Below are 115,343 nucleotides of genomic sequence, written 5' to 3' on the forward strand. Positions count from 1 at the left end.
CTAGTTCCACTGTTTATTTTTTATTGCGTTTTTTGTGAGAGCTGAGCTTGTAATTATATATAAGTTTGTCATGTGTTTTATCAATGTAGCTTTGCGGTAATATTTCTGCATGAATAAAAAAACGCCTATGTTCAAGGAGGGTATTTTTTACCCAAACCCCCGAAACAGGAGAACTAGCTTAATTCATTAGAATGTTATACATCATAGAAGTTAATGTATAATGATGGTGATATTGGTATTATTCTGCAAGAAGTTAGAGACAAATTAGTCGGAAAAGAATTTAAATCATTTGATGATTTTAGAGAGGAATTTTGGAAAACACTTGCTGATTCAAGTTATGCTGGAGAATTTAGTCCTATGGATATAAAACTTATGTAAAAAGGTAAGGCTCCTTACTCACCAAGAACGGAACATTATGGTAACCATAATAAATATATATTGCATCATAAACAGTCTATTGATAAAGGTGGAGATGTCTATAATCTAATGATTGTATCTCCTAAAATGCATCAAAATGTTTTAGATCCCGCATACTATTTCGGGAACAAAGGGTTATAAATTAAATGAAAGGATGAAAAATTTGATATGTAAATTGACGAAAACAGAACTGCTTGAGCTTGTAAAAAAAATTTATGATCTTGATTTACCTGAGGATGAACACAGTAACTATGTTCATCAATTTAATAACTCTGGTGTACCTCACCCTGCTCCAAGTGATTTGATTTTTTGGAATGATGAAGAATTGACTCCCGAAGAAGTAGTAGAAATAACATGGAATTACAAATAAAAACAAAAGTGGGATAAAACAGCTCCTTTATGAGCCTGTATTATAACCAGAAAATCTATTTAAGATAGCTTTGCATATCCCCGGGGTACAGTTCAAGACGCTATAATTGGCGTCTTTTTTATTCATTAAATTACGTTTGAATCCAGTGCTCGAATTTTTTGCCAAAATCCTAAGTCTAATACATATCATAAAAACATTCAGTACTTACTTTGTTTATGTCTAAACCAAATTTTCAATGATTGTTTTAAATAAATATGAAGTTTTTAAAAGAAACGTACGTTCTTATTTAGGTTGATATGATATACTAATAATGTAAATATATTCCGTATTTTCTGTATCTGAAATTTCAGACATACGAGAGAATGGCTATTATCATATATAAATGATATAACGATGAATTTATAAAAGAACTAGGGAGGCAGAGAAGATGGCAGTCAGTACATATCAGTTGTTTCAACATCTTAATATAACAGGGGAACAAGAAGAATTAGCGTTACGTTACTTGCAGACGAGAGATGAAGAAGTTTTAAAACATATAGAACAAACGACGATTCGTGACAATAAGCGTAGTGATTTTGCTTGGCAGTTTATGAGTGATTTTAGGAAAGCGTATAAGCAAGACGCAGGGTTTTTTCGGTTATTTTATTACTTGCTTGAAGATCAACTGTTGAACGTTCTTCTCGTGCGCTTTTCATATATGAGTTTTCCTGATATAAAAGTTTATTTTGAAAAAAGCGGTCTTTCATTTGATATTCTTGTAGAATTGGCGTGTAAGTATTTAACGAATCTTTCCCGTTCTGTAAATGAAGCAGATGTTTTTCTTAGAGAATTAATAAGGGAGAATCCAAAGTACATAGAAGAGCAGTTACAAGTTATAACAGGTCGACCAAAGATGGTTTTGCTTCTGCATATGCTAGATGCAGATTATGAGAGATTTCTTACGTACAGTTCTTTATTGGAGGAAGAACTGCAAGAGCATGCGGAGTTTATATTGAAGCTGGACGGGGCACAAGAAAAGATAGAATTGGCGAAAAGATACGTTCAAGGTGAATCTGTTAGTGAAGTTTCTGTTGGCTCATCTTTACCTGATGTGACCTGGCAGCTAGTATTTCGTGTTTATCAGCATTCAAATGTGGCAAGACGATATATTGACTTGTTAGCGAAACGTTCTGTTAAAAACTTTATGGATTATGCAACGAATCATGTGTGTCGTGTTCTTGATCAGTTTGGAAATCATGTAAGAACAAGGGATTTTGATAAACAAGCTTATGAAACTATTCGAAACTTGTGCGAACAATTCAGTGTTTCAGAGGAAAGATTTTTCGCATATCGTCTTACACGACGTCATTTAGGTGTCGTTAACTCCGACAAAGTATATGAATATCAATTATTGCTTCGGATGGTGGAAGAGCAGCCAGAATTTGTTCAGCGTACGCTGCAATATTTAAGTCAAATTCATTATCTTTTCGTGGCGATGCTTTTGGCGGAAAAAGGATACGAATTCAATCGAAACAGAGTACGTGAAGAATTTTTAGCGATTGCCCTTGAGTCGGAATCATCTGACATACGTGATACATATCGTGACTATTTAGTTGGGGAATTATCATTTGAAGATATGAAGCAAGTGCTCGAGAGTTCGAAGCAGCAAAATCATTACCGGGGAATGTCTGTTTTAGCAATTGCACTCCTTTGGGATATAGAGGAAGCAGTAAAGAGGGAAGCAGCGCTCAAACTTCAATTTGGAAATGACTATAATTATAAATTATATGAACTTCTGCACCGGTGTTCTCATAAGGAAGGTTCGTTGGAACAAATGTTGGAAGATCTTCTATCCTACGGTTTATCGAAGGAGAAACTTGTTTATTATTCAGTTAAACAAGCTGCTCGGCACAGTGAGGAGGAAAATAAGGCGAAAGAAGCACTCGTTCGTTTATTTGTAAAAGAACAGGCATATGTGACAGAGACATTTACTGAGTATTCTGCAGATGAACGAATTTTCATTTTGGATGAGTTGGCAAAGAATGATACAGTTAAAACGCGTTCTATTCTTATTCAAAGTCTTGGAGATTCCTCTAAAAAAGTACGTGCTGCCGCAGTCGAGTTTCTTACAAAAGATGTGGAAGCTGCAGAGGATGTAGCGAAGGAATTGAATAGTAGAAAGAAAGTCGTACGCGAAAATGTAATGCAAACACTTTTATATTTTAAGTCTGAAAAATATACACAACTTGTGCAAGAAGCTTTGCAAGAAAAGAAAAATGCTTCCTTGATGGAGAAGTTTGCTCCGCTGCTTGGCGATGAAGACCTAGAAGGAGTATCAGGAAGTATCGAAGCTTTTTGTACACGTATTTTAACACCACAAAAAAGAAACGCACTCGTGCAGTGGCTCGGATTTGAACCGCAAATTCGTCTTCGTGATTCCGATGTAATTGCAGATGCAACGCTTCCGCTTGCTTATTTTCAGCAGTATGTATCGGAGGCTGTAATTGAGAAAAAGGAAGCGGTGGAAGTGATAGGTGCAGCTTTAAATGAACAAGATTTGAAAGAAAATATACAAGCGATCTATCAGCTGTGGATTTCTCAAGGAGCGGAGGCGAAAAAGCGCGGTATTCTTTCGATGTATAGCATTCATAGTGATGATGAAATGGCGCTGCTGCTCAAAAAGCAGATTGATGAGTGGGCTGTTGGCATGCGCGGAGCTATCGCTGCAGCAGCTGTTCAGGCGTTGGCGTTGTCTTCGTCACATCTTGCACTTATGACGATTAATACTATAGCGTTCAAATATAAACATAAACAGGTGCGTAATGCTGCGAAAGAAGCGTTGAGTCTCGCTGCTAAAACACGTGGTATAACAGAAGAAGAACTAGAGGATCAGCTTGTTCCGGACCTTGGTTTTAATAAACGCGGTGAAAAAACAATTGATTACGGAAGTAGGATGTTTACTGCCTATTTAACGCCCAACCTGAAAATCGAGTTAAAAACAGAAGAAGGAAAACGAATAAAGTCGCTTCCGAAACCAAATGCAAAAGATCATGTGGAAAAAGCAGAAGAGGCTAAGGTGGAGTTATCATCTATAAAGAAACAGCTTCGAAGTATCATTAGTATGCAAACGCAACGTCTTGAAATGGCACTTTCTCTTAATCGTTATTGGTCGCAACATACATGGAAGTCTTTGTTTGTGGAAAATCCAATTATGCAGCAATTTGCTATCTCACTTATTTGGGGCGAGTATAAGGAAGGAAAGTTGCTTGCGACGTTTCGTTATATGGAAGACGGCACATTCAATACGGTTGACGAAGAAGAGCATGAACTTACGCCAGACACTGTTATCGGTCTGATCCATCCGCTAGAATTGTCCAAAGAGGAAAGAGAATTATGGAAGGAACAACTAGAAGATTATGAGGTTATCCAACCATTCCCGCAGATTGTTCGCGAAGTATTTCTGACGGCGGAAGATGAGAAAGTAACTGTGGAAAGGTTTGGGGGCATTCAAATCAATGGTCGGTCGCTGTTTGGTAAGTTAACGAAGTACGGTTGGAATCGCGGATCAGTTGAAGATGCTGGTGTGTATTATTCTTTCTATAAAGAAGACGCTCGCACAGGGTTAGGGGCGGAGCTTGCATTTGAAGGTGCACCTGTTGGATATGAAGAAGAGGACGATGTATGCTTATTTGAACTTCAATTTTATAAAGCAGGCACAGTGAGCCGCGGTTCATACTCCTATGACGAAGTTGATGATGCAAGACGCATTGTGCCAAATCAAGTACCTAAACGATTTTTTAGCGAAATTTTATATGATATAAAACGGACGACAGAATCGAATCTTGGCCATGATGAAAACTGGCGCAGTAAGCGATAAGAAAGGAAATGACATATGCAGTCTATTAAACCATTAATGGAAGAATTGTATGAAATAGAATTGAATACGTTAGAAGCGAATGATTCGTTTCCAAAACCACCTAATTGGCGATTGTCACCGCGTGCTGTTCGTACGTTTATTATCGGACAAGAAGAACCGCTTCTTTTGGAAGGAGAAGAAGTGGAAATTAGCCGTAAGTTTTATGGGAATGATGCGCTTGTGGAACGAGCGATTGTTACATTAGCAGGGAATCGTGGACTTATGTTAATTGGAGAGCCTGGGACTGCAAAGACGATGCTGAGTGAGCTACTTACTGCCGCAATATGCAGAAATAGCCGTAACACTGTGCAAGGAACCGCTGCTACGATGGAAGATACAATTAAGTATTCGTGGAACTATGCACTTCTTCTTGCGAAAGGACCTGTAAGGGAGGCGCTTGTGCCAGGGCCTCTCTTCGTTGGGATGGAAAAAGGGATATTAACTAGATTTGAAGAGTTAACGCGTTGCCCACAGGAAGTGCAAGATTCATTGATCAGTGTTCTGAGCGATAAGGTGCTCAATATTCCGGAATTTGGAGAACAAGGAATTCTTACAGCAAAGCCTGGCTTCAATATTATTGCGACGGCTAACACACGCGATCGGGGTGTGAATGAGATGAGTAGTGCATTGAAACGTCGTTTTAATTTTGAAACGGTACATCCAATTCAAGATGTAAAGCTTGAAGTAAAAATAATAGAGTCACAAGTAACGCGGTTATTAAGGGCATCAGGCATCGAACCAAAAGTGGATCAAACGGTTGTTCAGCTGTTAGCGACTGTTTTTCATGAACTTCGGGAAGGGGTAACTGCTGAAGGAAAACGAATTGATCAGCCATCTTCTGTTATGAGTACTGCAGAAGCGGTATCTGTATATTATCAAAGTGCAATGGATGCGTACTATTATGGAAGTGGAGAAGTGAAAATGGATGCGCTTGTTCGATATTTGTCAGGGACGATTGCGAAAGAAAACAAGGATGATTTAGAAAAGTTACGCAGTTATTTTACAAGCATCGTTAAGGCGCGAGGTCAAATAGGAGGAGAGGTATGGAAGTCGTTTTTCGAAGCTCGCAATCAGCTGAAGTAAATGCATTGTTTCAAAGAGCTTACAATTTAGATCGGAACGTCGTATACGTGCCAATTCGCCATCATAGTCCCGCGTGCTCTTTTCATATACAAAAGATTGTTAAATGCTATAAACCAGATGCAATTCTTATAGAAGGCCCGATAGACTGTAACCCACTTATTCCGCATATTGTGAGTGCAGATAGTAAAGCTCCGATTTGTATATATTGCAGTTATGATGATAAAACGAATGTGCTTGAAAGAGGAGAAAGTGGAAAGTACCGTGCGTACTATCCCTTTCTCGATTATTCGCCAGAACTTGTCGCGCTACGAAAAGGCGCTGCACAGAACATTCCTGTTTCATTTATTGATCTTCCTTATAAAGAATATTTGTTTTTAACGAAAAATAAGGAAGAGAATGGGAAACATGATGAGCAATATTTCTGGCATAGCCAATATGTCCGTATGCTTTCGGAAAAAACCGGGTGCCGAAATTTCCATGAGTTTTGGGAGAAATACTTTGAGTTGCAAGGCTTTCATATGACGAGCGAGGAGTTTGTCCGTCAGTTATTTCATTATTGTTATTATACACGCGCGGACTATACGCAGGGGATGTTGACAGAAGACGGTTGTGAAGCCAGGGAGATACATATGGCAAGAGAAATTGAAAAAGCGCGTAAAGTGTATGACAAGGTGCTCGTTATTACTGGAGGCTTTCATGTGAAAGGGCTTCTTGAATTGGAAGGGAAAAAGAAAAAATTGCCGAAAAGCCCGTTTCCTAAATTGTATGCTAAAAACTATCTTATGCCGTATTCCTTTTTGGAAAGTGATCAGATGCGTGGCTATGAGAGCGGAATGCCTGCACCTGCTTTTTACCAACATATTTGGGAGAACAGCGATGAATCGGTAGCTGAGCAATTTATGATACGAATTGCTAGACAGCTAAAGGTAGAAGGAATATCAATGGCAGATGAGATTGAGGCTGCACGAATGATACGTGAACTTGCACTGCTTCGTGGAAAGATGCAACCCGGATTGTATGAATTAATGGACGCAGTGCGCAGTACATTTGTGAAAGGTGAGATATTCTCGGCCAATAAGCCTTTAGCATTGCTTCAGAAGAGTTTGCAAGGGACAAAGCGTGGGGAATTGTCAAAAGAAGCAGATGTGCCGCCGCTCGTGCATGATTTTCGTGCTTCTATTCGGTCGTTTCGTCTACCGGCCCGTTCAACTGTACCGCAGGAGACGATTCTTGACATATACAAGAAAGAAAGGCACTTGCGCTTAAGTCAATTTTTTCATTGCCTCGCTTTTTTAGGAGTTCCATTTTGTGAGAAGCTACGCGGTCCTAACTTAGCTAGAAAACAGAATATTAATCTTATGCGTGAAACTTGGAAATATCGTTTTTCAGCACAAGTAGAAAGTGCTCTGATTGATATATCTGTGTATGGCGGAACGGTGAAAGAAGCGGCGCAGGAAATGCTAAGAGCAAAGATGCACAAGGCAGAGGGACGGGCTGGAGAGGTGTCCCTTTTATTGCTAGAAGCCTATTTAAGTGGTTTGTTTTCTGACTTTTCCATGTACACCCAATTTATAGATGAAGCTGTGCAAAAGGATGGAGATTTTGCTTCTATGGCAAATTGTGCTTATTATTTATCACAAATAGAAAAAGCAAATCAGCAGGCGGATTACGCTAGGAATAAAGCACTTTCGTTATTTTCTGTTTTAGATGGGGGCGAACCAGCAATTATTGCAGAAAAGCTTATCGATTTGTATACAATGAAGCCTACAGATCAGCAATTTATTGACGCATTGGAGCTTTATTTGCAAAAGGAAAAAAGAGAAAGCCAAGTAGAGGGAGCAGTATTTGGGCTGTTAACTTCTTTAGGAAAGCGGGAAATCGATGAGGTAATGCAAGTGGCAGAAGGGTATTTTTATGGAAGCGGTGATATGCAAAAGCAAGCTCCGATATTTTTGAAGGGTTTGTTTGCTGGCGCCAAAGATATCTTTTTATATAACGAATCGTTGCTTAGCGGAATGTCTCATGTTCTAGAAGAACTTGATGAAGAGATATTTCTACAAGTGTTGCCACATTTACGCCTCTTATTCAGTCAATTCACACCGCTTGAAGTGGATACGATTGCTAGACAGATTTCCAAGTTATATGGCGCTACAGAAGAAGCGATAAAAGAAGAACCAATTTCCGAAGAGATGCTGATGTATGTAATGCAGTTAGATCGGAAAGCGAAGGGGATTTTAATGAGACGGGGGCTAGAAGATGGAGAATAACATTTCTTTAAATCGCTGGCGTCTTGTTCTTGGGAAACATGCGGATGATCAAATTACATTTCAGGAAGAAGAACATGTATACAGAGAAATGGACGAGATGCTGGACTTTTTGTACGAGAGAGAACGCGGAGAAGAGCGCGGTGGATCCTTAGATCCCTCTCAGCTAACAGTGCCGACTTGGATTTCGAAAGTGCGGGAGTTATTTCCGAAAGAAACCATTGAAATTATGGAAAATCATGCGTTAGAGAAATATGAATTAACAGCTCTATTACAGGATAAGCAAACGCTTGAAAAAATGGAACCGAATATGAATTTATTAAAATGCATTTTACAATTTAAAGATTATGTAAAACCGGATGTATTGGACACAGCTAAACGTATTGTAGCGAAAGTCACTGAGGAGTTGCGTCGTAATTTAGAACAAGAAGTGACGCACGCATTAAGCGGTAGACCGGATCGAAATCGTTCTAGCCGCGTGCGCACGATGCGTAACTTTGATTTTAAGAAAACGATTCGAAAGAACTTAAAGTATTTTGACAAGGAAACAAACGCCATTCATATTGAAAAACCGTACTTTTACGCTGCCACTAAACATGTTAGCACATGGCGTGTAATCCTCGCAGTAGACGAGAGTGGAAGTATGATTGATTCTGTTATCCATAGCGCAGTTATGGCGGGTATTTTCGCAAGCTTACCGACGATTAAGACAGATTTGTTCATCTTTGATACAGCTGTTGTTGATTTAACGGATCGTATTGATGATCCGGTGGAAACGCTTATGAGTGTACAGCTTGGTGGAGGAACATATATTGCTCAGGCGCTGCGTTACGCAACGAATAAAATCGAGATACCTCATAAAACAATTGTCGTACTTGTAACGGATTTATATGAAGGCGGTAGTTACAATGAAATGTACCGAGAAGCGATGAAGATTGTAGAATCGGGAGCAAAGCTGATTGTACTTACTTCTCTTGATCCGACTGCACAGCCTTTTTATGATAAACAGGCAGCAAAAAAAATGACAGCGCTCGGTGCTCATGTAGCAGCATTAACACCAGGGAGGTTGGCGCAATGGATTGCAACAATCATTTCTTAAATGTTCTTTCCGCTATTGATGAAACATATTTAATCGCCATGTCCAACAAAGGAACATATAAGAGAGCAATGAAGGATTTGGCTGCTGCAACAAATATCAAAATAGATTTAGAAGAGGATGCAGCGCAAGTGCATCTTGATGATGAAACTACTGTAACGTTTACGGGAGATATACGCAGTTACTCCTGCACTTGTGAAGCGCGCTCGATTTGTAAGCATGTCATTATGGCTTTATTAGAAGCAAAGAAGATGTACGAAGGTGAAGAAAACATAAAAGTTGATTTCTCTGCCCTTTTGAATGTGAACGTTAGCAATATTGTCTCCGAAAAAATGTGGGCTGAAATGATGTTCCGCGAAACATTTCAGCAAAAGTTTGTTTTGGAAGAGGAGGGGGCTTTAATTGCCTCCTTTCCAGAAGAGGATATAACGGTTCGCTTTCTGACAGCTGAATCGATAGCTGATGCGATTTGTACATGTAAAGCAGAGGGAATATGCCGGCATAAGGCGGAAGCAATATATTGGTATCAAAAAGAGAGAGGAATTTCACATGAAACGAAACAGGTGCAATTTCTTATTATTGAGTCGGATAAGCTATCTATTTTCAAAGAGATGATTGAGCAAATTGTTCACTTTGGATTAACACGTCTTACAGAAAAAACAATTTATGAAATAGAACAACTTTCTGTAAAAGCGCGTTCTTTGAAACTGGCAAGGTTAGAAAATTTATTTCGTAAGCTAGGGACTGATATTAGGCTATACCGAATGAAACATGCATCTTTTCAAATGGCATCCTATCGGCAAACGCTGTCCGCGATTTATGAATACATTGTGTTGTTAGAAAATCACCGTCTGCAAGAGAGTCCGTATCGTTCGGAATATTATGAAGTTCCACCGCTAACTTTGCATGCCTTTGGCGCATTCGGCTGGAAAACGAAGTCCGGTTATGTTGGTGTGACATATTATTTCTATAATCGAGAACAGGAAAAGTGGATCACATACACACAGTCACGTCCCATGTTTTATGAAGGGAGCAACACAACTTCTGAAGACCTCCATGAAAAGCAAGTTCCATGGGGGATTGCAGGGAAGGGATACGAACTGTCTCGTTCATCTCTTGGGTTGAAACATGCAAAGCTCAACGCCGATTTCCAATTGTCATCTAGCTCACAGACAGTAGGGGAAGTAGACGGAAAAACAAATGTAAGAGAGTGGCAATCGCTCTTTATAACCTCATGGGAAGAACTACTAAAAAAAGTAAAAGCGAACAGGTTAGAGGCAAGTAAACAAGGAGTCTTTTGTATCGAATTTGCTGAGATGGAAGAATGGGAGTTTCAGAAGCAAGAGAGAAAATGGATTATACCTCTTATTGATAAAAAGGGGAAAGTATTACAAATGCAAATGATGAAACAACCAGACAATGAGCGGACGATTCGACTTGTAAAAATATATTTGGACTCATTACATGTAAAGAGAATGCTAGTTCATCCTTATCAGGAAGGAACAAAGCTCGTAGTTACACCTGTTATTTTATATACAGAAGTAGGAGAAATTATAAATATTACACTTAATGAAGGGGAAACATTTTATGATAGAGTTAGTGCGCATAATCGATGAATTGGAACAAGCTCTAGATGAGATGCTTGTCTCAGGAGCAGGGACGGTACCTTCTTCTTTTTTTCAAGATATAAAACGAAAATGCGAAAAGTATGGTCTTTCTTATGCAGCCGCGCAACTACTTGTCATAGAGGAAGAACGAAACACGGCACGCTTTCTTCATAAAGAAGAAAAAGGGAAATTGACGGAAGCGTTTTGCAAGTTGCAGGAATATATTCAAGTTGTAAAGGCTGAAATGCTACATTTATAAAGATGTGATTGAATAGGAATTTAATTTATCGCGTATTAACGGGCAATAAAATTCCTACCTCAAGATTTAGAGAAGCGCAAGGAAGATAGGAACTGTCCGTAAAAGCCCGAATGTTTCAACTAATAATGAGTGGGGAATAAAGAATCCCCCCACTCATTACAGTTTGGCTTTATTCATCATATTAGCAGTGGAGAACAAGTAATCGGAATACCCAAGCCTAGACACCCTGACTTTGAAGAAACTTTCTAAACACCTAATCAGTATTTATCGAAAGTCCTTTCGGATAAGAAACCTGTTGATTTGTTATTAAAACGATTATTAAGCCGTTGTAAACCAATATACGGAAAAATAACTTTCTTCCGTTTCCATAACAAAAAATTCATCATTCCACTCTGGTTCATAAGCATAAGCAATTCGGATTCCTTTAATAGGGAACTCGATAGGTTTAATAAGTGGGGCATATCTGTTTCTCAATTCTGTGAATTCTTCTTGGGATATTGTTTTCAGTTCTTCTTGTTCAGCTCTAAATTTTTGTTCGAATTCCCAAATAGGCATATCTTTAACGTGTTTTCCTTTATACCAAAACCAATGCGTATTTCTTCGTTCAATGAATTGGCATGTTGCTGCAAAATCTTCCAAGGTTTTAATCGTGTCGTAACTGTTTTTTCCTTTGCTATGTTCAAAAACATATATTGTCTCTTCACCACAGCTTGATAATTCATCATCTTCTATTACAAAATATTTCATATGTAACATCTCCTAGCTTCTTGTCTTGTAAATAATTAATCTTTTTCTATACCATATTGAACAAGAATAAAAACTAAAAAACTGTTTATGTAAGAATGGATACATTTTTGTTGGGGTTTTCTATATAAAATTATATATATGTTAGCTAGTTTAGCACATTATTAACGTAAGTGCGGATTATGATGAACTGGATAAAATTATTCACGATTTTAACTCATTGTAAAATATGGAATATCGTAAAAAACTTTTTGCAGACTTAAATCTAATTTTGCACATAGAAGATTGTGGTATGGTTCACGTACTTATTGAAAAATATGGTAAGAGAAAGATGCATGAAGAAAAACTGAAATGGCTAATTCCGAGTGTTTTTGATCATTTCGAACTTAATTAAAGCTATTATAGAATGATTTCAGTTTGGTAATGGATTTTATGTAGCAAGTATATTCATCACGGTGTTTTAAATAAATTACATGATTAATAGATTGAAAATAAACATACTAAAATTAGTCAAGTAGTGTTAAAAAAACATTAGAAGTACTGAATTTGATACTTACTTAAAAATAACACTTTTGGAACAGTTTCACCATTCATTTAGATATTAACGGAATTATATATAATAAAAATTTTGTTAAAATACGTTATTATTCCTTGTGTAAAAGTAATTCATATAAAAGGAAAAAATTGAAAGGTAGGATCAAAATGATTAGTGGCTTAAAAAAAGCGGCCGTATCTTCATTAAAAGACAAATGGGGATTGGCGGTATTGTCATCGTTTCTTTATCATATTATTTCTAGGGTTTGTATGCTAATTATAGGATTTCCACTGTTGTTTCTTGGTATCTTATTAAGTGAAATAATGAATTCTAGTTTTTCCATTTCAGGAGACGAAAAGTTAAATGCAGCAGGTGCTTTTTCTTATTTACTTGTTTTTGTTGTTCTATTTATTTGTTTAATAGGTGCACAAGGCATTATGAATTATGGGTATCTTAAAGTTACATTGCGTTTAGCGAAAAAAGAATCTACTACAATTGGTGAGTTATTTGAAGGATTTCGAAAAAGTAATGTGTTTAGATCTATAAAGGTGACTACTTTAATGACTGTATACACACTTTTATGGAGTGTATTATTAATTGTACCAGGTATTATAAAATTTATCTCTTATTCTATGGCCTACTATATTTTGTTAGATCATCCAGAATATACGGCGAGTGAAGCAATTAAAAAGAGTCAAGAACTGATGAAAGGACATAAATTAGATTTATTCCTGCTATCGTTAAGTTTTATCGGATGGTTTATTTTAGGGATTATCATCGGATTTTTCACATTTGGTATCCCGTTTCTTTGGATCTATCCATACTACATTACAACAGTATCGCATTTCTACTTGAAAATAGTGAATAGAGATACTGTTATGGAGGAAAAAAAGTTAACTGTTTGATTTTAATTTTGATTCGAAATATTGTATGTATCTTGATTTTATGACAAACACAAAGACTCCATTTTGAAAAAGGAATGATTAAAATGGAGTTCTTTCTTGAAAAGTGGTGTAAAGATTTTATAAAAAAGTTTGATTGTTTTGTTATCTGTTATTTCATTGACGCCCCCATAACTTTAAGTGCGCTTCTTCATAATCATAATAGTTGTAATCATTTTAATCATATATTCCCCATTCAAACAAAAAATAATGGCTATCAGATTGTCCGAATATGCAATCATAAACATATCCCTTTTGTACTTGTATTGTTTCAATATGATTCAATCTAATTAAGAGTTCTTTAATAACTTGTTCTGGTACATTCACATCAGCTAAATCCCTTTTAAATCTACTTATAAAATCATTTTTGTTTAATAACTCTAAGCTATTACATACTCTTGAATAGTATGCGTTAATCCAGAAATCTTTTAGTGCGGTTAGCCATTGTTTATCTGAAGGGTCTGGTTCATCAATAATATCCCAGTTCTCTCCATCGAACAATTCTTTTTTAAATAGTGCAGAAAATGCCTCTTGAATAGTATCAAATTGATTTTTTCTGGCAAATATTAAGTCTACTTGCTTCACATGTTTATCTTTGAATTCGTATACGTCGAATGACAAATTTGATAATCTTACTTTTGCGATCTGTCTGGCAAATAAATTGAGATCATCAAACAATTTTTGAATTTCTTTATTCATCATAATCCTCACCCCTTTTTTTAGAGTTCTGGTATCTTAATTGTTGATATTTAATTAATCCGTGTTGTTGGTCCACTAAGAAAAAATGAAGTGTAAGTAATTCCTTAATTGAAAGAGACAAAATATCGTAAATTTATTTTAAAAACACAAATACAACTTTTCAGTCTACAACTATTTTTTAACAGTCTAATACTTTATTCTATAGTCTAAAACATTTTTTAAATGAAATAAATATTAGATCCTTTTTTATTTGTAATACGGCAAGGACTACTTTATTGGAGCGTTTATGGGAGTAGAACATCGCTTAAACGCTAAATATTACAGAGTAAATAAGGGGGAATCTGGAGGGAAAACATTTTCTATAAACTTTATACACGTTATCATATTTTCAGCAAGTCAATGAAGAAAAATTCAGAAGAGTTAAAAGAATTATCTAAACTTTATTTAGAGTTGATGGAAAAATAAGTAGGTTATAGTGTGGACAAAAAGATTTCCCAGTACAATATAATGTAGGTAAAGTGATGATTTATGTAAAAGATGGGGTGGAAATCATACAAGGCGGTTTAGATAAAGGTGAAAAAATGGAGGTTGGTATAGGTAGTGAAAGGTAAGAGACAGCTTCTAAGTTAATAGATGCAGCAAACAAAGAAGCAAAAAATCTAAGTAACCTAACTGTAGGGAAGTGTGATATATCTACAGACTATCCCATAATTAGTGCAACAAAAAATGCAGTTAAAGAGGTAATAGTAAGGGAACTCAATTTAAGTAGATGTAGAATATAAAAGTTTTATACTGGATTTAAGTATAGAGTTATAAAGTAAATTATCTACAGAAAAATTTTATGAATTCTAAAGTTTAATGCATGATAAAAATCCAGTTCAAAGCTTTTTGATTTCACATATATTCTAAAAAATAACTATTACCAACCTACTAAAACAGAGGTAGCACCACATCGCTATCAAGCTAAGAAAAGCAAATAGCTCCTTTAAGTTGATGGGCATTTAGCAATACTCCAAACTGGATAGTATAATTATTTATAATAACAACTAAGAGAATCAAATAGATTTTAGTTGAGGAACAAGTCATAATAAAAGGCTGTTTAATATATTAAATAGTTTATGTTCTTTTGTTTTTCTAAATTTAATAGCTAAGAAGAATATAAGAATTAGAGGAGGGAGAAAATTGAGGTTTTTTACGATATTTGCATCAAGGAATGATACAAGTGATGTAGAAGGTTTCATTACTCAAGTTTTCCAAAATGGATTCAAGGTTGAACGAAATAAAAATGAATATACCATTCAATCGAAAAGACTATTTGGCAAAAATAAAATTATTATTCGGGTGGATTCTGAAGAATCAACTCCTGATTATTTTTCCAATAATATTCCTGGAATGATGCACATGTACGATCAAATTGAATTTCAAGAAGAACATCTTAAGAGGATGGTTTTGGCACAAATTTCTGTAATTAATACCATAATTGCTATAGAGACGAAGAAGGATTATAGTGATGAATACGTGGAGTTGTTTCTTAAATTACTTAATCAGGTAAACGGTATTGGTTTTATCCCTGATCGAACTCTCATCGGGAATGATGGAAAAGTAATTGTATTTCCGGATGGATCCTCTGGTCCTTCAGAATTTACTCCTCAAGCATGTACGAACAAAATAATGGGACAGAATAATACTTCTACCGATGGGGAGAAAAGAAAACAGAAAGCGATAAGCTACCTGCAAGATAAAGGGATTCCATATATCGAAGGATTGCCTCAATTGCCTCCTTTGACAAGTACTCAGTTAAGAAATCGAGAAGAGATTACGAAGAGAGCGGTAGCTTTGTTGATTGTCATACAATATGCTTGTGATGTTGCCCAAGAAGGAGATTTGAAAATTTCCAAAGAGTTTGTCATGGGGCTGCTGAACAAATTTGATGTGATTGAATCATTAACGAGGCAGGAAAGAAATTTCCTAAATTCAGAGAAACCTGATGTGAAAGAAGCGATACAGATTGCATGGCAGTATGAAGCCCAATGGGTTTTACTTTGGTCAATTGGTCTCGTGAATACACTGAAATTTCCGAAAGAAATCTGTGACTGTCATTATGCAATTAAACTTGTTTCTGATTGTAGTTCTTTTAATGAATTTTATCAACAAACAAGATTGCGAAGTGCAGAAGAGATTTTGGATGAGGCCGACCTCGTTTATCGGCTTCATTGGGCTTGTGTACATGATAGAATTAATGAGAGAGAAGCAACTGCAGGTATGCAGGAAAGTATTGTTATTGAAAGACGAAGGGGCTTGTTTTGGTTAATCAATTATAAAAATGAAGATTGGGATTGCATCTCCATGGATACATAATCTATATTCTTTGTTCTGTACAGCTTTTGTATTTTAGATAATAAAATTATTGCTTCATCAGTTCAATCTCTTACAGAAAAACGGACGGAAATTCCATAGGTATGAGAAAAAACAGTCTTTAATATCCTAGGCCTCATATACAACTTTTCTATGTTAAATAACTTGATTCGTACATTTTGAACGGATTTGTTATCGTTACTGCAGAAAAAGTATGAATTAAATATTACTTGATTTACATGTTTCAAGCGTATCTATATTGAGTTTGTAAATCTACACAATAAGTTTTCATTATATATAATAAGTGTAGTAGAAGTTCAGTTAGATAAAAATTCGGTAGTCGAATTTTTTTGCATAAAGCTGTATAATGCTTGTAACGAAAAGGAAATACAGGAAAGGATATGTAATGAGTTACTATGGATAAAGATAAACAACAATTAAGCGTTGAAGTTGCAAGATTATATTATCAATCAGATTATAGTCAGCAAGAAATTGCTAATAAATTAAATATTTCAAGACCGACTATCTCTAGATTATTAAAGTACGCGAAAGAAAAAGGATTTGTTCAAATTAGCATAGCCGATCCATTTGCTGATTTAGATAACGTTGGAAATTTACTGAAAGAAAAGTACAACTTGTTAGAGGCGCATGTCGTTTTTTCACCAGTGCCAGAATATGCAACGATTACAGAGTATATTAGTAAATATGCAGCTGAGTATATGGAAAAGACGGTTAAAAACGGTGATATCGTTGGTGTAAGCTGGGGAATGACGATGTATGAAATCGCTAGAAAAATCGTACCGCAACATGTAAAAGGTGTAGAAGTTGTTCAGTTAAAAGGTGGTATTAGTCATTCGAGTGTAAATACATATGCGAATGAAACGATTGCTTTATTTGCAGATGCTTTTCAAACGACACCAAGAAATCTACCCCTTCCAGTTATATTTGATAATGCAGTGACAAAAGAATTAGTAGAGCAGGATCGACATATTCATCACATTATCGAAATGGGGAAACAAGCGAATGTTGCAATTTTCACTGTAGGAACAGTGAGAGACGAAGCACTATTATTCCGATTAGGTTATTTCGATATGGATGAAACGAATTTGCTCAAAAAACAATCGGTCGGTGACATTTGTTCACGTTTCTTTGATGGAGACGGAAAGATTAGTAGCGAAGAGATTAATCAGCGTACAATTGGAATTGAGTTAGAAGAACTGAAATTAAAGAAACGTTCTATTTTAGTTGCTGGTGGTAATAGAAAAATAAAAGCAATTGATGGTGCGTTACGTGGCGGGTATGCAAATGTATTAATTATCGATCAGCATACAGCAAAAGAATTGTTACATTATCAAAAAGGTTAGAAATAAAAGGCTTTCTCAAGGTGTTAATTTTGAGAAAGCCTTTTATTTTGTTATGTATGAATTATGGGAGTGTTTTTTGAATACAAATTGCCTTTTTAAAAATAATTATGGATATTGAGATACATACTACCATTGTTAATATAAAAGTTTTGATTTTAAATATGAATTGTTTCTTAGTTAGAATGCGCTTTATTTACTATTGAAAAATTCCTTTCCGAAAAGAATGAACAAAATTTCAAAAGTGTATTTACATTTGTTCAACTAAGAGTTAGAATGAAGTTGTTAAAAGATATGAGGAGTGAAGATAATGAACATTGCAAAGTTAATTGACCATACAATTTTAAAAGCTAATACTACTAAAGAAGATGTTATGAAAGTAATCGAAGAAGCAAAGGAATATAAATTCGCTTCTGTTTGTATTAATCCTACATGGGTGAAGCTAGCTGCTGAAGAATTAGCTGGACATGATGTAGATGTTTGTACTGTAATCGGTTTCCCATTAGGAGCAAGCACTACTGAAACAAAAGCTTTCGAAACAAAAGATGCTATTGCAAAAGGTGCAACTGAAGTTGATATGGTAATCAACGTAGGCGCTTTAAAAGATGGCGATAACGAGTTCGTTGAAAAAGATATTTATGAAGTAGTACAAGCAGCAAAAGGAAAAGCTCTTGTAAAAGTAATCATTGAAACTTGCCTATTAACAGATGAAGAGAAAGTACGCGCTTGTGAATTATCAGTAAAAGCTGGTGCTGACTTCGTAAAAACTTCAACTGGATTCTCAACTGGCGGAGCAACTGCTGAAGACATCGCATTAATGCGCAAAACAGTTGGACCAAACGTTGGTGTAAAAGCATCTGGTGGCGTTCGTACACGTGAAGATGCAGACAAAATGGTAGCTGCTGGAGCTTCTCGCGTTGGAGCAAGTGCTAGTGTTGCAATCGTATTAAATGATGCAAAAGGTGCTACAGATAACTACTAAACATTAATGAAGTCAAAAGCAATAGATACACAAAGTAAAGTGTATCTATTGCTTTAACAATTGAAAAAAATGTAAGCGGATACGAATGGGAGGAGACGGCTTATGAAATATTTAATCGGTATTTTTGGCCTCGTATTGATTTTAGGTATCGCTTGGCTTGCTAGTAATGATAGAAAGAAAGTCAAATATCGCCCAATCATAACGATGGTTATATTACAATTCATTTTGGGGTTTTTATTATTAAATACAAGTGTAGGGAATATATTAATTAGCGGAATAGCAGATGGTTTTGGAGAGCTATTAAAATATGCCGCTGACGGTGTGAATTTCGTATTTGGTGGATTAGTAAATCAAAAAGAGTTTTCGTTCTTTTTAAGTGTATTAATGCCAATCGTATTTATATCAGCTTTAATAGGTATTTTGCAACACATTAAAGTATTACCTATTATTGTGAAATCTATCGGTCTAGCATTAAGTAAAGTAAATGGGATGGGGAAACTAGAATCATATAATGCTGTTGCTTCTGCGATTTTAGGACAATCTGAAGTGTTTATTTCAGTTAAGAAACAACTAGGGTTATTGCCAGAGAAAAGAATGTATACATTATGTGCATCTGCAATGTCTACCGTTTCAATGTCTATCGTTGGATCATATATGGTGTTATTAAAACCGCAATATGTTGTAACCGCTTTAGTGCTTAACTTATTCGGTGGTTTTATTATCGCTTCTATCATTAACCCTTATGAAGTTACTGAAGAAGAAGATATGTTAGAAGTACAAGAAGAAGAGAAAAAGACTTTCTTTGAAGTATTAGGGGAATACATTATAGATGGATTTAAAGTTGCGATTACAGTAGCAGCTATGTTAGTCGGTTTCGTTGCTCTTATCGCATTCATTAATGCAGTATTTAAAGGTGTAATCGGTATTTCATTCCAAGAAATTCTTGGTTATGTATTTGCACCATTTGCATTTATTATGGGTGTACCTTGGCATGAAGCAGTTAATGCCGGAAATATTATGGCAACAAAATTAGTATCAAATGAATTTGTCGCTATGACAGATTTAGCACAAGGAAACTTTAATTTCTCAGATAGAACGACAGCGATTATATCTGTATTCTTAGTTTCATTTGCAAACTTCTCTTCAATTGGAATTATTGCAGGGGCAGTTAAGAGCTTAAATGAAAAGCAAGGGAATGTAGTCGCAAGATTTGGCTTGAAATTACTTTTCGGTGCAACATTAGTAAGTTTCTTATCAGCAACAATCGTAGGCTTATTATTTTAACAGATTCATATCATATAAAAAGGAATGGTGATTGTAATGAGAATGGTAGATATTATTGCGAAAAAACGTGACGGCAAAGAATTAACGACTGAAGAAATCAAATTCTTTATTAATGGATATACAGACGGAAGTATTCCGGATTATCAAGTGAGTGCACTTGCAATGGCAATCTTCTTTAAAGATATGACAGATCGCGAACGTGCAGATTTAACGATGGCGATGGTTGAGTCTGGAGAAACGATCGATTTATCAGCAATTGAAGGAATTAAAGTAGACAAACATTCAACTGGCGGTGTTGGTGATACGACAACATTAGTATTAGGACCATTAGTAGCTGCTTTAGATGTACCAGTAGCAAAAATGTCTGGTCGTGGTTTAGGACATACAGGCGGAACAATTGATAAATTAGAAGCTGTAGAAGGATTCCACGTTGAAATTACGAAAGAGCAGTTCATTGATATTGTAAACCGTGACAAAGTAGCTGTTATTGGACAAACTGGAAACTTAACACCTGCAGATAAAAAGATTTATGCATTACGTGATGTAACAGGAACAGTAAACTCAATTCCTTTAATCGCGAGTTCAATTATGAGTAAAAAAATTGCAGCTGGTGCTGACGCAATCGTACTTGATGTAAAAACAGGTGCTGGCGCATTTATGAAAACAGAAGAAGATGCAAAAGAATTAGCACATGCAATGGTGCGTATCGGAAATAATGTAGGACGTCAAACGATGGCTGTTATTTCAGATATGTCACAACCTCTTGGATTTGCGATTGGTAACGCTCTAGAAGTGAAAGAAGCGATTGATACGTTAAAAGGTGAAGGTCCAGAAGATTTAACGGAATTAGTACTTGTATTAGGAAGTCAAATGGTCGTACTTGCGAAAAAAGCAAATACGTTAGAAGAAGCTCGTGAAATGCTAATTGAAGTTATGAAAAACGGAAAAGCAACTGAGAAGTTTAAAGAGTTCTTAAGCAATCAAGGCGGAGATAGTTCAATTGTAGACAATCCAGAAAAAATGCCACAGGCGAAGTATGTAATTGATGTACCTGCAAAAACTTCAGGTGTTATTTCTAACATTGTTGCAGATGAAATTGGTATCGCAGCTATGCTACTTGGTGCTGGCCGTGCGACAAAAGAAGATGAAATCGATTTAGCAGTAGGATTAATGTTACGTAAAAAAGTTGGCGATGCAGTAAAAGAAGGCGAGCCATTCGTAACGATCTATGCAAATCGTGAAAATGTAGAAGATGTAAAAGCAAAAATTTATGAAAATATTTCTATTGCTGAAACAGCAGTGGCTCCTAAATTAGTTCATACAGTTATTACTGATTAATCATAATTACACATACTTTAAGGAGGAAATAATATGGATAAGAAAAAATATATCGAAGAAGCAAATAAGATGTTAGCAAAAGCATATATTCCGTATTCGAAATTTCCTGTTGGCGCAGCATTAGTTACGAAAGAAGGTAAAATCTATACTGGTTGTAATATAGAAAATGCTTCTTACGGTTTATGTAACTGTGCAGAAAGAACAGCGATCTTTAAAGCAGTATCAGAAGGTGAGCGCGATTTTAGTTACTTAGTTATTACAGGCGAAACGGACGGACCGATATCACCATGTGGTGCTTGTAGACAAGTAATTGCTGAATTCTGTGAACCGAAAATGCCAGTTTTACTAACGAATGTAAAAGGTGATGAAAAAGAAGTGACTGTTGAGCAATTACTTCCAGGTGCTTTCTCAATAGAAGATTTAAAATAAGTTGAAAAGTCATTCCGCAAATATTAATTGTGGAATGGCTTTTTTATTTTCAAAAGTTGGATGTAATATTTTGTTCATATTCCGTTCATAAACTTTCCGTAAAATGATTGCAGCGAATATGGAAAGTTTACAGCAGGAGGAATAGAATGAAGAAATTATATAATGCAGCATTTATTTACTTAATTATAGGTTTATTATCAGGAGTATTTGCAAGAGAGTATTCGAAAGCACAAGGAATTAAAGGATCCACAATGTTGCAATTATTGCATACACACGTATTAGTGCTCGGCTTCGTCTTCTTTTTAATCGCGTTGGCTCTATTTAAAGTATTTCATGTCCATGAAACAAAGAGTTTTCATGCGTGGTTTGTTGTTTATAATGTAGGAGTAACTTTTACTGTCGCTACAATGCTATGGAGAGGACTTCTACAAGTAAATGGAACTGACTTTAATGGTTTAAGCCATATGGCTGGATTAGGTCATGTTATTATAAGTATCGGGCTCGTTTGGTTTATGATTTTGCTCAAAAAGTCTTTTAAATAGATAGGAGTGGGGGAGAGTATGATAGCACTTTTATCAAGTATTGTAGCAGTTTGTATGGCTGTTGGGGTCATGTTTCTTCGCTTTAAAGCAGCAAAAAAACCGGTAACGAAAAAGAAAATTATATTACCGCCAATTTTTATGAGTACTGGCGCAATGATGTACTTCTTACCAGAGTTTCGATTAACATCGTTAGAAATAGTAGAGGCAATTAGCCTAGGACTTATTTTCTCTCTACTTCTTATTAAAACAACTAAGTTTGAAATAAGAAGCGAACATGTATATATGAAACCGTCAAAAGCATTCATATTTATTTTAGTCGGGTTATTGGCTGTACGAGTAGCGTTAAAATCATATTTAAGTCAATCAATTGATTTAGCAGAGTTAAGCGGAATGTTTTTCTTACTCGCATTTGCGATGATTGTATCGTGGAGAATTGCGATGTATCGCTCGTTTACTAAATTAGAAAAGACAATAAAAAGAGCTGGAATTTCTAAATAGGAATTCCGGCTCTTTTTATGTTTTATACGATTGTTTATTTAGCTTTGATTTCATTTGCTTAATTTCAAACGTATTTGAGCATCTTGTAATGCGGCTGGTGTAACGTTAAGACCATGTTGATCAACAATTTTTGTGTTTAATAAAATGGAATCTAAGCTGCCACGAAATGTTTTTGTATAGTTTTGACGCAGCATTTGTTGTTCTTGTTTTTCATCAACTGTTAATCCAGATGCTTTTTCTTTTTTTGATAATTCGTTAATACGGAATAAAATGTTTTTCATTTTGTTCACCTCTAATTTTAAATTAAATTAGTTACTTACTAATTTATAGTTATTTTAACTTTTTTATATGAATATGTCAAGAAGGGTAAAAGAAAAGTAGACACCCGTATTACAGTAAGTGGGTGTCTACAAGGAAAATATAAAGCTTAGCTTAATTCATGAAAGTGACTAACAAGTTCTGATGTTTTAGAGAAGAACGGTGAATGATCAGCTTCTAAAGTAATAACCTTCGCGCAAGGAGTTTCTGTATTCATTCGGCGCTGAAAATCAATTGGAATCGCTCTATCTAGAGTTGTTTCAATATAAATGCGATCTATAGTTCCGAAGTTTTCTTCAGAAATTTTTAGCTCTTGTTGAAACGGTCCTAGTGGCTGAGGACGCATTTGTTTGAAAGAAGATTCTTTAATAGCTGCATTTTCTGTAGCATTTAAAAATGTTTGTTCAATCAACTCTGGTATAAGTTCTGCAGTCATGTCATTCTCATTAATTGAGAATTGTGGACCAGCTTCACCATCTAATTTACTACCAAGACTTTCTCCGTTTTGTGGTAAGAATGCACAAAGATATACTAATTTATCGATTTTATTTGGTATAAGTTCAGCTGTTTGAGTGATCACAATTCCACCCATACTATGTCCAACAAGGATAACTTTTTCGTTTTGTTGATTTATAGTAGCTGTTACTGCATTAACATAGGAATCTAACGTTATATTTTGGGAGGGAGTCATATCTTTCCCGCTTCCAGGCAAGTCTAGTGTAATAACAGTGTGACCTAAAGCCTCTAGTTGAGGTTTTACTAATTCCCATGCCCATTCACCTTGCCATGCCCCATGTACTAAAACGTAAGTACTCATTTAATCAACACTCCTCTAATGTTTATATGTTTATTTTTTCGTAATATTGATGATGTATAATTAGTTTATATGAAGTGAGTTGATAAATATAATGAAGCTTATTTATAGATGATATAAATATCTTTTATATAAGGAGAACAAAATGAACGTTTTTGATTTTAAAGTTTTTAAATACGTGGCTCGTTTGAACAGCATTAGTTTAGCTGCTAAGGAGTTACATATGACACAGCCAGCTATAACTCATATTATAAACAAATTAGAGAAACGATATGCTATCACATTATTTGATCGCTCTAGACAAGGAACTGTTTTAACTGAAAATGGAAAAGAATTTTTAGTTTGTGTAGATCGACTTCTAATCGAGTATGAAAATCTTGAAGAAACAGCTTTAAAATTGAAAAATAAAAGCCTGTATAAAATTGTATTAGCTACTTATCCTTCAGTTACTGTATATTGTTTGGCTGAGTGTATCGAATTAGGTAATTTTGATCACAGTCAGTATGTGCTTGCAGTTCGAGAGGGAAGCTATCAAGAAGTTTTAGATTGGTTGTCTTCTGGAAGTGCAGATTTTTCTATTTCTATAAAAGAAAATTTAATACAAGGATTTCATTATGAAGTTATTGGTGAAGATCCTTATGTTATGGTTTCTTCAAAGACTATTCCACCTAACCTTACTATTAAAGAGTTGAAAAATTATCCTTTTATTATGCCGCTTTCTGGTTGTAAAGAAGTACTTGAACCATATTTGATGAAAAATGAAATAACAGTTAATAAAGTGATGGAGTCAGAGTCAATTAGCTCGGCATTAGCACTTACTTTACAAGTTAACGGTATAACAATCGTTCCGTTATCAGGACTGCATAAACAAATCATTCATGACTTTATCGTGCAACCGATAGAAATTAAAATTCCACGACAACTTATTATGCAATGGTCACCTAAAAAAGAGAATGATCCGCTGTTCTTAGCATTTGTTAAGAATTTACTAAATCAACTACAACAAAAGAAAAAATGATACAAAAGGTAAGCTCATTTCACTGAAGCTTACCTTTTGTATATATTACCAATAAAGAGTAGTATCATAAAGTCCGATTAATATCAGAAGAACACCGGTTATAAGCTGAATAATTTTCCCTATTTTTCGGCTCTTTTTCAATAATGCTCCGTTTAATCCGAGGTAGAAGATGATGAACATAAGGACAACGATTGGTAGAGCAGTTCCTATTGAAAAGAATGTCGGAAACAAGTAACCATAATTATATGAGAAAGATAAAGGAATTAGCGTTCCGAAAAATAGAACGAACATAGTCGGACAAAAAGCTAAGGAAAAGAAGAATCCAAGTAAACATGAGCCAACCTCATTTTGTTTCCGTATAAATTTGATCGGGAAGAAATTTCGTCCTTTAATAATACCTGCCAACATTAGCCCCATTAAAATTAATAAAGGTCCAATTATCTTTCGTAACCACGGGAAGTACAAAGTTAATATTTGCTGAATCTCTTTTCCTAAGAACCATACGAATAGTCCAAGCGTTGTAAAAGCTATTATTTTTCCTAAAATGAATAACAATATATGTTTCCACGCATGTCCCTTTTGTAAAGATTGATTCCCATAAAGTGTAATAGCGCTAATGTTTCCTGTTAATTGGCAAGGAGCAAGGGTACCTACAATGCCTAATAAAAATGCAAATAAAAGAGGAATTGATTTCGTAGCATTTGCGACATCCATTAAAGGAGACATGAGTTGATAACTCCACTCGCTAATTGTTGAAAACACGTTATATTCACCTTTCTAATTAAATTGGAATGTTCCCTCTTTCGTAATCTGCTTCCACGTTTTCCCCTCATCTGTAGAAAGAAACACATTTGCTTTCATTGTAGCAAATACTATTTCAGATGAATTTTGAGGATTTTGTGATATGTACATAATTGCATCTTTAGAATCTAAAGATGGAGTTTGTATGTTTGTTTCTTCATTTGTAGCAATTGATTTCCTCGTTACGAGTTGTTTATTGATAGGGGCGTAAATAACATCTTCATTACTTAATGTAACTGCTGTCGATTCAAGTGATTTAGAGAATAGTTCAAATGTATTTCCGTAATCTGTAGATAAGTAAACACCGTCTTTAGCATTTACCGCGACTACACTAGGTTGGTCAGGATGTACGGAAAAGGAATGAATCGTACTTGAAAGACCTTTTAACTTACTATTTTTCCAATCTTGTCCGTTGTTCGTACTGAAATAAAAACCTTGTTGCAATTTGGAATTTGGACGCTCATTGTATAAATAAATTGCTTCCGTATTATATCCGACAGCAAGGTTATGAAAATCAGATTCTCCATAAAAAGCTAGCTTTTCGAGGGTATTACCGCCATCAGAACTTTTCATTAATCCTAAAGGGTTTTTTAAATTTGCACCTCGTTCAGGATGACCGCTGGCAAAGAACCCATTCTTCGTTGCTTGAAATCCCATATAATCATGTAGCGAAGTTTTAGTTTCAAACCATTTTCCATTTTGATAAACTTTTATTCCGCTATGAGTGGCGATAGAAACCCCGGGCATATTTCCAGCATAGCCAATTCCATGAATGTGCTCGATTTTTCCAGATGTAATTTCTGTATAGAAGTTTTGCGGAATCGTATTTACTGCTTCTGTATGTTTTCGCTGAGATTGCACCGTTTCTTTCTTCACTGTTGCTGTTTCGGCATTGCTAGAACATCCTGAAATGATGAATAAAGAAGTAATTGCTAATCCTGTTGCTACATAATGTTTCAAAGTTGTAGCTCCTTTCCTATATATGAGATTTTAAGTATATGGAATAAATGTCAAGAAATTGTGGAGTAGTATGCATAATTTAGATTGGAAGGGGGACTAGTAATGAAAATTTTCCTTTCTCCATGAGTACTATCAATTGACGAAAAATTATAACAATAATAGAATGAATTGTATTGGGTAATTAGATTTACACGTATACATAGAACGCTAGGGGGATTATTATGAAATCAACATTTTTTGCTCAGAATAGAGAACGATTAGTAAACACATTACCAGATGAATCTATTACTATTTTATTCGCTGGACAAGCACCTCATATGTCAGCGGATGCACATTATAAATTTGTGCCGAATCGAAATTTTTACTATGTAACAGGAATTGATGAACCAAATGTTATTTTCATGTTGAAGAAGTTTGGAAATAGTGTAGAAGAAACACTTTTCATTGAAAAGTCAGATCCAGTAATGGAAAAATGGGTCGGTAAAACAGTTTCTAACGAAGAAGCAGAGAAAATTTCAGGTATAAAGAAAGTTGTATATTTAGATAGCTTTGAAAAGACAATGTCAAATATACTTTTTACAGAAAATGTGAAGCATCTATATTTAGATTTAGAGCGTCGTGAGTGGAATGGTACGGAGACAAAAACGCTAGCATTTGCTAAACATGTAAGAGAACAGTATCCACACGTTTTAATTGGTAATGTATATCCGAATATTTGTGAATTACGAGTGTTTAAAACAGAAGAAGAAATTGAAATTATTAAAGAAGCAATTGCTGTAACGAAAGAAGGTATTTACAACGTTCTGAAGCATGCAAAAGCAGACATGATGGAATATGAATTAGAAGCTCAGTTTGATTTCACACTGAAATCATCTGGTATTAAGCATCATGCGTTCAATACAATTTTGGCAAGTGGAAAAAATGCTACAGTTCTTCATTATGAAGATAATGATGCACAAATTCAAAATGGTGATTTAGTACTACTAGATTTAGGCGCTCAAAAAGATTACTATAATGCTGATATTAGTTATACATTCCCGGTAAATGGAACATTCTCTAGTCGTCAAAAACAAATGTATAATATTGTATTAAAAGCATTGAAAGAAACAACAAAACTCATCAAGCCAGGAGTAAAGTTTGCTGCATTAAATGAGCATACAAAAAAGGTACTAGTAGAAGAGTGTAAAGCAATTGGTTTAATTCAAGAAGACGAAGAGTTATCAAAATACTATTATCATGGTGTTAGCCATTTCCTTGGTTTAGATACGCATGATGTAGGAACATATAAAGAGAGAGTGTTAGAAGAAGGTATGGTTATAACAATTGAACCTGGTCTTTATATTGCAGAAGAATCAATTGGCATTCGTATTGAAGATGATATTCTTGTAACGAAAGACGGGCATGAAAACTTGTCAAAAGATATTATTAGAGAAGTTGAAGAGATTGAAGCGTTTATGAGAGAAAACAATGTAAATGTAAAAAAAGATGAAGTTGTTACGAAATAATCATTAGAAGAGGCGCTCAATTTTGGGCGTCTTTTTATTTAGCTCATTGCATATCTCCATATTTTCTTGAAAATCATTTTTTATAATGATTTTGAAAAAGAAAAAGGAGGGGTTTCCATGAAGAGATTTGTGTTAACGGCAGTTACAGTCTCTGTCATATCTTTAATTGCTGCATGTTCTGCGACCACAAATACAACAAATGATCATAAAAATATGAACGATAAAAAAACACCACAGACTGAAACGACTACAAAACCATTGAAAGTTGAAATAGGACCAGAAGTTACTTTAATAGCGAAAGAAGAAAAGCAAAAATTAAGTAACGGTGTTATTGTTCCAGTCTGGACATTTAATGGCTCATCTCCTGGTCCAGAAATTCGGGTGAAAAAAGGCGAAAAGGTGAAAGTGACATTAAAAAATGAACTATCTGCACCAGTATCTATTCATTGGCATGGGTATCCTGTCCCAAATAATATGGATGGAATTCCAGGTGTGACGCAAGATGCGGTTGAATCTGGAAAAAGTTTCACCTATGAGTTTGAAGCGAATGTACCAGGAACGTATTGGTATCATTCACATCAAGATTCTGTAAATCAATTAGATAGAGGTTTGTATGGAGCGCTCATTGTGGAAGATACAAAGGAAAAATATGATAAAGATTACACATTAATGTTAGATGAATGGGTAACAGATAAAGAAGAGATTAATAAACAGTTAAAAGAAATGACAAAAGGAAAAACAGAAAAAGCAGATGGTAATAAATCTAGTAAGGATAATGAAAATACGAAAAAGAATGATGATAGGAACGACATGGATCATTCCGGTATGGACATGGGCAGTGATAAAAAAGACTCTAGTAATATGGCAGGAATGGACCATGGAAATATGAAGATGGAAGGTCATGATATGAGTATGTATGATTTATTCACAATCAATGGTAAAAGCGGGGGCTTAGTAGAACCATTAAAAGTGAATAAGGGAGATAAAGTTCGTCTTAGACTCGTTAATGCTGGTTATCTATCACATGATATACACGTTCACGGTCATGATATAAAAGTAATTGCGACAGATGGTCAACCAATAAACGATCCAAAAGTTATAAAGGATAAAGTAAATTCAATCGCACCTGGTGAACGTTATGATATTGAATTTACTGCTAATAATCCTGGGAAATGGTATGTTGAAGACCATTCAGCAAATAAAGGTGTAAAAGGAATGAAAGCTGTTATTGAATATGATGGCAGCAAAGAGAGGAAAGATAAAGCAGATGAAAAAGAAAAATTATCGAAATTAGATATGACGAAATATGGTGCTAAAAAACTAGATAGTTTCACGTTAGATCAGCAGTTTACTGCCACATATAATATGGACTTGAATACGCAAATGAATGAAAATGAAATGGTATATACAATTAACGGAAAGGTATTTCCAGACATTGACCCGATTCCAGTAAAAAAGGGTGATTTAGTAAAAGTAAAATTGGTGAATTATTCTAAAATGGACGATCATCCGATGCATTTACATGGTCACTTCTTCCAGGTGTTGAGTAAAGATGGAAAACCGATAGAAGGTTCTCCAATTGTGAAAGATACTTTGAACCTAAAACCAGGTGAAGAATATGAAGTAGCCTTTGTAGCAGATAATCCGGGTGATTGGATGTTCCACTGTCATGATTTACACCATGCTTCCGCCGGGATGGTAACAGAAGTGAAATATACAGATTATAAATCTGATTATGTTTCAAACCCAAACATTCCTAATAAGCCAGAATGAAATGAAGCAGTTATCCTATGGATAGCTGCTTATTCATTTTCGGTGTAAGAGTCAATGTATATGTTGATCATGCCCGGGTGAAGGTGGGGGAGTATGATCTGGGAATGTCACGAATACGGCAACGATAATTGCCACACTAATTGATAGTAATAACAAAAAACGCCGTTGAATAAAAGTAGAAAAGGTGTCGGATAAAAGTTGAATCATACATGACATAGTTATTGTTATCGTAAGTAAAAGACTAATAAACAGTATACTATGAGCTTGTTGAGCGTTTAACATTTCTGTAATCATTGCTCCCATCATACTTGCCATTAATCCAGAGAACATTCCTTCTAAAGCAGTAAATAGGTGAAAACGTAGACCGACTAAAAAACCGATACAACCACTAATCAAAATAGCAAGCAAAGTAGAATATAGTAATTCTCCTTTAAAAAGAATACCTAAATAAAAACCGATACTTAAACCCGTACTCATACTAAAAGACATAATAAATACCATATACTCCATTAGGGTACCGTTGCGTTTAGAAATGTAAGATGTAATAAGAATCGAGATACAACAAAGTGTTAAGATGGTTGCTGTGTAAGCGAACATTATGATACCTCCCTGTCCTATCATTCATTTCATCATATGTTCGTATGGAGAATACTTATGCTAATATATATCTGCAAATTATCTGCACAATTCAATAAATGTAAGTAAGTAGGTGCTTGATTTTTTGAGCATCTTTTTATTTGTGAGCATGAGAAAGAAATTGTTATATAATGAGTTTCTATTGTGAAGCCATAAAGAATAAGCGTATAATATTATAGTTATCCCATTACTGGGAGTAACCCGCGAATGATAAATAAGATTGTTCTTTTATCATCGCCTCTAAACAGATAGACAATGAAAGTAACACTGGAATACAGATAGGGAGTTATAAAATGAAATTAATTATTGCCGAGAAACCGGATCAAGGTTTGGCTCTTGTTTCACAGTTTAAATATCGACGGAAAGATGGATATTTAGAAGTAGAAGCGAATGAGTTATTTCCAAATGGAGCGTACTGTACATGGGCAATTGGTCATTTGACGCAGTTATGTAATCCAGAGCATTATCACGCAGAGTGGAAAAAATGGTCACTTAATACGTTACCGATGATTCCAGAGCGTTTTCAGTTTGAGGTAACAAAGTCAAAGTATAAGCAATTTAACGTTGTGAAACAGCTGTTACATAACCCTCAGGTAACAGAAATTATTCACGCGGGCGATGCTGGTCGTGAAGGGGAATTAATCGTACGAAACATTATAAATCTTTGTAACGTGCAAAAGCCGATGAAACGTCTTTGGATTTCATCTTTAACGAAACAAGCTATATATCAAGGATTTAAAAATTTATTAGATGAAGCAGATACAATCAATACGTACTATGAGGCGTATACAAGGTCATGTGCGGATTGGGTCGTTGGTATGAATGCGTCACGTGTCTTTAGTATATTGCTAAAGAAAAAAGGAATGAACGATGTATTTTCAGCTGGTCGTGTACAAACACCGACACTCGCATTAATTGTAAAGCGTGAAAAAGAAATAGAAAACTTTAAGTCTGAGCCGTTTTGGGAAGTGTTCGCAACCTTTAATATAGAAGGAAAGAAGTATGAGGGGAAATGGGAGAAGGATAGTGAATCCCGCTTACAAGACCCTGATATGGCAAATAAAATTGCAGCATTTTGCCAAGGTAAACCGGCTGTAGTAAAAGAAATGAAAACGGAGCGTAAAGAGTTTCAGCCGCCGTTTTTATTTAATTTATCAGCACTGCAAGCGACAGCTAATAAAGCTTTTAAATTTTCACCGAAAAAGACGCTTGATATAACACAAGCCCTATATCAAAAAGGAATAGTTTCTTATCCGCGTTCGGATTCTAACTATGTTACACAAGGAGAAGCAGCGACGTTCCCTGATATTTTACAGAAGTTAAGTCAGTTTGATGAATATAAAGGTTTATTGCCAGCACCAATTGAATCAATTATGAATAATAAGCGTTATGTGAATGAAAAAAAAGTGACAGATCACTATGCAATTATACCGACAGAGCAAGTTACAAATCCAAGCAAACTATCAGGTGATGAAAAGAAAATTTACGATATGATCGTAAGAAGACTGATTGCGGCGCATTATGAAGTAGCAATCTTTGACTACACAACGATTACAACTCTTGTAGACGAACGTGCTGAATTTATTTCAAAAGGAAAACAGCAAATTCAAGAAGGTTGGCGTAAAGTTATTTTCCAAGATGATAAAGATGACGAAACAATTCTTCCAATTGTCGCAGAAGGTGAACAAGGGAAAGTTGTAAAGGTGAAAGTGAAAGAAGGAAAAACACAGCCACCGAAGCGTTATACAGAAGGTCAACTTATTACGTTAATGAAAACGGCAGGTAAGTATTTAGAGAACGAAGAGCTTGAGAAAGTATTAAAGAAAACAGAAGGTTTAGGTACAGAGGCAACTCGCGCTGGAATTATTACGATGCTGAAAGACCGTAAATATATAGATGTGAAGAAAAACCAAGTGTATGCAACCGATAAAGGGAAAGTATTAATTACCGCAATCGGTGATAAAATACTGGCTTCACCAGAAATGACAGCGAAATGGGAGCAGCGCCTTGCGGAAATTGGGGAAGGTACAGCATCACCAGCTACATTTATGGAACAAACGAAAAAGCTATCAGCGAAAATTATTGAAGATGCAGTGGAAATGTCGGAGAAGTGGGATTTCACTGGATTACATGTTGAATCGATTGAGCGAAAAGGATCGAAATTTACAACTGGTAAAAAGGTTGGTAGTTGTAAAAAATGTGATGGCGACGTGATTGATAAGTCAACGTTTTACGGTTGTTCTAACTACAACACAACGCAATGTGACTTTACCATCTCGAAGAAAATATTAAGTAAAACAATTTCACAAAAGAATATGACAAAGCTCTTAAAAGGTGAAAAGACCGATTTAATTAAAGGCTTTAAAAAAGGCGAGAAAACGTTTGATGCGATGTTAGAGTGGAAAGATAATAAGATTAATTTTGTGTTTGAGAATTAAGTGGTGTCAATAAATAAAAAAGTTCTTTCTTGAGTAGAAGCTTCTGTAACAGACTAGGTTTGAAAAAATATTTATAGAAAAGAAAAAGCATGACAAATTTATGTCATGCTTTTTCTACAATTAGTCAAGCTATATTTATCTGGAACATCTGGGTATGAAGATGCATTTTATATGGTGGAAACAATTTTCCACCATATTAATTTAATATAGCTTGGTCCAATTGAAGTGTCCAAAAGGAAAAATTAATTAGACTGGGGAACAATTAACTAGGCTAGAGAAAAATCAGAAGGAGATAATTTTCCGTTAATTCTGTTAAAATTCTGATTTGAGCATTAAATAAAATCTCATGAATGGAAGGCTTGATTTCAAAATAAATTATATGAATGGGAGTATTATAAATTAGGTAGAAGTATAAATATTAACAAAGAACATGTTTTGAATAAAGCTACGTATTTATTCTGGAAAAAGGGTTATGACGCTACATCCATTTCATATCTTTTCAACATAGGGACCTAATACATAACAATTGAGATAATTATGATGAATACTGTCTTTAGCTGGTTATTTGTAAATTCTAGGGACTCTCTGACCTAAGTTACAAGCAACTTCATACGATATGGTTCCTAACATATTTGCCACTTCATCTAATGATATGAAATAATCCCCTTGACCTCCATAAACTACTACTTCATCACCAATATTTACATCCTTAATATCAGTAACATCAATCATACAAAAATCCATACATATTCTACCAAAAACAGGAGCTATTTGTCCGTGTATAAGGACATAAGCCGTTCCAGATAATCGCCTCGAATACCCATCTGCATAACCAATTGGAATAGTTGCAATAATTGCTTTATCTCTTTCAATACTAGTTGCTCCATATGATACGCCATCCCCCTTCTCAAGTGTCTGGATATAGATGACTTTGGTTTTTAACTGCATTGCTTGTTTAAGATTAACTTTTGTTTTATTCACCTCTTTAGATGGATAAAGGCCATACATTGAAATACCAATACGAACCATATCGTAGGTCATATCTGGCATTTCTATTGTTGCAGCACTATTGGCAATATGAAATATGGGAATAGAAACTTTTTGTTTCTCCAATTCTTCCAATAACCTTCTCCATCGGTTCTTTTGCTTTTCTGCATACCGTATGTCGGCTTCATCTGCGGTAGCAAAATGCGAGTACACTCCTTCTAGATACAGCCCATCCATTTTTGACACGATATGGATAAAATCACTTGCTCCTTCTGCTTGAAGTCCCAATCGTCCCATCCCTGTATCGACTTTGACGTGAACCTTTGCCTTTTTTCCTAAGATTTGCCCAGACTTTGATAAAGCTTCTGCATGTTCCATATCAAAAATTGATTGTGTTAAATCCCAATAAACAACATGATTCGATGCTGATGGAGGTGTGTATCCAAGTATAAGTATAGGTGCCTGAATATCTGATTTTCGTAGTTTAATAGCTTCTTCTAAACTGGCCACCGCTAGATAATCCACTCCACTATTAATCGCTTTTTGGGAAACCTCGACAGCACCGTGCCCATAACCATTCGCTTTTACGGTGGCCATTATTATTGTTGAGTTAGGTATTATTTTTCGAAATTCACTAATATTATGTGAAATATTACTAAGGCTAATTTCAGTCCATATTGGTCTATACATCATTTCCCCCCACTTTAGGTGAATTTTCAATGATCGTTTCAAGTAACTCATTAAACGGATTGCCCACTGATTGTGAACTTTTTAAGAGCAGCCTTTTTTTCGTCTTCCTAGGGAATTAATTAACTTCCAACACATAAGGGAGACTATACAGGACGGCCGTCTGTAAGCTTAAAGGCGTTAAACACTATATTCATACCATTGCTAAAATTTTTACATACTTGCACTAATCCAAAAAGGTCCACACAATAAGTATTTTAACGGTCTTATGGTAGGGTGTGGAACCACCAAGATAGATGGTAGCTAGGAAATATGATGGTGGGTCATCCCCCTTTAGATTAATTAAATTCAAATAAATTGTATAAGGAGTTATTCTATTAAATGGCCCAATTGTTAAATAACATGACCAGCATTTTTTAAACAACTTTATTATGTTTTAAAAGAATTTATTGTAAATTAAAATTCTTTCTTATCTCTGGCCATCTTCATTTTCTCTTACATTTTGAAACTTTGAGTTTTGTTCTTCATCTTAAATATGTGTTAGAAAATAAATTTAGTAATAAAAGAGCTACTATTGCTAAAATAAAAATGTTAACGGGCCTATATCAAGGGTTGAAACCAGAAGTAGCGAAATACTTAGAAGAAAAAGTCTACTTTCATAATAAACAAATTTCTAATGTGGCAAATAAAATGTGATTATTTTAAAAGATACTGATTCATAAAAGAGTAGTAAAAAGCAAATCGAAGTTGCTGTTATCTTATTTAAAGTGGATGAAAATATATAAAGGAAGATTAGATATTTTAGGATTGCTTAGAGTTTATTTTTGGCTAGGAAACTTATATATTTATCATTACTATTTCGTGAGTCATAAGGTACATTTTACAATTTACAGGTGAAAAAATATTCCTTTATAGTTGAAGGTACTTTTTATGTCAGGTACTTTAATTTTAAAAAAACTATGAAGCATAAAAATTCGGAAGAAAAAGTTCTTTACTTTGGGACAAGTGGTTTCAACAAATAAAAAAGTATGCCAATTAAACTGTACCCTATAGAGTATACACTGAAAAAATCTATTTTATAGGGAACTTCTTTTATATAAAGGGAAAATAAGGAATTAGAAAATGGAAATAAGCAATTAAGAGAACAACCAAAAGTAGCTTACACCAATGTTTGTGAAAGTATGCAATAAAAATATTTTATAAAATAATAAATATTTATTGTAAAACGATAAAAATTATATTAAAATCAAAAACAGAATAAATAATTGTGGTGCTTTTTATAGAAAAGTTAACAACGTTATTTTTAAAATTAGAGGAGGTATAAATATGGACATTAACAATTTGATTATTGAAAATATGGATAACCCTCATGAGTTGGAGAGAATGTATAGAAAAGACCCGAAAGCTTTTAAAAAGTCATTCTCACAAGCATGGGATAAAAATCCTGATTCTCAGGTGCTAGCTGCTTGGTATGAAAGATTGCATTTCAAGGAGACGGCAAATAAAGAAAAAATATCGCTGTTTCAAAAAGGTTTCTTATTCATGGGCATGTTAGCTATTCTAGCTGGGCTAAGCACTAGAATCATTTTCCACTTTGTCGAGCAGGAAGCAATTGCTCCAATTAACTTGGCTTTTGGTGTAATTCCCTTTATTGCTGCTTATTTTATTTACAATAATACCCCGAAAAAAAGTATTATTTACTTACTTGCAGCGTTGTTCCTAATTGCCGGGTTGTACCTTAATATGTTGCCATTAAATTATAAAGACAGCAGTATCCTTGCGTATTTACATCTTCCTATATTGCTATGGGTCTTATTGGGACTTGCGTTTACGGGAAATGAATATTCAAAAGGTAGTACAAGATTAGCGTATATTAAATTTAATTTAGAATACGGTCTTCTCTACGCAAGCATGGCAGTGAGCGGAATGATACTAGCATTATTCACCATGCGATTATTTAGCTTTGTTGACTTGGATATAGGAGAGTTCTATTTTAGTAATGTTGTTTTATTTGGAGCTGCCGCTCTCGCTGTAGTGGCTGCATACTTAGTATCATTGAATCTTAAACTTGCTAAAAATATTACACCATACATATCTAAAATTTTTAGTCCGCTTGTCTTGATCACATTGTTTATTTATCTTATAACGGTAATTTGGGTCGGGAAAAATCCATTCTTGGATCGTAATTTCCTAATGGCCTTTAACGGAATACTCCTTGGTGTATTGGCTGTTACTATATTTTCTATCGTTGAGAGTGATTCAGACGAGAAAAAGAGCATTTCAGATTATATAAATTTTGCCTTAATTGTTCTGGCGCTTATTATTGACACTGTCGCATTGTCAGCCATTGTATTCAGACTTTCTTCTTACGGGATTACACCTAATAGACTTGCTGTTTTAGGTGTAAACATACTGATCTGGGCAAATCTCATTTGGATTATGTTCTCCTATATGCGTTTCTTGCAAAACAAATCAGGGCCGACAGCTATCCAATATGCCGTTACGAAGTATTTACCAATCTACGGACTTTGGGCAGCTTTCGTAATATTTATTTTTCCTATAATGTTTAATTAGAAAGGCTTTGTTAATGTAACGACAAGCTAATTTTCTATAACGTATAAAATCCTTAGAGCTGATAATTATCGTTACTTCTATAATTTCTCGACAATAAAAAAACGTCCTAAAGTAGGACGTTTTTTATTATGTATATCGCTGTTTTCTCTTAATAAGCAACAACACTTGTGAAACACAAGCAAGTACTGGTAGTTCAATCAACGGTCCAATAACGAGTGCAAGTGCAATAAGAGGCTCGTCCGGAAAAGCTGTTACAGCAATAGCGAGTGCAACAGGTGAGTTTCTTGCTAATGTTGTTAAGTTTAAACTTACTGTATCTTTATAAGGTAAACGCATTATGCGTCCGATAAATTGTCCCAGTATAAAATTAATGATGAAGAACAATAGAACAGGAATGAGTAGTAATAAAACGACATTCATATTTTGTAGTAAATATTTTCCTTGTGATGCAAACATCGCTACGATAGCTAAACTTAAAAATACAATTTGAGCAGAGCTGAAAAACGGAATGAGTTTATTCTCGAGTGTTTCAGTTTTTTTCATTTTATTCATAATGAATTTTGTAGCGTGTGCAAGTACAAATGGTAAGACGATTACGATAACAATACTTTCTACTAAAACAGAAACCGCTACTGTCTTCATGACACCAGCAAATAAAAATAAATAAATGGGAAGGAGTAGTACTTGCAAAATTAAATTCACAGGCAAAATTGCAGTAGAAAGTGCTACATTTCCTTTCGCTATTTCAGTAAAGATTAAGTACCAATCTGTACATGGAGTAACCATTAACATAATAAATCCAACCCAAAGTGCCGGGTGATCTGAAAGAAATAGTGCACCTAATCCCCAAGCGAGTAAAGGTGTCCATAAAAAATTAATAGTAAGGCTCGTTCCAGCGAATTTTAAATTGCGGAATCCATTTTTTATTTCTTTCAATGGAATGCTGAGAAATAATCCATACAGCATGAAAAATAAGAAGGGGACAATAAATTGCTCTGAATACATATGTATCAAATTAAATTGTCCGAGTACGATGCCGCATGTAACAGCAAAAAGAATAATGAAAGTTTGAATCTTTTCTATAGTGCTCATGAGTAAATCCTTTCTAAATATGAATTGCCCTCTCTACATCCATTATACAAACAATAAAGTTGCAATGGGTGTATGAATTGTATTGTGGTCTTTATTTTTAATCCGAGATATTATTTTTTATTTAAAGTTACTTGACTAAAGTAAGTTACTGTATTACAATCACTTACATAAGGTAATTAAATAACAAAAAGTTTTTTGTGTTTGTACTTAAGGTATCTATTGGAACTTTTTACTAGAATAAGAATTTTTATGATGATGAATAATGAATATGATAAGAAAGTTTAGGTGAAGAAAATGGGATTATTTAGCTCGTTATTTGGTAAAAAAGAAGAAAATACAAAAGTAGAGGGGAATAAAACAATGTCAAAAGTATTATTTGTAAAAGCAAACGATCGTCCAGCGGAGCAAGCAGTTAGTTCAAGAATGTATGAAACATTTGTAAGTACTTATAAAGAAGCGAACCCAAATACAGAAATTACGGAGTTAGATTTATTCGCATTAGATCTTCCGTATTACGGAAATATCGCTATTTCAGGTGGATACAAACGTAGTCAAGGAATGGAGTTAACAGCAGAAGAAGAGAAGGCTGTAGCTACGGTAGATCAATATTTAAATCAGTTTTTAGAAGCTGATAAAGTTGTATTTGCCTTTCCACTATGGAACTTCACAGTGCCAGCGCCATTAATTACGTATATTTCATACTTATCTCAAGCTGGAAAAACATTTAAATATACAGCAAATGGTCCAGAAGGTTTAGCTGGCGATAAGAAAGTCGTTGTATTAGGTGCGCGTGGTTCAGATTACTCTTCAGAACAAATGGCTCCTATGGAAATGGCAGTGAATTATGTAACGAATGTGCTTGGGTTCTGGGGAATTACAAATCCAGAGACTGTTGTAATTGAAGGGCACAATCAATATCCAGATCGTTCACAACAAATTGTTGAAGAAGGTTTAGAGAACGTTAAAAAAGTAGCGGCGAAATTTTAATTGATAGTAAATATAAAAAACCAACATGGATGACCATGTTGGTTTTTTAGTCTATTTCTATGTTAAAAAATGTATATTTATAAAATGAATGAAAAGTTTGAAAATAGTATTGCAAAATATTATATAGCAAACTATAATGAGTTCAAGAATAGTTGATATTCGAACTGAAGATTCAGAAAATTCAATTAGTTAAAAATGGAAAATGAGATAAGGAAATTTGAATGGAGGTTATATTATGACGAACAAAGTACCGTTTTCGTTCATAGTAGTTATTGGATTAATGTTATTCGCACTATTTTTTGGAGCAGGAAATTTAATATTCCCGGCAATGCTTGGTCAATCAGCAGGAGAAAATGTATGGGTTGCTAACGCTGGATTTTTAGTAACAGGAGTAGGTTTACCATTACTAGGTGTACTAGCATTTGGTTTTTCGGGTAAAGATGATTTACAGTCATTAGCAAGTCGGGCTCACCCAGTGTTCGGGATTGTGTTTACAACAGTTTTATACTTAGCGATTGGCCCGTTATTTGCAATACCAAGAACAGGAAATGTTTCTTATGAAATTGGTCTTAAGCCGTTTATGCCAGAGGGAATAGGCTCTACACCTTTAATTCTTTTCACAATTGTATTTTTTAGCATCACTTGTTTTTTTTCGCTAAATCCCGCGAAAATTGTCGATATTGTTGGAAAAATCTTAACGCCAATTAAGTTAACTTTTATCGGTATATTAGTAATCGTTGCTTTTATACATCCGATTGGAGATATGCAAGCACCAGTGGAAGCTTATACATCACATGCATTCTTTAAAGGGTTCCAAGAAGGGTACTTAACAATGGACACACTTGCATCATTCGTATTTGGAATCATTATCATTAATGCAATTAAAGAAAAAGGTGCGAAAACGAAAACACAGATTATGATCGTTTGTGCAAAAGCGACAATCATTGCAGCATCTATTTTAGCAATTATCTATACAGCTCTTTCTTATATGGGTGCTTCAAGTGTTGCAAAGCTTGGACATTTAGAGAATGGTGGAGAAGTATTAGCGAAAGTTTCTAACTACTATTTCGGATCATATGGTGGAGTATTATTAGGATTAATGATTACAGTAGCGTGTTTAACAACTAGTGTGGGACTTGTATCAGCATGTTCTTCATTCTTCCATAAGTTATTCCCAAATGTCCCTTACAAAGCAATTGCAATCATACTATGTGTATTTAGTGCAATTGTTGCAAACGTAGGATTAACACAATTAATCGCAGTTTCTGTTCCAGTACTAACAGCAATTTATCCACTAGCAATCGTATTGATTTTCTTAACATTCTTCCATTCATTATTCAAAGGAAGAGCTGAAGTTTATCAAGTGAGCTTAATCGTAACATTTATCATCAGCTTATTCGATGGATTAAGTGCAGCTGGAGTTAACATTGAAGTAGTAAGCCGAGTGTTCACTAAATTCCTTCCGATGCAAGAAGTAGGATTAGGATGGATCTTCCCAGCAATTATCGGTGGATTTATCGGATATGGCATTAGCGTTTTAAAAGCAAAAAATCAAGTTCAACCAGCTAGTGCGAATAAGAAAATAGGTTAAATAAAAAAGTTATAGAACTTGTTTCTATAACTTTTTTTGTTACTATTAATAATGAAAGAAAATAAAGTAGTAGGGGAAATAAAATGAAAAAAACAATTGATCATATCGGCATCGCAGTTCGAGATATAGAAAGTACGATACATTTTTATGAAAAGGTGTTGTTAGGAACTTTAATAGATCGTTACGTAAGTGAAGCTCCTGGTGTGGAAAGCGAAGTAGCCATTCTTGAAGTGGATGGAGATAGAATTGAATTACTTGCGCCTACGAATAATACGACATCTCCAATTGCCCGATTTATAAAGCAAAAAGGTAAAGGTGTTCATCACGTTGCGTACCGTGTCGATGATTTAGATGTAGCTTTAGAAGAGTTAAAAGAACAAGGTATTCGAACGTTAGAGCATACACTTCGAATTAATAAGCACGGTAGAAGATTAATATATCTTAACCCAGCGGATACAGAGGGAACAATCATTGAGTATTGTGATTATCCAGAAGAGAAGTAAAGAAATTTTATGATGGAAGAAGGGTATTGCGTAATAACGTAATACCTTTTTCATTGATGTATTTCACACTTTTTTCACAAATGATTCACGATAACTTTTCTTCTTTAGGAACTTACATAAATATATTTTATGATATAATAACAATCGACTTTAAAAATGTAAGTTGTATCTATGAAGGTAGTTACTATTGTATAGGAAGTTAAGAGGTGAGAGAGAAATAAAAAGTTACACTGTATAGAAATTTATATTTAATCAGGTTAATATTTCGTCGAAGAATGAAACTTGGGAAGTTTAAGGAATGAAAAGATAGTTATGAGGAAGAAAGAAGTGAAATGATTGTGAAAGTAATGAGAAGGTTAGGGGCATGGCTATTAATTGCGTGTGTACTTATCATATTGATACCAAAAAGTGCATCTGCTCATGCGTACATTGTGAAATCAAACCCTGCTGAAAATGAAACGTTGAAGAAAGCGCCATCTGTAGTGAAAATTGAATTTGATGAGGATATACAAGTTTCGCATTTTAATACATTGTTTGTAAGAGATACCTCAGGTACAAGAGTAGATTTAAAAGATGCTCATATCGATAAGAAAAACAAAAAAATATTAGAAATAGGCTTAAAAGAAAACTTGAAAAACGGACTCTACTCTATTCAGTGGAAAGTGATTTCTGCTGACGGGCATCCTATTCAAGGAGTTATTCCGTTCCGAATTGGGTCAGAGGAAGCGGGAGCAGACGATATACAAGTAGAAGAGATGGGGTATGTCCCGCAAATAGATATGATTATGGAACGTGGAGTTTTATATACAAGTTTCTCACTATTTATAGGCGTGCTATTCTTTAATCTTATTATGTATAAAGGGAATGCAACCTCGGTTCGATCAAGGAGTAAGAACATAATATGGATCTCATTATTGGGTATATTGATTAGCTTATTATTCAATCTACCATTGCAAGCGAAAATAAATGCTGATGTTTCATGGCTAGAAGCATTCGATCCGTTACTATTAAAAGAAACATTACAGCTTTCTGTTTTTGGATATGTATGGATTACTCAAATGGTTCTTATTAGTTCGCTTATAATTGTTACGTATTTTGCGATGAAGTGTGAGAAGCTGTCGTCGTTTAAAATATGGAGCATTCCAATACTATTGTTTATCGGGATACTTGTTATGAAAGCCTTTAATAGTCACGCATTTGGTTTAAAGTTTAAAGAGATTGCGGTCGTTATGGACTTTCTACATTTATTCGCAGCTTCGTTATGGATTGGTGGTCTATCATCTATTGTTCTTCTTTTACGTAAAGAGGATGATAAGTGGAGTATGTATTGGGATATGATTAAGCGCTTTTCACCGTGGGCAACAGGTGCTGTCATCGTGATTTTAATAACAGGTCTTTTTAACAGTACATTCTTTATACCAACAATACACTCGTTATTTGATACGAAGTATGGATTAGCTTTATTAGCAAAGATACTTTTATTCATTTTCATGGGGATATTGGGAATTGTTCATTATGTGAAAGGGAAAATGAGAGCGGAGCAAGGTTTAGGCGCTACGGTGAAAGTAGAGTTTATCATAGGAATTATCATCTTTGTCATCGTAGCTTTTATGACAAACGTACAAACACCACCGATGCCTCCTACTGGACCTTTTACAGAGAGTAAGCAATTAGATAATGGATATGAACTTACTTTACATGTAAGTCCTAATAAAGTAGGACAAAATACATTCCATATTACTTTAAAGGATGAGAACGGACAACCTGTTACCGATATGGAGCAAATTATTTTAACTACGCAATCATTGGATATGAACATGGGAAAAGGTTCATTTAAAGTTTCGGCCGTTTCACCAGGAGAATATGAAGCGGAAGGTATGTATATTAACATGACAGGAAACTGGAATATACAAGTGCACGGATTAACAAAATCTCTTGATAGCTTTGATGCGGATTATAAATTTATAGTAGGCGGCAGATAAAGAGAAGGTATAAATAAAAAGGAGTTAATAGAAAATGAAACGTATAAAAAAAATTGGCACAACAATGATCGCAACAATTATTGCAATGGGAATTTTTTCGTTACCTGTTAGTGCGCACGTCACTGTGAAACCAGAAGCTTCGGACGTTAATTCTTGGGAGACTTACACGATAAAAGTACCAGTTGAAAAGAATGTAGCAACGACAAAAGTTACATTGAAAATACCGTCTGGAGTGGAATTCCAACAGTATGAACCAGTACCAGGATGGAAAGTGGAAGAGCAAAAAGATAATGCTGGAAAAGTGAAAACTGTAGTATGGGAAGCAACAGGAGAAGGGATTTTACCCGGTCAGTTCCAGCGATTTACTTTCGTCGCTAAAAATCCGGATAAAGAACAAAAAATAGCTTGGGATGCATATCAACAATATAAAGACGGAGAAATTGTTGAATGGACAGGCGATGAAAAAGCTGAAAAACCACATTCACTTACTACAATTGCAAAAGGTACGTCATTAACAGGAGAACATGGTGAAGTGTCTAGTGTAGAACAGAATGAAGGTACTAGTAATATGCAAGTAATAGCGATTGTCTTATCTATTTTGGCGATTGTATCGTCGGCAGGTGCGTGTGTTTTTGTAGTACGCCTTAAAAGGTAAGTAAGATTGAAAGGTCTCATCGAAAATAATGAGACCTTTTTTATTACGTCTATGGATTAGAAAGAATGAAGATAATGGTACTATTATAGCCACTCTATAATGAAATTTATTGATGTATGGAAATCAATTGACGATTATTAAGTCTTCCGGCAGGATATCATGTTCGAGCCAGTTTTCAATTAAAGTATTAAATAGTATGGGATTTGCTAAAGAGATTCCATGACCAATTTTAGGAATGATAATACCTGTGCAATTCGTATTATTTTCAAGGATTTCAGTCATTGAGTCTTTCATAATTCTTTTTTCTTTGTTTCCAACAGTTACTAATATATTACTATTAGCATCCTTGAAACCTTTTGGTATTGTAAACGACATATTTTCTTCTAATATCCTTACAAATGTATTTTTATTTATTTGACAACTGTCATGATAATAGTTATCAAAATGTGTTTCATCTATGTACATTGATGTTGCTTGTATTTTGGAAAATGTCTTACTCTTTATTAGGAAGTAGGTTAAGCTAAGGGGGCTTATTAATGTTTTAGCGAAAGGGATTGGTTTAACTAATGCGCTATTGATCATAGCATATTGAATTAAGTTTGGCTTCATACTGAGCATGGAAATTAATACTTGAGCGCCTAATGAAAACCCAATTACTATAACAGTTTGACCCTGACTTTTTTCTTCAATTAGGTCTATGATTTTTTCAGCACTAAAGTTTATTGAGAAAGGATCTTTACTTTTATTTTTTCCTTGCTCAAGTAAATCAGGAACAAGGCAGTGATAGTTAGTAAAATGTTTAATTTGTTTGTCCCACATCCAACCACTGACTCCACCACCATGAATAAAAACCATAAGTGGTGAGCTTGAATCTCCAAATTCTTTATACTGTAAAACCATATAATGCCCCCTTATGATTAGAATTGTTAGTCCATCCATATATAGTAGAGGTAATATTCTTACTACTTAAGTATCATCATACAATAAAAAGAAAAAAATTCCTTTTAATAAAACTCTCTGTAACTGAACTGTACTGATAAAAGGGTGAAAAAGAGCCTACACACAGCAGGCTCTTTTTCATTTTTATTTCACTTCAACTTGCTGCCTTACAGCAAGTGTTTTCGGCTTTATATTTACGAAACAAATACTCACCACAATAAATAATAGTCCGATGAATAAGCTAATAGTAATGGCCTCATGTAAGAAAATTGAACTTACAATAATAGCGATTAATGGAATAAGAAATGTATAAGCCCCAACTTTACTTGCTTCACCAGCTCCAACAAGAGTAAAGTATGCAAGCCATCCCATTGCAATAACAAAGAATGAAATAAAGAGTAGTACACTAACAAATGGTATACTCCAAGCGATACTAGACCAGCTTTCAAACTCTGAACCAAATCCAATTAAGCAAAGCCCGCCAATAATAAGCTGAAGTGTTACCATCCAAATGGAATTAACGCGGTGCCCAGTCTTCTTAATAAATACTGTGCCAAGTGCCCAGCCAATAGCGCATCCTATCGCGAGAAGGATTCCAATAATAGAAATATGTCCAGTTAAACTACTAGAGCTAATGACACCTACGCCAATAAATCCAAGAACAAGCCCAAAAATTTTTAAGCCGTACATAGATTCTTCAAGCCAAATCCATGAGAAAATGCCCAGTAAAACAGGTTGTAGAAATACAATGGCTGAAAATAACCCAGCGGGCATATATTGAAGGCCTACAGTTTGTAATCCGTAAAATATAATGATGTTAAGTAAAGAAGAAATAACGTATAAATGCCAAGTTTCTTTTAAGTGTAACTCTTTGTATTTCGGTAATGCGAAAAGGAGTAAAATGAATCCTCCAATTAAAGTTCGAACGCCTGCAAATAAAACGGGTGGTGTATAATGCAGGGCAAACTTAGATAAAGGCCAATTGATTCCCCACATGAAAACGAGAAAGGTAAGGATTATGGCCGTCTTAGTTCGAGAAAGCTGTGTCATGGTAAGACCTCCTTGTTGTTATTCATTTCACTATGATATGATATCGACTGTAATAAATAAAATGAATCTTTTTTATAAGGAGTATAAGTGATTAGTTATGACCATTACACAACTGCAAATATTAATAAAAACTGTTGAGTTAGGTAGTTTTACGAAGGCTGCTCGGGTGTTAAATATGACGCAGCCAGCTGTAAGTCATGCGATTTCAAGTATTGAGTCAGAGTTAGGAGTTACGATTCTTATACGTGATAAACGAAAAGGGCTAATCGTTACGGATGTAGGAAACAGAATTCTTGTGCATATTAGAGAGATTTTGAACGGTGTAGAGAAGATTGAACAAGAAGTTGCGATGGAGAAAGGATACGAAGTTGGGACGATTCGAATTGGGAGTTTTCCGAGTGCCTCTGCACATTTCTTACCCAAAATGATAAACCTTTTTAAGGAGAAGTATCCAAACTTAGAAGTCGTTCTTTGTGAAGGAACGATTAAAGAAGTTGAAGATTGGTTAGTATCGAGGGTTGTTGATATAGGAATTGTTATTTTGCCTAATAAAGAGATGGAGATTGTCCCATTAACGAAGGGGAAAATGGTTGCTATCTTAAGAGATGATCATCCTCTTTGTAAGAAGGACTCTATTGCAATTAGTGATTTAGAGAATGAACCGATCATATTATGTAAGGGTGGATACGAACCACCCATTATTGATATGTTTAAACAAGCAAACGTACCACTTCGGGTTGAGTATGTAATATCGACCGTTACTACAGCTTTAAATATGATTCAAGAAGGGTTAGGTATTGCAATATTAGCTCAATTATCTTTAACGAATTTACCACAGAATGTGCAAACGAGAGAATTGGAACCACAAGTATGGAGAGAAATTGCTTTAGCTGTTCCTTCATTAAAGGATTCCTCAATCGCTGTGCAGCTATTTATTGAAGAATTTCAAGCGCTATTTACAGAATAAAAAGAGGTGTCTCATATATCATAATGGGACACTTTTTAATTTACTTATAAAAAATCTATGAAAAGGATTGACTTATCTTTTCGTTGTAACTATAATGATTACATCGAGGTGGTGATCACAATGAAAATTAGTAGCCGCTTTTCTATAGCTGTTCATATTTTATCTATTTTGAAAAACAATCCGTCTTCACTTTGTACTTCAGACTATATAGCTGAAAGTGTAAACACAAATCCAGTAGTCATTCGTAAAATGATGTCGTACTTGAAACAAGTTGGTTTTGTATATGTAAATCGCGGTCCAGGTGGTGCGGGATTATTAAAGGATTTACATGAAATCACATTGTTAGATGTATACCATGCAGTAAATGTAGTCGAAGAAGACAAACTATTTCATATGCACGAGCAACCAAATCCAGATTGTCCAATTGGAGCGAATATTCAAGCAGTGTTAGAAGTTATATTAATACAAGCGCAATCCGCGATGGAAGAAATTTTGAGAAATATTACGATGGGGCATTTGTTTGAAACTTTGCAAGAAAAAATGAATGCTTAAATCATATTTATATTTTTTTATTATTAATGTAACTGATTTGATTACAACTATAAAGGTAAGGTGTAAAAGTATGACTGTAAAAATGAAAGTATACTCAGATTTTATATGTCCATTTTGTTTTTTAGCAAAAGGTCCATTAGATGAAGTAGCGAAAGAGAAAGATGTAGAAATTGAATGGATGCCATTTGAATTACGTCCAAGTCCATATTCAAAAATAGATCCATGGAATGAGCCAGAAAAATTAGGCTCATGGGATGCTTTTATTCTTCCAACTGCGAAGAAGTTAGGAATCGATATGCGTTTGCCGCGTGTTTCACCGCATCCATATACACATTTAGCTTTCGAAGGATGTCAATTTGCGAAAGAACGTGGACTAGGAAATGAGTATCATCACCGCGTATTCACAGCATTTTTCCAAGAAGAGCAAAACATTGAAGATATTGATATTTTAACAAAATTAGCGGTAGAAGTAGGTCTTCCTGAAGCTGAATTTAAAGATGCTTTAGTAACTCGTAAATATAAAGAAAAGCATCAAGAAGCAATTCAGCATGCATATGATGAAGCAAATATTATGGCTGTTCCAACTGTCATGATTGGAGATGAAGTCATTCAAGGGCTTGCTAGTAAAGAAACGCTACAAAGAGTCATCGATAAAGAAATTGAAAAGGATAAAACAAATTCATTTGAAGGTATGCAATGTAATACAGATGGATATTGCTAATTCGCTTGTTATGAAATAACAAAATAAATTATAAAACAAATATTTGGAGGAATTAAAATGTCAGCAACTACAACAAATTTAAAAGAAGCAATCGTGAACCGTCGTTCTATTCGTAAAGTAACAAAAAACGATGCAATTACGAAAGAAAGAATTGAAGAAGTTTTAAAAACAGCTTTACACGCACCAACATCTTTCAATATGCAAAGTGGTCGTATGGTTGTATTAATGGATGGAGAACATGAAAAGTTTTGGGATATTGTTAAAGAAACACTAAGAGCCCGCGTACCAGCAGAAAACTTTGAAGCGACTGTAGAAAGATTAAAAGGTTTCCATACAGGTGTTGGGACTGTGTTATTCTTTGAAGATCAAGCAACAGTAGAAAAAATGCAAGAAAATGCACCATTATATAAAAATCAGTTCCCATTCTGGTCTCATCAAGGAAATGCAATGTTACAACATACTGTATGGATGTTATTATCGGCTGAAGGAATTGGCGCATCCCTGCAACACTACAATCCAATCGTAGATGCTGAAGTGAAAGAAACTTGGAACATTCCAGCAGAGTGGAGCTTAGTAGGACAAATGCCATTTGGTGAGCCAAATGAACAACCAGGAGAAAGAACTTTCTTACCTACTGAAGATGTAGTGAAATTTTATTAAGAAATTTAATATGTAAAAAGTTAAATAAAAGGAGAGTACATATTAGCCATATATGTACTCTCCTTTCGTATGCAATGTTAAACTCTTACTGCAAGAACGATTTCCTTCATATGAATCGAAGTCTTTCCTTACAATTAAAAATCTATTATGTTTATTATTTTGAAATGACAGTAAACATCCCCGTCATGTTTGGTGAGTAATCCTTAAAATCAAATTTTTCATAGAATGATTCTTTATCTTGTGATGCAAACAAACCGACAAACGCCTTATCAGGGGCATTCTCATGTAAGTATGCAACTAAACGATGCATGATTTCTTTCCCGATACCATGTTTCTGATACTCTGGATGAACTACTATATCTTGAATATAGAAATAGATAGATCCATCACCGACAATTCTCCCCATGCCGATAATTTGTTCATTATCTTTCACTGTGATGCAGTGAATAGAATGCTTCAGTGAAGTTTCCGCCACTTCAAAATTCATATAATTAGACCAACCAACAGAATCACATAAGTATTTGTACTCTTCTAATGTTGGAATGTTATGTTTAAACTCATATGTTTTCAAAATGTAACCTCCAAGTCCTTAAATACAACCAGTATATAAATTCGACATTTTTTTATCTTTTCCTCCTATGTAACTGAATCCCTTTTGGCTATTGAATTTCGTACAGTTTCCTTATTTGTATTAATTTATAAGAGTTTAGGGGAAAAATATTAGAAATAATGCAGTAGAAAGGGAAGTGGCAAAATGAATGATGAGAAAAAATATACAGTGGTAGGTACTGATGTTGAGGAGGTAAAACGTTTAAATAAGGATTCAGGGTTAACGTATAATCAAGTGAAGGAATTATTAGCGAAGCAAATGAAAAAAAGAATGAATTAAATTGAAATTTTTCATTTTTTCATTTAGCCTTTTAATAAGGAGGGTTATAAGGATAACTCTCTTTTTCAATACAATTGAGCAACTTTTAGAGTGGAGGAACAACATGAAGAAGTGGGTAAAGATAACGCTGTCAATTGCTGGAGGTATTGTCCTATTGGCATGTGCCGGAGGATATTACGTGTATAAAAACTATTTTCCAAAGGAACCTGAGCGTATCGTATATGATAAAGATAGAGTGTTAAAACCAATACATAACCAGTTGAAAGGAATTAACATAGAAAACGTAAAGATAAAAGAAAAAGAAGTCGTAAATGCGACTGTAGATGAGTTTCAAAAAATGATTGATGATGGGAAATTATCATATGAAGAATTAACGAGTATATATCTTTTTAGAATACAAGAACATGATCAAAATGGAATAACATTAAATGCTGTTACAGAGATAAATCCAAATGCAATGGAAGAAGCGCGAAAGTTAGACAAAGAGAGGGATTTAAATAAGAAATCGAACTTATACGGCATGCCGGTTATCGTAAAAGATAATGTACAAACGAAAAATGTGATGCCGACAAGCGCGGGCACTTATGTGTTAAAAGATTGGATTGCAGATGAAGATGCGACGATAGTGAAGAAGTTGAAAGAAGAAGGTGCTTTTGTTTTAGGAAAAGCGAATATGTCTGAGTGGGCAAATTATTTATCCTTTACAATGCCTAGCGGATATAGCGGGAAAAAAGGACAAAATTTGAATCCATACGGTCCGATTACGTTTGATACAGCGGGATCAAGTTCTGGATCTGCTACAGTAGTTGCGGCAGATTTTGCACCACTTGCAATCGGGACGGAAACGACTGGGTCAATTGTAGCACCCGCGACGCAGCAATCAGTAGTTGGATTACGTCCATCACTAGGTATGGTGAGTAGATCTGGCATTATTCCGTTAGCTGAAACACTTGATATAGCAGGGCCGATGGCAAGAACGGTGAGGGATGCGGCAACGTTATTTAATATAATGGTAAGTTATGATGAAAAAGATGCTATGACAGAAAAAATGAAAGATAAAGAAAGAATTGATTATACGAAGGACTTATCAATAGACGGATTGAAAGGGAAAAAAGTAGGAGTTCTTTTTTCAATAGATCGACAAGATGAGAATAGAAAAAAAGTAGCAGAAAAGATTAGAAAAGACCTTCAAGATGCAGGTGCGATATTGACTGATGATATTCAGTTAAACGATGGGGGAGTAGATAATCTGCAAACATTAGAATATGAGTTCAAACATAATGTTAACGATTATCTTGCACAGCAAAAAAATGTACCGGTAAAATCGCTAGAAGAGATTATAGCGTTTAATAAAAAGGATAGTAATAGACGAATAAAATACGGACAAACATTAATTGAGGGATCTGAAAAATCTGCTATAACGAAAGATGAGTTTGAAAAAATAGTGCGATCGAGTCAAGAAAATGCAAGAAAAGAGCTAGATAGATATTTAGTAGAAAAAGGTTTGGATGCTTTAGTTATGATTAACAACGAAGAAGTTCTTCTATCAGCTGTAGCTGGCTATCCAGAATTAGCGGTGCCAGCAGGATATGATAACAATGGAGAGCCAGTAGGTGCAGTGTTTGTCGGGAAGCAATTTGGTGAAAAGGAACTCTTCAATATGGGATATGCGTATGAGCAACAGTCTAAAAATAGAAGATCACCAAAACTGTAAAAGGGTAAACGAAAAATAGAGCTCCACTGAAATATGTTGGTAGGCTAATATGAAAAGAATCTAACAATATAAAAAGAAAAAAAGGATTCTTCTCAATTAATAAGAAAGATTGTCTATAGAAGTTCATAAAATGTAATATATTCAATTTCCATCCATTGAAGGGGGAGGTTAAATCTTAATGAATGAAGTGAAAAATTTCTTTCGAAGTAGAGGGTTCCAACGGTTTCTCGTTTTAATAATAGTAGCGCTTGTATTATATGGATTAAAAAGTATGATTAATTTAATATTAATTACGTTCATACTGACATTTTTAATGGATCGGTTTCAACGTTTTATTTCAAAGAAATTGAAAGTGAATCGGAAAATTGTTATCGCATGTTTGTATATAATATTAGTTACGTTTATCGGCACAACATTATATAAATATTTACCTGTGCTAACGATACAAATTTCCCAATTGATTTATCAGTTTAGGTTGTTTTTTCAAAATCCACCTGATAATGAGATCATTAAATATGCACTGTCAACTATTAATGGGATGGAAGTATCAAAATATATAGAACAAGGTGTAGATGTCATATATCAATCAATTGCAAATATAGGAAAAGTCAGTTTGCAAATACTACTCTCTCTTATTCTAAGTTTATTTTTCTTGTTAGAAAAAGAACGCATAATATCATTTACTTCGAAATTTAAAGATAGTAATCTGAAGGTTTTTTATGAGGAGATTGCTTATTTTGGTGAAAGGTTTGCAAGATCGTTCGGTAAAGTAATTGAAGCACAGTTTTTAATTGCGGTTGTCAATTGTGTACTAACTGTAATTGCACTTGTGATTTTAGGATTTCCGCAGCTTCTTGTATTGGCCGTCATGGTCTTTCTACTCGGTTTGATTCCTGTTGCCGGTGTAATCATTTCTTTGTTTCCACTTTGTATTATTGCTTATAACGTAGGCGGGGTAATGTACGTTGTATACATACTTGTGTTCATTACAGTAATCCATGCTCTTGAAAGTTATTTTTTAAATCCGAAGTTTATGTCTGCGAAAACGAATTTGCCAATCTTTTATACATTTATGATTCTCATCTTCTCAGAACATTTCCTTGGAATATGGGGGCTTATTATCGGTATACCAATCTTCATTTTCTTATTAGATGTACTTGATGTAAACAATGAGGAACAGTTTAAAAAATAGGAAATGATAGAAAATAACTGATGTTTTCAAGGAACAATCAAAAAAGCAATCCAAAATAAATTGGATTGCTTTTTTGCATGCACGATTAAAGAACTGGAGCCATTGTTTCTTTTAATACTTGAACAGAGTGATCGAATTTTAATTCTTCTTCTTCACTTAATTCCACTTCTAAAATTTCACGAACACCGCCGCGATTTAAAACAGCAGGTACGCCGATATAAACATCTTTTTGACCGTATTGGCCTTCTAAGTAAGCTGATACTGTTAATACGCTATTTTCGTCGTTTAAAATCGCCTTTGTAACACGTAGAAGTGACATACCAATACCATAGTAAGTTGCACCTTTTCGCTCGATAATATGGTAAGCTGCATCACGAACATTTATGAAGATTTTGTCTAAATCTTCTTGCGTGTATGTGTTGTCTTTATCAAGAAGCGTTTGTAGTTTTTGAATACCGACTGATACGTGACTCCAAACAGGAAGTTCCGTATCACCATGTTCTCCGATAATATAAGCATGAATGTTGTGTGGACCAATATCGAAATACTCACCTAACATATAGCGGAAACGAGCAGAATCAAGAGTTGTACCAGAACCGATTACGCGTTCTTTTGGTAAACCAGATTCTTTCCAAGTTACGTAAGTTAAAATATCGACAGGGTTAGTTGCGATTAAGAAGATACCATCAAATCCGCTATCCATAATACTACGAACGATTTGTTTAAAGATTTTCGCGTTTTTCTCAACTAAATCTAGGCGCGTTTCACCTGGTTTTTGTGGTAATCCAGCCGTAATGACTACAAGATCAGCATCTTTACAATCTTCGTAGCTACCTTTCCATACTCTAGTTGGAGCTGGTGCAAAAGGAACAGCATGACTTAAATCCATTGCTTCTCCTTCAGCTTTTGCCTCGTTTACATCAACTAAAACAAATTCTTCAGCTACAGCTTGGTTAATCATGCAGTAAGCATAACTACATCCAACTGCTCCTGTTCCTACTAATACTACACGGTTAATCCCTTTTTTCATTTTAAAATTCCTCGCAATTTCATTGATTTTATTATGTAAGATAATACGTCGTACTTCTATAGATTCATATCTAGTTTATTACATTTTATAAAAGATATTCAAGTATTTGAAAATGTATCCGTGCAATTTCTTGCACGAAACATAGGAAGTAAGTGAACCGAATATAATGCAATAAAATCCTTTATAGAAGGGGAAAAGGGCATGATGCAGCCATTAACGATGGAAAGAATGCTCCATATTATTAATGTGGGGCTCGTAAAAACGAAGAATCCAAAGCAAATTATTATTGCTGGTGCAGGAATTTCAGGATTAGTTGCAGCATCGTTATTGAAAGAATCAGGGCATAGCATAACAATTTTAGAAGCGAATAACCGAATAGGCGGAAGAATATATACGATCCGTGAACCGTTTAGCAGAGGCTTATATTTTAATGCAGGGCCAATGCGAATTCCTGAAACACACGAGTTAACTTTAGCTTACATTCGTAAATTTAAATTATCATTAAATCTTTTTATAAATAAAACCGCTTCAGATATTATTTATACGAATAATATTAAAACGAGATTGAGCGTATTTGAAAAAAATCCAAGTATACTTGGATATCCAATTTTAGAGAATGAAAAAGGGAAAACGGCAGAAGAGTTAATGTTAGTAGTGCTAGAACCAATACTTAATTTTATAAAAAAAGATTCTAATAAAAACTGGATCATCGTTGAAACAAAGTATAAAACATATTCGCTCGGATCATTTTTAAGTGAGTATTATTCAGATGGAGCAATAGATATGATTGGGGTACTTCTAGATATGGAAGCATATATGGGAATGTCTTTAATTGAAGTATTACGTGAAATGATCTTTTTTACTTCAACGACAAAATATTATGAAATAACGGGCGGAATGGATACATTACCAAATTCATTTTTACCCGAGTTAAAAGAAAATATTTTTATGTCGTATAAAGTAGAAAAAATTATACAGGAAGATAATAAAGTGATGATGCAAGTAACAAATGAACAAACGTTACATCCATTTATGGTAACAGGCGACATTGCTATTATCACAATTCCATTTTCAACGTTACGATTTGTAGAAGTTCAGCCATATCATTTATTCTCTTATTTTAAAAGACGAGCAATTCGTGAATTAAATTATATTGCTGCAACTAAAATTGCGATAGAGTTTAAAAGTAAATTTTGGGAGAAAGCGAGACAGTGTGGCGGTAAATCTATTACAGATTTACCTATACGATTTACATATTATCCGAGTTATGGTATTCATAAACAAGGGGCAGCTATCGTTTTAGCGAGTTATACGTGGGCAGATGAGGCGTTAACGTGGGATAGTCTCACGCAAAGAGATCGTATTCGTTACGCATTAAAAAATTTAGCGGAAATATACGGCGACATCGTCTATAGTGAGTTTGTTACTGGAACATCTTTTAGCTGGAGCCAAAATCCGTATTCTTGCGGCGCATTTACGGCTTTCGAACCAGGTCAAGAGTTAGAGTTATTTCCGTATATTACGCCGCCAGCTGGCAAAGTACACTTTGCAGGAGAGCATACGACATTAACACATGGATGGATGCAAGGAGCAATAGAGTCTGGAATTCGAGTTGCTTATGAAGTAAACGAACAGTGAAGATATATTTACAAATCACTATTCTTTTAATAAAATGATTAATATAAATCGTAATTATTACGCTTTGAATACGTTTGAAATAAAGAAATGGATGGTCGATCAAATGAAAAAAGTAGAAATTCATATATTAGGTGGCTTTTTAGGTAGTGGAAAATCAACATTATTACAAAATTTATTGTTAGCGGAGAAAAAGAAGAATAGAAAAGTTGCAGTATTAATGAATGAAATTGGTGAATACTCGGTAGATACAGATATTATTGGAAAAGAGAATGTTTTAAGAGAGCTTCTGAAAGGATGTATTTGTTGTACGCTAAAAGAAGAGCTTGAAATACAATTACATTCGTTATATCAGCAAGAAAGACCAGATGTCATTTATATAGAAACGACAGGTGTTGCACATCCAATTGAAGTGTTAGATGCGTGTGTATCACCAATTTTAGCACCTTTCCTAGAAGTGAAATCAATTGTCGTCGTTTTAGATGCAGTAAGGTGGTTAAATCGAAGAGTATTAAGTGCAAACGTTCAGCAATTATTGCATGAGCAACTGAAGTTTGGTAGCCACATTTTAATTAATAAATCAGATTTACTAACAGATGCGGATAAGAACAAAGTAATTGAAGAAGTGAAAGCAATAAATAATCATGCGAAATTGTTTGAAACAAAATATTGTAATATATCTTTAGAAGACATAGAAGAAGCTGAATTTACGAATGATGGGGAACATGAGACACTACATGTAAAACAGCATTTACATATACAAACGATGACATATCAATTTACGAAATCGATTGATCAAGATAAATTATACGAATGGCTTTCGAATTTACCAGATAGTATTTATCGTGTAAAAGGATTTGTGAAATTCCATGGAGATAAATACCCGCACTTATTCCAATATTCATTTGGGGTACCAACTTTACTGGAACAAGATTTCGGTTTCCCGACGAACTTGGTTGTAATAGGAGAAGGGCTAGATAAGAAACAATTGGCTGAAGGATTAGAGAAAGTAGAACTTAATTCTAATTAAGATTAAAGGACTAACTTCAAATTAAGTTAGTCCTTTTTTATATGTAGAAAAACGCTTGCGGATTTTGTCTGATAAAAATAATTGTAAAATTCAGAAATTTATTTATAATCAAATCTAAGAGGTGATTCAGGTGTCAGAAAAAATAATAATGGATGTAAAAAACTTAACAACAAAAGGATTAGAAACGAGAGAGAAATTATTGTGTGCTGCAGAAGAGGTGTTTGGTAGTAAAGGATATTACGAGGCTTCTATTGTGAATATTACACAAGAAGCAAAGGTAGCGCACGGAACTTTCTATAATTACTTTCCGTCTAAAAAAGATATATTTGATGAATTGATTCGCAGATTGAACCGTGAGTTACGCTTAATTATTAAAGAAGAAATGAAGGGAATATCAAGTTATGAAGAGGCACAAAGAAGAGGTTTTCAGGCGTTTTTTCGGTGGGTGAAAGATCGTCCTAATCTATATAACATTGTACAACAGGCAGTAGTTGTTGATGATAACTTATATAGATGGTACTATGCAAAGCTCGCAAATGGATTTTTAAAAAGTTTATCGGCTGGTATGGAAGCGGGAGAGTTTAAACAATTTGATAAAGAAACAATTGCGTATTGTCTTATGTCAATTGGGCAATTTCTAGGAATGCGATGGGGCTATTGGGAAGAGAAAGATGTTCCGGAAGATGTATTTGAAGCAGCGATGTCATTAATATTTGAAGGATTGAGAAAGAGATAAGGGAGTGGGGAACATATGCAAGGCATTGCTTATTGGATTGAAAAACGGTCCTATTTACATCCAGATCGCATTGCCATTATTACAGAAGAGGAGGAGATGACATATAAACAGTTACATGAGTATGTAAGTAACGTAGCCGCATATTTAATTTACGACTTACATGTGCAAAAAGGAGAAAGGATAGCTATTTTATCACAAAATAGCTTGGAATATATTGTACTTTTGTTTGCTATAGCAAAGGTAGAATGTATTGCTGTTCCATTGAATATACGATTAACAGAAAATGAACTTATATTTCAGTTGAAAGATAGTGGAACTACAGTTTTATTTGTAGAGGAAACATTTCAAAATATGGCACTGTCAATGCACAAGGTATCGTACGTACAAAGAGTTATTTCGATTACAAGTTTAAAAGAAATAGAAGATAGAAAAAGTGACAACTTTGAAGAGATAAATGAAAGCGCATCCTTTATTATATGTTATACATCAGGTACAACAGGAAAACCGAAAGGAGCCGTACTTACACAAAAAAATATGTTTTGGAATGCGCTAAACAATACATTTGCGATTGACTTAACTATGCACGACCGCTCTATTGTATTATTACCTTTATTTCATATTGGTGGAATTGGTTTATTCGCATTTCCAACTTTATTTGCAGGTGGCGTAATCATTATTCCAAGAAAATTCGAACCAACCACAGCTCTTTCAATGATAGAAAAACATAAAGTGACTGTAGTAATGGGAGTACCTACAATTCATCAAGCATTAATTAATTGCCCAAAGTTTGAAACTACAAATTTACAATCAGTTCGCTGGTTTTATAACGGCGGTGCTCCATGTCCAGAAGAGTTGATGAGAGAATTTATAGATAGAGGATTTTTATTTGGTCAAGGCTTTGGCATGACTGAAACATCACCAACCGTATTTATGCTTTCAGAAGAAGATGCAAGACGTAAAGTAGGATCAATTGGGAAACCAGTTCTGTTTTGTGATTATGTACTTATTGATGAAAACAAAAATAAAGTTGATATTGGTGAAGTTGGAGAGTTACTTATAAGAGGACCGAATGTAATGAAAGGGTATTGGAATCGGCCAGATGCAACAGAAGAAACGATTCAAGATGGTTGGTTATATACGGGAGATTTAGCTAGAGTTGATGAAGATGGTTTTGTATACATTGTAGGTAGAAAAAAAGAAATGATAATTTCCGGTGGTGAAAATATTTATCCACTTGAAGTAGAGCAAGTCATTAATAAGCTTTCTGGGGTATATGAGGTAGCGATCGTTGGTAGGCAACATGTAAAGTGGGGAGAGATTCCAATCGCCTTTATTGTGAAAAAGAGTAGCAGTATATTAACTGAAAAAGAAGTCATTGAGCATTGTTGTTTATTTCTAGCAAAATATAAAATACCGAAAGAGATTATTTTTCTAAAAGAATTTCCTAAAAATGCAACTGGTAAAATTCAAAAAGCACAGTTAGCAAATCAATTGAAAAGTTGGTGAAGAGATGACGATGTATAGCACGGGTCAACAGGCGTCATGTAGTAAAACAATAACAGAAACGGATTTTGTATTATTTGCAGGGTTAAGTGGGGATTTTAATCCAATTCATATTGATCATGAGTATGCAAAGCAAACTAGATTTAACCAAAGAATAGCACATGGTTTATTAACTTCTAGTCTTTTATCACAATTGCTTGGTATTCATTTACCTGGAAAAGGATCCGTTTATATGGAACAAACTATTAAATTTACAGCACCAGTTTTTATAGGAGATACAATTACAGCTACGGCTACAGTACAAGAATTTATGATAGAAAAGAGAGTTTTGAAATTGTTAACGGAGTGTCATAACCAAAAAGGAGATCTAGTATTAACAGGTGTAGCTACTATGATGGTGCCAAAAGAAGGAGGAATAGTCTAATGAATATTGGGATTGAAGCGACTGGTGTTTTCTTCCCAAAAGACGTAGAGACGGCGGCAGACCTATCTCAAAAAACAGGTATCCCTGAGAATATTATTATAGAAAAGTTTGGATTATATGAAAAACATGTCGCAGATGAAACGATGCATGCATCAGATTTAGCTATTGCTGCTGCAAAGCCAATATTATTACAAGTAGATCCTCAATCTATTGATGTAGTCATTTATTTTGGCAGTCCACATAAAGATTACCACGTATGGTCAAGTGCCCCAAAAATTCAGCATGAACTTGGATTGAAAAATGCTTATGCTTTTGAAATTATGAATGTTAGTTCTTGCTTTCCTATTGCTCTCAAAGTCGCAAAAGATATGCTTTACTCCGATAACTCAATTGAAAATATATTATTAGTAGGTGGATGTAAAGAATCTCAAATTGTAGATTATGATAATCCACGCTCACGTTTTATGTTTAATTTCGCTGATGGCGGAAGTGCAGCTTTAGTGAAAAAGGACGCTAGAAAAGGTGAAATATTAAGAAGTGCGATTATAACAGATGGTTCATTTCATGAAGATGTACGTATTCCAGCAGGTGGATCAAAGCAGGTTGCGAGCTATGATACAGTTGAGAATCGGCAACATTATATTGATGTAATAGATCCTAATAGTATGAAAGAACGTCTAGATCGGGTTTCAATCCCTAATTTTGAAAAGGTTATTCGAGAGGCGTTAAAAAAAAGTGGGTTAACTCCTAAAGATATTAAAGTATTGTTACCACTGCATACAAAACGTTCTATGTTAATAGAATTGATACAGGGACTAGGGCTAGAAGAAGAACAAGTTGTATATTTAGATCGTTATGGACATATGTCAGCGCTTGATCCTTGCATTGGTCTTCACTTTGCAAATGAACAGGGAAAATTACAGCCTGGAGATATTGCAGTAGTAGTTAGTGCCGGGACTGGGTATACGTGGGCAGCGACTGTAATTAGGTGGTGAAAAATACTAGATGAATATATGGTAAATGGAGGTATTTGGAAAGAGGCGGCGAATGTAAAGGTACTTCATTAAATTTTTAAAACAGATTTGTTTGTATGATTCAAAGAAAAAGTCATAATTACGGGTGGTTAACTTTGGCGAGATTGATTCTATCAGAAATTAAAGTATGGGGAGGATCACAATGTCGATGAAAAAACGTAAATGGCTAAGAATGATGGCTACTGGTTGTGTTTTAAGTTCGTTATTAATAACGGCAGCTTGTTCAGGAAAGAAAACAAGTACAGAGGATGAAAAGACGATTAAGGTAGGGGTTCTTGCTTCATTAACAGGTCCATTAGAATCATATGGAAAACAAACAGTGAACGGATTTGAATTAGGGTTAGACTATGCGACGGGTGGAACTGGGAAGGTGGAAGGGAAGAAGATTAAGTTTGTTGTAGAAGATACGGAAACAAAAGCTGATGTAGCAGTTAAAAAAGCTACGAAATTATTAGAAGAAGAGAAAGTTGATTTTTTAGTCGGATCGTCTAGTTCAAGTGATACATTAGCGGTTTTACCACTAGCTGAAGAGTATGAAAAAATAATGGTTGTAGAACCAGCAGTGGCGGATAGTATTACGGGTAAGAACCGGAATAAATATATTTTTAGAACAGGTAGAAATTCATCTCAAGATGCAGTCGCTGGTGCTGCAGCGATTGCTAAAAAAGATGTGAAAATAGCAACGTTAGCACAAGATAATGCTTACGGCCGTGAAGGAATTGCGGCATTTAAAGCTGGAGCGAAGAAATTAGGTGCGAATATTGTAAATGAGCAATATGCTGATACAAATTCGACTGACTTCACTGCTAATATTCAAAATATCATTAGCTCAAAACCAGATTATTTATTTATCGTTTGGGCGGGGGCGAATTCACCTTGGAAACAGTTGAAAGATATGAATGTGGAAGCGCAAGGTATTAAAATTTCTACCGGTGCACCAGATATACCGGCATTAAAAACGATGGATGCGCTAGTAGGAATGCAAGGTTTTTCTGTTTATTATCATACACTCCCGAAAAATAAAGTGAATGATTGGTTAGTGGAAGAACATAAAAAACGATTTAATGGTGCGGTGCCAGATTTATTTACAGCAGGTGGAATGTCAGCGGCAATTTCAATTGTAGAAGCTTTAAAGAAAACAAAAGGTGATACAGATGTAGATACATTAATTAAGAAAATGGAAGGAATGGAATTTGATACACCGAAAGGAAAGATGAAGTTTAGAGAAAAGGATCACCAAGCGATGCAGACACTGTATTCTATCACATTGAAAAAGCAGGATGGTGTTGATTATCCAGTGCCAGTATTAGAGCGAGAATTAACGATGAAAGAGACAGAACCACCAGTTCAAAATAAATAGACTGAATTTTCTGTTGTTTTTGTATAAAGAGGGGCACACCCTCTTTATATGTATTTCTTTCATACTTAAAGCTTTAAAGGGAGGGGTATTGTGACAAATTTGCTAGAAACGAAAAATCTTTGCGTATCTTTTGGCGAGCATCATGTTATTAAAGATGTGAATGTAACAGTACAAAAAGGAAAGCTCATTTCCATTATTGGACCTAATGGTGCAGGAAAGACAACGTTATTTAATTTACTAAGTGGACAAATTTCTCCAACGAAAGGTGAAGTATATTTTAAAGGACGAGAGATTACAAAATTATCAATTTCGGATCGCACTCGATTAGGAATTGGTCGCTCTTTTCAACTTACAAATATATTCCCAGAGTTAACGGTACTTGAAAATGTTCGTTTAAGTGTTCAATCATTTGTTCAAGATTACTATAGTTTTTTTCCGAGTTCGGCAAAATTTAAGCAACAAGTGGGAGAGGCGAGACGTTTCTTAAAAACAGTCTTACTTCACGAGAAAGAACATGTATTAGCGAAAGATTTAGCACATGGGGAAAAACGAAAGTTAGAGCTTGCGATGTTATTAGCTTTAAAAACGGATGTATTACTACTTGATGAGCCGACCGCAGGTATATCAGTTGAGGAAGTACCGGCTATTTTACAAGTGATTAAAAATATTAAGAAACATCCAGAAAGTACAATTGTACTAATTGAACACAAGATGGATATGGTACTAGGTTTATCAGACCATCTTATCGTTTTGTTCCATGGAGAGTTATTGGCTGAAGGTTTGCCTGAAGAAATGATGAAAGATGAGCGTGTACAAAGTGCTTATTTAGGGGGATTATATAGTGGCACTATTACAAGTGAATAATATAGAGACGTATTTAGATCAGTTTCATATTTTACAAGGGGTATCTCTTGCTGTTGAGAAAGGAACGATTACTGTACTGTTTGGAAGAAATGGGGCAGGGAAGACGACGACATTACGTTCGGTTATGGGATTTCACCATATCGCACATGGTGAAATTTATTATGATCGTACACAAGTAAATGGATTATCTACACATTTAATTTCAAGGAAAGGAATAGGTTATGTACCAGAAAATCAAGGTATTTTTAACGATCTGACAGTAGAAGAAACATTCGCTCTTGCTAGAGGTAAGGGAGAAGAAGCGGAAGAGAAAATTGAGTGGATGCTTGAACTATTTCCAGATTTAAAGCAGTTTTGGCACAAAAAAAGTGGACTCTTAAGCGGAGGACAAAAACAAATGCTAGCAATTTCAAGAGCATTTATTAATAGTGATGGTTTATTACTTATTGATGAGCCGAGTAAAGGCTTGTCCCCTATTATGATAGAAAAATTAATGATAGCCATTTTGAAAATGAAGGAGAAAACAACAGTTTTACTCGTTGAACAAAACTTTATGATGGCTAGTCAAATTGGTGATTACTTTTATATTATGGATAACGGAAAAATTGTTCATAACGGTTTTATGCATGAATTAAAAGAGGATAAGGAAATGTGTCACAAATATTTAGGAATCTCTTAACATGAATCCGAGGTGAGAAGGATGGATGTGTTAATCAATTTATTTGTAAATGGGATTTCAACAGGGATGCTCATTTTTTTATTAGCATCAGGACTTTCACTTATTTTCGGTTTAATGAGCGTTCTAAACTTCGCACATGGTGGTTTATTTGCCTGGGGAGCGTTTACAGGTGTTTGGTTATTTAATATGACAGGTAGTTATGTATTAGCGTTAATTGGAGCAATTGCTATGGGGATGTTTCTTGGATTTATTTTAGAAAGATTTCTTATTAGACCGGTATATGGAAATCATGTTCGCCAGCTTCTTGTGACGCTTGGAGGAATGCTTGTACTTAGTGAATGTATTAAAGTATTTTGGGGGCCAAATCCAATTGGTGCTAAATTACCGTTATGGTTACAAGGTAGTTATACATTTGAAGGCGTTATATTAATTAAATATCGTCTATTCGTTATTTTAATTGGGATCATCATTTACATTGCCTTACTATTATTGCTCAAAAAAACAAAGATAGGTCTAATGATACGCGCAGGTGTAATGGATAAAGAGATGGTTCAAGCGCTCGGTATTAACGTAAAAGCAATATTTTCTTTCGTCTTTTTATTAGGAGCAGGGATGGCAGCGTTGGGAGGCTTCTTATTAGCACCGTATTCAGGTGTTATTTTCGCCGAGATGGGTATGCAGTATGCGATTTTAGCTTTTATAGTAGTAATCATTGGAGGATTAGGAAGCGTACAAGGTTCAGCAATCGCATCTTTAATTGTCGGATTAGCGGGTGCCTTTACAGCGTATTTTATACCGGATTTATCACTTGCAATCAATATGTTAATGTTACTAGTTTTCTTAATAGTGAAGCCAAATGGACTTGTTAGTGAAAAGGGGTGAAATGGTGAACAGCACATCAAATCGAATTAAAGTATACTTCGGAGCATGTATGCTCATTTGTTTAAGTGTATTTCCATTCGTAAATGATTCACGGAGCTTGTTAATTTTGTTCACTCAAATCTTCATCTTTGCTATTTTTGCAATGAGTTTTGATGTATTGCTTGGTTATACAGGAATTGTATCGTTCGGCCATTGTATGTTCTTTGGAATAGGAGCGTATGGGGTAGCACTTTTATTTGATCGGCAAGGAGTATCCATAACGAACTTTTTAATAGGGCTAGTAGCTGCAATTATCATTTCAGTAATTGTTAGTTATATAATCGGTTTGCTTTCGTTACGACTGAAAAGTCATTTTTATGCAATGTTAACACTTGCTATTTCACAGTTGTTTTTCGTACTTGCTGAAAAATGGCGTGGACTCACTCATGGAGGAGACGGTTTTACATTTGGTGTACCAGACTTATTCCGTGATCGTTTTACGTTTTATTATGTAACACTTATATGTTTAATTGTCATTTTTATTCTGTTACGTCTTTTCACCAAATCTTCTATTGGAAAAGTATTAAAGGCAATTTCACAAAATGAGCAACGTGTTGAAGCATTAGGATATAAAGTTCTTCATTATAAAATTATTGCTAGTATTGTTGCAGGAGTAGTTGCTACAATTAGCGGTGGTTTATTTGTTATCACACTACGCTTTGTTAATACGACTGTATTTTCAATTGAAATGACATTAAATGCATTATTGATGACAATGATTGGAGGCGTTGGAACGTTAATTGGAGCAATTGCTGGAGCTGGAATTATTGAATCACTGAAATACTATTTATCAGAACTAGCTACAGCGTATCCGATTTTTGAACGATGGACGATTATTCTTGGTTTATTGTACATTATCGTATTGCTAGTTTTCCCGAAAGGATTAGTTGGAACGGTAAAGAGTTTGAAGAATATAAAACGGAATAAGAAGGAGAAAAGTGCAAAAGTGGAGCAAAATGTGTGAAAAATCAATTGTATAGAATATAAAAATCCCTCTTTTAAATTCGTAAAGGAGGGATTTTTATTAGTGTATGTAATTAGTTTATAGCTATTATATTAATCAAATAGTTCATCAGGGATTTGTTTTAAAGAGTTTTGATTTGTAAAAAAATGAACAGCTAATTTCTCAATTGGAACATTTTCAATTGGTACCAATGTATCATTTCTAATCGGCAAAAAGGCTATTCCTTTTCCATCCTGAATAAACTCTTCCATAAGCGAATAAGAATCTAATTGTTGAAGTTGACGCTGAGATAAATGATTTTCTTTTAGAAATTGTATCGTCTTATTTCTAAAAGGGCACTTTTTGTCATTACTAACGAAGAAGAGTTCCTTTAAATAGTCAATGGTTCGTGTTTCTTTCGCTTTTAATAAGCCTACAGACATTGAAGTAGTAAATACTTTTTTAAAAGCTGCGTCGGGATCATCCTCATAAGTGATGACCATATCAACCTTTTGTTGTTGCAGTAATTTTTGTAAATGACTACTATTTTCTACATATATTTGATAATTCCTGAAATTTTCTTTAATACGCTTACTTACATAATTAGTCAAAATAGATTGTGACGTCGCAATTATATAAGAAGAACCATTCGTTTTAATTTTATCTTTTGCTTCTTCTACTAGAGTTAATATTTGATTCGTGTAGTCTAATAAAATGTCACCAGAAGGTAACAAGGAAACGCCTTTGTTATCTCTATGTAGTAAAGGTGTTTCTAACTCTTGTTCTAATTTTTTGATTCGCTCAGTTACGTTTGGTTGAACATACCCTAACTCTTTCGCAGCTTTACTAATAGAACCTTCGCTAGCTACAGTTTTGAATATAATAAGATCATTTATTTCCATTTATCACAGCCCCTTATACGATATCATTATAAATGATACCAAACATAATTTATACCTATTTTACGTTAGTCAATCATCGCCTTATCATTGTGTATATAAGATGGAAAGTGAGTGATAAACATGATTGGAATGCAATATAAGGTCATTTTGCCAAAAGATTATGATATGGAGATTATTAAGAAAAGGGTAAAGGATAATGGGTATAAAACGGATGGTTTTCAAGAATTGAATTTCAAAGCATATTTAATGACTGAGGCAGGTAAGCATGGGAATTTCTATAACTGTTATGCACCTTTATATATTTGGAATGGCCATGAAGGAATGAACAAATTTATCTTTGAAGGGTATTACGATAATATTTTACAATCTTTTGGGTGGCAACAAATAAATATAGGTGCTCCATTAGTTGTTAATCTAAAGGATGATTTTAAGAAATGTAAGTATGTGGTTGAATATGTAGGGAGTATTTCTCAAAGTAATTCACTGAGGGAGACTCAATTAAAAACTATGAATGAATATGTACAAAATATAGAAAAGTGTTTAGGAAATGTAATCATTTATAATCCAGATAAATGGAGGTATAGTCAGTTTAATTTTTATGAAGAAAAGCCTGAAATGGTAACAAATAAAGGTGTTACAGTATATGAGATTTTGCACATTTCACGATGAAAATTTGTTGAAGTTAAATTAGGAAAAAGGAATGAATATGTATGCCTTTTGTGAACGTTTATTATCATGAAAATATATTAAATAAAGAAGAGTTGAAAAAGATAGGTGAATGTATTCATCTGTCATTAATTGAACATTTTAACATCCTTGAAAATGATTATTTTCAACTGTTTTTACCTTATCAACAAAATCACTTTTTATATAATCCATATTATTTATTAGAAAGAGGAGAAAAGAGAACAGAGAATATGATTTATATTTCTATTACATGTGGACCGGAAAGAACGATAAAACAGAAAAGTGATCTGTATCAGTCGATATCCTCGAAGGTTTCTGAATGTTCTAGTATAAAAAGTGCAGATATTTTTATTACGCTAAATGAGACATCTGCTGAAAATTGGTCATTTGGTCAAGGATTGGCACAATTGGTAAAAGTGAAGGGAGAGTGAAATGATGAATGAATCAATTAAATATTGTATTCAAGAGAGAATGAAAGAAATGGCACCTGCATTTGCTCATTATAGTGAAGAGATATTGTTCGAGGAAGTGTGGCGGGATGACACTTTAACATTAAGAGAAAGAAGTTTATGTACAGTGTCGGTATTAATCAGTCTTGGTCATACAGAACAATTACCATTTCATTTGCGACTGGCCAAACAAAATGGAATTGGAGAAAATGAAATGATCGCATTAATAACACATATGGCTTTTTATGTTGGTTGGCCCAAAGCAGTGGGAGCTTTAAATATAGCAATGAATGAAATGGAAAGTTAAGAATAACGATAAGAAAGAATTCATTTAAATATGAATTCTTTCTTATCGTTATTTATGCAATACTCTAATGAGATTATTTTTCACTTTTTCTCTTGCTTTTTTATCACTTGCGTAGTAAAGTGATAGTAAGATTCACGATAGGAAGTGATCAAACATGCGTGATAATACGATAGGGTCATTAATATGGTTACGCTTAATACGATTTACGAACCAAAGTAATCAGATGTCAAATGAGTTTTTAAAACGGTTTGATTTAACGACAGCTCAATTTGATGTGCTTTTGCAAATACGTACGTATCAGCCACTCACACAAATGGAGTTAGCTGAAAAGGTAACTGTTACACAAGGCGGTATTTCTCGAATGTTAACTCGTCTTGAAAAAGAAGGATATATTGTACGAAAACAAGATTGGAAAACGAAAACAATCAGTCTTACAGAGCAAGGGGAAGCAGCTTTAGAGAGAGCATTGCCAGAGCAACTTGCATTTCAATCATCGTTTTTTGATGATGTATTAAATGAAGAAGAGCAGAAAATATTATACGAGCTAATGACGAAAGTTCATAAGCATAGCGAAAAAAAAGAATTGCCGCAAGAGTAATTTTTTTTACACTATCAATTGACTAATCAAGTGAAAAATAATTGAAGAATATGAATACGACTGAATTAAAGGAGAGAGCAACTATGGAAAAATACCGTATGGATACAAGTAAAGGAATAGAGTTTGGATTATATTCAATTGGGGATCATGTTTTAAATCCGCATAATGGAGAGAAAATTAGTGCAGAACAAAGAATTCATGAATTAATTGAAACAGCTAAGTTAGCGGATGAAGCTGGACTTGATGTATTTGCTGTCGGTGAAAGTCATCAAACGCATTTTACAACACAAGCTCATACAGTTATTTTAGGAGCTATTGCACAAGCTACGAAAAATATAAAAATTGCAAGTTCAGCAACGATAGTAAGCACATCTGATCCGGTACGAGTATATGAGGATTTTGCTACAATTGACTTGATTTCTAATGGACGTGCAGAAATCGTGGCTGGTCGTGGATCTCGTATTGGGGGATATAGTTTACTTGGTTATGACGTGAATGATTATGAAGAGTTATTTGAAGAGAAGATGGATCTTTTATTAAAAATTAATAACGAGGAACATGTAACATGGAACGGACAGTTCAGAGCGCCGCTTGCACATGCATCGGTGATTCCGAGAGCGAAGAATAATAACTTACCAATTTGGCGTGCAGTTGGTGGCCCGCCAGCTAGTGCGATTAAAGCAGGACGTGCGGGTGTACCTATGATGATAACAACACTAGGTGGTCCAGCTATTAACTTTAAAGGGTCAGTAGATGCTTACCGTGAGGCTGCGGCGCAAAGTGGATTTAATCCAGCAAGTTTGCCAGTTGCAACGACGAGTTTATTTTATACAGCAAAAAATTCACAAGATGCATTTAGTGAATACTATCCTCATATTAATGCTGGTATGCTTACACTGCGTGGTGGTGGGTATCCGAAGCAACAATTTACAAATGCAGTAGATTACCGTGACGCATTAATGGTTGGTAGCCCGCAACAAATTATTGAAAAAATGCTTTACCAATATGAATTGTTTGGACAACAACGTTTTATGGCACAAATTGATTTTGGTGGTGTACCACTTAATAAAATTGAGAAAAATATTGAATTAATTGCTACTGAAATTTTACCGGCTGTTAGAAAACATACAGCGAAATAATTTAAAAAATACCGAGAGTCTAATCGATTCTCGGTATTTTTTATGTATGAATTCAGTTTGAAAAAATGATAAAAAATGAATTTTCAGTCTAGAAAGAGGGAGGGGATTTTCTATTTTCGAATAACAATATTTTGTGTTTGAATTTTAAAAATACATTTTCTTCTTGACAAAAAACTAACTGATTTCTCCGTTAGTTTAGAGGACATTTTTCTGCGTGAAAGTCAAGTGTATGAAGAGGGAAATGATTATTTTATTGATATGGAAGTAAGTCTTATATTAAAAAAATACATTTTATTAATGAGAAAAATATAATTCAAAAAAATGACAAAAGACATATTTCAGACAAAATGATGTCAATAATACGTCAAAAATCAGTTGAATTTACTATGCAGGTATATTATACAATTCGATTAACGGATAAAACACTACTGAAATAGTGAAAAGGTAAATTTTATGAGAAAGTTCTTTTGTAATGATTTTGAAAACTGAAAATTTATATTTTCTAAAAGTACATAAACAAATTTATCTTTCTATATTTCTAAGATTTGAGTTGTTTTATTCATACAACTCAATCGAAAATACGATATAAAAAATTATGAAGGAAGTGATTGTAGTATGGAAACGCTCGAATTGGCACGAATACAATTCGCATCAACAACGATTTTCCATTACTTTTTTGTTCCGCTGTCTATTGGTTTAGCTTTTATCATTGCATTAATGCAAACGTTATATGTGGTAAAGGGACAAGAAATTTATAAGAAGATGACGAAGTTTTGGACACAAATATTCCTTGTAAACTTTGCGGTAGGTGTAGTAACTGGTATTCTACAAGAATTCCAGTTTGGTATGAACTGGTCAACCTATTCACGTTTCGTAGGTGATGTGTTTGGTCCATCACTTGCGATTGAAGGTTTATTAGCATTTTTCATTGAGTCTACATTCCTAGGTTTATGGGTATTCGGTGAGGATAAATTGCCGAAGCGTGTTCACCTTTTATGTATTTGGCTCCTTTCAATTGGAACAATGTTATCAGCATTTTGGATTTTAACTGCAAGTGCATTTATGCAATCGCCAGTAGGGTATGAAATGGCAGCAGATGGACGTGCACAAATGAATGATTTCTTAGCGATTATTCAAAACCCACAATTATGGGTACAATTCCCGCATACAATTACAGCAGCAATTGCAACTGGTGCATTCTTTATTGCAGGTGTGAGTGCATGGAAAATAACGAAAGCTCAAGAAACTGAAGTGTTTAAAAAATCGTTCCGCATTTCTATCATTGTTGGAACACTTACAACTGCGCTAGTATTATTCTTCGGTCATGCGCAAGCACAACAATTAATTAAGACACACCCAATGAAAATGGCAGCAGCTGAAGCGTTATGGAATACGAGTGAGGATCCAGCGCCATTTACAGTATTTGCGAAAATTGATGCAGAGAAGCAAGAAAACTCGTTTGAAATTCAAATCCCTTATATGCTAAGTCTATTATCATATGATAAATTTAGCGGTCAAGTAGAAGGGATGAATCAAATTCAAAAGCAATATGAAGAAAAATATGGGCCTGGAGATTATATACCGCCAGTACACACTATGTTCTGGAGTTTTAGAGCGATGGTAATGAGTGGAACATTTATGCTTCTTCTAGGAGCATACGGATGGTTTTTATCAAGAAAAGATCGTTTAGCTGAAAAAACTTGGTATTTAAAATTAATGGTGTATGCAATTGCACTACCGTTTATCGGTAATACAGTAGGATGGATTATGACTGAAATGGGACGTCAGCCTTGGGTAGTTTTCGGTGTTATGAAAACGGAAGATGCTGTATCTCCAAATGTTACGTTCGGAGAAGTATTATTCTCTTTAGTTTCATTCACATCACTATATTTAATTATAGGTGGAATCACTATTTATTTATTCGTTCGTATTATTAAAGGACATGAGAATAAGAAAGCGAAACAGGATTCTCAAAGCCATGATCCATTTGATAAGGAGGAAGAGTATGTTATCTCTTAATGAGTTGTGGTTTATCATTATTGCAGTTTTATTCGTAGGCTTCTTTGTACTTGAAGGTTTCGATTTCGGTGTAGGTATAGTTTCAAGGTTTTTAGGGGAAAACGATTTAGAGAAAAGAATTTACTTAAATACAATTGGCCCATTTTGGCACGCGAATGAAGTATGGCTTGTTTGTGCAGGTGGGGCTATGTTCGCAGCATTCCCGCACTGGTATGCAACTTTATTTAGCGGGTTTTACATTCCGTTTGTATTTATGCTTCTTGCTTTAATTATAAGAGGGGTTTCCTTTAAATTCCGTGCGAAAATAGACAATCATAAATGGAAAGGTTTTTGGGATTGGGGTATGTTTTTAGGAAGTTTACTACCGCCTGTTCTTTGGGGAGTTGCAATTGCTAACTTTATGGTAGGTATTCCAATTGATGAAACGAAAAATGCTGTAGGTGGATTCTTACCATTACTTCATCCATTTGCATTACTTGGAGGAGTTATGTTCCTTCTGCTCTGTATTGTTCACGGATTGCAATTCCTTACTATACGTACAACTGGTAAGTTAAGAGAACGTGCACGTATTGCTGCGTTGAAAATTGCACCGCTTGCAATTATAGCACTTCTTATTTTTGCCGGTGTAGGGTTATGGAAAACAGATATATTCACTGGTCATGGTACAGAGTGGATTATGGTTCCGATCGGAGCTTTTGTAGCATTATGTGCGTCAACATTATTAAATAAAAGAAGAAGAGATGGTTGGGCTTTCGTTATGACAAGTTTAACAATCATTTTACTAAGTGCGAGTGTGTTTGCCGGCATGTTCCCACGTGTCTTAATTAGCTCGTTAGGGTCAATATACGATTTAACAATTTATAATGCAGCATCGGGAGATTATGCACTAAAACTGATGACGTATTTTTCAATTGCTATATTGCCATTTGTTTTGGGAAGTCAAATATGGAGTTTCTATGTGTTTAGACAACCTGTTAAGTCAGATAAAGATTTGGAGTACTAATGAAAAGAAAAAGAGGACTTCCATCGTATCCTGGTAGCCGAGTTTTATATGTAGTGTTAACAATCATTAGCATTTTAGAAGCTATAAGTATTATTGGGCAAACAGTGTTTTTAGCACGGGCTATTACGTTTTTATTTCAAGGAGAAACAGTGCAATCTGTGTTAAATGAAACGGTTTATTTTGGAATCACGTTTGCAGTACGTCATATGCTAGTTCGAATTTCGCAAATATTAGTGGAACGTTTCGCTGAAAAAACAGGATCGCTACTGCGAAAACAATTAATAGAGGCGTATTTCACATTAGGTCCACGATATGTTCAAACTGCTGGAACAGGTCATCTGGTTACCTTATCGATTGAAGGTATTGAGAAATTTAAAACATATATTGAATTAACAATCCCTAAAATGATTAGAAGTAGTATCGTACCGGGACTAATTGTACTATATGTTTTTACGTTAGATATTGAGTCTGGAATCATTTTAGTTGTAACGATTCCTATCGTAATTACATTTATGATCCTACTAGGATTAGCAGCGCAGAAAATGGCGGATAGCCAATATGAAACATATCGAGTACTTTCTAATCATTTTGTAGATACGTTAAAAGGATTAGAAACATTAAAGTATTTAGGGAAAAGTAAACAACACGAAGGAAAGATTGAAAAAGTAAGTAAAAGGTATAGAAAAGCAACGATGCGTACTTTGCGAGTTGCTTTTCTTTCTTCTTTTGCATTAGATTTCTTTACGAGCTTATCCATCGCATTTGTGGCGGTCGGATTAGGGATCCGTTTAATAGATGGGACAATTGTACTATTGCCAGCCCTTACGATTTTAATTTTAGCTCCGGAATATTTTCTGCCAATTAAACAAGTTGGAGCGAATTATCATGCTACGTTAGATGGACAACTTGCAATGGAGCAAATAGAAGAGATTTTACAGCAACAAAAAGAAATAGGAACGAAAGAATCTAATGTAGGTTTAATATGGAATGCCTCTAGTAACTTGAAATTACAAGATGTAAAAGTAAAGAATAATGAATCTGAAAAAGCTATATTAGAGGGAATTGATTTTACTTGGAAAGGCACCGGCGCTATAGGTGTAATTGGTGAAAGTGGGGCAGGGAAATCGACGTTAATTGACGTATTAGCAGGATTTTTAACTCCTTCGGGTGGAAATCTGATAATAAATGGTGTGAAAATTGACGGGTCTACTCGAGAAGATTGGCAAAAGAATATTGCTTATATTCCGCAGCAACCTTATATTTTCCCGCTTTCATTAAAAGATAACATTTGTTTCTATGAAACAAATACAGCTGATGCAGAAGTGGAAAGAGTTATTAATGAAGTTGGTCTTCGTTCACTCGTTACATCGCTTCCGAACGGGATGTATGAAAGAATTGGAGAAGGTGGACGTATGCTTAGTGGCGGGCAAGAACAACGTGTCGCTATGGCGCGTGCACTTCTAAGCAAAAAGCCAATTATTTTATTAGACGAGCCTACAGCACATCTTGATATTGAAACTGAATTTGAAATAAAGCAAGCGATGTTACGTCTGTTTGAAGGTAAGCTAGTATTTCTTGCAACACATCGTCTTCACTGGATGAAACAGATGGATCATATTCTTATTTTAAATAAAGGGGAAATGATAAAAAGCGGCACGTATGAAGAACTTTTAAAGAATGAGGCATTACATTTTCAAAGGAAAGAGAGGGGATAGAGATGAGTAACTGGATTAAACCTTATATACAGCAAAATAAAGGTAGAATGACTTTAACTATTTTCCTTGGTCTTCTTGGAGTTAGTTCAGGTGCGATGTTACTTTTCATTTCAGGTTATTTAATCTCTAAATCTGCTCTTAGACCAGAAAATGTAATGGCTGTATATGTTCCTATCGTTGCAACACGTGCGTTTAGTATAGGACAAGCGGTATTTTATTATTTAGAGCGTTTAGTTGGACACGATGTCGTACTACGCATATTAGAAAAGATGAGAACGAAACTATACAGAATAGTAGAACCGCAGGCGTTATTTTTCCGTTCACGATTTCAAACGGGCGATATGTTAGGTATATTATCCGAAGATATAGAGCATTTGCAAAACCTATATTTACGTACAATATTTCCTAGTCTATTAGCATTAGTTGTATATAGCATATTCGTACTTGTTATCGGAGCATTTGACGTAGTATTTGCACTTATTGCAGCATGTATGTTGGCTATTATCGTTTTTCTTCTTCCGTTTGTATCATTACTTTTAATGAAGCAACATCATGTTACTTTAAAGCAAGGAAGAAGCCGTTTGTATCAACAACTAACAGACGCTGTTTTTGGGTTATCTGATTGGCAAGCAAGTGGTAGAAAAGATGAATTCATTGATAAGTATGTAGAGCAAAATGCTCAGTTGTTAAAAACGGAAAAAAGAATGAAGCGCTGGAATCATATTCGGGACAGTATCATTCAATTAGTAGTGGGGATCGTAGTTATTTCAATGATCATATGGACTGGAAATGAGGCAGCAAGTGAACAGATTGCACCTACCGTTATTGCGGCTTTCGTCTTAATGACGTTATCTGTGACAAATGCGTTAATTCCACTTTCAGATGCTATCGATCGAATTCCATCATATGTAGAATCTGCTCATCGTCTAAATAAAGTAGAAGCTAATGATGTTTTACAGGATGAAAAGGAATTACATGAGGATAAAGATTATGTTGCATCAAAATATATAGACATTGAATTAAATAATGTATCGTATCGTTACCCAGATAGTAATGAGTTTGTATTGAAAGAAGTATCACTTCAAATAAAGGCAGGAAAGAAAATCGCCATTTTAGGAAGAAGTGGAACAGGAAAATCTACTTTGTTAAAATTGTTAGCAGGTGCGCTAAGCCCGTTACATGGTGAAGTTTTATTGCATAGTGAACATGCTCATACGAATCTTTTATCAAAATATATTTCTGTATTGAATCAAAAGCCGCATTTATTCGATACGACAATTGGAAATAATGTACGAATCGGTAAACTAGAGGCTACGGATGAAGAGATATGGACAGCTTTAGAGAAAGCACAATTAGCTTCGCATATAGCTTCTCTTCCAGATGGATTGCAAACAAAAATGCATGAAATGGGAAAAAGGTTTTCTGGTGGAGAAAGACAACGGGTTGCTTTTGCTAGAACGCTAATGCAAGAGGCTCCAATTATTGTACTTGATGAACCTACGATCGGCTTAGATCCAAAGACAGAACTTTCTTTAATAGAAACAATGTTTTCTGCAACAGAAGAAAAGACTGTTATTTGGATTACACACCACCTTGTAGGAATTGAACATGTAGATGAAGTTATATTCCTTGATCGTGGCCAAATTGTGATGCAAGGCAGTCATGAACAACTTCTGAAAGAAAACGAGAAGTATCGTAAGCTGTATGAGTTAGATAAAGGAATATAGTTTGAATAAGTAATAATTGTAAAATAGCTACGCCTAATGGTGCAGCTATTTTTTTGTTAAGAAATATATTCTTTTTAAGGTATAGATTTATCTCGCTATTTGCAGGGCAAGATCCGGCTGATGTGAGGAAGTTAGGTGTACGTAAAAGTCCGATTGGTGAGGGGGATAATCAGAAGGGATGGAGAAGCCCCCCTGATTAAAGTTTCGTTTTATTTGTCTTACATTATTTTATGATAGAAATCAAATGTATAAAAAACAGCTAATCAAATACTTAAATTATTGAATATGTATATTTTGGAGTGAAAAGTAGGATATTTTGTTATGGGCTTGCATAAAAGTATAAAGGTTTCATACGGTTTAAGTAATGTGATATTATGTCGCGTATATAAATAATATGCGAAAAGGTGGAGGGAAAAGATGGGGAATCGTTTTGAAAAAAGTGAAGAGGCGATAGAGCGAATTCCGTTGGTAAGTGTATTAATTCCTACTTATAATCGTCCTGGCTACTTTGAAAAAGCATTGTGTAGTGTATTACAACAAACATATTCTAATATAGAAATTATTGTTGGAGATGATAGCACGAATGACGAAACGGAAAATGTGTTACAAAAATACTTATGTGATCATTCAAATATTATTTATATAAAAAACAGGTCAACTCTCGGACAATTTGAAAATGCGCTAATGTTATTTAATGAAGCGAACGGTGAGTATATAAATTTTTTAATGGATGATGATATATTTCATATGAATAAAATTGAAAAAATGATGAAGTATTTTTTCAATGATTTAGATAATGAAATCAAGCTTGTAACATCTCATCGTCAAGTAATTGATGATAAAGGGAAAGAACTACGACATATTTATTCAACTGTCCGTTTATTTGAAGAGGATACGATTATAGAGGGAACAGAATTAGGAAATAGGGTAATTGTGGATCAAAAAAATTATATTGGAGAACCGACAACAGTTTTATTTCGTAAAAATGATTTACAAGAACCGTATGGGATTTTTGATAAGAGGAGGTATCTATGTAATGTAGATATAGCCTCATGGTTATCTTTATTAAGTAAAGGAAAAGCAGTATATATAGCAGAGACACTTAGTTACTTCCGATTACATTCAGGTCAACAGTTGAATGAATCTAATAAACTTATGGATGGAGTAGAGGATTTTTCACATAGTATTATAGTTGGAGAAAAGTATGGTTTTTTATCTACTGAAAAAGAGTTATATAAAGCGATAACTAATTTCCTAGACTATGCAAAAAAATTAGTTCCATCATCAATATTATATACATTAGACTACTACCGACAAATTAAGCGAAAGGAAATAAATATAGAAAAGAAAAAACAGTATCGGAATAACAACTCTCATTTACCGAAAGTCAGTATACTTATTCCTGCCTATAATAAACCTCATTACTTGGAATTAGCTCTCAAAAGTGCTTTGAATCAAACATATGAAAATATTGAAATAATAATTTCTGACGATAGTACAAACGGTGAAATTCAAGCGATGATCCAACTATATTTAAGTGAATATAAATGTATTACATATGTTAAAAATAAACCTCGATTAGAAGCAGAGAACTTTAATAAGTGTATAGAACTTGCAAATGGAGATTATATAAACTTTTTATTAGATGATGACTTATTTCATCCTGAAAAGATTAAAAGAATGATGAACTGTTTTTTTAGACTAGAAAACATTTCATTTGTGACGTCATATCGGGAATTAATTGATGAGAATGGAAAAGTATTACCACCATCAACATTGAATATGAAAATTGCAAAAGAAACTACACTTTTTAAAGGGAAAGAATTAGGTAATTATATGTTAAAAAACTTAAAAAATGTAGTTGGTGAGCCTACAACAGTTCTGTTTAATCGGAAATTTTTTGAAGGGGCTTTTGGGTGTTTTAAGGGAAAGGGTTATTCAGCTATTAATGACATTGCAACATGGCTAGATATGATGAAGAAAGGAAATGTAGTTTATATAGAGGAACCTCTTAGTTATTTTAGACAACATGGTGGGAAAAATCAAAAACAAATGCAATTTACATTAAGGGCAATTGAAGAATGGACTGAATTAATAATAGATGCATATAATAGTGGGTTTTTAAATCGTGAGCAAGATTATAAAACGTGTTTAACTCATTGTTTGGAAAATGTGGTGTCAATAATTAAGGATGCGGTAAAAAATGGACAATTAAATCAAATTGATAATGAAAAGATGGAGAGGGAATTAAATAAGTTAGTTAATCGTATATTTGAGGAAGAAGTATGCTATTGTCAATTTTGCAATCAACAATTTGAAAAATTTTCTCCTTGGCCAGAACATTATGATTTTCCAAAATATAAATTTGAGATGTGGAATAAAGATACGGGAATTTGTTCGGTATGTGATTCGATGGATCGTGAAAGGTTATATCGTGTATATATTGAAATGGAAACGGAGTTATTAAGTGGAAATGATACTATGCTTCATATTGCACCTGAAGCGAAGTTAAGAAGTTGGTTTGCCCAGTATAAAAACATTACATATGTATGTGGAGATATTGAACCAAAGGATCCATTAATGCAGGAAATTGATGTTACTAGAATTCCATATGAAAATGATACATTTGATGTGATTTTATGTGGTCATGTATTACAGCACGTTCAAGATGATGAAAAAGCGATGAGAGAGTTATATAGAGTATTAAAGACAAATGGATGGGGAATTATTCAAGCGCCAATCGTAATGAATGTAGATAGTATTATAGAGAATGAATTAATTTTAACGCCAAAATTGAGAAGATTAGCTTTTGGTCATGAAGAACATGTAAGGATTTATAATCGATCAGGATTTATACAACGATTAATGAATGTAGGATTTAAGGTGGAATTGTATAACATAGCTGAAAAACAAGGAATGAGAAGTGCTAGGAAATTTGGTTTATCTGAAACTGATGTACTCTATATTGTCCGGAAATGAAGAATTGAGGGGAATTGAAATAATTCGCATAATACGGATTATGGGCAGTTAAATCGAAGTTTTGAAGAAGCATTAACCTTAAAAAAAGAATTAATGCTTCTTATTTTAATTATAGAGCGATGTGCATCTTATTTTTAGGTTTTAAATTTAGCTGACAAAGGCAATACTGAGCCATAGTGAATGTAAAGTTGGAGGGCGAGCATATATGTTTGATGAGGATGGGATTGTTTTAATTATGGAACCAGCTGATGAAAGTAACTTGAGGAGGTTTATTTTTTCCGTGCCAAAGTCAGTGTATGAAAAGAAGGGGCTTACATTACACTATGGAACAGCTATAGGACAAGGATATATGGATATAATTGAAGATATTATTAGCGTAAATATAGAAATAGATGTTGTAACGATAATAGGGCATGTAAGAGGGTAAATAGCTATTTGAAAAAGGTTATAAGTAAGTTAGTTAGAAGTTATGCATAGAGAAAATTGCAGACAATTATAAAGGCGAAGGGAGTCTAAAATGAAAATCAAATCAATTTTATTAGTATTTATAGTTTCAATTGGTTTAATGGGATGTTCACTAGTAGAGCAAGGAAAGAACTCCATAGATTATGCTCAAAAAGCGACAGACTATGTAAATGAAATAAGTGCATTTGCAAATGATGCACCAGCATTAGCTGAAAAGGCTGTTAATGATAGCGAAGCTCGAAAAGAGTTAGAAACGAAGCTTAGTGAAATTAAACAAGATATACCCGCTTTCAATGAATTAACACCACCTGATGTAGCAAAGGATCTTCATCAGCAAATCGTCGGATATAACGAAAAGTTAAATACATTAATTGATACGGCAATGACGAAGATAGAAGAAGGAAAAGTGGATGTAGAGCAATTTAAAAACTCTGAGCTTATGCAGACGATAGATCAAGTTCGTGATTTGAAAGAGAAGGTTCAAAATTTAGGACAATAATAAAAAAGTTCCGTTTGTGATGAACGGAGCTTTTTTCTGTTTTCTAATGGAAAGTTTATAATATTTTCTTCCTATAATATAAGTGTTTTTTATATCTTCCATTGTTCTAAAATATGTATTGTTTTATTAGTTGCATCCATGTTCACTTGAGCACCTATCGGCATAGTGATCATCGGATGGGTATGACAACAATCAAAGTCAGCTAATAAAGGAATTCTTTGATTTTGTAGTACTTCTAATAATATTTCATAAGGTTTGCGATTTGTACCACAATCATCAAACTGCTCATGTTTTCCAAGAATAATACCTGAAACTTTATCAAATACGCCGTTAACTTTAAGTAATGAAAAGCTTCTTTCAATAGTAGCTGCATCTTTTGAACTATCCTCAATAAATAAAATATCCCCATTTTGAATACATGGCATATAAGGACTACCCCAAATTCCTTCTATTGTATTTAAGTTCCCTCCAATAATACGTCCAGTAGCTTGTCCATTTGTTACGGAAATCCAATTATTTGGTTTAAGTTCTTTTTCTTTCGTTTTCACTTCCCAATTAATAAATTCATCTGACCAAAATAAAGGCTGTTTTATGTTGTAAGGAAGCGATTGATCATGTAGTAATGTTTCTACAAAATAATTGTATGTATAATCTACAAAAGGCTCAAATTCTCCAAAGGAGGGGACGAGTGCCGGACCGTAAAATGTAGGGATTCCTGTTTTGGCATAAATTCCTAGCAATAAAGCTGTTGCATCTGAATAGCCAATCATTATTTTAGGGTTATTTTGAAAAGCATCATAATCAATATAAGGTAATAAGGAATTGGAATTCATACCGCCAATTGTTGACATAATACAAGATACATTAGGATTCCTTATTAAAGCATTCAGTTCCTCGGCACGCTCTTGTATACTGCCGGAGCGATAATAATCATATCGACCTGTTAGTGAACCTTCTAATATGTGAAATCCTTTCTTTTGTAAATAAGATTTCGCTCGTTCAAATCTTTTAGGAGAAGTGTAGGTTGCTGGTGAAGAGGGCGAATAAATGCCGATTGTGTCTCCGTATTTTAATGGTTTTGGAAGTAGCATCGTAAGAATCCTTTCTATTGAATTATGAGTTTCTAATATTTATCATTGAATATTCTTATATTTCGGTATTATTAGTGTAACATAAATGTATTAGATGAATAAATATGCTTTTTACCTTGACGATATAAAGTAATTATTGTTATGGTTAAACGTGAGTGTATAAAAGGTTTGCTAAAGGAGTTTTGAAATGAAGCGGTTAAAATGGGGAAGGCTGACGATCCTAGTAGTCATTATTTTAGGGATATGTTGGTTCTTATTCCAAGGAACTCAAAAGAGTGCAACAAATATAGAGGGACAACCTTTACAGGTGGCAGAACTACCTAAAACAGGATTAGCTGAAAAAGTAGTGCCACCAAAGTACATACCACCGAAAATCGATGCAAAAGCAGCTATGATTATTGATGCGAGTAATGGAGAAGTTATTTATCAACATAATGAAAAAGAAGCTTTTGCGCCAGCAAGCATGTCTAAGATGATGACAGCGTATCTTCTATTAGAAAATGTACATAATGGGAAAATTCGCTGGGAAGATCCGGTGAAAATGAGTACGAAAGCGGCACAAACAGAGGGTGCGAGAATCCCAGTCCAAGTGAATGACACATTGACTGTTAAAGATTTGTACCATGCATTAATGATTGAATCGGCAAATAATTCGGCTGTAGCTTTAGCAGAACATATGGCTAAGACGGAGAAAGATTTCGTTCAGCTTATGAATGCAAAAGCGAAGGAGTTAAAAATGTCGGATTATGCTAAATTCGCAAATGCATCAGGACTACAAGAACCTGATGGAAGTGAGACGAAGATGACGGCTGCTGATGTAGCAAACTTGGCGTATCATCTAATAAAAGACTATCCAGAAATATTAGAAGTGACTCACTTACGTCAAAGTCAGTTAGCATTTAATAATATTAATGTTATAAGTACAAATGATATGTTAAACAAAAATAATAAAGCTTTATATATAGAAGGAATAGACGGATTAAAAACAGGATTTACAGATAGCGCGGGGTATTGTTTTACGGGTACAGCAAAACAAGGTGATACTCGTATTATTACTGTTGTAATGGGAACGAAAGGTAAAACGCAGCGTTTTACAGAGACGAACAAGCTAATGTCTTATGCTTTTGGCTTAGTTAATTAAGTGAAATACTGAGTTGGATCATCATATAAGCAAGGCAATTTGTTGTTACTTATTATCGGTAACAATAAATTGCCTTTTTATTGTTAGTATTAGGAAGTAAAAAGGTAAAAAATGCGAGTGTTATTATTTGAGTTTATTATTGTTTGTTGATAGTATAAAGTTAGAAGCTTATTAATGATAAGTTTTAAGAGGCGGAACATGATGTATACATATGAAAAAGCCTCAAATGAAAATTGGAGGGAATTATGATGGTAAAAGATTTTTACACAGCAATTGAAGACAGAAGATCTATTTACGCGATTAGTAAAGAGCAAGTAGTTTCTGATGAAAAAATTCAAGAAGTGATTTATCATGCTGTAAAACATACACCTTCAGCTTTTAACTCTCAGAGCGCCCGCGTTGTCGTCTTGCTAGGAGAACAACATGATAAGTTATGGGATATTACGAAAGAAACGTTACGAAAAATTGTACCTGAAAATAACTTTGCATCTACTGATGAAAAAATGAATGCATTTAAAAGTGGTTATGGAACGGTTTTATACTTTGAAGACAGTCAAGTAGTGGAAGAATTGCAAGAAAACTTTGCATTATACAAAGAGAATTTTCCAACGTGGTCACAGCAATCCTCAGGAATGTTACAATTTGCAATTTGGACAGCTTTAGAAATTGAAGGATTTGGTGCTACATTGCAGCATTACAATCCATTAATTGATGAAGAAGTGAGAAAAGAATGGGGAGTTCCAGAAAACTGGAAACTCACTGCGCAAATGCCGTTTGGTAAACCGGTGGTACCTGCAGGTGAAAAAGAATACCAACCTTTAGAAAATCGTGTAAAAATTTATAAATAATGCGAGATAAAAGGTGAACAGGGATACAACCTGTTCACCTTTTATAAGTAATAAGGATTTTTTTGATAGGAATTTTTCATCTGATCTTTTAATTCGTTTTTACGTGTTTCAATAGTTGATATTTTTTGTAAAGTAATAATTGAAACGAATTGAAAAAAAGCAGAGTACAATTCTATATTTTTATTTATAGGATCATCTATTATGTTTTTCATAAATATACCTCCTTTTTTAATCCCAATATTTGCGGGCAATAAGACTTCCCTCTCAAAATTCGATACTACGTGGAGAATACCGACCTGTAAAATTTCGATTGGTTTCCGGGTAGGGTGGATAAAACTTGTATAGATTAAGATACCACTATATATATGATAATATAAATATCCTAAAAATTCCATATGCAGTGAAAAATAGTTAGTGGAATGTACATTTTCGCCAAATTAGAACAGAATTTTTGAAGTTAAATCTTACAAATCGTCAAATCTTTTAAAAGCGATAGATAGTATCAAAAATAGTTTTCTAAAAATATTATACTATTGATAAAAAAAGTATTTTTTGTCATGATAAGAGTATGCTTCATGGAAGGAACTTACTAGGAAATACATTCTTTGCATTGGATTAGATGAATAGAGTTTTTCAAAGTGGATAGAAAATGTATATTAAGATAATGAATGAAATGTCGAATTTTCATTGAAATATATAAGGGAATTGAAAAAAGCATTGCAAAAATACTAAGTTTAATGGTAAAGTTCACATGAAGTTCACACGGAATTCACTTCATTCGTTTAAAATGAACTCTGTGTGAAAAATAAAACTCTTGTTAAAAAATGGAACTTAATGAATATTTTACTTTGATAATATTGTAATGTATTAAGTTTATAAGTTTTTTTAAGAGGATAGTAGGGAAAGGAAGTAAAGACAACTTATGAAAAAAGTAATTGCAGGTTTAGCAGCAGCTTCTGTAGTAGGTGTTGCAGTTCCAGGTATGGATTCTGCTCAGGCACAAGTTTCAAATGAGGCGCTAAAAGAAATTAATGGACAAACTCAAACTCAAACTCAAACGACTGTAACTGAAACAAAAAAGGTAGAAACAACTTCTGAATTAAAATACACGGTAACAGCTGATGTATTAAATGTACGTTCAGGTGCTGGTACAGGACATAACGTTATTTCTAAAGTGAAATCAGGTCAAGTACTACAAGTAATTGGACAAGAAAACGGTTGGTTCAAAGTAACTGTAAACGGTCAAACTGGTTATGTAAGTGGTGACTTCGTAACGACTGGTGGTAAAACAGGAACTACTGTTCAACAAGGAACTGGTACTTACACAGTAAACGTTTCTTCACTAAACGTACGTACAGGCCCAAGTACATCTCATACAGTATTAGGCTCTGTAAATAAAGGAAAAACAGTACAAGTTGTTGGAGAAGTACAAGATTGGTTTAAAATCAACTTCAATGGTGGAACTGGATACGTAAGCAAAGACTTCGTAACAAAAGGTGGTTCTGCTGTATCTAACGAAACAAAACAACCAACTACAAACAACAATACTACTACAGTTCAAACTGGTGGTTCTTATGTTGTTAACACTGGTGCTTTAAAAGTACGTACAGGCCCAGCTACATACAACGCTGTAATCGGTGGCGTAACACAAGGTAAAGTATTAAACGTTACTGGCGCTGAAAATGGTTGGTACAAAATTAACCATAACGGCCGTACAGGTTACGTAAGTGCAGACTTCGTTAAGTTTGTAAAAGGCGGAGTAAACAACGTTACAAATAACAATAACGTTACAAATAACGTTCAACAACCAGGTAAAGACGTACAAAAACCAACAACAGGTGGAGATACATCTTCAATCGCTGGATTCGCTAGATCTTTAAATGGTTCACCATACAGAACTGCTGGTACAACACCTGCTGGTTTTGACTGCAGTGGATTCATTCACTACGTATTAAATCAAACTGGTCATAAAGGCGCTCGTCAAACAGTTGCTGGATACTGGAGCTCTAAAACAAAAACTAGCAATCCACAACCAGGTGATTTAGTATACTTCCAAAATACTTATAAATCAGGTCCTTCTCACATGGGTGTTTACTTAGGAAACGGTCAGTTCATTAGTGCAGAAACTGATGCAACTGGTGTACGTATTAGTTCTGTAAGTAACTCTTACTGGAGCAAGCACATGTTAGGTTACACAAAAGCATACTAAGAAAAAGTAGTTTATATACTTTTCGTATAGAGAAAAGGCTTTCCAGGGAAACTTGGGAAGCCTTTTTATAGTTGAGTAAATTGGGAATGTAGTAGTTTTTACTGTAACTTCCCATTTAAAAATCGAGCGTATAGGTCATGAAAGTAGTTCGGACGAAATAAGTTTGCTGCATGTCCTGCTAACGGTATTTCTTTATATAAAACGTTAGGAAGAACGGACTTTAAATCAAAAAGACAAGATTTATAGAGATGATCATGTTCACCCATTACCCATAATATAGGGTGGGTAAGTGATTTTAATTTAGATTTTAAATCGAATTCTAAACGATGCCGTAATGATTGGGAAATAATTGATGAATGTAATTGCAATCCGAAACGGTAATAAATATTTCTTGAAATGACTGCGAACGGATTTGCCTTTAATATGCCACTTGGAAAAATGGTATTTGCATATTGAGAGAGCCATTTAGAGTATTCGTCTCCGCGCTTCTCCCAAAATTTTTGAAATACGTTATATAAAAGGGATGGATTATTATAATGTCCACCAATATGACAAATGCTTAATACTTTTTCTGGGTGCATTTGTGCAAAAATTGTAGAGATATAACAGCCATAACTTAGAGCGCAAATATGAGCTTTTGTAATACCTTCTTTTTCATATAATTTCAATAGTTGATCTACGAGGCGCTGTAATGAAAATTCGATAGCTTCTCCTTTATCGTCGCCGTGACCTAATAAGTCATAAGTAATAATGTTGTAAGAGGCGGAAAATCGCTTATGCTCTTTTTTGAAGGCACGACGATTACCGACTAATCCATGAATAAAAATGATTGTTTCCTTTTCGGAATGTATATTTGTTTGCAAAAAGGATACTCCTTTCAATAACGGGAGATTTATACAGTATTGTAAATTAGTTATCTATAATTCACATAGAATAATATTAAGTACCAGGTAATAATATCAGATATTTATATCTGTTGTAAAGATGCGTTTGTATGTATATTTTGTAAAAACAGAAAAAGTGTGTTTACATTCAGTTTACATTTGTATAGTAATCTACTTTTAGAAAGAACAGTTTGGTTGAACACGAGGAGATGAACAAAAATGGAAGTTAGAAATGAGATGGAGAAAAAAGGGAGCTGGAGGCAGTTTTTACGCCTTATTCAAGATACAAATCCTCCGAAAGGGATTCTTGCTTTTGCATTATTAATGAGTTTGCTTTCTACGGGAGCGAGTTTATTTATTCCGATGTTAACGAAGGGGTTAGTAGATAATTTTTCACTTTCTTCAATTAGTACAGGGCAAATTGTTGGGCTAGTTGCATTCTTTATTATGCAAACTATAGCTGCAGGATTGTCTATATATTTATTAAATTATATTGGACAGAAAATTGTAGCTGGACTGAGAGAACGTTTGTGGAAAAAGGTGCTTATTTTACCGGTAACTTATTATGATCAAAATAGAACAGGCGATACAATTAGTCGTATGACAAATGATACAGGAGTTGTGAAAACGTTAATTTCTGAGCATTTGTCAAATTTATTAACAGGCGGTATTTCAATTGTTGGATCATTAATTGTATTATTTGTTTTAGATTGGAAAATGACACTTTTACTTTTAACGGTTATTCCATTATCAGTACTCATTTTAGTTCCGCTTGGACGAAAAATGTATAAAATTTCAAAAGCACTTCAAGATGAAACAGCATCTTTTACTAGTGTATTAACACAAGTGTTATCAGAAATTCGTTTAGTGAAATCTTCGAACACAGAAAAAAAGGAATATGAAACTGGAAATAAAGGTATTGAAAAGCTATTACAATTTGGTTTGAAAGAGGGAAAAGTGCAAGCGTTAATTTCACCAGTTATGTCGTTTGTTTTAATGGCATTGCTTGTTATTATCGTAGGGTATGGTGGAATGCGAGTTTCTAGCGGTGCATTAACAACAGGAGAACTAGTAGCGTTTATTTTATATTTAGTTCAAATTATAATGCCAATGAGTCAATTATCTATGTTCTTTACACAATTTCAAAAGGCGATTGGTGCAACGGAAAGAATTAATACGATTTTAGAATATGAAGTAGAAGATCATGAAACTGGTGTGAAGGTCACAAATGCTAAGCAGCCGATCGTTCTTGAAAATGTACATTTCGAGTATAACGAAGAAGAGCAAGTTTTAAAGAATATTGATTTCACAATTGAATCAGGAAAAGTAACAGCAATCGTAGGACCAAGTGGTAGCGGGAAAACGACGTTATTCTCACTATTAGAACGTTTTTACGAGCCAACTAGCGGTGCTATTAAATTAGGAAAAGACTCAATTACGAGTTATTCATTGCAATCATGGCGACGTCAAATTGGTTACGTTTCACAAGATAGTCCGTTAATTGATGGGACAATTCTTGATAATATTTGCTACGGTGTTGAGGGTGAAGTGACAGATGCAGAAATTGAAAAAGTAGCAGCGATGGCATATGTTGATGCATTTATTCATGATTTGCCAAACGGATACGCAACAGAAGTTGGAGAACGTGGCGTGAAGCTTTCAGGAGGGCAAAGACAACGAATTGCGATTGCTCGAGCGTTACTTCGAAATCCACAAATTCTTATGTTAGATGAAGCAACTTCCAGTCTAGATAGTAAATCAGAGTCTGTCGTTCAGAAAGCGTTAAATAACTTAATGAAAGGCAGAACAACATTAGTTATTGCACATAGACTTTCTACTGTTGTGGATGCAGATAAAATTATCTTTATAGAAAAAGGGAATCTTACAGGAAGCGGTACACATGATGAATTATTACAGACACATGATATGTATCGTGAATTTGCAACGCAACAATTGAAAATTAAAGAGGGCGTATTATAAAATGAATCATCAGTGGGGTTTTTACTCCACTAATGATTCATTTTTAAAAGTTTTATAAAGGATGCGAATTAGAAAGGAAATGGTTTCTTTGATACCTAACATTTTAATAGTGGACGATGATCCGCATATTAGGGAACTTGTTTCTGTATTTTTAGAACGAGAAGGTTTTCAAACATATGAGGCAATTGATGGACTAGATGCACTTCAGAAAATAGACGAAGTAAAAGTTGATATGGTTATTCTTGATATCATGATGCCGAATATGGATGGATTTGATGTATGTTTTGAATTAAGAAAATACTATGATATCCCTATTTTGATGCTAACTGCTAAAGGAGAAACATCTCAAAAAGTAAAAGGGTTTCATCTTGGTACGGATGATTATCTTGTAAAACCATTTGATCCGATAGAACTAGTAGTGAGAGTTAAGGCGTTATTGAAACGTTACCAAATTACAGTATCGCAATCGATTCAAGTTGGAAATGTACTGTTAAATCGTAAAACATTTGAAGTTACAACCGGAGAACAAACAGTTACGTTACCGCTAAAAGAATTCGAATTGCTATTTACTTTAGGTTCTAAAGCGGGAAGGACATGTTCAAGAGAACAATTAATTGAAGATGTATGGGGATATGATTTTCAAGGAAATGAACGTACACTAGATGTTCATATTAATCGTTTGCGTGAGAAGTTCCGAGAAGAGAAGTCGAAATTTAGTATTAAAACGATAAGAGGCTTAGGGTATCGCTTAGAGGTAAGTAAATGAGAAGAAGAGAGCGAATGAATAAGGTGAAGATACTGAAAGTAATTGGAGCGATAATAGCTCTCTTTTCTTTTCTCACTATAATTTGGTCTATAGCCTTTTATGTATCATCAAGTGTAATGAATGCTCTTGAAATACAAGTATCGCCTTTTATTACTTTTTTAATTAGTGATATGGTCGGCTTTGTATTTATTGTTCTTATTTGGGTATTGATTGGAGTATTAATGAGACCGAAGCGAGAGGCAATGATTTGGACTATTATTGAACCGATACAAAAAATTGCAAAAGGAGACTTCTCCGTAAAAATACGAAATGAAGAGAAGTATGATGGAGAAATTGGTGTGCTCGTAAAAAGCATAAATGATATGACAGATGAACTGAATGCGATGGAGAAAATGCGTCAGGAATTTGTATCGAATGTTTCACATGAAATACAGTCACCATTAACATCTATAAAAGGTTTTGCTAGAGCGCTACAAGACGATAATCTTTCCGAGGAAAAAAGAAAGCATTATCTTACCATTATTGAAACAGAAACGACGAGATTATCCAAACTAAGTCAAAATTTATTGAAACTAACTCTTTTAGAATCGGAAGAGTATACACCAGAAAAAGTGACGTATCGATTAGATCAACAGTTAAAGCAAATTGTATTAAATAGTGAACCGCTCTGGGCTGAAAAAGAAATTGAATTAGAACTTGATTTAGAAAAAGTGCATATAACTGCTGACCAAGAAAGTATGAGTCAAGTTTGGATTAATTTAATTCATAATAGTATTAAATTTACTCCAAGTGGTGGGACAATTACAATCCAGTTACAGGAACATGAGAAATTCGTAGAAATACGTATTCGTGACACGGGTATTGGTATATCTGAAAAACAAAAACAACATATATTTGAACGGTTTTTTAAAGCTGATTCTTCACGAAATCGTGCGTATGGAGGAAGTGGTTTAGGATTAGCGATAGTAAAAAAAGTAGTCGATCTACATCAAGGAGAAATAAAAGTCGAGAGTGAGGAAGGGAATGGTACGGAATTTATTGTTTGTATTCTTAAATATGAAGAAAAGTAGTGTTAGGAGGAGATTCTTCTAACACTATTTCTCTTTAAAAATACATTTCCCGTTACTGCAACTATATTGATAAGCTTTTCCTTCGTTATTCATACGGTATGAATAATGTGATTCTTTATCTTTTGTAAAGTCAACGTATGCTTCTGCACCACTTTTATCATCATCTATATCAATGAATTGAACGTTACGTATAGAATAATCTTTCTGTTCACTTAAACCTTTTTCTTGCAAGTTTGTATGAATCCCGTCTACTAACTCGTCAAACAATGACCAGTTTAAATGAAGGTTTTCAAATGACTCAGTATGTCTTCCTAAAATCCCGTTGTCTTGTATTATTTTTTTATTATTATCGTACGTATAAGAGTATGTAAAATAAGGTTCGTTTGTAAATACTACATCTGCATAATAGCCGATATTATAAAGAGGAGTATATTTTCCGGTTATGCTTTGTATGTCTTTTTGCTTATATCCTTTTATAGTATGGAGATATTCATTAGTATCTTTTTCTATTACTTTATAATGTAGTGGATTACCAAATATAAAGTACAGCGCAAACGATATGATACATAGTCCGACTGCAGTTAGTGACCAGAACCATTTTTTTCTTTTCATACACATACACTCTCCTATGCTGGATTTATTTTTATTTTACATGAATTATGGCAAAAACATGAGACTTATCAATAAAAACTTTCCATAGTTACCTACAAGTAACCTACGCACATGAAAGTGCATCATTGCCTTTTTACATAAATATAGTTACACTTTTAATATAATAATAAACAACTGAGACGATTAAGGAGTGTTATACTTGGCAGAATTATTACAAGGTAAAAATGCTTTAATTACAGGTGCAGGTAGAGGGATTGGTCGTGCTGTAGCGATCGCATTAGCGAAAGAGGGCGTAAATGTAGGTCTTTTAGCTCGTTCAGAAGAAAATTTAAAAGCTGTAGCGAAAGAAGTAGAAGCAGAAGGCGTAAAAGCTGTTATTGCGACTGCTGATGTATCTTCATATGAAGAGGTAACGACTGCAATTGAAACGTTAAAAAATAGTTTAGGATCTATCGATATTTTAATTAATAACGCTGGTATTTCTAAATTCGGTAAGTTTTTAGAACTAGATGTTGCTGATTGGGAAAAAATCATTCAAGTAAACTTAATGGGTGTATACTATGCAACTCGTGCTGCTTTACCAAGCATGATTGAACAACAATCTGGTGATATTATTAACATTTCATCTACAGCAGGACAAAAAGGTGCACCTGTAACAAGTGCATATAGTGCTTCTAAATTTGGTGTTCTTGGCTTAACGGAATCGTTAGCGATGGAAGTTCGCAAACATAACATTCGTGTAACAGCTTTAACTCCAAGTACAGTAGCAACTGATATGGCTGTAGATTTAGGATTAACTGATGGGAATCCAGATAAAGTAATGCAAGCAGAAGATATTGCAGAGTTTATCGTAGCGCAGCTGAAATTAAATAAACGTACATTTATTAAATCAGCAGGACTTTGGTCTACTAATCCGTAAGGGATAAATGTATAAATAAAAGAAGGGATATTTATTCTGTAACGGAGGAGATGTCCCTTCTTTATTTTTGTTTACGAGACAGAATTTTCTGTATAATAATATGTGAATAGTAGAAAAATATTGAAAGGGATGGTATTTACATGAGTACGATTGAGAAATGGACGGCTGTTGATCAATATGTGAGTGATGTATTAATACCGAAAGATTCTACATTAGAAGAAGTACTTCAAGCAAACGCTGCAGCTAATTTACCAGCACATGATGTATCGCCAACGCAAGGGAAGTTTTTGCAACTATTAGTACAAATACAAGGAGCTCGAAACATTTTGGAAATTGGTACTCTAGGCGGATATAGCACGATATGGCTTGCAAGGGGATTGCCATCTGGAGGCAGAGTTGTTACATTGGAGGCAAGTGAAAAGCATGCTGAAATTGCACGTAGCAATATTGAGCGTGCCAATTTGAATGATAAAATTGAAGTGCGAACAGGATTAGCTTTAGATTCTTTACAGCAAATCGCAAATGAGAAGTATGAACCATTTGATTTTATTTTTATAGACGCCGATAAACAAAATAATCCTACTTATTTTGAATGGGCACTGAAACTATCACGCCCTGGTACTATAATTATTGGTGATAACGTAGTACGTGAAGGAGAAGTTATTGACAATACGAGTAACGATCCTCGCGTACAAGGGATACGTCGCTTCTATGAATTAATAGCTGCAGAGCCACGTGTAAGTGCTACTGCGCTTCAAACTGTCGGAAGTAAAGGATACGATGGGTTTGTAATGGTAGTCGTAAAAGAATGACGAAAGGTGGTAAAAAGATGAAAAAGATGTTTCAAAAATTATAACATGTATCGTGTACAACACAGCTAGCTCGTGGACCTCCAACATACTTGGAAATATAAGTTTATATAAAAATTGGAGGTTAGGAATAGATGAGAACTGAAAAAGAAATGTTAGACTTAATTATTAGTACAGCAAAAGAGGATGGAAGAATTCGAGCTGTCATCATGAATGGGTCACGTGTAAATCCACATGTGAAAAAAGATTGTTTTCAAGACTATGATATTATGTATGTTGTAAATGATATACAATCTTTTACGTCTAATCATAATTGGATTCAGAGATTTGGAGAAATAATGATTGTACAAATGCCGGAAGAAATGTCATTAGTTCCAGCAGATGAAGACGGGAAATTTCCGTATTTAATGCAGTTTATGGATGGAAACCGAATTGATTTAACGTTAGTTCCCGTTGATTTGATACATACATTCGTTGGGCAAGATAGTTTAAGTAAACTGCTTCTTGATAAAGATAATTGTATTGACGAATTTCCACCAGCAAGCGATAGGGACTACTTAATAAAAAAACCTACAGAAAAAGAGTTTTTAGATTGCTGTAATGAATTTTGGTGGTGTAGTACGAATGTAGGGAAAGGACTATGGAGAGAAGAACTTTCTTATGCGAAAGGGATGCTTGATGGTCCAGTACGAGATATGTTCATCGTAATGCTAGAATGGCATATTGGTATGAAAACAGACTTTACAGGTAATGCAGGAAAGTTTGGGAAGCATTTCGAGCAATATATTGAAAAAGATATGTGGGAGCAATTTAAAAGAACTTTTTCTAATGCAGAATATGAAAACATATGGGAGTCATTCTTTATCATGGGTAATTTATTTAGGGAAGTAGCGAATGAAATTGCTAACACATATGGATATCAATACCCGCAAGGTGATGATGACAGAGTGACGAGCTATTTAAAACATGTAAAAGCTTTGCCGAAAGATAGTGCATCGATTTATTAATTGTATAAAGCAGTAAGACTGTCCAAATTATGGACAGTCTTATTTTTGTTCATGAATAATAATTTCTCTAACAAAGTGCAGATGAATCACATATGAAATTTTAGGGAGGTTTTTATCATGTATTATTTTTATTCGTCAGAAATGTTTGCCCCATATGAATGGGGACTAGAACGAGATGTTTCGTACGCCTATATGCCATATAACTCATTTTATTATGGAGACTATATAAGCTCATTGCCATACGCATATATCCCTCAAAACTATACAGTACAAATGAAAGCATATGAGCGTGGATCGTGGACACCATTTTCATGGGTCGAAAAATATGCGTACGCATTTTCAGGGCCGTACAATAAAGCGGAAGTAGCTCTTACATTTGATGATGGACCAGATTTAGAATTTACGCCGAAAATTTTAGATAAGTTAAAACAACATAATGTGAAGGCGACTTTCTTCTTGCTTGGTGAAAACGCAGAAAAGTATCCGAATGTAGTAAAACGTATTGCGAATGAAGGGCATGTAATTGGTAATCATACGTATAGCCATCCGAATTTAGCGAAAGTAACTGATGCTGAGTACCGTAATCAAATTATAAAAACAGAAGAAATATTAAATCGTTTAGCTGGTTATGCACCGAAGTTTATACGTCCACCGTACGGTGAAATACTTGAAAATCAATTGAAATGGGCGACAGAGCAAAACTTTATGATTGTACAGTGGAGTGTTGATACGGTTGATTGGAAAGGAGTAAGCGCTGATACGATTACAAATAATGTGTTAGGGAATTCATTTCCTGGCAGTGTCATCCTTCAGCATTCAACCCCAGGTGGGCATTTACAAGGATCTGTAGAGGCGCTAGATAAATTTATTCCGCAGTTAAAAACGAAAGGGGCACGCTTTGTAACGCTGCCAAGTATGTTTCAAACATTGAAAGAGAGAAAATGAAGTGGAGTTTAAATCAGTCGGGTATTGTCAATCATCCACTATTAAGAATAGGACTCCCAAGTATTTTAAAATGGGAGTCCTATTTTGTTTATAAACTATTATTTTTTAGTAATTCTTTTCCTTGTTCTACAACGAATTCATAGTATGCAAGATCATATGGATAAATATCTTCAAATTTTATCGTTATCGGCTTATTGTTTAAAACAGAAATAGCTGTAAAAGATGAAATCTCTCTTTTTAATAGTTGTAGAAAAGAAGTTGCATGTACTTTCATCACATCATCTACTTCTTCACCTGGTGCGAATGGAAGTGGATTGATGACATTGTGAAAATACATATGGCAAAACTCGCGATCCGTAAGATTTGAAATTTCATAATCTATTGTAAAGATTCCTTTGTATGCTAGATCAGTAGTTTGAAAGGAAAGCCCTAATTCTTCCTCAATTTCACGAAGGCCACCAATTTGTACATCTTCATCATGCATAATATGTCCAGCTGAAGTAATATCCCATATACATGGAGCTTCTTTTTTATTTTTAGAGCGCAATTGGAAATATAAGAACATATCTTCATCATCTTTTTCTACAAACCAACAATGAAATGTTTCGTGCCAATCACCGTCACGGTGCACTTCATCACGTAATTTCTTCCCAAGTGTATTTCTTTCAGAATCAAATATTGTTAACCACTCTGTCATTTTAATTCCCCTTTCTGCAAATTTTATTATACAATAATCGTATTGAATTTTGGGAAAATAAAGAAAAAGGGGTCGTTATTAGTGGGAATAGAAAGTAAGAAAATAAAATCGATTATTTCAACAGAGGAAGAATTACGGGGAATATTGGGGCAACCAAGTGAACGAGCTTTAAAAAAAGTTATTTCATCATTAGACCACCATTGCGTAGACTTTCTGTCTAAATCTCCTTTTTTAGTATTATCTACGGCAAATAAATTAGGAGAGTGTGACGCCTCGCCGAGAGGAGATGCACCTGGATTTGTATACGTACTCAATAATAAAAAAATTATCATTCCAGAAAGACCAGGAAATCGTCGTATAGACTCCATTTTGAATATTATTTCCAATCCACGTGTAGGATTAATCTTTTTCATTCCAGGTCTTGGGGAGACACTCAGAATAAATGGCCGAGCGTATATAACAAACGACGAAGAAATTTTGCAAAAAATGCAGGTAAATGGACGCAATCCGCTACTTGGAATTGTTGTTGAAATAGAGGAATGCTATATTCATTGCGCGAAAGCTTTTATTCGTTCAAAAATGTGGGATTCAGAGTCATGGCTAAATAAAAAAGAGTTACCTTCAGCAGCAAAAATGTTGCTGGAGCATGCAAAAGTGAATGCTTCAGAAGAAGATGTTGCACGTTCTTTAGAAGAAAGTTATACGAAAAGATTGTATTAAAAAAACTTTATTAATATATCTTTGTAAGGTGGATATTTACGCATTTTAGAATGGGATATTTATATATGAACTGTGGATTTACAAAATGAAGAAATAACAAAATAGGTAAATCGGGCGGCAATTGTAAAATGTTATTGTGAAATATAATAAAAAATGATTTTGAAAATAGTTAGTAAAAATAGGCTTGCTTTTTAAAAAGTTGATAACTATAATAAGTTAACAAATAGACATGAACGAAAAGTAACGATAAGGATATGAAATCATTTTTACGGTTTACAGAGAGGGAAGCCAAGGGTGTGAGCTTCCTAACACGAGAAATGATTTTACCACCTTTGAACTTCAATAGTGAACGAGTAATCTAGTAATTATTGACGGAATCAGCCGTTATCTGAACTTGAGCAATCTAGGGAGAAATACGTCTAGATTGGAACAAGGGTGGAACCACGAAAACACATTCGTCCCTTTCCTAGGGATGAATGTGTTTTTTTATGAATTTACAGATTGAAAATTTAAAATAATTAAAAAATGTTATTGATTTTGTTTTTTATGCGAGTATAATGAGTTAACAAATAAACATGAACGAAAAAGTAACGATAAGGACACGAAATCATTTTTACGGTTTACAGAGAGGGAAGTCAAGGGTGTGAGCTTCCTAACACGAGAAATGATTTTACCACCTTTGAACTTCAATAGTGAACGAGTAATCTAGTAATTATTGACGGAATCAGCCGTTATCTGAACTTGAGCAATCTAGGAGGAAGTGCGTTTCTAGATTGGAACAAGGGTGGAACCACGAAAACACATTCGTCCCTTTCCTAGGGATGGGTGTGTTTTTTTATTACTTTGAAAGGAGGTGCAGTAACATGAAACGATTTGTACGTACGGAAATAACCACCACCTGCATGATTAAAAAGCAGAGCAAGGTGATTGATAGAGATAAAAAATAAAATTGTAGGAGGAGATTAGAAAATGAATAACGTTATTCATGTTGGGGTGTTAGGATTAGGTACGGTCGGAAGTGGTGTTGTCCATATTTTGAAAGAACATTATAAAAAAATTGCACTTGATACAGGGTATGAAGTGAAGGTGAAGACAGTCGTTGTACGTGATTTAGAAAAAGAACGTGATGTTTGTATTGATGGAATCGTAGTAACAAGTCATGTCGATGAAGTTCTAAATGATTCAAATATTGATATTGTAGTAGAGGTAATGGGCGGAATTGAAGAAGCGAAGCAGCATATTGTTAAGGCTTTACGAAATAAGAAACATGTCGTAACAGCAAATAAAGATTTAATGGCTGTATACGGTGCAGAACTTCTTCAATTAGCGAACGAAAATGATTGTGATCTATGTTATGAAGCAAGTGTAGCGGGCGGTATTCCGGTGTTAAGGGGATTAACAGACGGATTAGCTTCAGATCAAATTGAAAAAATAATGGGAATTGTAAATGGAACAACAAATTACATGTTAACAAAGATGAGTCAAAAGGGATGGTCGTATGAAGAAGCTTTACAGGAAGCACAAAAATTAGGTTTCGCAGAATCGGATCCAACAGCGGATGTAGATGGGTTAGATGCGGCGAGAAAGGTAGCCATTCTTGCAAACTTAGGTTTTTCGATGAATGTTTCTTTAGATGATGTGCAAGTAAGAGGGATTCGAAAGGTCGAAAAAGAAGACTTACAAATGGCTGAAAAGTTAGGATTTACTATGAAATTAATTGGTAAAGCAGAGAAACAAGGGTCAGCCATTCATTTAAGTGTAGAACCGACACTTTTACCAAGCCATCATCCATTATCAAATGTAAATAATGAATTTAATGCAGTATATGTTCACGGTCAAGCGGTAGGAGAAGTAATGTTTTACGGGCCTGGAGCTGGGAAGTTACCAACTGGTTCTGCTGTAGTAAGTGATATTATTTCAATCGTTAAAAATATGAATCAAGTCCCGAAAAATAAAAGTGCGTTAAAAGAACCAGAGCCATACGAGTTACAAGGAGATGAAGAAGTCATTTCGAAATATTTCTTACGTATTTCATTACGAGATGAACCTGGGATGTTACAGAAAATAACAGAATGTTTCGTTAATTATTCTGTAAGTTTAAAAGAAGTTATTCAGTTACCTTTAAATCGTGAACTTGCAGAAGTTGTTGTTGTAACACATCAAACTTCAAAGTATCAATTTGAACGAGTTTTAGGAGCGATAGAAGATGTCGCAAGTGAAATAAACAGTTACTACATTATTGAGGAGGAAAAACAATATGTATAAAGGATTATTAAAACAGTATGCTTCTTATTTACCGGTCAATGAAAATACACCTGATGTTAGCTTAATGGAAGGGAATACACCACTTATTCCGTTATTAAATATATCAAAACAATTAGGAATTCAATTATATGGTAAGTATGAAGGAGCGAATCCGACAGGTTCATTTAAAGATCGTGGTATGGTAATGGCTGTTGCGAAGGCGAAAGAAGAAGGTTCGGAGGCAATTATTTGTGCATCAACAGGTAATACTTCGGCATCGGCCGCAGCATACGCGGCACGCCTTGGAATGAAATGTATAATCGTAATCCCGGAAGGAAAGATTGCACATGGAAAATTAGCGCAAGCAGTCGCTTACGGAGCTGAAATCATTTCAATAGAAGGAAATTTTGATGATGCACTTAAGGCTGTAAGAAATATTGCTGCGGAAGAGCCGATTACATTAGTAAACTCAGTGAATCCTTATCGAATTGAAGGGCAAAAGACAGCAGCATTTGAAATTTGTGACCAGTTGCAAAGTGCACCAGATGTTTTAGCGATTCCTGTTGGGAATGCTGGGAATATTACAGCGTACTGGAAAGGTTTCTGTGAATATGAGAAAGAAAAAGGCTATAAGAAGCCAAGAATTCACGGATTTGAAGCGGAGGGAGCAGCTGCTATTGTAAAAGGACATGTCATTGAAGAACCTGAAACAATTGCAACAGCGATTCGTATCGGTAACCCCGCAAGTTGGTCATATGCAGTAGAGGCTGCAGAACAGTCTCGCGGTGAAATAGATATGGTATCAGATGAAGAAATTTTACATGCGTATAGATTGTTAGCAAAAACGGAAGGGGTTTTCGCTGAGCCGGGATCAAATGCTTCATTAGCAGGTGTAATTAAACATGTTCAATCTGGAAAAATCAAAAAAGGAGAGACAGTTGTTGCAGTTTTAACTGGAAACGGCTTGAAAGATCCTGATATCGCAATTTCTTCTAATACATTAGACATTGCAAGTGTTTCAAATAATATAGAACAAATTAAAGAGCATATTAAAGGGGTGATTATGTCGTGATACCAGTAAGTATTCGTGTTCCTGCTAGTACAGCGAATGTTGGACCAGGATTTGATTCAGTAGGAATAGCTTTGTCATTATATTTAGATGTGGTGGTAAAGGAAAAAGCTGATAGATGGCAAGTAATCCATTCCTTTGAAGAATTAATTCCGACAGATGATAAAAATTTAATCGTTAGCACGGCATGTAAAGTATGTCCGTCTTTAGCACCTCACTTAATAGAAGTTACTAGTAATATCCCGCTTACAAGAGGACTAGGAAGTAGTGCATCAGCAATTGTAGCAGGGATAGAGCTTGCGAATCAACTTGGCAATTTAAACTTAACGACTGATCAAAAAGTTCAAATTGCAACAAATTTTGAAGGGCATCCAGATAATGTTGCGGCTTCTATATTAGGAGGAACTGTAATCGGAGCACTTGATGGAAAGAATGTTTCGGTTGTAAGAATTGAAAGTAAGGAATTAGGTGTAATTTCTCTTATTCCAAATGAAGAGTTAAATACAGAGGAAAGCCGATCTGTATTACCAGATGTGTTTCCGTTTCATGAAGCAGTTAAGGCTAGTGCAATCAGCAACGTATTAGTAGCTGCGTTTTGCCAAAAGAAGTGGGAAGTTGTAGGTGAAATGATGGAAAGAGATCATTTTCACGAGCCGTATCGTTTAGAACTCGTACCGCTATTACCCTCAATTCGTAAATGTGCAAAAGAGTTTGGAGCATACGGCACAGCGCTTAGTGGTGCAGGCCCATCCATTTTTATATTAACGCCATATGATAAGCGTCAAGAAATTGCTGAGCAATTAGCGAGAGTATTTACGTCTATGAAAGTGTGCGAGCTAGAAATTGATCATAGAGGAATTACTGTAAATAAAGAAGAACATATAGGGCTATAAAAAAGCTAGCATTGCTAGCTTTTTTTGTTGTAAATATCTTTTCAGTTTTCATATAAAAGAAAAGTAATAATTTATAATTTAGTAAAGCGTGTATTCATTTGGAGGTGATCGTATGAAGAAAGAGTCACCAGAAGAAAAAAGAGAACGTATAAGGCAAAGTGAATTGAAAAATAATCCTACCGGTTCTTTAAAGGATGGATTAAACAGAGCTGAATGCGGTAGTCCAGTTGATATGACGGGTGGTATGAATTGGAAAGGTACAGCGCTAGTAATTTTAGTGCTAGTTTTAGGCTATATTATATACACTTATTTTTTTAGTTAAGAAATGCACATTAAAGTTATGAATTATTTGCTTTTATATTTAGTGGGGATGAAAAAACACGGTTATTGTACTACATATACTTTAAGCAGATTATAGTTGTTCATACACACTTATTTATAATACACAAAATAGAGCTAGCCTTATGCTAGTTCTATTTTTTTGCCACATTCCTGTAACAAAGCCCCTGTATATTCAGTGGTGGAGGTGCAGAAGATGAAAAAAATGATAGCAATATGTCTTCTTACAACGATGTCATTTTCGACTTTAGTCGGGTGTGATGTAAAAGGTAACAAGGCTGTACAAGATTCTAAAGTAAAGAAAGCGACGTATAAAGAGTTTACTTACGATGTAAATCCAGAGACTTTCATGTTAACTGTAGAACATGATGGTGTAAAGGAACAGGCGTCACAGCCGTTACCGAAAATGAAGGTGTCGAATGTAAAAAAAGACAAGGATCGAACATCTTGGGAATATCCAGATCAAAAAGTAAAAGTGAATCTAGAAAAGAAAAAAGATCACTTAAATATTGAAGTGGAATCGACTGGTGCAGAAAGCTTTACGTGGCCGAAAGTACAAGCTGAAAATTATACACTTCCGTTATGGGAAGGTAAGCAAATTCCGAGTAATGATGAAAATTGGAAGAAGTTTTTAAAGGATGATGCATATTCATTTGCTGAATCATTTTCTATGAAGTTTTTTGCGTTAAATGGTTCGAAATATTCAATTGTATTTATTGCGAACAATATGTTTAATAATGAATTGAAATTTCATTCGGATCCGAAAATAGGATTTGATTTTATACATGAATTCCCGAGTATAAATAAAAATAAAGCATATGGATTTCAATTATATGTGACAAATAATGATGCAGTCAGTATTGCTAAACTGTATAAGGATAATATTGCTCAAAAAGGTGAATTTAAAACATTACAAGAAAAGGCTAGAAAAAATAAAGAGATTGAAAAACTTTATGGTGCTGCTCATTTTTATTTTTGGAATCAAAATGGTTTGTCTGACAGTAACGTAAATTGGCCTAAAATAAGAGAGCAAATAAATAGTCCTGTATTTAGTCATATAAAAGGGCTTATTCAAAAGAATAGTTCGGAGCCTGGAGAACTGAGTGTGTTTGAGCAAGTAAGTAAACAAGATTTCATTGATAAGTACCAAAAAAATGTTATTTTGCGTTATGTAAATGAAGTATTATCAATGAAGGAATTGTATAAAGATGATATTTTTCAAAAGGTTGATCAGAACGCTAGTGAGTTATTAAACAAAGGGGTAGATCACTTATCGAAGATGGAGTTATATAACTTAAATAAGCATGTATTAAAGTCGGCGCTCGGTGATGCGATTGAAGAAGTAAGTAAATGGGGTAACGCAGATGGAACGGATATTATAAAGGAAATGAAAGAATCAGGAATAGACAAAGCGTGGATTGGGTTACCGAACTGGGAACAAGGGTATATGCAGCCTGATTTCGTGACAGAAGCTAAAAAAATGGGATATTTAGTTGGTCCGTATGATTCTTATCATTCTATTCACGAAAAAGCTGATAAAAATTGGAATACAGCTTCTTTTCAGGATCCATCGTTATATGAAGAGGCAACTGTGACGAAGAAAAATGGAGAAAAAGTGCAAGGATTTTTAGGTAGAGGGCGAAAGTTAAATCCAACTTTATCTCTTCCTAGTGTAAAAGAGCGAATGAACGATATTTTACAAAATGGACCTAAATATAATTCATGGTTTATTGATTGTGATGCAACAGGTGAAATTTATGATGACTATTCAGCCAAACATATAACGACACAAGAACAAGATTTAAAAGCAAGATTGCAACGAATGGATTATATTGCGCAAGAAAAAGGTATGGTAGTTGGCTCAGAAGGCGGAAATGACTTTGCAAGTAGCACGATTGCATTTGCTCACGGTATTGAAACACCGGTTATTAAATGGGACGATGAAGATATGAGGAAAAATAAAACAAGTCCGTATTATGTGGGCGGATATTGGTCACCGAATCAAAATGTTCCAGAAAAATATACAAAACAAGTACCGTTAAAAGAAGAATATAAACAAGTGTATTTAAACCCTGTATATTCAGTACCATTATATAAATTAGTATACAATGATTCTGTAATTACAACGCACCACTGGGAATGGGGAAGTTTGAAAGTAAAAGATGAGGTAGGGAACCGTATGCTATACGAATTATTGTATAATGTTCCTCCGTTGTACCATTTAGATGAAGTAGAGTGGAATAAGCATAAACAAGAAATTACACAGCACCTGAAAGTTTGGAATGACGTTCATGAAAAGGCAGTAAAAGAAGAAATGACGAACTTTGTATATTTGTCAGAAGATAAATTAGTTCAATCTGCTTTTTATGGAAAAGATATTAAAATTATTGTGAATTTCTCGAATGAAGATATAGAAATAGAAAAGACGAAACTAAAAGCAAAATCCGCTTTCATTAATAATCATGGGAAGAAAACAATGTATACACCGCTTGAGAGATAATATGAAATGTATTGTTGCATTACTAATTTTTCAGGTGAAAATTGAAGGATTCGAAACGAATAAATTTATAAATCTATAATTTCGAATGTTGCGAAGTGCTAAATATTTGAAGTTGGAAAATAGTGACTTGCCAAAAATAAGCACGAGAGTATAATGTGAAATGGAATACATATTGGATTCATCATGTAACCTTACAAAAATGTAAGGTGTTTGAAAGGAAATTCAATATGAAGAATACTAGACATACATTATACTAGTGAAAGAGAAAGAGAGGCGAATGAAGATGAGCTCTGAATTAGAACAAAATACGAGAAGCAATAAAAAACGTTCTAAAAGAAGGTCAATAAAATGGTTCATTTTAATTCCATTTTTCCTACTTATTTTTGGAGGAGTAGGATATGGATCATTAATATATAATAAAGCAAAAGCTGTTGTAAGTGATGCGTATGCACAAATTGATAAATCATCAAAACGTGATAAAGAAGTTGAGCCTTTAAAGGATAACATCTCTATTTTAATTATGGGTGTAGATGGTAGTGAAATGCGAAAAAGTCAATATGGTGAAGCTGTTCGCACAGATGCACTTTTATTAGCAACAATTAATAAAGATGATAAATCAGTTAAATTAGTAAGTATTCCGCGTGATTCACGTGTATATATTCCATCTAGAAAGAAATTAGATAAAATTACACACGCACACGTATTTGGTGGTGTTGAAAGTACACGAGATACGGTGGAAAGATTTTTAAATGTTCCTGTTGATTATTATGTGAAGTTTAACTTTGAATCATTCGTACAAATTGTCGATTCACTTGGTGGTATTGATATTGATGTACCTGTTACTTTCACAGAGCAAGATAGTAAAGACCAAGCGGGTATGATTCATTTAGAAAAAGGCTTCCAACATTTAAATGGAGAACAAGCACTTGCACTTGCAAGAACGCGTAAAATTGATAGTGACGCAATGCGTGGACAAAGACAACAACTTGTAATAGAAGCAATTGCAAAAAAAGCGATGTCTGTGCAATCAATTAGCAAAATGGGCTCTTTACTTGATGCGGTTGATAAAAATATGAAAACGAACTTAACTTTCGATGATATGCTTGCAATTACAAAAAATATGGCAGGATCTAATTTAGAAATGGAAAAAATGCAAATAGAAGGTACGGATAAACGTATCGGAGGTATTTATTATTACATTCCAAACGAAAAAAATGTAAAAGATATTTCGAAAAAATTAAATGAGCATTTAGGTGTAACACCAAAACCAGTTCGAAATGAATAATAAAAAAAGATTGGCCTTTGCCAATCTTTTTTTATCGAGATGGATTTGTAACTTTTCTGTAACGATTTTTTATTTTAGAAAACTTATACTCATATGTATGAGAATATTGGAGAAGCAAAAAGTAAAGAAAAATAATGAAAATCTGTAATAAGGAAAGATATCATATGCAGAAATGGATAGGCATTATGGGAATCATTTTTATGTTGACTGGATGTAAAATGTCTGAAGCTCCAACAAGTTTAATGGGTGCTCCTGCCAATGAGAAATGGATTAATGAACTAAAAGAGCAAATAGATAAAGATTTGCCTGTAAATTATCGATTGCTTACTCCAATGTCTAATAAAGATAAACAGATGATTTGGTCAATGGATTTTAAACAAGATAATAAGAAAGAAGCCATCTTATTTTATAAATTGCCGAATGAAGATCATAGCGTATACTTAGCTGTATATGAAGAAGTCGGAAATGGATGGAAAGTAAAGTCCACGCACAGATTTGATGGTGGAGATGTAGATATCGTTGAAGTCGGTGATTTTACAGGGAACGGGAAGCGAGAGTTATTAATCGGAATTTCTGTAAGTCGTGAATCGTTAGAACATGTTATGTATGTTTTTTCGGAAGAAAATGAAGATATGAAGGAAATATATAATCGAAGTTATACGAAGTTATTCATAGAGGATTTAAATAAAAATGGACTGAAAGATATAAGTCTTGTTACGTATGAAAAAGATGAGAAATTGACAGTTGAGTTCATGGAACAATTTAAGACTTTATCTGAAGCGTCATTCGATCCATTTATAAATAGCATTCAAAGAATACAAATGGGCCGCATTTCTGAATCACTAAAGGCGGTTGTAATTGACGCAGGTGTTGGTGCTCATTCAGGGATAACATATGTAGCAAAATTTGATAAGGGCCATTATGAGCCACTACCTATAGATGGGAAAGAAGATTTATTCAATGATTATGTAGTCGAAAGCAAAGATATAAATGAAGACGGCATTATTGAATTTGTTCGTACAGTGCGTCCAAAAGGTTGGGAAGAAGTATCATACGGAGAGAGTACGATGTTTGAACGTTATATTCAGTGGAGTGAAGATGAAATTAAACCGATAGAAGAAAGATATATAAATATAGAGAAAGGTTATTTTGTCAAAATCCCGCAAGCGTTAATTGGAAAAATAACTGTTCCAGTTCAGCAAGAAGCATCAGATATTCAAAAATTTATAGATACTACGACAAATGAACTATGGCTTGAAGTTCATATATTTAAACGGAAAGAATGGTTCAAAATAAAAGGATACGAGGCAGCAGTCAAAACGGCTTCTCACGTATATGCCGTACCGAAACAACCACATTTTGAAAAAGTGAAAGCATATGTAAAACCGCTAGCCGATTATCAACAAGAGTAGGGAGGTGGAAATTATGCCAACAATTTTAGTTTTAGAAGATGAAATGCCTATTCGTAGTTTTATCGTCTTGAATTTGAAACGTGCTGGATTTTATGTGTTAGAAGCTAGTACGGGAGAAGAGGCGTTACAGATTTTATGTGAACATACTGTTGATGTAGCATTACTTGATGTAATGTTACCAGGAATTGATGGTTTTCAAGTTTGTAAATCCATCCGGGAAGAAAATAAAAAAATAGGTATTATTATGTTAACCGCACGCGTACAAAATGAAGATAAAGTACAAGGACTAGGAATTGGTGCAGATGATTATATCGCAAAGCCGTTTAGTCCAGTGGAATTAACTGCACGTATACAATCGTTACTAAGGAGAATAGAAGTACATCATGAAAAAGCGAACATCATCATATCTGGTCCATTTTCGTTAAATGTAATAGAGGAAAGACTATATAAAGGTGGACAATTAGTCGATTTAACCCCTACAGAGTATATGATATTACAGTATTTGATGAATCAGGCTTCAAAGCCGGTTTCACGTGATGAAATTTTAAATATGATTTGGGGAACGAATTATGTAGGTGAGACGAAAGTAGTAGATGTAAATATGAGGCGGTTACGCCAAAAAATAGAATGTAATCCATCAGAACCTGAATTTATTCTTACTGTGTGGGGAAAAGGATATGTGTGGAAGGAAAGTATAAGATGAAAAGAAAAGTGACTTTATATTTTATGACGGTCATTATACTTATGCTTGTATTATTTGAAGTCGTATTTTCAGTCTCAATTTATCGATATTATTATAATGGTATTGTGCAATATATAGAATCTCATGCGAAGACAAGTACGCGATTTTTCTCTGAATACAATTCACTATACTTTATTCGATTGCAAGAATACAGCGGGGATATAATTGAGAGCTTTCAGTTAGAAGGAACCGAATTACAATTAATTGATCGGCATGGTACGATTATACAATCGTCAAGTGGACAAAAGGTAGAAGGTAAAGTAGTTATTCCATATTCGTTACTAGAAGGAGAAATGTATCATCAAGTGACTGCTACGAAAGACAATATGAAACAATTGGAAGTGATTAGTCCACTTATTCATCAAGGACAAACGATCGGTGCTTTGAAATATACAACTGTTTTAACGAATGTAAATGCAAAGATTATTGAAATTATTATGTTTACTATTTCAGTTGGAATTGTCATTTCTGGTATCGTATTCTTAATCAGTAGACGATTAGCGAATTCGTTTGTTAAACCTATCGAATCTATTATTCATGCTTCTTCACAAATTGCAGAAGGTACATTAAAGAAGAAAATTAAAGAGGATTATCCAGGTGAATTAGGTGAGTTGGCACATAGTTTAAATCATATGTCTAATAAAATAGAAAAAGCGGAACAGATGAAAAATGAATTCATTGCTTCTATTTCTCATGAAATACGAACGCCTTTAACTGGAATTAAAGGTTGGAGTGAGACGTTAAAAACGGTAGATCATTTAACAGAAGAAGAGATAAAGCAAGGTATGGGAATTATATCAGGTGAGACAGACCGATTGATTCATTTAGTAGAAGAATTGCTAGATTTTTCAAGATTACAATCAAATCATTTCAATTTATATAAACAAAAGGTGCAAATATACGATATACTAGAGGAGACGATTTGGCAATTAACTCCTAACGCTGAAGAGAAAGAAATTCAATTTATTAATACGATAGAAGGAATTGAATTGAGGGGAGATCGAAATAGGCTAAAGCAAATTTTCTTGAATATTGTTCAAAATGCTATTAAATATTCACATGATAAAGGTACAATACACATTGAAGCGACTAACAATGAAGGACAAGCAGTGATCAAGGTGAAAGACGAAGGGATTGGAATTGCTAAAGAGCATTTACCATATATAGAACAGTCATTTTACCAGATTAATAACCATGCTACAGGTGCTGGTCTCGGTTTAGCTATCGTTAAAAAAATGGTGGAGCTTCATGGAGGTACACTTAGTATTATAAGTAAAGAAGGAATAGGAACAACCATTTTAATAAAACTCCCATTATAATACATGTAAAGTCTGTTTATATAGTGTAATAAAATAAATAGATGTATAATTATATTGGGTGATTTATATATAAGATTAATAGGGAGAGGAATTCGATAGAATGGAAAAAGCTTTTAAAATTAAACGAGTAGTAGTCGTTTTAATAGCGATTGCAGCAGTAGCTATTGGGTATTTCATGTTTCAATCCATTACTTCACCAGCAAAGGCTGTCGCAAAACAAGAAAATGTAGTACAGCTTGCAAGTGAACAACCGAAAGTAGAAATGAATAAAACGGCACCAAGTCGTTTTAATGGAAAAGAAAGAAAAGTTGCTTATCTTACATTTGATGATGGCCCAGGGAAATATACGGCTGAATTGTTAAATATGTTAAAACAGCATGATGCGAAGGCGACGTTCTTTTTAATTGGAGCGAATGTAAAAGAATTTCCGGATTTAGTGAAACGTGAAAATGCAGAGGGTCATTATGTAGGTATGCATAGTATGACACATAATTTTGCGAAGTTATATAAAAATGGCGAGTATGTAAATGAAATGAAAGAAGATCAAAGCTTAATCGCAAATATTATTGGAAAATCACCTAAATTAACACGTCCACCATACGGTTCGATGCCTGGATTAAATGAAGGTCTTCGAAATAAAGTGGTAGAGGGCGGTTTTAAAGTATGGGATTGGACAATTGATTCATTAGATTGGAAATATAACAAAATACAAGTTGATGCAGCGGCAGCACAAATTGCTCAAAACGTAATAACAAATGCAACAAAACCACAGGAAGTTATTTTAATGCATGACATTCACCCACAATCAGTTGCTGCTGTGCCAGCAATTTTAAAAGGGTTAAAAGAAAAGGGTTATGAGTTTGAAGCTTATCATGAAGAGAGTCACTTCCCAGTGAATTTCTGGCATGATAACCGTATGTAATGGAGGAATGAACGTTGAAGTATGGAAAAGTAGCAGTAGTTGGAGCACTATCAGTAGGACTATTAACAGGTTGTTTCGGTGAAAAACCAGAAGAAAATCTATATACAGCTTTTGAAACAGCAGCGACACAAGAAAAATTATTAGTTGATGAAGCGAAGAAGTTAGAGAAATTAGAGAATGAAGGTCAAGAACTATATTCTCAAATTTTACAAGAAGGTAAAGATCATAATGACGCTGTTATGAAGAAGATAGAGCAAGCTACTGCAAATGTAGATGACCGTGAAAAAGTATTAAAAACTGAGAAAGAAATGTTAGAAAAAGCTCAGAAAGAAACAAAATCTGTTCAAGGAAATATAGAGAAGCTTGAAGATAAGAAGTTACAAAAACAAGTGAAAGCAGTAGAAGAGTCGTATAAAAACCGTTATGATGCATTCCAAAAGATGAATGAAAATTATACGAAGGCGTTAGCGACTGAAAAAGAACTGTATGAAAAATTAAAAGTAAAAGAAACGAAATTAAAAGAGATTGGTGAAAAAGTTAAGGCTGTTAATGAATTAACTGTGGAAGCACAAAAATCAAAAGAGCAATTTAACAATTTTACAAAAGAGTATAATGACAGTAAATTAGCATTCTATAAAGATGCAGAAATTAAGATTAAAGATCAGAAATAAAGAAGAATCTTAAGCATAATAAAAAGCCGGAGAAACATCGTTACAAATGTTTTTTCGGCTTTTTACGTTAAATGAATAGAAAAGACTGGAATTGATATCATAAAAGAGTTATAGTGAATTATTCCAAGGGAAACATTGTAAAGTAAGGAGAATGGAAATATGTCATATGAATTTTTACTCAAATTAGGTTTAGCACTCTTTTTAGGATTATTCATCGGGATAGATAGGCAGCTAAAGAATAAACCGCTTGGTGTGAAAACAAGTATGGTTATTTCTGTAGCAAGTTGTTTAATTACGATGGTTTCAATTGAAGCCGTACATGTATATTCTGTTCCAGGGCATACAAATATGGATCCAATGCGTCTAGCTGCTCAAATTGTGAGTGGGATTGGTTTTCTTGGGGCAGGTGTTATTTTACGAAGAAGTAATGATGTTATTTCTGGATTAACGACAGCTTCTATGGTGTGGGCTGCTTCAGCTTTAGGTATAGCAATTGGGGCGGGCTTTTATTTACAAGCGACGGTTGCTATGATTTTAATTATTTTAGCAATTAATGTACTTCCACAACTTGTGAAAATTGCAGGTCCGTATTCATTAAGACAAAAGGATTTATCTATAAAAATTACTGTAAAAGAGCATCATGAGTTAGATGGTATATTTAAGCAAATTAAAAATTTAGGCATGCATGTGAAACGAGTGAAAATTAAAGATATAGATAGTGGAGCATTTCAGCAACTGGAAATGGTCATTTTAGCTCCAGAAGATTTATATACAACAGAGTTATATAGTTCCTTGAAAGAGATTGATCGTGTTGTTTCAGTTGAAGTGGAAAGTAGATAATTGTGATAAAAAAGAGTGAAGTGCATTCGCTCTTTTTTTATTTGGATTTTTAAGGAAATAAATTGATATAATGATGAATAACAAGGGGGAGAGATGATGGAAATACATATTAGAAGAGCGATAAAAGATGATATAAGAGGTATAGCCAAGGTGCATGTTGATAGCTGGAAAACAACATATAAAGGGATATTTGCTGACAAATTTTTAGAAAATATAACATATGAGCAACGAGAAAAACAATGGGAAAACATTTTTCAACAAGAAGATAAATACCAATATAGATTTGTAGCAGAGACGTCAGATGAAACAATAATCGGATTCATTGACGGGGGAGTGGAAAGAAGTGGTACATATAATTGTGATGGGGAATTATATGCAATCTACCTTTTACAAGAGTATCAAGGAATGAAAATAGGACAAAAGTTATTTCAAGCTTTATTATCGGAATGTATAAACAATGATATGCAATCACTTTTAGTATGGGTTGTTACGAATAATCCTTCTAAAAATTTTTATGAAAAATTTAATCCAGAAAAAATTGATACGAAATTTTTAGAGAGAGTACAGGTAGAAGAGACAGCCTATTGTTGGAGGAATATAAATAATATTATTATGTAAACTTTATGTTTGAAAGAGGTATACGAATTAATGTATACCTCTTTTGTTTAACTATTTTGAAGGGGATTACTAATGAAATAAATAAGTATGTAGTTTGAAAGTGAGAATTTTTCTTGTGTATTTTTAATTAGATTAAAGAAACGCTGAAAAAAAGAAATATTTATTCGGATTTAAAAATTCTGAAATAAACTATTGAATTGATAATGATAATCAATTAAAATTTTAATTGATAACGATATTCAATTATCGATTGTAATATGAAATTCCGATAGTGTTCATATAAAGAGGAGGACAAGTATGCAGCGTGCGAAACATATCGCGGAACATGCAACAATACAAAGTTTTTTAAATTGTTATTTAAGAGAAACAGGAAGTGGAGAATGGATTACAGCGGATAAAAGGATAGAGGATATTTTCTACAATTCATTTCAAAGAGATACTGGCTCTACTTATTTATGTTGTCGGTTATCGGCACAAAACATTACTTTGTATGGAGAAGTTATATATAAATCAGCAACAGATCGCCATTTGTTTGGAGAACAATTTTATTATCAAATGGGAGAAAATAAGAATGTTATAAAAGCAGATTACGTTACTGTTATTACATTCTTAATAAAAGAGATGTCTATCAACTACGGAGAAGGGACGAATCCTGCTGAACTTATGCTTCGAGTTATTTGTAGTTGTCAAAATATTGAAGAATTTACAAAGGAGAGAATAGAAGATACATCTGCATTATACGGTTTCCATACATCCTTTATAGAAGCGGAGCAATCTTTATTATTTGGACATTTAACGCATCCAACCCCAAAGAGTAGACAAGGTATTTTGGAATGGAAAAGCGCAATGTATTCTCCAGAATTAAAAGGAGAATGTCAGCTTCATTATTTTAGGGCACATAAAAATATAGTAAATGAAAAATCATTATTGTTAGATTCTACAACAGTAATTCTAAAAGAAGAGTTACGTAATGATGAGATGGTTTGTAAAGAATTTATATCGAAGTATTGTAATGAAGATGAATATTCATTACTTCCAATTCATCCGCTTCAGGCAGAATGGCTATTACACCAATCATACGTACAGGATTGGATAGATCAAGGAGTACTTGAATATATCGGTCCTGTCGGTAAGTATTATATGGCAACATCATCACTTAGGACGTTATATCATCCCCAATCAAAATATATGCTTAAGTTTTCATTCCCAGTAAAAGTAACAAATTCAATGCGTATTAATAAATTGAAGGAACTAGAGAGTGGTCTTGAAGGAAAGGAAATGCTAAATACAGCAATTGGTGAAGTGTTAGATAAGTTTCCAGGTTTTGATTTTATTTGTGATCCAGCATTTATTACATTAAATTACGGGGCAAAAGAATCTGGATTTGAAGTAATTATACGAGAGAACCCTTTTTATGGTGAACATGCAAATGACGCTACTTTAATTGCTGGACTAGTTCAAGATGCAATACCTGGGGAACGTACTCGTTTATCGAATATTATTCATCGACTAGCAGATGTAGAAAGTAGAAGCTGTGAAGAAGTAAGTTTAGATTGGTTTAGACGATATATGAATATTTCTTTAAAGCCGATGGTATGGATGTACTTACGTTATGGTGTTGCAGTAGAAGCGCATCAGCAAAATAGTGTTGTTCAGCTAAAGGATGGGTATCCGGTCAAATATTATTTCCGTGATAATCAAGGGTTTTATTTCTGTAATTCAATGAAAGAGACGCTTAATAATGAGTTGGCTGGCATTGGAGAACGTACTGGAAATCTATATGACGATTATATTGTAGATGAGAGATTTCGTTACTACTTAATTTTCAATCATATGTTTGGTCTCATTAACGGTTTTGGCACAGCAGGATTAATTAAGGAGGAAATTCTTCTCTCTGAATTAAGATCTGTACTTGAAGCGTTCCTTTCGTATAACCGTGAACCTTCTACCTTTTTAAGAGAATTGTTAGAAGAGGATAAGTTGGCATGTAAAGCAAATTTATTAACGAGATTTTTCGATGTCGATGAGTTAAGTAATCCTTTAGAACAAGCAATTTACGTACAGGTACAGAATCCGCTCGTTAGAGAAGTAGCTGTCCGTTCATAAATAACGTTAAAATTTCACGTAATACAAATAATGGTATTTTTCATAAGGTGGAGGAGTTATGAGAGTGGACATGTATCATACGAGAATATTGAAAGCGCTTGAATCAAAAGATTACATTTCAGTACGAAGAAGAGTGTTACGTCAATTAGTAGAGTCGTTAATTTATGAGGGGATTATTACGCCAATTCGCATAGAAAACGAAGAACAAATTCTTTTTCTTATACAAGGACTTGATGAGGACAACAAAAGTGTCACGTATGAATGTTACGGAAGAGAACGAATAACATTTGGACGTATCTCTATAGATTCATTAGTAATAAGAGTTCAAGAGGAAAAACAAGAAATACAATCAGTTTCGCAATTTTTGGAAGAAGTTTTTCGAATTGTTAACGTAGAACAAACGAAATTAGATTCTTTTATTCATGAATTAGAACAAACGATATTTAAAGACACGATTGTACAATATGAAAGACATAATAAGGTGAAATATACCCAAAAATCGTACGATGAATTTGAAAGCCATTTAATAGACGGTCATCCATATCATCCTAGCTATAAAGCACGCATTGGGTTTCAATATCGTGACAATTTTCAATATGGATATGAATTTATGAGACCAATAAAAATTATATGGATTGCATCTCATAAGAAGTATGCGACTGTAGGTTATGAAAATGAAATGATCTATGACAATATTTTAAAAGGTGAGATAGGCGAGCATACATTAGAAACGTATATGGAACGAATTCACAGTGCGGGATGTAATCCAAAACAGTACGTGTTTATACCTGTTCATCCTTGGCAGTGGGAGAATTTCATCATTCCAAATTACGCTGATCATATACAGGATAAAAATATAATTTATTTAGGACAATCAGCGGATGATTATTGCGCGCAACAATCGATGAGGACGTTAAGAAATGTTACGAATCCAAAGAGACCATATGTAAAGTTATCGCTGAACATACTTAACACTTCAACACTCCGTACGCTCAAACCATATTCAGTTGTGAGTGCACCAGCTATATCGAATTGGTTAAGTGATGTCGTAAGTCAGGATTCTTATTTAAGGGATGAATCGCGCATTATTTTATTAAAGGAATTTTCGAGTGTAACGTATGATACGAATAAGAAAGCCACATATGGTTCATTAGGGTGCATTTGGCGTGAAAGCGTTCATAAATATTTAGATGAGCAAGAGGATGCGGTTCCCTTTAACGGCTTATATGCAAAGGAGAAAGACGGGACACCAGTTATTGATGCATGGTTAAACAAATATGGGATAGAAAATTGGCTACGATTACTGATTCAAAAAGCGATCATACCAGTTATACATCTTGTTGTAGAGTATGGAATCGCATTAGAATCACACGGACAAAATATGATTTTAGTTCATAAAGAAGGGCTACCTGTCCGTATTGCATTAAAGGATTTCCATGAAGGACTTGAGTTTTATCGTCCATTCTTAAAAGAAATGAATAAATGTCCAGACTTTACTAAAATGCATAAAAAGTATGCAAATGGGAAAATGAATGATTTCTTTGAAATGGATCGTATTGAATGTTTACAAGAGATGGTATTAGATGCACTGTTCTTATTTAATGTAGGAGAATTAGCTTTCGTACTTGCAGACGAATATGATTGGAAAGAAGAAATTTTTTGGATGATAGTTGTCGAAGAAATTGAAAATCATTTTAGAAAATATCCACACTTGAAAGATAGATTTGAAAGTATTCAGCTATACACTCCTACATTCTATGCTGAGCAATTAACGAAGCGACGATTATATATGGATGTGGACTCGCTTGTTCATGAAGTTCCAAATTCATTGTATAGAGCAAGACAACTTATCAAACAAAAATCAGTTGTTACAGGGGGAAATTATGCTAATCGTTAATAAACAAGAGTATAGCAAAAGTGATTTTGATTTGAGATTACAAGTTTATGAGGAAATAGAACAATTTCAAAAAGCAGCAGGAAATAGATTCGCGCTTTGTCTGAAAGATCCATTCGATATTATTACGCTTGTGTTTTTCTTAAAAGAAAAGAAATCATCAGTATTGCTTATACATGAAGATACGCCAAAAGAAACGGCTATTGAAATGGCAAAGCGTGCAAATTGTATCGGGATATTATATGGAGAATATCCCGATTTTACGAAATTAGAAGTAGTGAACGCTTTACTAGAAGAGCCTTCTTTATTGCAATATAGTTCTGGAACAACAGGAGAACCAAAACTGATTCGTAGAGCATGGGCGGAAGTGGATACAGAAATTACTGCTTATAATGAAGTTTTAAACTGTGAAGTAGATGAAGTGCCGATCGTTATGGCTCCTGTTTCACATTCATACGGACTAATATGTGGTACGTTATCTGCAATTACGCGAGGAAGCAAACCTATCATCATTACGAATAAAAACCCTAAATTCGCATTAAATATAGTTCGCAATACAGAAAAACATATCATTTATGCAGTACCGCTTATGTTACATATTATGGGAAGTTTCCCGCAAGGAACGTTTCAGTTTCATAAAATTATGACATCCGGAGCACCTTTACCAGAAGCATTATTTTATAAACTAAAAGAAATGACAACATATATGATGCAGCAATACGGTTGTTCTGAAGCAGGTTGTATTAGTATATGTCATAATATGAAAAGCCATTTAGATTTAGGTAATCCACTACCTCATGTGAGTATAAGTATAGGTTCAGATGAAAATATGTCCGAAGAAATCGTAGTGAAAATGAAAGATAAGGAAATTTTCACGAAAGATTTGGGGTATAAATCTGAGCATGGTCTTCATTTTATGGGGCGCATGGATGATGTGATTAACGTTTCAGGATTAAAAGTCTTTCCGATAGAGGTAGAAGAAACAATGCTTCGACTAGAAGGCGTTCAAGAGGCAATTGTATATCGAGGAAAACATCCTGTGATGGGCGAAGTTGTTAAAGCGAAAGTAATCTCTCATGTTGATCCAGTGCGAATAAGAGAATGGTGTATGCAGCATTTACCATCTTATAAAGTTCCGTATGAGATTGAAAGTGTAACTGAAATTCCGAAAAATAAAACTGGAAAAGTAAGTAGAAAATTACTAGAGATGGGAGAGGTTGCAACATGAGACGTGAAACATTAAAAAATGAAGTGTTGAAAATTATGACAGAAAAAATGGAGCTAAAAAATGTAACGCATTTAGAAGAAACGATGCGTTTAAACCAAGATTTATATATAGATTCGGTAATGATGTTACAACTCATAGTCTACATAGAAATGGATGTAAAGCTATCCGTTCCAGAGGATGAGGTAGACCCAAAAGCATTTCTTACTGTAGG

103 protein-coding genes, 2 pseudogenes and 2 other annotated features (1 of these 107 only partly in view) are annotated in these 115,343 nt (G+C 34.3%); of the genes and pseudogenes, 86 read left to right on the plus strand and 19 right to left on the minus strand.

Annotated features, from left to right (window positions below):
- Positions 1–207: 207 nt before the first annotated feature.
- The 8 genes and pseudogenes from ACLBWW_RS15290 to ACLBWW_RS15325 form a co-directional block, all read left to right on the plus strand.
- Positions 208–558 (plus strand): annotated as a pseudogene (locus tag ACLBWW_RS15290) (WXG100 family type VII secretion target); the annotation flags it as partial.
- Between the two features lie 22 nt (positions 559–580).
- On the plus strand, positions 581–787 hold the full coding sequence (locus ACLBWW_RS15295; protein WP_016088376.1) for a bacteriocin immunity protein: 207 nt from the start codon (positions 581–583) through the stop codon (positions 785–787).
- Positions 788–1,214: 427 nt separating this feature from the next.
- On the plus strand, positions 1,215–4,643 hold the full coding sequence (locus ACLBWW_RS15300) for a DUF4132 domain-containing protein (protein WP_098068182.1): 3,429 nt from the start codon (positions 1,215–1,217) through the stop codon (positions 4,641–4,643).
- A gap of 15 nt (positions 4,644–4,658) precedes the next feature.
- Positions 4,659–5,765: an ATP-binding protein gene (locus tag ACLBWW_RS15305; RefSeq protein ID WP_098631069.1), complete on the plus strand. Its 1,107-nt coding sequence runs from the start codon at positions 4,659–4,661 to the stop codon at positions 5,763–5,765.
- Positions 5,726–8,032: a DUF5682 family protein gene (locus ACLBWW_RS15310; protein ID WP_098577493.1), complete on the plus strand. Its 2,307-nt coding sequence runs from the start codon at positions 5,726–5,728 to the stop codon at positions 8,030–8,032. Before ACLBWW_RS15305 ends, ACLBWW_RS15310 begins: the two co-directional genes overlap by 40 nt.
- Entirely contained in the window at positions 8,022–9,128 is a 1,107-nt protein-coding gene (locus ACLBWW_RS15315) for a VWA domain-containing protein (RefSeq protein WP_064473344.1), read from the plus strand. Before ACLBWW_RS15310 ends, ACLBWW_RS15315 begins: the two co-directional genes overlap by 11 nt.
- A complete protein-coding gene (locus ACLBWW_RS15320; protein WP_447614116.1) occupies positions 9,104–10,741 on the plus strand; it encodes an SWIM zinc finger family protein in 1,638 nt (545 codons plus the stop codon). The genes ACLBWW_RS15315 and ACLBWW_RS15320 overlap by 25 nt, the downstream gene beginning before the upstream one ends.
- Positions 10,713–10,991 (plus strand): hypothetical protein, encoded by a 279-nt coding sequence (locus tag ACLBWW_RS15325; RefSeq protein ID WP_447614117.1) that lies wholly within the window; start codon positions 10,713–10,715, stop codon positions 10,989–10,991. Before ACLBWW_RS15320 ends, ACLBWW_RS15325 begins: the two co-directional genes overlap by 29 nt.
- Positions 10,992–11,309: 318 nt before the next feature.
- Here the strand turns inward: ACLBWW_RS15325 and ACLBWW_RS15330 are convergent, their stop codons facing one another.
- Complete coding sequence (locus ACLBWW_RS15330) at positions 11,310–11,738, minus strand: hypothetical protein (protein WP_000873462.1); 429 nt, start codon at positions 11,736–11,738, stop codon at positions 11,310–11,312.
- Between the two features lie 699 nt (positions 11,739–12,437).
- Here ACLBWW_RS15330 and ACLBWW_RS15335 point away from each other — a divergent pair.
- Positions 12,438–13,175, plus strand: coding sequence for a DUF975 family protein (locus ACLBWW_RS15335; RefSeq protein ID WP_016134164.1), 738 nt, complete (start codon positions 12,438–12,440; stop codon positions 13,173–13,175).
- 213 nt (positions 13,176–13,388) lie between these two features.
- On the opposite strand, the gene ACLBWW_RS15340 is transcribed toward ACLBWW_RS15335, so the two are convergent.
- Positions 13,389–13,910 carry a hypothetical protein gene (locus ACLBWW_RS15340; RefSeq protein WP_447614136.1) on the minus strand — a complete coding sequence of 174 codons (522 nt, stop codon included), beginning with the start codon at positions 13,908–13,910 and terminating at the stop codon, positions 13,389–13,391.
- Between the two features lie 390 nt (positions 13,911–14,300).
- On the opposite strand from ACLBWW_RS15340, the pseudogene ACLBWW_RS15345 reads away from it, so the two are divergent.
- From ACLBWW_RS15345 to ACLBWW_RS15385, 9 genes and pseudogenes are all read left to right on the plus strand, one after another.
- Positions 14,301–14,521, plus strand: a pseudogene (locus ACLBWW_RS15345) (hypothetical protein); the annotation flags it as partial.
- A 571-nt stretch (positions 14,522–15,092) separates the two neighbouring features.
- Positions 15,093–16,268: a DUF4272 domain-containing protein gene (locus tag ACLBWW_RS15350; RefSeq protein ID WP_447614118.1), complete on the plus strand. Its 1,176-nt coding sequence runs from the start codon at positions 15,093–15,095 to the stop codon at positions 16,266–16,268.
- Positions 16,269–16,681: 413 nt separating this feature from the next.
- Positions 16,682–17,629 (plus strand): sugar-binding transcriptional regulator, encoded by a 948-nt coding sequence (locus tag ACLBWW_RS15355; RefSeq protein WP_048543254.1) that lies wholly within the window; start codon positions 16,682–16,684, stop codon positions 17,627–17,629.
- A 307-nt stretch (positions 17,630–17,936) separates the two neighbouring features.
- On the plus strand, positions 17,937–18,608 hold the full coding sequence (deoC, locus tag ACLBWW_RS15360; protein ID WP_001017444.1) for a deoxyribose-phosphate aldolase: 672 nt from the start codon (positions 17,937–17,939) through the stop codon (positions 18,606–18,608).
- Positions 18,609–18,710: 102 nt separating this feature from the next.
- Complete coding sequence (locus ACLBWW_RS15365) at positions 18,711–19,892, plus strand: NupC/NupG family nucleoside CNT transporter (protein ID WP_000876170.1); 1,182 nt, start codon at positions 18,711–18,713, stop codon at positions 19,890–19,892.
- Positions 19,893–19,928: 36 nt separating this feature from the next.
- Entirely contained in the window at positions 19,929–21,230 is a 1,302-nt protein-coding gene (locus ACLBWW_RS15370; protein ID WP_001983022.1) for a pyrimidine-nucleoside phosphorylase, read from the plus strand.
- A 33-nt stretch (positions 21,231–21,263) separates the two neighbouring features.
- Complete coding sequence (locus ACLBWW_RS15375; RefSeq protein WP_000358522.1) at positions 21,264–21,659, plus strand: cytidine deaminase; 396 nt, start codon at positions 21,264–21,266, stop codon at positions 21,657–21,659.
- Positions 21,660–21,805: 146 nt separating this feature from the next.
- Complete coding sequence (locus ACLBWW_RS15380; RefSeq protein WP_048543252.1) at positions 21,806–22,201, plus strand: DUF2871 domain-containing protein; 396 nt, start codon at positions 21,806–21,808, stop codon at positions 22,199–22,201.
- A gap of 18 nt (positions 22,202–22,219) precedes the next feature.
- Positions 22,220–22,699: a CcdC family protein gene (locus ACLBWW_RS15385; protein WP_046959113.1), complete on the plus strand. Its 480-nt coding sequence runs from the start codon at positions 22,220–22,222 to the stop codon at positions 22,697–22,699.
- A gap of 50 nt (positions 22,700–22,749) precedes the next feature.
- Here the strand turns inward: ACLBWW_RS15385 and ACLBWW_RS15390 are convergent, their stop codons facing one another.
- Positions 22,750–22,980 carry a DUF896 domain-containing protein gene (locus ACLBWW_RS15390; protein WP_000789775.1) on the minus strand — a complete coding sequence of 77 codons (231 nt, stop codon included), beginning with the start codon at positions 22,978–22,980 and terminating at the stop codon, positions 22,750–22,752.
- A gap of 146 nt (positions 22,981–23,126) precedes the next feature.
- On the minus strand, positions 23,127–23,834 hold the full coding sequence (locus ACLBWW_RS15395; RefSeq protein WP_447614119.1) for an alpha/beta fold hydrolase: 708 nt from the start codon (positions 23,832–23,834) through the stop codon (positions 23,127–23,129).
- Positions 23,835–23,976: 142 nt separating this feature from the next.
- Here ACLBWW_RS15395 and ACLBWW_RS15400 point away from each other — a divergent pair, with 142 nt between their 5' ends.
- Positions 23,977–24,849 (plus strand): LysR family transcriptional regulator, encoded by an 873-nt coding sequence (locus ACLBWW_RS15400; RefSeq protein ID WP_048543250.1) that lies wholly within the window; start codon positions 23,977–23,979, stop codon positions 24,847–24,849.
- 45 nt (positions 24,850–24,894) lie between these two features.
- Here the strand turns inward: ACLBWW_RS15400 and ACLBWW_RS15405 are convergent, their stop codons facing one another.
- Together ACLBWW_RS15405 and ACLBWW_RS15410 are read right to left on the minus strand one after the other, a co-directional pair.
- On the minus strand, positions 24,895–25,611 hold the full coding sequence (locus tag ACLBWW_RS15405) for an urease accessory protein UreH domain-containing protein (RefSeq protein ID WP_240519136.1): 717 nt from the start codon (positions 25,609–25,611) through the stop codon (positions 24,895–24,897).
- Between the two features lie 15 nt (positions 25,612–25,626).
- Positions 25,627–26,610: a F510_1955 family glycosylhydrolase gene (locus ACLBWW_RS15410; RefSeq protein WP_048543249.1), complete on the minus strand. Its 984-nt coding sequence runs from the start codon at positions 26,608–26,610 to the stop codon at positions 25,627–25,629.
- A gap of 221 nt (positions 26,611–26,831) precedes the next feature.
- Here ACLBWW_RS15410 and ACLBWW_RS15415 point away from each other — a divergent pair, with 221 nt between their 5' ends.
- Together ACLBWW_RS15415 and ACLBWW_RS15420 are read left to right on the plus strand one after the other, a co-directional pair.
- Positions 26,832–28,115 (plus strand): aminopeptidase P family protein, encoded by a 1,284-nt coding sequence (locus ACLBWW_RS15415; protein WP_098068197.1) that lies wholly within the window; start codon positions 26,832–26,834, stop codon positions 28,113–28,115.
- Between the two features lie 117 nt (positions 28,116–28,232).
- Positions 28,233–29,888, plus strand: a complete 1,656-nt coding sequence (locus ACLBWW_RS15420) for a multicopper oxidase family protein (RefSeq protein WP_098221756.1) — start codon at positions 28,233–28,235, stop codon at positions 29,886–29,888.
- Positions 29,889–29,939: 51 nt separating this feature from the next.
- On the opposite strand, the gene ACLBWW_RS15425 is transcribed toward ACLBWW_RS15420, so the two are convergent.
- Complete coding sequence (locus ACLBWW_RS15425; protein ID WP_098049265.1) at positions 29,940–30,485, minus strand: hypothetical protein; 546 nt, start codon at positions 30,483–30,485, stop codon at positions 29,940–29,942.
- Between the two features lie 332 nt (positions 30,486–30,817).
- On the opposite strand from ACLBWW_RS15425, the gene topB reads away from it, so the two are divergent.
- On the plus strand, positions 30,818–32,962 hold the full coding sequence (gene topB, locus ACLBWW_RS15430; protein ID WP_048543246.1) for a DNA topoisomerase III: 2,145 nt from the start codon (positions 30,818–30,820) through the stop codon (positions 32,960–32,962).
- Positions 32,963–33,523: 561 nt separating this feature from the next.
- Here topB and alr read toward each other — a convergent pair.
- Positions 33,524–34,639: an alanine racemase gene (gene alr, locus ACLBWW_RS15435; RefSeq protein ID WP_048543245.1), complete on the minus strand. Its 1,116-nt coding sequence runs from the start codon at positions 34,637–34,639 to the stop codon at positions 33,524–33,526.
- Positions 34,640–35,962: 1,323 nt separating this feature from the next.
- Here alr and ACLBWW_RS15440 point away from each other — a divergent pair.
- Entirely contained in the window at positions 35,963–37,210 is a 1,248-nt protein-coding gene (locus tag ACLBWW_RS15440; protein WP_048543244.1) for a DUF4153 domain-containing protein, read from the plus strand.
- A gap of 126 nt (positions 37,211–37,336) precedes the next feature.
- On the opposite strand, the gene ACLBWW_RS15445 is transcribed toward ACLBWW_RS15440, so the two are convergent.
- On the minus strand, positions 37,337–38,302 hold the full coding sequence (locus tag ACLBWW_RS15445) for an arsenic resistance protein (protein ID WP_098049262.1): 966 nt from the start codon (positions 38,300–38,302) through the stop codon (positions 37,337–37,339).
- 294 nt (positions 38,303–38,596) lie between these two features.
- Here ACLBWW_RS15445 and ACLBWW_RS15450 point away from each other — a divergent pair, with 294 nt between their 5' ends.
- From ACLBWW_RS15450 to ACLBWW_RS15470, 5 genes are all read left to right on the plus strand, one after another.
- Positions 38,597–39,289 carry an FMN-dependent NADH-azoreductase gene (locus ACLBWW_RS15450; RefSeq protein WP_048543242.1) on the plus strand — a complete coding sequence of 231 codons (693 nt, stop codon included), beginning with the start codon at positions 38,597–38,599 and terminating at the stop codon, positions 39,287–39,289.
- A gap of 235 nt (positions 39,290–39,524) precedes the next feature.
- The gene (gene brnQ / locus ACLBWW_RS15455; RefSeq protein ID WP_116443007.1) at positions 39,525–40,880 is read left to right on the plus strand and encodes a branched-chain amino acid transport system II carrier protein; all 1,356 of its coding nucleotides are present in this window, start codon (positions 39,525–39,527) and stop codon (positions 40,878–40,880) included.
- Positions 40,881–40,963: 83 nt separating this feature from the next.
- Positions 40,964–41,383, plus strand: a complete 420-nt coding sequence (locus ACLBWW_RS15460; protein WP_000750864.1) for a VOC family protein — start codon at positions 40,964–40,966, stop codon at positions 41,381–41,383.
- A gap of 332 nt (positions 41,384–41,715) precedes the next feature.
- On the plus strand, positions 41,716–43,365 hold the full coding sequence (locus ACLBWW_RS15465; protein ID WP_447614120.1) for a copper resistance CopC/CopD family protein: 1,650 nt from the start codon (positions 41,716–41,718) through the stop codon (positions 43,363–43,365).
- 34 nt (positions 43,366–43,399) lie between these two features.
- Positions 43,400–44,020, plus strand: coding sequence for a YcnI family copper-binding membrane protein (locus ACLBWW_RS15470; RefSeq protein WP_098079419.1), 621 nt, complete (start codon positions 43,400–43,402; stop codon positions 44,018–44,020).
- Between the two features lie 123 nt (positions 44,021–44,143).
- On the opposite strand, the gene ACLBWW_RS15475 is transcribed toward ACLBWW_RS15470, so the two are convergent.
- On the minus strand, positions 44,144–44,920 hold the full coding sequence (locus tag ACLBWW_RS15475) for an alpha/beta fold hydrolase (protein ID WP_098079420.1): 777 nt from the start codon (positions 44,918–44,920) through the stop codon (positions 44,144–44,146).
- Between the two features lie 183 nt (positions 44,921–45,103).
- Complete coding sequence (locus ACLBWW_RS15480; RefSeq protein WP_000192802.1) at positions 45,104–46,009, minus strand: DMT family transporter; 906 nt, start codon at positions 46,007–46,009, stop codon at positions 45,104–45,106.
- A 97-nt stretch (positions 46,010–46,106) separates the two neighbouring features.
- On the opposite strand from ACLBWW_RS15480, the gene ACLBWW_RS15485 reads away from it, so the two are divergent.
- The 4 genes from ACLBWW_RS15485 (at position 46,107) to ACLBWW_RS15500 (ending at position 48,909) form a co-directional block, all read left to right on the plus strand.
- Positions 46,107–46,976, plus strand: coding sequence for a LysR family transcriptional regulator (locus ACLBWW_RS15485; RefSeq protein ID WP_447614121.1), 870 nt, complete (start codon positions 46,107–46,109; stop codon positions 46,974–46,976).
- Positions 46,977–47,096: 120 nt separating this feature from the next.
- Positions 47,097–47,528, plus strand: coding sequence for an Rrf2 family transcriptional regulator (locus ACLBWW_RS15490; protein ID WP_048543237.1), 432 nt, complete (start codon positions 47,097–47,099; stop codon positions 47,526–47,528).
- A gap of 70 nt (positions 47,529–47,598) precedes the next feature.
- Positions 47,599–48,249, plus strand: a complete 651-nt coding sequence (locus ACLBWW_RS15495) for a DsbA family oxidoreductase (protein WP_048543236.1) — start codon at positions 47,599–47,601, stop codon at positions 48,247–48,249.
- A gap of 57 nt (positions 48,250–48,306) precedes the next feature.
- The gene (locus ACLBWW_RS15500) at positions 48,307–48,909 is read left to right on the plus strand and encodes a nitroreductase family protein (protein ID WP_048543235.1); all 603 of its coding nucleotides are present in this window, start codon (positions 48,307–48,309) and stop codon (positions 48,907–48,909) included.
- Between the two features lie 154 nt (positions 48,910–49,063).
- Here ACLBWW_RS15500 and ACLBWW_RS15505 read toward each other — a convergent pair whose 3' ends face one another.
- Positions 49,064–49,480, minus strand: coding sequence for a GNAT family N-acetyltransferase (locus tag ACLBWW_RS15505; protein WP_046959136.1), 417 nt, complete (start codon positions 49,478–49,480; stop codon positions 49,064–49,066).
- A 183-nt stretch (positions 49,481–49,663) separates the two neighbouring features.
- On the opposite strand from ACLBWW_RS15505, the gene ACLBWW_RS15510 reads away from it, so the two are divergent.
- The 3 genes from ACLBWW_RS15510 (at position 49,664) to ACLBWW_RS15520 (ending at position 52,704) form a co-directional block, all read left to right on the plus strand.
- Positions 49,664–49,798, plus strand: a complete 135-nt coding sequence (locus tag ACLBWW_RS15510; RefSeq protein ID WP_000997339.1) for a hypothetical protein — start codon at positions 49,664–49,666, stop codon at positions 49,796–49,798.
- A gap of 103 nt (positions 49,799–49,901) precedes the next feature.
- Positions 49,902–51,512 carry an amidase family protein gene (locus ACLBWW_RS15515; protein ID WP_098633600.1) on the plus strand — a complete coding sequence of 537 codons (1,611 nt, stop codon included), beginning with the start codon at positions 49,902–49,904 and terminating at the stop codon, positions 51,510–51,512.
- A gap of 178 nt (positions 51,513–51,690) precedes the next feature.
- Positions 51,691–52,704, plus strand: coding sequence for an AI-2E family transporter (locus tag ACLBWW_RS15520; RefSeq protein ID WP_048543233.1), 1,014 nt, complete (start codon positions 51,691–51,693; stop codon positions 52,702–52,704).
- Positions 52,705–52,789: 85 nt separating this feature from the next.
- Here ACLBWW_RS15520 and ACLBWW_RS15525 read toward each other — a convergent pair whose 3' ends face one another.
- The gene (locus ACLBWW_RS15525) at positions 52,790–53,734 is read right to left on the minus strand and encodes an L-lactate dehydrogenase (RefSeq protein WP_000715320.1); all 945 of its coding nucleotides are present in this window, start codon (positions 53,732–53,734) and stop codon (positions 52,790–52,792) included.
- A gap of 201 nt (positions 53,735–53,935) precedes the next feature.
- On the opposite strand from ACLBWW_RS15525, the gene ACLBWW_RS15530 reads away from it, so the two are divergent.
- The 11 genes from ACLBWW_RS15530 to ACLBWW_RS15580 all read left to right on the plus strand — a co-directional run bounded on the left by ACLBWW_RS15530 (position 53,936) and on the right by ACLBWW_RS15580 (position 64,884).
- On the plus strand, positions 53,936–55,372 hold the full coding sequence (locus tag ACLBWW_RS15530) for a flavin monoamine oxidase family protein (protein ID WP_048543232.1): 1,437 nt from the start codon (positions 53,936–53,938) through the stop codon (positions 55,370–55,372).
- A gap of 103 nt (positions 55,373–55,475) precedes the next feature.
- The gene (locus tag ACLBWW_RS15535; protein ID WP_000754944.1) at positions 55,476–56,399 is read left to right on the plus strand and encodes a CobW family GTP-binding protein; all 924 of its coding nucleotides are present in this window, start codon (positions 55,476–55,478) and stop codon (positions 56,397–56,399) included.
- A 130-nt stretch (positions 56,400–56,529) separates the two neighbouring features.
- On the plus strand, positions 56,530–57,135 hold the full coding sequence (locus ACLBWW_RS15540) for a TetR/AcrR family transcriptional regulator (protein ID WP_116442951.1): 606 nt from the start codon (positions 56,530–56,532) through the stop codon (positions 57,133–57,135).
- A 15-nt stretch (positions 57,136–57,150) separates the two neighbouring features.
- Entirely contained in the window at positions 57,151–58,641 is a 1,491-nt protein-coding gene (locus ACLBWW_RS15545) for an o-succinylbenzoate--CoA ligase (RefSeq protein WP_048543231.1), read from the plus strand.
- A gap of 4 nt (positions 58,642–58,645) precedes the next feature.
- Positions 58,646–59,062, plus strand: coding sequence for a MaoC family dehydratase (locus tag ACLBWW_RS15550; RefSeq protein ID WP_048543230.1), 417 nt, complete (start codon positions 58,646–58,648; stop codon positions 59,060–59,062).
- Complete coding sequence (locus tag ACLBWW_RS15555; protein WP_447614122.1) at positions 59,062–60,057, plus strand: 3-oxoacyl-ACP synthase; 996 nt, start codon at positions 59,062–59,064, stop codon at positions 60,055–60,057. The genes ACLBWW_RS15550 and ACLBWW_RS15555 overlap by 1 nt, the downstream gene beginning before the upstream one ends.
- Before the next feature lie 181 nt (positions 60,058–60,238).
- On the plus strand, positions 60,239–61,456 hold the full coding sequence (locus ACLBWW_RS15560; RefSeq protein WP_048543228.1) for a substrate-binding domain-containing protein: 1,218 nt from the start codon (positions 60,239–60,241) through the stop codon (positions 61,454–61,456).
- Between the two features lie 90 nt (positions 61,457–61,546).
- Positions 61,547–62,320, plus strand: a complete 774-nt coding sequence (locus ACLBWW_RS15565) for an ABC transporter ATP-binding protein (protein ID WP_098631083.1) — start codon at positions 61,547–61,549, stop codon at positions 62,318–62,320.
- Entirely contained in the window at positions 62,298–62,999 is a 702-nt protein-coding gene (locus ACLBWW_RS15570) for a branched-chain amino acid ABC transporter ATP-binding protein (protein ID WP_048543226.1), read from the plus strand. Before ACLBWW_RS15565 ends, ACLBWW_RS15570 begins: the two co-directional genes overlap by 23 nt.
- A gap of 21 nt (positions 63,000–63,020) precedes the next feature.
- Positions 63,021–63,881 (plus strand): branched-chain amino acid ABC transporter permease, encoded by an 861-nt coding sequence (locus ACLBWW_RS15575; protein ID WP_098068214.1) that lies wholly within the window; start codon positions 63,021–63,023, stop codon positions 63,879–63,881.
- Between the two features lie 49 nt (positions 63,882–63,930).
- Positions 63,931–64,884 carry a branched-chain amino acid ABC transporter permease gene (locus ACLBWW_RS15580; RefSeq protein ID WP_142334021.1) on the plus strand — a complete coding sequence of 318 codons (954 nt, stop codon included), beginning with the start codon at positions 63,931–63,933 and terminating at the stop codon, positions 64,882–64,884.
- A 92-nt stretch (positions 64,885–64,976) separates the two neighbouring features.
- Here the strand turns inward: ACLBWW_RS15580 and ACLBWW_RS15585 are convergent, their stop codons facing one another.
- Positions 64,977–65,765, minus strand: coding sequence for a LysR family transcriptional regulator (locus ACLBWW_RS15585; RefSeq protein ID WP_098068216.1), 789 nt, complete (start codon positions 65,763–65,765; stop codon positions 64,977–64,979).
- Between the two features lie 120 nt (positions 65,766–65,885).
- Here ACLBWW_RS15585 and ACLBWW_RS15590 point away from each other — a divergent pair, with 120 nt between their 5' ends.
- From ACLBWW_RS15590 to ACLBWW_RS15645, 12 genes are all read left to right on the plus strand, one after another.
- Positions 65,886–66,434, plus strand: a complete 549-nt coding sequence (locus tag ACLBWW_RS15590) for a DUF4865 family protein (RefSeq protein ID WP_000579910.1) — start codon at positions 65,886–65,888, stop codon at positions 66,432–66,434.
- A gap of 41 nt (positions 66,435–66,475) precedes the next feature.
- Positions 66,476–66,883 carry a tautomerase family protein gene (locus ACLBWW_RS15595; protein ID WP_048543222.1) on the plus strand — a complete coding sequence of 136 codons (408 nt, stop codon included), beginning with the start codon at positions 66,476–66,478 and terminating at the stop codon, positions 66,881–66,883.
- Between the two features lies 1 nt (position 66,884).
- Entirely contained in the window at positions 66,885–67,208 is a 324-nt protein-coding gene (locus ACLBWW_RS15600; RefSeq protein ID WP_002071373.1) for a carboxymuconolactone decarboxylase family protein, read from the plus strand.
- A gap of 154 nt (positions 67,209–67,362) precedes the next feature.
- The gene (locus tag ACLBWW_RS15605) at positions 67,363–67,806 is read left to right on the plus strand and encodes a MarR family winged helix-turn-helix transcriptional regulator (protein ID WP_001205523.1); all 444 of its coding nucleotides are present in this window, start codon (positions 67,363–67,365) and stop codon (positions 67,804–67,806) included.
- Positions 67,807–67,889: 83 nt separating this feature from the next.
- Entirely contained in the window at positions 67,890–68,945 is a 1,056-nt protein-coding gene (locus ACLBWW_RS15610; RefSeq protein WP_064476357.1) for an LLM class flavin-dependent oxidoreductase, read from the plus strand.
- Between the two features lie 615 nt (positions 68,946–69,560).
- Positions 69,561–70,964 carry a cytochrome ubiquinol oxidase subunit I gene (gene cydA / locus ACLBWW_RS15615; protein WP_098049246.1) on the plus strand — a complete coding sequence of 468 codons (1,404 nt, stop codon included), beginning with the start codon at positions 69,561–69,563 and terminating at the stop codon, positions 70,962–70,964.
- Positions 70,951–71,967, plus strand: coding sequence for a cytochrome d ubiquinol oxidase subunit II (gene cydB, locus ACLBWW_RS15620; protein WP_000950075.1), 1,017 nt, complete (start codon positions 70,951–70,953; stop codon positions 71,965–71,967). Before cydA ends, cydB begins: the two co-directional genes overlap by 14 nt.
- Positions 71,967–73,682, plus strand: a complete 1,716-nt coding sequence (gene cydD / locus ACLBWW_RS15625; RefSeq protein WP_048543218.1) for a thiol reductant ABC exporter subunit CydD — start codon at positions 71,967–71,969, stop codon at positions 73,680–73,682. The genes cydB and cydD overlap by 1 nt, the downstream gene beginning before the upstream one ends.
- A gap of 2 nt (positions 73,683–73,684) precedes the next feature.
- Positions 73,685–75,409 carry a thiol reductant ABC exporter subunit CydC gene (gene cydC, locus ACLBWW_RS15630; RefSeq protein ID WP_048543217.1) on the plus strand — a complete coding sequence of 575 codons (1,725 nt, stop codon included), beginning with the start codon at positions 73,685–73,687 and terminating at the stop codon, positions 75,407–75,409.
- Between the two features lie 417 nt (positions 75,410–75,826).
- Complete coding sequence (locus ACLBWW_RS15635) at positions 75,827–78,388, plus strand: glycosyltransferase (protein ID WP_447614123.1); 2,562 nt, start codon at positions 75,827–75,829, stop codon at positions 78,386–78,388.
- Between the two features lie 205 nt (positions 78,389–78,593).
- Positions 78,594–78,815, plus strand: a complete 222-nt coding sequence (locus tag ACLBWW_RS15640; RefSeq protein ID WP_000459113.1) for a hypothetical protein — start codon at positions 78,594–78,596, stop codon at positions 78,813–78,815.
- Positions 78,816–78,905: 90 nt separating this feature from the next.
- A complete protein-coding gene (locus ACLBWW_RS15645; RefSeq protein WP_000695207.1) occupies positions 78,906–79,352 on the plus strand; it encodes a DUF6376 family protein in 447 nt (148 codons plus the stop codon).
- An 89-nt stretch (positions 79,353–79,441) separates the two neighbouring features.
- Here ACLBWW_RS15645 and ACLBWW_RS15650 read toward each other — a convergent pair whose 3' ends face one another.
- A complete protein-coding gene (locus ACLBWW_RS15650) occupies positions 79,442–80,443 on the minus strand; it encodes a S66 family peptidase (protein WP_098049241.1) in 1,002 nt (333 codons plus the stop codon).
- Between the two features lie 187 nt (positions 80,444–80,630).
- Between ACLBWW_RS15650 and ACLBWW_RS15655 the strand changes: the two genes are divergently transcribed.
- Together ACLBWW_RS15655 and ACLBWW_RS15660 are read left to right on the plus strand one after the other, a co-directional pair.
- The gene (locus tag ACLBWW_RS15655; RefSeq protein WP_048543212.1) at positions 80,631–81,584 is read left to right on the plus strand and encodes a D-alanyl-D-alanine carboxypeptidase family protein; all 954 of its coding nucleotides are present in this window, start codon (positions 80,631–80,633) and stop codon (positions 81,582–81,584) included.
- 245 nt (positions 81,585–81,829) lie between these two features.
- Entirely contained in the window at positions 81,830–82,432 is a 603-nt protein-coding gene (locus ACLBWW_RS15660; RefSeq protein ID WP_176374048.1) for a nitroreductase family protein, read from the plus strand.
- A 41-nt stretch (positions 82,433–82,473) separates the two neighbouring features.
- Here ACLBWW_RS15660 and ACLBWW_RS15665 read toward each other — a convergent pair whose 3' ends face one another.
- The gene (locus ACLBWW_RS15665; protein ID WP_048543210.1) at positions 82,474–82,644 is read right to left on the minus strand and encodes a hypothetical protein; all 171 of its coding nucleotides are present in this window, start codon (positions 82,642–82,644) and stop codon (positions 82,474–82,476) included.
- A gap of 710 nt (positions 82,645–83,354) precedes the next feature.
- Between ACLBWW_RS15665 and entFM the strand changes: the two genes are divergently transcribed.
- Positions 83,355–84,641, plus strand: a complete 1,287-nt coding sequence (entFM, locus tag ACLBWW_RS15670; RefSeq protein WP_048543209.1) for an enterotoxin EntFM — start codon at positions 83,355–83,357, stop codon at positions 84,639–84,641.
- Between the two features lie 98 nt (positions 84,642–84,739).
- On the opposite strand, the gene ACLBWW_RS15675 is transcribed toward entFM, so the two are convergent.
- Positions 84,740–85,504, minus strand: a complete 765-nt coding sequence (locus tag ACLBWW_RS15675; protein ID WP_048543208.1) for an alpha/beta fold hydrolase — start codon at positions 85,502–85,504, stop codon at positions 84,740–84,742.
- Positions 85,505–85,744: 240 nt separating this feature from the next.
- On the opposite strand from ACLBWW_RS15675, the gene ACLBWW_RS15680 reads away from it, so the two are divergent.
- From ACLBWW_RS15680 to hitS, 3 genes are all read left to right on the plus strand, one after another.
- The gene (locus ACLBWW_RS15680) at positions 85,745–87,505 is read left to right on the plus strand and encodes an ABC transporter ATP-binding protein (protein WP_048543207.1); all 1,761 of its coding nucleotides are present in this window, start codon (positions 85,745–85,747) and stop codon (positions 87,503–87,505) included.
- Between the two features lie 88 nt (positions 87,506–87,593).
- A complete protein-coding gene (gene hitR / locus ACLBWW_RS15685) occupies positions 87,594–88,271 on the plus strand; it encodes an envelope stress response regulator transcription factor HitR (RefSeq protein WP_048543206.1) in 678 nt (225 codons plus the stop codon).
- The gene (gene hitS / locus ACLBWW_RS15690) at positions 88,268–89,341 is read left to right on the plus strand and encodes an envelope stress sensor histidine kinase HitS (protein ID WP_048543205.1); all 1,074 of its coding nucleotides are present in this window, start codon (positions 88,268–88,270) and stop codon (positions 89,339–89,341) included. Before hitR ends, hitS begins: the two co-directional genes overlap by 4 nt.
- Positions 89,342–89,365: 24 nt before the next feature.
- Here the strand turns inward: hitS and ACLBWW_RS15695 are convergent, their stop codons facing one another.
- Entirely contained in the window at positions 89,366–89,953 is a 588-nt protein-coding gene (locus ACLBWW_RS15695) for a DUF3139 domain-containing protein (protein WP_048543204.1), read from the minus strand.
- Between the two features lie 199 nt (positions 89,954–90,152).
- Between ACLBWW_RS15695 and ACLBWW_RS15700 the strand changes: the two genes are divergently transcribed.
- From ACLBWW_RS15700 to ACLBWW_RS15715, 4 genes are all read left to right on the plus strand, one after another.
- Entirely contained in the window at positions 90,153–90,872 is a 720-nt protein-coding gene (locus ACLBWW_RS15700; RefSeq protein WP_048543203.1) for a 3-ketoacyl-ACP reductase, read from the plus strand.
- 140 nt (positions 90,873–91,012) lie between these two features.
- Positions 91,013–91,684 (plus strand): O-methyltransferase, encoded by a 672-nt coding sequence (locus tag ACLBWW_RS15705; protein ID WP_048543202.1) that lies wholly within the window; start codon positions 91,013–91,015, stop codon positions 91,682–91,684.
- Between the two features lie 131 nt (positions 91,685–91,815).
- Entirely contained in the window at positions 91,816–92,688 is an 873-nt protein-coding gene (locus ACLBWW_RS15710) for an aminoglycoside 6-adenylyltransferase (RefSeq protein ID WP_048543201.1), read from the plus strand.
- A 117-nt stretch (positions 92,689–92,805) separates the two neighbouring features.
- Positions 92,806–93,633, plus strand: coding sequence for a peptidoglycan-N-acetylglucosamine deacetylase (locus tag ACLBWW_RS15715; protein ID WP_098221785.1), 828 nt, complete (start codon positions 92,806–92,808; stop codon positions 93,631–93,633).
- An 88-nt stretch (positions 93,634–93,721) separates the two neighbouring features.
- On the opposite strand, the gene ACLBWW_RS15720 is transcribed toward ACLBWW_RS15715, so the two are convergent.
- On the minus strand, positions 93,722–94,330 hold the full coding sequence (locus ACLBWW_RS15720; RefSeq protein ID WP_048543199.1) for an NUDIX hydrolase: 609 nt from the start codon (positions 94,328–94,330) through the stop codon (positions 93,722–93,724).
- A gap of 81 nt (positions 94,331–94,411) precedes the next feature.
- On the opposite strand from ACLBWW_RS15720, the gene ACLBWW_RS15725 reads away from it, so the two are divergent.
- The 18 genes from ACLBWW_RS15725 to asbD form a co-directional block, all read left to right on the plus strand.
- Positions 94,412–95,050, plus strand: coding sequence for a pyridoxamine 5'-phosphate oxidase family protein (locus tag ACLBWW_RS15725; protein WP_048543198.1), 639 nt, complete (start codon positions 94,412–94,414; stop codon positions 95,048–95,050).
- Between the two features lie 234 nt (positions 95,051–95,284).
- Positions 95,285–95,516: a binding site (T-box leader), on the plus strand.
- Positions 95,517–95,631: 115 nt separating this feature from the next.
- Positions 95,632–95,865 (plus strand) — a binding site (T-box leader).
- A gap of 154 nt (positions 95,866–96,019) precedes the next feature.
- The gene (locus ACLBWW_RS15730; protein ID WP_048543197.1) at positions 96,020–97,315 is read left to right on the plus strand and encodes a homoserine dehydrogenase; all 1,296 of its coding nucleotides are present in this window, start codon (positions 96,020–96,022) and stop codon (positions 97,313–97,315) included.
- Positions 97,308–98,366: a threonine synthase gene (gene thrC, locus ACLBWW_RS15735; protein WP_048543196.1), complete on the plus strand. Its 1,059-nt coding sequence runs from the start codon at positions 97,308–97,310 to the stop codon at positions 98,364–98,366. Before ACLBWW_RS15730 ends, thrC begins: the two co-directional genes overlap by 8 nt.
- Positions 98,363–99,256, plus strand: a complete 894-nt coding sequence (gene thrB / locus ACLBWW_RS15740) for a homoserine kinase (RefSeq protein WP_048543195.1) — start codon at positions 98,363–98,365, stop codon at positions 99,254–99,256. Before thrC ends, thrB begins: the two co-directional genes overlap by 4 nt.
- Positions 99,257–99,368: 112 nt before the next feature.
- A complete protein-coding gene (locus ACLBWW_RS15745; protein WP_048543194.1) occupies positions 99,369–99,578 on the plus strand; it encodes a DUF6366 family protein in 210 nt (69 codons plus the stop codon).
- A 213-nt stretch (positions 99,579–99,791) separates the two neighbouring features.
- The gene (locus ACLBWW_RS15750; RefSeq protein ID WP_048543193.1) at positions 99,792–102,095 is read left to right on the plus strand and encodes a glycoside hydrolase; all 2,304 of its coding nucleotides are present in this window, start codon (positions 99,792–99,794) and stop codon (positions 102,093–102,095) included.
- A gap of 283 nt (positions 102,096–102,378) precedes the next feature.
- Positions 102,379–103,380, plus strand: a complete 1,002-nt coding sequence (locus ACLBWW_RS15755; RefSeq protein WP_000093639.1) for an LCP family protein — start codon at positions 102,379–102,381, stop codon at positions 103,378–103,380.
- A 164-nt stretch (positions 103,381–103,544) separates the two neighbouring features.
- On the plus strand, positions 103,545–104,792 hold the full coding sequence (locus ACLBWW_RS15760; RefSeq protein WP_046955000.1) for a hypothetical protein: 1,248 nt from the start codon (positions 103,545–103,547) through the stop codon (positions 104,790–104,792).
- 13 nt (positions 104,793–104,805) lie between these two features.
- On the plus strand, positions 104,806–105,495 hold the full coding sequence (locus tag ACLBWW_RS15765) for a response regulator transcription factor (RefSeq protein ID WP_046954999.1): 690 nt from the start codon (positions 104,806–104,808) through the stop codon (positions 105,493–105,495).
- Positions 105,492–106,853, plus strand: a complete 1,362-nt coding sequence (locus ACLBWW_RS15770; protein WP_048543192.1) for a sensor histidine kinase — start codon at positions 105,492–105,494, stop codon at positions 106,851–106,853. Before ACLBWW_RS15765 ends, ACLBWW_RS15770 begins: the two co-directional genes overlap by 4 nt.
- Before the next feature lie 100 nt (positions 106,854–106,953).
- Positions 106,954–107,775, plus strand: a complete 822-nt coding sequence (locus ACLBWW_RS15775) for a peptidoglycan-N-acetylglucosamine deacetylase (RefSeq protein WP_048543191.1) — start codon at positions 106,954–106,956, stop codon at positions 107,773–107,775.
- A 14-nt stretch (positions 107,776–107,789) separates the two neighbouring features.
- Positions 107,790–108,446, plus strand: a complete 657-nt coding sequence (locus ACLBWW_RS15780; RefSeq protein WP_048543190.1) for a YkyA family protein — start codon at positions 107,790–107,792, stop codon at positions 108,444–108,446.
- Positions 108,447–108,605: 159 nt separating this feature from the next.
- Complete coding sequence (locus ACLBWW_RS15785; protein WP_000119503.1) at positions 108,606–109,286, plus strand: MgtC/SapB family protein; 681 nt, start codon at positions 108,606–108,608, stop codon at positions 109,284–109,286.
- A gap of 96 nt (positions 109,287–109,382) precedes the next feature.
- Positions 109,383–109,904, plus strand: coding sequence for a GNAT family N-acetyltransferase (locus tag ACLBWW_RS15790; RefSeq protein ID WP_053078512.1), 522 nt, complete (start codon positions 109,383–109,385; stop codon positions 109,902–109,904).
- Positions 109,905–110,201: 297 nt separating this feature from the next.
- Positions 110,202–112,010 carry an IucA/IucC family protein gene (locus tag ACLBWW_RS15795; protein ID WP_048543188.1) on the plus strand — a complete coding sequence of 603 codons (1,809 nt, stop codon included), beginning with the start codon at positions 110,202–110,204 and terminating at the stop codon, positions 112,008–112,010.
- Between the two features lie 58 nt (positions 112,011–112,068).
- Entirely contained in the window at positions 112,069–113,907 is a 1,839-nt protein-coding gene (locus tag ACLBWW_RS15800; protein ID WP_048543187.1) for an IucA/IucC family protein, read from the plus strand.
- Positions 113,894–115,132: an AMP-binding protein gene (locus tag ACLBWW_RS15805; RefSeq protein ID WP_048543186.1), complete on the plus strand. Its 1,239-nt coding sequence runs from the start codon at positions 113,894–113,896 to the stop codon at positions 115,130–115,132. The genes ACLBWW_RS15800 and ACLBWW_RS15805 overlap by 14 nt, the downstream gene beginning before the upstream one ends.
- A protein-coding gene (gene asbD / locus ACLBWW_RS15810) for a petrobactin biosynthesis protein AsbD (protein ID WP_048543185.1) crosses the window boundary here: on the plus strand, positions 115,129–115,343 show its 5' portion. 40 nt of this gene lie beyond the right edge of the window; 215 of the gene's 255 nt are visible here — the first part of the coding sequence; it begins with the start codon at positions 115,129–115,131; the stop codon falls past the right edge of the window. Before ACLBWW_RS15805 ends, asbD begins: the two co-directional genes overlap by 4 nt.

This window comes from Bacillus sp. M5A3_1b, from assembly GCF_053345335.1.

Coding starts and splice junctions, on each gene's coding strand:
- ACLBWW_RS15640 (WP_000459113.1), top strand. CDS start 78,594: ATGTTTGATGAGGATGGGATTGTTTTAATTATGGAACCAGCTGATGAA.
- cydA (WP_098049246.1), top strand. CDS start 69,561: ATGGAAACGCTCGAATTGGCACGAATACAATTCGCATCAACAACGATT.
- ACLBWW_RS15520 (WP_048543233.1), top strand. CDS start 51,691: ATGAATGAAGTGAAAAATTTCTTTCGAAGTAGAGGGTTCCAACGGTTT.
- ACLBWW_RS15485 (WP_447614121.1), top strand. CDS start 46,107: ATGACCATTACACAACTGCAAATATTAATAAAAACTGTTGAGTTAGGT.
- ACLBWW_RS15605 (WP_001205523.1), top strand. CDS start 67,363: ATGCGTGATAATACGATAGGGTCATTAATATGGTTACGCTTAATACGA.
- ACLBWW_RS15500 (WP_048543235.1), top strand. CDS start 48,307: ATGTCAGCAACTACAACAAATTTAAAAGAAGCAATCGTGAACCGTCGT.
- ACLBWW_RS15450 (WP_048543242.1), top strand. CDS start 38,597: ATGGGATTATTTAGCTCGTTATTTGGTAAAAAAGAAGAAAATACAAAA.
- ACLBWW_RS15475 (WP_098079420.1), bottom strand. CDS start 44,920: ATGGTTTTACAGTATAAAGAATTTGGAGATTCAAGCTCACCACTTATG.
- ACLBWW_RS15600 (WP_002071373.1), top strand. CDS start 66,885: ATGATGAATGAATCAATTAAATATTGTATTCAAGAGAGAATGAAAGAA.
- deoC (WP_001017444.1), top strand. CDS start 17,937: ATGAACATTGCAAAGTTAATTGACCATACAATTTTAAAAGCTAATACT.
- ACLBWW_RS15365 (WP_000876170.1), top strand. CDS start 18,711: ATGAAATATTTAATCGGTATTTTTGGCCTCGTATTGATTTTAGGTATC.
- ACLBWW_RS15390 (WP_000789775.1), bottom strand. CDS start 22,980: ATGAAAAACATTTTATTCCGTATTAACGAATTATCAAAAAAAGAAAAA.
- ACLBWW_RS15515 (WP_098633600.1), top strand. CDS start 49,902: ATGAAGAAGTGGGTAAAGATAACGCTGTCAATTGCTGGAGGTATTGTC.
- ACLBWW_RS15655 (WP_048543212.1), top strand. CDS start 80,631: ATGAAGCGGTTAAAATGGGGAAGGCTGACGATCCTAGTAGTCATTATT.
- ACLBWW_RS15355 (WP_048543254.1), top strand. CDS start 16,682: ATGGATAAAGATAAACAACAATTAAGCGTTGAAGTTGCAAGATTATAT.
- ACLBWW_RS15595 (WP_048543222.1), top strand. CDS start 66,476: ATGCCTTTTGTGAACGTTTATTATCATGAAAATATATTAAATAAAGAA.
- ACLBWW_RS15470 (WP_098079419.1), top strand. CDS start 43,400: ATGAAACGTATAAAAAAAATTGGCACAACAATGATCGCAACAATTATT.
- ACLBWW_RS15440 (WP_048543244.1), top strand. CDS start 35,963: ATGGACATTAACAATTTGATTATTGAAAATATGGATAACCCTCATGAG.
- ACLBWW_RS15680 (WP_048543207.1), top strand. CDS start 85,745: ATGGAAGTTAGAAATGAGATGGAGAAAAAAGGGAGCTGGAGGCAGTTT.
- ACLBWW_RS15755 (WP_000093639.1), top strand. CDS start 102,379: ATGAGCTCTGAATTAGAACAAAATACGAGAAGCAATAAAAAACGTTCT.
- topB (WP_048543246.1), top strand. CDS start 30,818: ATGAAATTAATTATTGCCGAGAAACCGGATCAAGGTTTGGCTCTTGTT.
- ACLBWW_RS15375 (WP_000358522.1), top strand. CDS start 21,264: ATGGATAAGAAAAAATATATCGAAGAAGCAAATAAGATGTTAGCAAAA.
- ACLBWW_RS15400 (WP_048543250.1), top strand. CDS start 23,977: ATGAACGTTTTTGATTTTAAAGTTTTTAAATACGTGGCTCGTTTGAAC.
- ACLBWW_RS15800 (WP_048543187.1), top strand. CDS start 112,069: ATGAGAGTGGACATGTATCATACGAGAATATTGAAAGCGCTTGAATCA.
- ACLBWW_RS15665 (WP_048543210.1), bottom strand. CDS start 82,644: ATGAAAAACATAATAGATGATCCTATAAATAAAAATATAGAATTGTAC.
- ACLBWW_RS15760 (WP_046955000.1), top strand. CDS start 103,545: ATGCAGAAATGGATAGGCATTATGGGAATCATTTTTATGTTGACTGGA.
- ACLBWW_RS15550 (WP_048543230.1), top strand. CDS start 58,646: ATGACGATGTATAGCACGGGTCAACAGGCGTCATGTAGTAAAACAATA.
- ACLBWW_RS15325 (WP_447614117.1), top strand. CDS start 10,713: ATGATAGAGTTAGTGCGCATAATCGATGAATTGGAACAAGCTCTAGAT.
- ACLBWW_RS15460 (WP_000750864.1), top strand. CDS start 40,964: ATGAAAAAAACAATTGATCATATCGGCATCGCAGTTCGAGATATAGAA.
- ACLBWW_RS15395 (WP_447614119.1), bottom strand. CDS start 23,834: ATGAGTACTTACGTTTTAGTACATGGGGCATGGCAAGGTGAATGGGCA.
- ACLBWW_RS15510 (WP_000997339.1), top strand. CDS start 49,664: ATGAATGATGAGAAAAAATATACAGTGGTAGGTACTGATGTTGAGGAG.
- ACLBWW_RS15775 (WP_048543191.1), top strand. CDS start 106,954: ATGGAAAAAGCTTTTAAAATTAAACGAGTAGTAGTCGTTTTAATAGCG.
- ACLBWW_RS15555 (WP_447614122.1), top strand. CDS start 59,062: ATGAATATTGGGATTGAAGCGACTGGTGTTTTCTTCCCAAAAGACGTA.
- ACLBWW_RS15660 (WP_176374048.1), top strand. CDS start 81,830: ATGATGGTAAAAGATTTTTACACAGCAATTGAAGACAGAAGATCTATT.
- ACLBWW_RS15635 (WP_447614123.1), top strand. CDS start 75,827: ATGGGGAATCGTTTTGAAAAAAGTGAAGAGGCGATAGAGCGAATTCCG.
- ACLBWW_RS15730 (WP_048543197.1), top strand. CDS start 96,020: ATGAATAACGTTATTCATGTTGGGGTGTTAGGATTAGGTACGGTCGGA.
- ACLBWW_RS15585 (WP_098068216.1), bottom strand. CDS start 65,765: ATGGAAATAAATGATCTTATTATATTCAAAACTGTAGCTAGCGAAGGT.
- ACLBWW_RS15445 (WP_098049262.1), bottom strand. CDS start 38,302: ATGAGCACTATAGAAAAGATTCAAACTTTCATTATTCTTTTTGCTGTT.
- ACLBWW_RS15695 (WP_048543204.1), bottom strand. CDS start 89,953: ATGAAAAGAAAAAAATGGTTCTGGTCACTAACTGCAGTCGGACTATGT.
- cydC (WP_048543217.1), top strand. CDS start 73,685: ATGAGTAACTGGATTAAACCTTATATACAGCAAAATAAAGGTAGAATG.
- ACLBWW_RS15340 (WP_447614136.1), bottom strand. CDS start 13,910: ATGAATAAAGAAATTCAAAAATTGTTTGATGATCTCAATTTATTTGCC.
- ACLBWW_RS15795 (WP_048543188.1), top strand. CDS start 110,202: ATGCAGCGTGCGAAACATATCGCGGAACATGCAACAATACAAAGTTTT.
- ACLBWW_RS15785 (WP_000119503.1), top strand. CDS start 108,606: ATGTCATATGAATTTTTACTCAAATTAGGTTTAGCACTCTTTTTAGGA.
- ACLBWW_RS15490 (WP_048543237.1), top strand. CDS start 47,097: ATGAAAATTAGTAGCCGCTTTTCTATAGCTGTTCATATTTTATCTATT.
- ACLBWW_RS15300 (WP_098068182.1), top strand. CDS start 1,215: ATGGCAGTCAGTACATATCAGTTGTTTCAACATCTTAATATAACAGGG.
- ACLBWW_RS15580 (WP_142334021.1), top strand. CDS start 63,931: ATGCTCATTTGTTTAAGTGTATTTCCATTCGTAAATGATTCACGGAGC.
- cydD (WP_048543218.1), top strand. CDS start 71,967: ATGAAAAGAAAAAGAGGACTTCCATCGTATCCTGGTAGCCGAGTTTTA.
- ACLBWW_RS15320 (WP_447614116.1), top strand. CDS start 9,104: ATGGATTGCAACAATCATTTCTTAAATGTTCTTTCCGCTATTGATGAA.
- ACLBWW_RS15525 (WP_000715320.1), bottom strand. CDS start 53,734: ATGAAAAAAGGGATTAACCGTGTAGTATTAGTAGGAACAGGAGCAGTT.
- ACLBWW_RS15480 (WP_000192802.1), bottom strand. CDS start 46,009: ATGACACAGCTTTCTCGAACTAAGACGGCCATAATCCTTACCTTTCTC.
- ACLBWW_RS15370 (WP_001983022.1), top strand. CDS start 19,929: ATGAGAATGGTAGATATTATTGCGAAAAAACGTGACGGCAAAGAATTA.
- ACLBWW_RS15425 (WP_098049265.1), bottom strand. CDS start 30,485: ATGTTCGCTTACACAGCAACCATCTTAACACTTTGTTGTATCTCGATT.
- ACLBWW_RS15805 (WP_048543186.1), top strand. CDS start 113,894: ATGCTAATCGTTAATAAACAAGAGTATAGCAAAAGTGATTTTGATTTG.
- ACLBWW_RS15310 (WP_098577493.1), top strand. CDS start 5,726: ATGGAAGTCGTTTTTCGAAGCTCGCAATCAGCTGAAGTAAATGCATTG.
- hitS (WP_048543205.1), top strand. CDS start 88,268: ATGAGAAGAAGAGAGCGAATGAATAAGGTGAAGATACTGAAAGTAATT.
- ACLBWW_RS15560 (WP_048543228.1), top strand. CDS start 60,239: ATGTCGATGAAAAAACGTAAATGGCTAAGAATGATGGCTACTGGTTGT.
- ACLBWW_RS15720 (WP_048543199.1), bottom strand. CDS start 94,330: ATGACAGAGTGGTTAACAATATTTGATTCTGAAAGAAATACACTTGGG.
- thrC (WP_048543196.1), top strand. CDS start 97,308: ATGTATAAAGGATTATTAAAACAGTATGCTTCTTATTTACCGGTCAAT.
- ACLBWW_RS15770 (WP_048543192.1), top strand. CDS start 105,492: ATGAAAAGAAAAGTGACTTTATATTTTATGACGGTCATTATACTTATG.
- cydB (WP_000950075.1), top strand. CDS start 70,951: ATGTTATCTCTTAATGAGTTGTGGTTTATCATTATTGCAGTTTTATTC.
- ACLBWW_RS15330 (WP_000873462.1), bottom strand. CDS start 11,738: ATGAAATATTTTGTAATAGAAGATGATGAATTATCAAGCTGTGGTGAA.
- alr (WP_048543245.1), bottom strand. CDS start 34,639: ATGTATAGACCAATATGGACTGAAATTAGCCTTAGTAATATTTCACAT.
- ACLBWW_RS15315 (WP_064473344.1), top strand. CDS start 8,022: ATGGAGAATAACATTTCTTTAAATCGCTGGCGTCTTGTTCTTGGGAAA.
- ACLBWW_RS15415 (WP_098068197.1), top strand. CDS start 26,832: ATGAAATCAACATTTTTTGCTCAGAATAGAGAACGATTAGTAAACACA.
- ACLBWW_RS15575 (WP_098068214.1), top strand. CDS start 63,021: ATGGATGTGTTAATCAATTTATTTGTAAATGGGATTTCAACAGGGATG.
- ACLBWW_RS15705 (WP_048543202.1), top strand. CDS start 91,013: ATGAGTACGATTGAGAAATGGACGGCTGTTGATCAATATGTGAGTGAT.
- ACLBWW_RS15535 (WP_000754944.1), top strand. CDS start 55,476: ATGAAAAAAGTAGAAATTCATATATTAGGTGGCTTTTTAGGTAGTGGA.
- ACLBWW_RS15790 (WP_053078512.1), top strand. CDS start 109,383: ATGGAAATACATATTAGAAGAGCGATAAAAGATGATATAAGAGGTATA.
- ACLBWW_RS15645 (WP_000695207.1), top strand. CDS start 78,906: ATGAAAATCAAATCAATTTTATTAGTATTTATAGTTTCAATTGGTTTA.
- ACLBWW_RS15530 (WP_048543232.1), top strand. CDS start 53,936: ATGATGCAGCCATTAACGATGGAAAGAATGCTCCATATTATTAATGTG.
- brnQ (WP_116443007.1), top strand. CDS start 39,525: ATGACGAACAAAGTACCGTTTTCGTTCATAGTAGTTATTGGATTAATG.
- ACLBWW_RS15765 (WP_046954999.1), top strand. CDS start 104,806: ATGCCAACAATTTTAGTTTTAGAAGATGAAATGCCTATTCGTAGTTTT.
- ACLBWW_RS15335 (WP_016134164.1), top strand. CDS start 12,438: ATGATTAGTGGCTTAAAAAAAGCGGCCGTATCTTCATTAAAAGACAAA.
- ACLBWW_RS15545 (WP_048543231.1), top strand. CDS start 57,151: ATGCAAGGCATTGCTTATTGGATTGAAAAACGGTCCTATTTACATCCA.
- ACLBWW_RS15420 (WP_098221756.1), top strand. CDS start 28,233: ATGAAGAGATTTGTGTTAACGGCAGTTACAGTCTCTGTCATATCTTTA.
- ACLBWW_RS15715 (WP_098221785.1), top strand. CDS start 92,806: ATGTATTATTTTTATTCGTCAGAAATGTTTGCCCCATATGAATGGGGA.
- entFM (WP_048543209.1), top strand. CDS start 83,355: ATGAAAAAAGTAATTGCAGGTTTAGCAGCAGCTTCTGTAGTAGGTGTT.
- ACLBWW_RS15495 (WP_048543236.1), top strand. CDS start 47,599: ATGACTGTAAAAATGAAAGTATACTCAGATTTTATATGTCCATTTTGT.
- ACLBWW_RS15465 (WP_447614120.1), top strand. CDS start 41,716: ATGATTGTGAAAGTAATGAGAAGGTTAGGGGCATGGCTATTAATTGCG.
- ACLBWW_RS15650 (WP_098049241.1), bottom strand. CDS start 80,443: ATGCTACTTCCAAAACCATTAAAATACGGAGACACAATCGGCATTTAT.
- ACLBWW_RS15610 (WP_064476357.1), top strand. CDS start 67,890: ATGGAAAAATACCGTATGGATACAAGTAAAGGAATAGAGTTTGGATTA.
- ACLBWW_RS15745 (WP_048543194.1), top strand. CDS start 99,369: ATGAAGAAAGAGTCACCAGAAGAAAAAAGAGAACGTATAAGGCAAAGT.
- ACLBWW_RS15385 (WP_046959113.1), top strand. CDS start 22,220: ATGATAGCACTTTTATCAAGTATTGTAGCAGTTTGTATGGCTGTTGGG.
- ACLBWW_RS15380 (WP_048543252.1), top strand. CDS start 21,806: ATGAAGAAATTATATAATGCAGCATTTATTTACTTAATTATAGGTTTA.
- ACLBWW_RS15590 (WP_000579910.1), top strand. CDS start 65,886: ATGATTGGAATGCAATATAAGGTCATTTTGCCAAAAGATTATGATATG.
- ACLBWW_RS15750 (WP_048543193.1), top strand. CDS start 99,792: ATGAAAAAAATGATAGCAATATGTCTTCTTACAACGATGTCATTTTCG.
- ACLBWW_RS15305 (WP_098631069.1), top strand. CDS start 4,659: ATGCAGTCTATTAAACCATTAATGGAAGAATTGTATGAAATAGAATTG.
- ACLBWW_RS15710 (WP_048543201.1), top strand. CDS start 91,816: ATGAGAACTGAAAAAGAAATGTTAGACTTAATTATTAGTACAGCAAAA.